Annotated in this window: 101 protein-coding genes and 5 pseudogenes (2 of these 106 running past the window's edge); 59 read left to right on the top strand and 47 right to left on the bottom strand. The window is 53.6% G+C overall.

All coding sequences use genetic code 11. The features are described 5' to 3' along the window. The 6 genes in view from ACM5QY_RS17410 to ACM5QY_RS17385 are tightly spaced (at most 30 nt apart) and all read right to left on the bottom strand, a layout consistent with a single transcriptional unit that may run on beyond the window. Window positions 1-779 carry the 5' portion of an ABC transporter ATP-binding protein gene (locus tag ACM5QY_RS17410; protein ID WP_416121967.1) on the bottom strand. Its footprint begins 49 nt before the window's first position, so 779 of the gene's 828 nt are visible here — the first part of the coding sequence; it begins with the start codon at window positions 777-779; its stop codon lies beyond the left edge, outside the window. Continuing rightward, window positions 776-1,756: an ABC transporter substrate-binding protein gene (locus tag ACM5QY_RS17405; protein ID WP_416121966.1), complete on the bottom strand. Its 981-nt coding sequence runs from the start codon at window positions 1,754-1,756 to the stop codon at window positions 776-778. The genes ACM5QY_RS17410 and ACM5QY_RS17405 overlap by 4 nt, the downstream gene beginning before the upstream one ends. A gap of 13 nt (window positions 1,757-1,769) precedes the next feature. Continuing rightward, complete coding sequence (locus ACM5QY_RS17400; protein ID WP_416121965.1) at window positions 1,770-2,651, bottom strand: creatininase family protein; 882 nt, start codon at window positions 2,649-2,651, stop codon at window positions 1,770-1,772. A gap of 30 nt (window positions 2,652-2,681) precedes the next feature. Next, window positions 2,682-3,143, bottom strand: coding sequence for a RidA family protein (locus ACM5QY_RS17395; RefSeq protein WP_416121964.1), 462 nt, complete (start codon window positions 3,141-3,143; stop codon window positions 2,682-2,684). Further along, window positions 3,133-4,413 carry an amidohydrolase family protein gene (locus tag ACM5QY_RS17390; protein WP_416121963.1) on the bottom strand — a complete coding sequence of 427 codons (1,281 nt, stop codon included), beginning with the start codon at window positions 4,411-4,413 and terminating at the stop codon, window positions 3,133-3,135. The genes ACM5QY_RS17395 and ACM5QY_RS17390 overlap by 11 nt, the downstream gene beginning before the upstream one ends. 20 nt (window positions 4,414-4,433) lie before the next feature. Then, on the bottom strand, window positions 4,434-5,408 hold the full coding sequence (locus ACM5QY_RS17385; RefSeq protein ID WP_416121962.1) for a PDR/VanB family oxidoreductase: 975 nt from the start codon (window positions 5,406-5,408) through the stop codon (window positions 4,434-4,436). Window positions 5,409-5,624: 216 nt separating this feature from the next. Here ACM5QY_RS17385 and ACM5QY_RS17380 point away from each other — a divergent pair, with 216 nt between their 5' ends. The 4 genes and pseudogenes from ACM5QY_RS17380 to ACM5QY_RS17365 all read left to right on the top strand — a co-directional run bounded on the left by ACM5QY_RS17380 (window position 5,625) and on the right by ACM5QY_RS17365 (window position 10,269). Continuing rightward, window positions 5,625-6,548, top strand: a complete 924-nt coding sequence (locus tag ACM5QY_RS17380; protein ID WP_416121961.1) for a LysR family transcriptional regulator — start codon at window positions 5,625-5,627, stop codon at window positions 6,546-6,548. Between the two features lie 262 nt (window positions 6,549-6,810). Continuing rightward, on the top strand, window positions 6,811-7,800 hold the full coding sequence (locus ACM5QY_RS17375) for an ABC transporter substrate-binding protein (RefSeq protein WP_416121960.1): 990 nt from the start codon (window positions 6,811-6,813) through the stop codon (window positions 7,798-7,800). Window positions 7,801-7,811: 11 nt separating this feature from the next. Beyond that, window positions 7,812-9,238, top strand: a pseudogene (locus ACM5QY_RS17370) (amidohydrolase family protein). A gap of 26 nt (window positions 9,239-9,264) precedes the next feature. Continuing rightward, window positions 9,265-10,269 carry an isopenicillin N synthase family dioxygenase gene (locus tag ACM5QY_RS17365; RefSeq protein WP_416121959.1) on the top strand — a complete coding sequence of 335 codons (1,005 nt, stop codon included), beginning with the start codon at window positions 9,265-9,267 and terminating at the stop codon, window positions 10,267-10,269. A 189-nt stretch (window positions 10,270-10,458) separates the two neighbouring features. Here ACM5QY_RS17365 and xylB read toward each other — a convergent pair whose 3' ends face one another. Both xylB and xylA read right to left on the bottom strand, forming a co-directional pair. Continuing rightward, a complete protein-coding gene (gene xylB / locus ACM5QY_RS17360) occupies window positions 10,459-11,910 on the bottom strand; it encodes a xylulokinase (RefSeq protein ID WP_416121958.1) in 1,452 nt (483 codons plus the stop codon). A 140-nt stretch (window positions 11,911-12,050) separates the two neighbouring features. Further along, window positions 12,051-13,370, bottom strand: a complete 1,320-nt coding sequence (gene xylA / locus ACM5QY_RS17355) for a xylose isomerase (protein ID WP_416121957.1) — start codon at window positions 13,368-13,370, stop codon at window positions 12,051-12,053. 383 nt (window positions 13,371-13,753) lie between these two features. Here xylA and xylF point away from each other — a divergent pair. The 4 genes and pseudogenes from xylF to xylR all read left to right on the top strand — a co-directional run bounded on the left by xylF (window position 13,754) and on the right by xylR (window position 18,922). Next, window positions 13,754-14,744, top strand: a pseudogene (gene xylF, locus ACM5QY_RS17350) (D-xylose ABC transporter substrate-binding protein). A gap of 67 nt (window positions 14,745-14,811) precedes the next feature. Beyond that, the gene (locus tag ACM5QY_RS17345) at window positions 14,812-16,353 is read left to right on the top strand and encodes a xylose ABC transporter ATP-binding protein (RefSeq protein ID WP_416121956.1); all 1,542 of its coding nucleotides are present in this window, start codon (window positions 14,812-14,814) and stop codon (window positions 16,351-16,353) included. Next, window positions 16,346-17,545 carry a xylose ABC transporter permease XylH gene (gene xylH, locus ACM5QY_RS17340; RefSeq protein ID WP_416121955.1) on the top strand — a complete coding sequence of 400 codons (1,200 nt, stop codon included), beginning with the start codon at window positions 16,346-16,348 and terminating at the stop codon, window positions 17,543-17,545. The genes ACM5QY_RS17345 and xylH overlap by 8 nt, the downstream gene beginning before the upstream one ends. A 189-nt stretch (window positions 17,546-17,734) precedes the next feature. Further along, window positions 17,735-18,922 carry a D-xylose utilization transcriptional activator XylR gene (xylR, locus tag ACM5QY_RS17335; RefSeq protein WP_416121954.1) on the top strand — a complete coding sequence of 396 codons (1,188 nt, stop codon included), beginning with the start codon at window positions 17,735-17,737 and terminating at the stop codon, window positions 18,920-18,922. Window positions 18,923-18,990: 68 nt separating this feature from the next. Here the strand turns inward: xylR and ACM5QY_RS17330 are convergent, their stop codons facing one another. From ACM5QY_RS17330 to ACM5QY_RS17300, 7 genes are all read right to left on the bottom strand, one after another. Continuing rightward, window positions 18,991-20,415: a CBM96 family carbohydrate-binding protein gene (locus ACM5QY_RS17330; protein ID WP_416121953.1), complete on the bottom strand. Its 1,425-nt coding sequence runs from the start codon at window positions 20,413-20,415 to the stop codon at window positions 18,991-18,993. 364 nt (window positions 20,416-20,779) lie between these two features. Further along, window positions 20,780-23,104: an alpha-xylosidase gene (gene yicI, locus ACM5QY_RS17325; protein ID WP_416121952.1), complete on the bottom strand. Its 2,325-nt coding sequence runs from the start codon at window positions 23,102-23,104 to the stop codon at window positions 20,780-20,782. Between the two features lie 36 nt (window positions 23,105-23,140). Continuing rightward, window positions 23,141-24,508, bottom strand: coding sequence for a glycoside-pentoside-hexuronide family transporter (locus tag ACM5QY_RS17320; protein ID WP_416121951.1), 1,368 nt, complete (start codon window positions 24,506-24,508; stop codon window positions 23,141-23,143). A gap of 182 nt (window positions 24,509-24,690) precedes the next feature. Beyond that, window positions 24,691-25,764, bottom strand: a complete 1,074-nt coding sequence (locus ACM5QY_RS17315; RefSeq protein WP_416121950.1) for a sugar ABC transporter substrate-binding protein — start codon at window positions 25,762-25,764, stop codon at window positions 24,691-24,693. A 299-nt stretch (window positions 25,765-26,063) separates the two neighbouring features. Continuing rightward, window positions 26,064-26,684, bottom strand: coding sequence for a glutathione S-transferase family protein (locus ACM5QY_RS17310; RefSeq protein ID WP_104922259.1), 621 nt, complete (start codon window positions 26,682-26,684; stop codon window positions 26,064-26,066). Window positions 26,685-26,831: 147 nt separating this feature from the next. Next, window positions 26,832-28,115: an MFS transporter gene (locus ACM5QY_RS17305; protein WP_416121949.1), complete on the bottom strand. Its 1,284-nt coding sequence runs from the start codon at window positions 28,113-28,115 to the stop codon at window positions 26,832-26,834. After that, entirely contained in the window at window positions 28,112-29,533 is a 1,422-nt protein-coding gene (locus ACM5QY_RS17300) for a M20 family metallopeptidase (RefSeq protein ID WP_416121948.1), read from the bottom strand. The genes ACM5QY_RS17305 and ACM5QY_RS17300 overlap by 4 nt, the downstream gene beginning before the upstream one ends. Window positions 29,534-29,689: 156 nt before the next feature. Between ACM5QY_RS17300 and ACM5QY_RS17295 the strand changes: the two genes are divergently transcribed. Then, window positions 29,690-30,628: a LysR family transcriptional regulator gene (locus ACM5QY_RS17295; protein WP_416121947.1), complete on the top strand. Its 939-nt coding sequence runs from the start codon at window positions 29,690-29,692 to the stop codon at window positions 30,626-30,628. A gap of 4 nt (window positions 30,629-30,632) precedes the next feature. On the opposite strand, the gene ACM5QY_RS17290 is transcribed toward ACM5QY_RS17295, so the two are convergent. Beyond that, window positions 30,633-30,971 (bottom strand): GlpM family protein, encoded by a 339-nt coding sequence (locus ACM5QY_RS17290; protein ID WP_416121946.1) that lies wholly within the window; start codon window positions 30,969-30,971, stop codon window positions 30,633-30,635. A gap of 299 nt (window positions 30,972-31,270) precedes the next feature. On the opposite strand from ACM5QY_RS17290, the gene ACM5QY_RS17285 reads away from it, so the two are divergent. Further along, a complete protein-coding gene (locus ACM5QY_RS17285; RefSeq protein ID WP_416121945.1) occupies window positions 31,271-32,482 on the top strand; it encodes a serine hydrolase in 1,212 nt (403 codons plus the stop codon). A 91-nt stretch (window positions 32,483-32,573) separates the two neighbouring features. Here ACM5QY_RS17285 and ybjG read toward each other — a convergent pair whose 3' ends face one another. Beyond that, window positions 32,574-33,179, bottom strand: coding sequence for an undecaprenyl-diphosphate phosphatase (gene ybjG / locus ACM5QY_RS17280; RefSeq protein WP_416121944.1), 606 nt, complete (start codon window positions 33,177-33,179; stop codon window positions 32,574-32,576). Window positions 33,180-33,488: 309 nt separating this feature from the next. Further along, entirely contained in the window at window positions 33,489-34,223 is a 735-nt protein-coding gene (locus tag ACM5QY_RS17275; protein ID WP_416121943.1) for a class I SAM-dependent methyltransferase, read from the bottom strand. 86 nt (window positions 34,224-34,309) lie between these two features. Between ACM5QY_RS17275 and ACM5QY_RS17270 the strand changes: the two genes are divergently transcribed. From ACM5QY_RS17270 to ACM5QY_RS17255, 4 genes are all read left to right on the top strand, one after another. Beyond that, on the top strand, window positions 34,310-34,825 hold the full coding sequence (locus ACM5QY_RS17270) for a GNAT family N-acetyltransferase (protein WP_416121942.1): 516 nt from the start codon (window positions 34,310-34,312) through the stop codon (window positions 34,823-34,825). Continuing rightward, complete coding sequence (locus ACM5QY_RS17265) at window positions 34,818-35,105, top strand: hypothetical protein (RefSeq protein ID WP_152326950.1); 288 nt, start codon at window positions 34,818-34,820, stop codon at window positions 35,103-35,105. Before ACM5QY_RS17270 ends, ACM5QY_RS17265 begins: the two co-directional genes overlap by 8 nt. 454 nt (window positions 35,106-35,559) lie before the next feature. Then, window positions 35,560-36,669, top strand: coding sequence for a porin OmpC (gene ompC / locus ACM5QY_RS17260; RefSeq protein ID WP_416122915.1), 1,110 nt, complete (start codon window positions 35,560-35,562; stop codon window positions 36,667-36,669). Between the two features lie 176 nt (window positions 36,670-36,845). Beyond that, window positions 36,846-37,205 carry a bleomycin resistance protein gene (locus ACM5QY_RS17255; protein ID WP_416121941.1) on the top strand — a complete coding sequence of 120 codons (360 nt, stop codon included), beginning with the start codon at window positions 36,846-36,848 and terminating at the stop codon, window positions 37,203-37,205. Between the two features lie 212 nt (window positions 37,206-37,417). Here the strand turns inward: ACM5QY_RS17255 and ACM5QY_RS17250 are convergent, their stop codons facing one another. Then, a complete protein-coding gene (locus tag ACM5QY_RS17250) occupies window positions 37,418-39,100 on the bottom strand; it encodes an aspartate:alanine antiporter (RefSeq protein ID WP_416121940.1) in 1,683 nt (560 codons plus the stop codon). A 328-nt stretch (window positions 39,101-39,428) separates the two neighbouring features. Between ACM5QY_RS17250 and ybjM the strand changes: the two genes are divergently transcribed. After that, window positions 39,429-39,803: an inner membrane protein YbjM gene (gene ybjM / locus ACM5QY_RS17245; RefSeq protein ID WP_416121939.1), complete on the top strand. Its 375-nt coding sequence runs from the start codon at window positions 39,429-39,431 to the stop codon at window positions 39,801-39,803. Between the two features lie 63 nt (window positions 39,804-39,866). Here ybjM and ACM5QY_RS17240 read toward each other — a convergent pair whose 3' ends face one another. Then, window positions 39,867-40,133, bottom strand: a complete 267-nt coding sequence (locus ACM5QY_RS17240) for a GrxA family glutaredoxin (RefSeq protein WP_416121938.1) — start codon at window positions 40,131-40,133, stop codon at window positions 39,867-39,869. 285 nt (window positions 40,134-40,418) lie between these two features. Between ACM5QY_RS17240 and nfsA the strand changes: the two genes are divergently transcribed. From nfsA to ACM5QY_RS17185, 11 genes are all read left to right on the top strand, one after another. Further along, entirely contained in the window at window positions 40,419-41,141 is a 723-nt protein-coding gene (nfsA, locus tag ACM5QY_RS17235; protein ID WP_416121937.1) for an oxygen-insensitive NADPH nitroreductase, read from the top strand. A gap of 18 nt (window positions 41,142-41,159) precedes the next feature. After that, a complete protein-coding gene (gene rimK / locus ACM5QY_RS17230; RefSeq protein ID WP_416121936.1) occupies window positions 41,160-42,062 on the top strand; it encodes a 30S ribosomal protein S6--L-glutamate ligase in 903 nt (300 codons plus the stop codon). A gap of 147 nt (window positions 42,063-42,209) precedes the next feature. Further along, a complete protein-coding gene (locus ACM5QY_RS17225) occupies window positions 42,210-42,692 on the top strand; it encodes a type III secretion system chaperone family protein (protein ID WP_104922240.1) in 483 nt (160 codons plus the stop codon). Window positions 42,693-43,117: 425 nt separating this feature from the next. Continuing rightward, the gene (gene potF, locus ACM5QY_RS17220) at window positions 43,118-44,227 is read left to right on the top strand and encodes a spermidine/putrescine ABC transporter substrate-binding protein PotF (RefSeq protein WP_416121935.1); all 1,110 of its coding nucleotides are present in this window, start codon (window positions 43,118-43,120) and stop codon (window positions 44,225-44,227) included. A gap of 268 nt (window positions 44,228-44,495) precedes the next feature. Next, complete coding sequence (gene potG / locus ACM5QY_RS17215; protein WP_416121934.1) at window positions 44,496-45,629, top strand: putrescine ABC transporter ATP-binding subunit PotG; 1,134 nt, start codon at window positions 44,496-44,498, stop codon at window positions 45,627-45,629. Window positions 45,630-45,639: 10 nt separating this feature from the next. Next, a complete protein-coding gene (gene potH / locus ACM5QY_RS17210) occupies window positions 45,640-46,593 on the top strand; it encodes a putrescine ABC transporter permease PotH (RefSeq protein ID WP_416121933.1) in 954 nt (317 codons plus the stop codon). Beyond that, on the top strand, window positions 46,590-47,435 hold the full coding sequence (potI, locus tag ACM5QY_RS17205) for a putrescine ABC transporter permease PotI (RefSeq protein ID WP_416121932.1): 846 nt from the start codon (window positions 46,590-46,592) through the stop codon (window positions 47,433-47,435). The genes potH and potI overlap by 4 nt, the downstream gene beginning before the upstream one ends. 92 nt (window positions 47,436-47,527) lie before the next feature. Further along, entirely contained in the window at window positions 47,528-47,974 is a 447-nt protein-coding gene (locus ACM5QY_RS17200; protein ID WP_416121931.1) for a YbjO family protein, read from the top strand. An 85-nt stretch (window positions 47,975-48,059) separates the two neighbouring features. Next, window positions 48,060-49,193, top strand: coding sequence for a 23S rRNA (uracil(747)-C(5))-methyltransferase RlmC (rlmC, locus tag ACM5QY_RS17195; protein ID WP_416121930.1), 1,134 nt, complete (start codon window positions 48,060-48,062; stop codon window positions 49,191-49,193). Window positions 49,194-49,532: 339 nt separating this feature from the next. After that, window positions 49,533-50,828 carry an OprD family outer membrane porin gene (locus ACM5QY_RS17190; protein WP_416121929.1) on the top strand — a complete coding sequence of 432 codons (1,296 nt, stop codon included), beginning with the start codon at window positions 49,533-49,535 and terminating at the stop codon, window positions 50,826-50,828. Window positions 50,829-50,853: 25 nt separating this feature from the next. Then, window positions 50,854-51,654 (top strand): histidine phosphatase family protein, encoded by an 801-nt coding sequence (locus ACM5QY_RS17185; RefSeq protein WP_416121928.1) that lies wholly within the window; start codon window positions 50,854-50,856, stop codon window positions 51,652-51,654. Here the strand turns inward: ACM5QY_RS17185 and fliR are convergent. From fliR to fliF, 13 genes and pseudogenes are all read right to left on the bottom strand, one after another. Then, a complete protein-coding gene (gene fliR, locus ACM5QY_RS17180; protein WP_416121927.1) occupies window positions 51,651-52,436 on the bottom strand; it encodes a flagellar biosynthetic protein FliR in 786 nt (261 codons plus the stop codon). The genes ACM5QY_RS17185 and fliR overlap by 4 nt on opposite strands. Before the next feature lie 3 nt (window positions 52,437-52,439). Next, window positions 52,440-52,709, bottom strand: a complete 270-nt coding sequence (gene fliQ, locus ACM5QY_RS17175; protein ID WP_104922231.1) for a flagellar biosynthesis protein FliQ — start codon at window positions 52,707-52,709, stop codon at window positions 52,440-52,442. A gap of 160 nt (window positions 52,710-52,869) precedes the next feature. Then, entirely contained in the window at window positions 52,870-53,649 is a 780-nt protein-coding gene (gene fliP, locus ACM5QY_RS17170) for a flagellar type III secretion system pore protein FliP (RefSeq protein WP_416122914.1), read from the bottom strand. Between the two features lie 23 nt (window positions 53,650-53,672). Further along, window positions 53,673-54,110 carry a flagellar biosynthetic protein FliO gene (gene fliO / locus ACM5QY_RS17165; protein ID WP_416121926.1) on the bottom strand — a complete coding sequence of 146 codons (438 nt, stop codon included), beginning with the start codon at window positions 54,108-54,110 and terminating at the stop codon, window positions 53,673-53,675. Continuing rightward, entirely contained in the window at window positions 54,110-54,526 is a 417-nt protein-coding gene (gene fliN, locus ACM5QY_RS17160) for a flagellar motor switch protein FliN (protein WP_104922229.1), read from the bottom strand. Before fliN ends, fliO begins: the two co-directional genes overlap by 1 nt. Beyond that, complete coding sequence (fliM, locus tag ACM5QY_RS17155; protein WP_416121925.1) at window positions 54,519-55,535, bottom strand: flagellar motor switch protein FliM; 1,017 nt, start codon at window positions 55,533-55,535, stop codon at window positions 54,519-54,521. The genes fliN and fliM overlap by 8 nt, the downstream gene beginning before the upstream one ends. A 7-nt stretch (window positions 55,536-55,542) precedes the next feature. After that, window positions 55,543-56,043, bottom strand: a complete 501-nt coding sequence (fliL, locus tag ACM5QY_RS17150; RefSeq protein ID WP_416121924.1) for a flagellar basal body-associated protein FliL — start codon at window positions 56,041-56,043, stop codon at window positions 55,543-55,545. Between the two features lie 214 nt (window positions 56,044-56,257). Then, window positions 56,258-57,652 (bottom strand): flagellar hook-length control protein FliK, encoded by a 1,395-nt coding sequence (locus tag ACM5QY_RS17145; protein ID WP_416121923.1) that lies wholly within the window; start codon window positions 57,650-57,652, stop codon window positions 56,258-56,260. Beyond that, window positions 57,649-58,095 (bottom strand): flagellar export protein FliJ, encoded by a 447-nt coding sequence (gene fliJ / locus ACM5QY_RS17140; RefSeq protein ID WP_416121922.1) that lies wholly within the window; start codon window positions 58,093-58,095, stop codon window positions 57,649-57,651. The genes ACM5QY_RS17145 and fliJ overlap by 4 nt, the downstream gene beginning before the upstream one ends. 26 nt (window positions 58,096-58,121) lie before the next feature. After that, window positions 58,122-59,486, bottom strand: coding sequence for a flagellar protein export ATPase FliI (fliI, locus tag ACM5QY_RS17135; protein ID WP_416121921.1), 1,365 nt, complete (start codon window positions 59,484-59,486; stop codon window positions 58,122-58,124). Further along, entirely contained in the window at window positions 59,486-60,241 is a 756-nt protein-coding gene (fliH, locus tag ACM5QY_RS17130) for a flagellar assembly protein FliH (RefSeq protein ID WP_416122913.1), read from the bottom strand. Before fliH ends, fliI begins: the two co-directional genes overlap by 1 nt. Before the next feature lie 7 nt (window positions 60,242-60,248). Then, window positions 60,249-61,240: pseudogene (fliG, locus tag ACM5QY_RS17125) on the bottom strand (flagellar motor switch protein FliG). After that, window positions 61,237-62,954, bottom strand: a pseudogene (fliF, locus tag ACM5QY_RS17120) (flagellar basal-body MS-ring/collar protein FliF). The pseudogenes fliG and fliF overlap by 4 nt, the downstream one beginning before the upstream one ends. Before the next feature lie 281 nt (window positions 62,955-63,235). On the opposite strand from fliF, the gene fliE reads away from it, so the two are divergent. The 3 genes from fliE (at window position 63,236) to ACM5QY_RS17105 (ending at window position 65,430) form a co-directional block, all read left to right on the top strand. Further along, a complete protein-coding gene (gene fliE, locus ACM5QY_RS17115) occupies window positions 63,236-63,550 on the top strand; it encodes a flagellar hook-basal body complex protein FliE (protein ID WP_416121920.1) in 315 nt (104 codons plus the stop codon). A gap of 589 nt (window positions 63,551-64,139) precedes the next feature. Further along, window positions 64,140-65,045 (top strand): bestrophin family protein, encoded by a 906-nt coding sequence (locus ACM5QY_RS17110; RefSeq protein WP_416121919.1) that lies wholly within the window; start codon window positions 64,140-64,142, stop codon window positions 65,043-65,045. A gap of 145 nt (window positions 65,046-65,190) precedes the next feature. After that, window positions 65,191-65,430 (top strand): hypothetical protein, encoded by a 240-nt coding sequence (locus ACM5QY_RS17105; RefSeq protein WP_416121918.1) that lies wholly within the window; start codon window positions 65,191-65,193, stop codon window positions 65,428-65,430. A 76-nt stretch (window positions 65,431-65,506) separates the two neighbouring features. Here ACM5QY_RS17105 and ACM5QY_RS17100 read toward each other — a convergent pair whose 3' ends face one another. Continuing rightward, window positions 65,507-65,986, bottom strand: a complete 480-nt coding sequence (locus ACM5QY_RS17100) for a GNAT family N-acetyltransferase (protein WP_416121917.1) — start codon at window positions 65,984-65,986, stop codon at window positions 65,507-65,509. Window positions 65,987-66,317: 331 nt separating this feature from the next. Between ACM5QY_RS17100 and ACM5QY_RS17095 the strand changes: the two genes are divergently transcribed. Next, a complete protein-coding gene (locus tag ACM5QY_RS17095; RefSeq protein WP_165057865.1) occupies window positions 66,318-66,491 on the top strand; it encodes a hypothetical protein in 174 nt (57 codons plus the stop codon). A gap of 64 nt (window positions 66,492-66,555) precedes the next feature. Here the strand turns inward: ACM5QY_RS17095 and ACM5QY_RS17090 are convergent, their stop codons facing one another. After that, complete coding sequence (locus ACM5QY_RS17090; protein ID WP_416121916.1) at window positions 66,556-66,756, bottom strand: DUF7736 domain-containing protein; 201 nt, start codon at window positions 66,754-66,756, stop codon at window positions 66,556-66,558. 197 nt (window positions 66,757-66,953) lie between these two features. On the opposite strand from ACM5QY_RS17090, the gene ACM5QY_RS17085 reads away from it, so the two are divergent. Then, window positions 66,954-67,223 (top strand): hypothetical protein, encoded by a 270-nt coding sequence (locus tag ACM5QY_RS17085; protein WP_416121915.1) that lies wholly within the window; start codon window positions 66,954-66,956, stop codon window positions 67,221-67,223. A gap of 92 nt (window positions 67,224-67,315) precedes the next feature. Here ACM5QY_RS17085 and ACM5QY_RS17080 read toward each other — a convergent pair whose 3' ends face one another. Continuing rightward, on the bottom strand, window positions 67,316-67,591 hold the full coding sequence (locus ACM5QY_RS17080) for a hypothetical protein (protein WP_416121914.1): 276 nt from the start codon (window positions 67,589-67,591) through the stop codon (window positions 67,316-67,318). Window positions 67,592-68,060: 469 nt separating this feature from the next. Between ACM5QY_RS17080 and ACM5QY_RS17075 the strand changes: the two genes are divergently transcribed. Together ACM5QY_RS17075 and ACM5QY_RS17070 are read left to right on the top strand one after the other, a co-directional pair. After that, entirely contained in the window at window positions 68,061-68,315 is a 255-nt protein-coding gene (locus ACM5QY_RS17075) for a hypothetical protein (RefSeq protein WP_416121913.1), read from the top strand. A gap of 70 nt (window positions 68,316-68,385) precedes the next feature. Then, window positions 68,386-68,544: a YqaE/Pmp3 family membrane protein gene (locus ACM5QY_RS17070; protein WP_015690040.1), complete on the top strand. Its 159-nt coding sequence runs from the start codon at window positions 68,386-68,388 to the stop codon at window positions 68,542-68,544. Between the two features lie 74 nt (window positions 68,545-68,618). On the opposite strand, the gene ACM5QY_RS17065 is transcribed toward ACM5QY_RS17070, so the two are convergent. From ACM5QY_RS17065 to fliD, 5 genes are all read right to left on the bottom strand, one after another. After that, complete coding sequence (locus ACM5QY_RS17065; RefSeq protein ID WP_095922224.1) at window positions 68,619-68,795, bottom strand: GhoT/OrtT family toxin; 177 nt, start codon at window positions 68,793-68,795, stop codon at window positions 68,619-68,621. A 111-nt stretch (window positions 68,796-68,906) separates the two neighbouring features. Beyond that, window positions 68,907-69,581, bottom strand: a complete 675-nt coding sequence (locus ACM5QY_RS17060) for a helix-turn-helix transcriptional regulator (RefSeq protein WP_416121912.1) — start codon at window positions 69,579-69,581, stop codon at window positions 68,907-68,909. A gap of 391 nt (window positions 69,582-69,972) precedes the next feature. Further along, window positions 69,973-70,335 carry a flagella biosynthesis regulatory protein FliT gene (gene fliT / locus ACM5QY_RS17055; RefSeq protein WP_416121911.1) on the bottom strand — a complete coding sequence of 121 codons (363 nt, stop codon included), beginning with the start codon at window positions 70,333-70,335 and terminating at the stop codon, window positions 69,973-69,975. Beyond that, on the bottom strand, window positions 70,310-70,747 hold the full coding sequence (fliS, locus tag ACM5QY_RS17050) for a flagellar export chaperone FliS (RefSeq protein WP_104922209.1): 438 nt from the start codon (window positions 70,745-70,747) through the stop codon (window positions 70,310-70,312). Before fliS ends, fliT begins: the two co-directional genes overlap by 26 nt. A gap of 14 nt (window positions 70,748-70,761) precedes the next feature. Continuing rightward, the gene (gene fliD / locus ACM5QY_RS17045) at window positions 70,762-72,189 is read right to left on the bottom strand and encodes a flagellar filament capping protein FliD (RefSeq protein WP_416121910.1); all 1,428 of its coding nucleotides are present in this window, start codon (window positions 72,187-72,189) and stop codon (window positions 70,762-70,764) included. A gap of 254 nt (window positions 72,190-72,443) precedes the next feature. On the opposite strand from fliD, the gene ACM5QY_RS17040 reads away from it, so the two are divergent. The 7 genes from ACM5QY_RS17040 (at window position 72,444) to tcyN (ending at window position 78,927) form a co-directional block, all read left to right on the top strand. Next, complete coding sequence (locus ACM5QY_RS17040; RefSeq protein WP_416121909.1) at window positions 72,444-73,727, top strand: FliC/FljB family flagellin; 1,284 nt, start codon at window positions 72,444-72,446, stop codon at window positions 73,725-73,727. Window positions 73,728-74,020: 293 nt separating this feature from the next. Then, window positions 74,021-74,743 carry an RNA polymerase sigma factor FliA gene (locus ACM5QY_RS17035; protein WP_104922206.1) on the top strand — a complete coding sequence of 241 codons (723 nt, stop codon included), beginning with the start codon at window positions 74,021-74,023 and terminating at the stop codon, window positions 74,741-74,743. Between the two features lie 54 nt (window positions 74,744-74,797). Next, entirely contained in the window at window positions 74,798-75,304 is a 507-nt protein-coding gene (gene fliZ / locus ACM5QY_RS17030; protein ID WP_095922218.1) for a flagella biosynthesis regulatory protein FliZ, read from the top strand. Between the two features lie 188 nt (window positions 75,305-75,492). Further along, complete coding sequence (locus ACM5QY_RS17025; protein ID WP_416121908.1) at window positions 75,493-76,503, top strand: D-cysteine desulfhydrase; 1,011 nt, start codon at window positions 75,493-75,495, stop codon at window positions 76,501-76,503. 135 nt (window positions 76,504-76,638) lie between these two features. Beyond that, window positions 76,639-77,439: a cystine ABC transporter substrate-binding protein gene (gene tcyJ, locus ACM5QY_RS17020; RefSeq protein ID WP_416121907.1), complete on the top strand. Its 801-nt coding sequence runs from the start codon at window positions 76,639-76,641 to the stop codon at window positions 77,437-77,439. A 70-nt stretch (window positions 77,440-77,509) separates the two neighbouring features. Then, a complete protein-coding gene (tcyL, locus tag ACM5QY_RS17015; RefSeq protein ID WP_101076710.1) occupies window positions 77,510-78,178 on the top strand; it encodes a cystine ABC transporter permease in 669 nt (222 codons plus the stop codon). Further along, window positions 78,175-78,927, top strand: coding sequence for an L-cystine ABC transporter ATP-binding protein TcyN (gene tcyN / locus ACM5QY_RS17010; protein ID WP_104922202.1), 753 nt, complete (start codon window positions 78,175-78,177; stop codon window positions 78,925-78,927). Before tcyL ends, tcyN begins: the two co-directional genes overlap by 4 nt. Window positions 78,928-79,779: 852 nt before the next feature. Here the strand turns inward: tcyN and putA are convergent. Beyond that, a complete protein-coding gene (gene putA / locus ACM5QY_RS17005; protein WP_416121906.1) occupies window positions 79,780-83,754 on the bottom strand; it encodes a trifunctional transcriptional regulator/proline dehydrogenase/L-glutamate gamma-semialdehyde dehydrogenase in 3,975 nt (1,324 codons plus the stop codon). Between the two features lie 693 nt (window positions 83,755-84,447). Between putA and efeU the strand changes: the two genes are divergently transcribed. The 7 genes and pseudogenes from efeU (at window position 84,448) to phoH (ending at window position 92,096) form a co-directional block, all read left to right on the top strand. Further along, the gene (efeU, locus tag ACM5QY_RS17000; RefSeq protein WP_416121905.1) at window positions 84,448-85,299 is read left to right on the top strand and encodes an iron uptake transporter permease EfeU; all 852 of its coding nucleotides are present in this window, start codon (window positions 84,448-84,450) and stop codon (window positions 85,297-85,299) included. 60 nt (window positions 85,300-85,359) lie between these two features. Continuing rightward, a complete protein-coding gene (efeO, locus tag ACM5QY_RS16995; protein ID WP_416121904.1) occupies window positions 85,360-86,499 on the top strand; it encodes an iron uptake system protein EfeO in 1,140 nt (379 codons plus the stop codon). A 152-nt stretch (window positions 86,500-86,651) separates the two neighbouring features. Beyond that, the gene (gene efeB, locus ACM5QY_RS16990) at window positions 86,652-87,959 is read left to right on the top strand and encodes an iron uptake transporter deferrochelatase/peroxidase subunit (protein WP_416121903.1); all 1,308 of its coding nucleotides are present in this window, start codon (window positions 86,652-86,654) and stop codon (window positions 87,957-87,959) included. A 173-nt stretch (window positions 87,960-88,132) separates the two neighbouring features. Then, window positions 88,133-89,296: an N-acetylmuramoyl-L-alanine amidase gene (locus tag ACM5QY_RS16985; RefSeq protein ID WP_416121902.1), complete on the top strand. Its 1,164-nt coding sequence runs from the start codon at window positions 88,133-88,135 to the stop codon at window positions 89,294-89,296. A 73-nt stretch (window positions 89,297-89,369) separates the two neighbouring features. Continuing rightward, window positions 89,370-90,624: pseudogene (locus tag ACM5QY_RS16980) on the top strand (chloride channel protein). A 191-nt stretch (window positions 90,625-90,815) separates the two neighbouring features. After that, a complete protein-coding gene (locus ACM5QY_RS16975; protein WP_416121901.1) occupies window positions 90,816-91,244 on the top strand; it encodes a hypothetical protein in 429 nt (142 codons plus the stop codon). A 63-nt stretch (window positions 91,245-91,307) separates the two neighbouring features. Then, window positions 91,308-92,096 carry a phosphate starvation-inducible protein PhoH gene (gene phoH / locus ACM5QY_RS16970; RefSeq protein WP_416121900.1) on the top strand — a complete coding sequence of 263 codons (789 nt, stop codon included), beginning with the start codon at window positions 91,308-91,310 and terminating at the stop codon, window positions 92,094-92,096. 91 nt (window positions 92,097-92,187) lie between these two features. Here the strand turns inward: phoH and chaA are convergent, their stop codons facing one another. Continuing rightward, a complete protein-coding gene (gene chaA / locus ACM5QY_RS16965; RefSeq protein WP_416121899.1) occupies window positions 92,188-93,288 on the bottom strand; it encodes a sodium-potassium/proton antiporter ChaA in 1,101 nt (366 codons plus the stop codon). A 773-nt stretch (window positions 93,289-94,061) separates the two neighbouring features. Between chaA and ACM5QY_RS16960 the strand changes: the two genes are divergently transcribed. The 8 genes from ACM5QY_RS16960 to ACM5QY_RS16925 all read left to right on the top strand — a co-directional run bounded on the left by ACM5QY_RS16960 (window position 94,062) and on the right by ACM5QY_RS16925 (window position 104,236). Further along, window positions 94,062-94,751, top strand: coding sequence for a gamma-glutamylcyclotransferase (locus tag ACM5QY_RS16960; RefSeq protein ID WP_416121898.1), 690 nt, complete (start codon window positions 94,062-94,064; stop codon window positions 94,749-94,751). 266 nt (window positions 94,752-95,017) lie between these two features. Further along, complete coding sequence (locus tag ACM5QY_RS16955) at window positions 95,018-97,285, top strand: TonB-dependent receptor (RefSeq protein ID WP_416121897.1); 2,268 nt, start codon at window positions 95,018-95,020, stop codon at window positions 97,283-97,285. A gap of 221 nt (window positions 97,286-97,506) precedes the next feature. Beyond that, window positions 97,507-99,075 carry an ABC transporter substrate-binding protein gene (locus ACM5QY_RS16950; RefSeq protein WP_416121896.1) on the top strand — a complete coding sequence of 523 codons (1,569 nt, stop codon included), beginning with the start codon at window positions 97,507-97,509 and terminating at the stop codon, window positions 99,073-99,075. Continuing rightward, complete coding sequence (locus tag ACM5QY_RS16945; RefSeq protein ID WP_416121895.1) at window positions 99,075-100,127, top strand: ABC transporter permease; 1,053 nt, start codon at window positions 99,075-99,077, stop codon at window positions 100,125-100,127. Before ACM5QY_RS16950 ends, ACM5QY_RS16945 begins: the two co-directional genes overlap by 1 nt. Window positions 100,128-100,148: 21 nt before the next feature. Continuing rightward, on the top strand, window positions 100,149-101,012 hold the full coding sequence (locus ACM5QY_RS16940) for an ABC transporter permease (protein ID WP_416122912.1): 864 nt from the start codon (window positions 100,149-100,151) through the stop codon (window positions 101,010-101,012). Then, on the top strand, window positions 101,002-101,907 hold the full coding sequence (locus ACM5QY_RS16935) for an ABC transporter ATP-binding protein (protein WP_416121894.1): 906 nt from the start codon (window positions 101,002-101,004) through the stop codon (window positions 101,905-101,907). Before ACM5QY_RS16940 ends, ACM5QY_RS16935 begins: the two co-directional genes overlap by 11 nt. Beyond that, the gene (locus ACM5QY_RS16930; RefSeq protein ID WP_416121893.1) at window positions 101,900-102,577 is read left to right on the top strand and encodes an ABC transporter ATP-binding protein; all 678 of its coding nucleotides are present in this window, start codon (window positions 101,900-101,902) and stop codon (window positions 102,575-102,577) included. The genes ACM5QY_RS16935 and ACM5QY_RS16930 overlap by 8 nt, the downstream gene beginning before the upstream one ends. Before the next feature lie 420 nt (window positions 102,578-102,997). After that, entirely contained in the window at window positions 102,998-104,236 is a 1,239-nt protein-coding gene (locus ACM5QY_RS16925) for an IS110 family RNA-guided transposase (protein WP_416121892.1), read from the top strand. 90 nt (window positions 104,237-104,326) lie between these two features. Here the strand turns inward: ACM5QY_RS16925 and ACM5QY_RS16920 are convergent. From ACM5QY_RS16920 to ACM5QY_RS16910, 3 genes are all read right to left on the bottom strand, one after another. Then, window positions 104,327-105,438 (bottom strand): IS3 family transposase gene (locus ACM5QY_RS16920; RefSeq protein ID WP_416120170.1). Its coding sequence is split into 2 segments (ribosomal slippage): window positions 104,327-105,177 and window positions 105,177-105,438, totalling 1,113 coding nucleotides; the frame shifts between segments, so codons are not numbered across the junction. A 79-nt stretch (window positions 105,439-105,517) separates the two neighbouring features. Continuing rightward, window positions 105,518-105,949 (bottom strand): bifunctional diaminohydroxyphosphoribosylaminopyrimidine deaminase/5-amino-6-(5-phosphoribosylamino)uracil reductase RibD, encoded by a 432-nt coding sequence (locus tag ACM5QY_RS16915; RefSeq protein ID WP_416121891.1) that lies wholly within the window; start codon window positions 105,947-105,949, stop codon window positions 105,518-105,520. Window positions 105,950-106,522: 573 nt separating this feature from the next. Continuing rightward, window positions 106,523-107,242, bottom strand: a complete 720-nt coding sequence (locus ACM5QY_RS16910; protein ID WP_416121890.1) for an alpha/beta fold hydrolase — start codon at window positions 107,240-107,242, stop codon at window positions 106,523-106,525. A 470-nt stretch (window positions 107,243-107,712) separates the two neighbouring features. Between ACM5QY_RS16910 and ACM5QY_RS16905 the strand changes: the two genes are divergently transcribed. The 3 genes from ACM5QY_RS16905 to ACM5QY_RS16895 all read left to right on the top strand — a co-directional run bounded on the left by ACM5QY_RS16905 (window position 107,713) and on the right by ACM5QY_RS16895 (window position 111,850). Continuing rightward, entirely contained in the window at window positions 107,713-109,290 is a 1,578-nt protein-coding gene (locus ACM5QY_RS16905; protein WP_416121889.1) for an ABC transporter substrate-binding protein, read from the top strand. 134 nt (window positions 109,291-109,424) lie between these two features. Beyond that, entirely contained in the window at window positions 109,425-110,072 is a 648-nt protein-coding gene (locus tag ACM5QY_RS16900; protein ID WP_416121888.1) for a DUF998 domain-containing protein, read from the top strand. Window positions 110,073-110,146: 74 nt separating this feature from the next. After that, a complete protein-coding gene (locus tag ACM5QY_RS16895; RefSeq protein WP_416121887.1) occupies window positions 110,147-111,850 on the top strand; it encodes a chloride channel protein in 1,704 nt (567 codons plus the stop codon). 12 nt (window positions 111,851-111,862) lie between these two features. Here the strand turns inward: ACM5QY_RS16895 and ACM5QY_RS16890 are convergent, their stop codons facing one another. Continuing rightward, entirely contained in the window at window positions 111,863-112,882 is a 1,020-nt protein-coding gene (locus ACM5QY_RS16890) for a transporter (RefSeq protein ID WP_416121886.1), read from the bottom strand. Window positions 112,883-113,267: 385 nt separating this feature from the next. Between ACM5QY_RS16890 and ACM5QY_RS16885 the strand changes: the two genes are divergently transcribed. After that, a protein-coding gene (locus ACM5QY_RS16885) for a nitrate reductase subunit alpha (protein ID WP_416121885.1) crosses the window boundary here: on the top strand, window positions 113,268-115,343 show its 5' portion. It continues 1,701 nt past the right edge of the window; 2,076 of the gene's 3,777 nt are visible here — the first part of the coding sequence; the start codon lies at window positions 113,268-113,270; the stop codon falls past the right edge of the window.

The raw sequence follows: 115,343 nt of genomic DNA, 5'->3' as shown, positions 1-115,343 counted from the left end.
TTCGCATAGCGTGAAAACGCCGGACTGACGCGGAAATCGTCGTTGCGCGGGAAGGGTTCGGTGATGGCGATATCTTCCACCACCCGCCCCGGACGCGCGGCCATCATGATCACCCGCTGTGAAAGAAATACCGCTTCGTGGATCGAGTGGGTGACGAATACCACCGTCAGCCCCTGTTCCCGCCACAGGCGCAGCAGGTCGCTGTCGAGTTTATTGCGGGTGATTTCGTCGAGTGCGCCGAAAGGTTCATCCATCAGCAACAGCTTCGGGCGCGTCACCAGCCCGCGGGCAATCGAAACGCGCATCTGCATACCGCCCGACAGTTCGCGTGGCAGAACGCGGGCAAATTTGCCCAGCCCGACCAGTTCCAGCGCTTCACTGACGCGGGTATTGGCTTCAGCACGCGGAACGCCCGCGAGATCCAGCGGCAAGCGCACGTTATTTTGCACAGTGCTCCACGGCATCAGCGTGGCCTCCTGAAACACGAACGACAGCGGCACCTGCGCTTTTTCACGGCTGTCGCGCCGCCACAGTACCAGTTTGCCGTCGCTCGGTTCCGTCAGCCCGGCGACCATTTTTAACAGCGTACTTTTGCCACATCCCGACGGGCCGAGCAGGGTGACGAACTCGCCCTGATTGATGGTCAGATTGACTGGCAGAAGGGCGCGGGTGCCGTTGCTGTAAATTTTCTCCGCCGACAACACTTCGATAGCCGGAACCGGCGGAGGATTGGCTGAGCGGACATCGCTCATCACGGTCAGTTTCGGGGCTGAATTCATGGCATGACCTTCGCGTCTTTGATCATATCGAGGGTATACGTCTGCTCAAACGGCACTTTCGCCGCGTCGATCAGTTTGTTTTTCACCAGCATGTCCCAGGTCTTTTTCAGACGCGGTTCAGTGATGATGCCGATACCGCCTGTTTGCGCGTCGCCGCCGGTCACCAGCGCATATTTCTTCATCTGCGCGATGCCGAAGGCAATCTGGTCTGCGCCCATCCGCGGGTTGGCTTTGGTGATCAGCGCGTTGCCCGCGGCCGGATCCTGCAAATATTCTTTCCAGCCCTGCATGGACGCTTTCACGAACGCCGCCACCGCCGCCGGGTGTTTTTGGACGGTGTCGGCCATGCAGATAATCGAGTTGCCGTACGGCGGGTAACCCCAGTCGCTGAGCATGTAAACGTAGAATGGCTTGCCGCCTTTTTCGACGGAGAAAGGCTCGGAAGTCACATAACCCTGCTGCACCAGATTATTGTCCGCGAGGAACGGCTGCACGCTGAAGGTGTACGGACGGATTTTGGCGCTCGCCAGCCCCAGTTCACTCTTCGCCCACGGCCAGAAAGAGGTGTAAGCCTCGGTCGCCAGCAGGAAGGTTTTGTCTTTCAGCTCCTGTCCTTTTTCCACTTTGTCATGGCTGATAAATACCGTCGGCGAATGCTGGAACACCGTCGCCACGGTCACGGCATGCACGCCGGCCTGCCAGGTTTCCAGCGCCTGACCGTTGTCGCCGAGCGTACAGTCTGCCTGACCGGCGGCCATCAGTTGCATCACGTTAACCTGCGGGCCGCCCATTTTGATGCTGACATCCAGACCGGCGGTTTTGTACAACCCTTTGGCCTGTGCTTCGTAAAATCCGCCATGCTCCGCCTGCGCGTACCAGTTGGTCAGGAAGGTAAATTTCTCTTCCGCCATGCTGGTGGTGGAAACCCCGGCCAGCAGGGCAAGCAGGGTGTAAGTCGCTGAACGCCGTATTTTCATCGTAAGAATTCCTTTATTTAGAGACAAAAGAAGACGAGGGAGGAGTGAAGCTGGTTTGCACAAACCCGTTCCAGTGGTGTTTACCCCAGGTCGGTTCGCTGCGGACTTTCCATTCCATGCGGTGGATTTCGGTGATGGCTTGCGCCCAGCTTGCCGCCAGCGAATCGAGGATCGCGTGACCCTGTTCGGCGGTCGCGCCGGTCGGATCGCCGATGACGCCACTCGGCCCAAAATCATAGGATGCCCAGGCAGCGGCAGGGCGGCCTGATGACAGTGTCGGGCAGGGGAATTCCGGCGGGTAATTGGCGACGGCGTGTTCGATGCGGACGCATTCCGGTGCCAGAGCCAGCATCACCGCCGTTTCGCTGTGACCGGCGTGCATCGCCATTTTTTGCTCCAGCGGACTCAGGAACTGGTTTTCGACATTAGGCACACGGAACACGTCATGCGGGATCATGATCATGTCGCCGTGACGCAGGCGCATTTCCCGCGATGCCATTTGCAGCACCTGCGGTTGTCCGCCGTGACCGTTGATCATCAGCAGCTTGCGGAACCCGGCGCGGTAAAGGGATTCGGCAATTTCCAAAACAGTTTGCTGCAGCGTGTCGCCGGTTAAGGTCAGCGTGCCGGGGAAATTCAGATGCTCGTCTGATTTACCGTAAGTGATGGGGGGAATAGCGTAGGCCGGAATGTCTTTTGAAAGCCGTGCCAGCGCGTGACCTGCCACACCGGAGGAGATCACGCTGTCCACCGAACACGGCAGATGCGGGCCGTGCTGCTCAATCGCACCGGTCGGCAATACGATCACGGTGTTGGCCTTGTCGGGCAGGGCAGCGATGGCTGGCCAGCTCAGAAAAGGGAGAAAACGTTCTGCGGGAATATAGCCGTTAATCATGCTGTGCCTCGTGGTCGGACATTATGGGGTTTAGCGGGATTGCGGTAACCAGGCGGTCGCTTCCACTTCAATCAGCACCTCGGCGCTGGGTAACATTTCACTGACCTGAACCACGGTAGAAACCGGCGGTTGCCCGGCATAAAAAAGCTTTCTGACCCGGCTGTAATACGGGAAGTGATCGAGATTGCGAAAGTACTGCACCAGCTTGACCACATCGCTCATCTGCCCGCCGGCTTCTTCGATGGTGTGGCGGATACTTTCGAGCACATACCAGCTTTGGGCGAGGATCGGCCCCTGTTTGGCGTCGGTGGAGAATTCGCCGGTTTCGCCCAGCAGGAGACGGGCTTCGGCGGGGATATCCTGAAAACCGCGCACGATTGTCGCGCTCTGCGGATTGACGGGAATAATGCCGGAGAGAAAAACGAAATCACCGGCGCGACGCCAGGCGGCATATTTGGCGAGCGGTTTACCCGCTCCGGCTTCAAGACTCATGGGATAACTCCTGATTCCAGGTGCGTTGGTGGGTCAGCCTGCCACGGTGGAAAACCAGACGGGCTGCGCTGTTTAAAGGCCAGGTCAGGCTGTCGCTGCCCGGAAAGAGAACCAGACTGGCCTCGCTGCCGGGGGCGAGCGGCAGGCCGCACTGCACCTCACCGGTCAGCGCGGCGACATCGCAAATCAGTCGCGATTGCTGATCAAATACGTTATCCAGCTGAAGCGCGAACAGGGCGCAGGCCAGCGTATCCAGCGGGTCATAACTCCCCGCCGGACAAAAAGCGTCCTGCACGTTATCGCAGCCGAGCAGCACCGGAATGCCCGCCGTCTGCGCTTCTTTCAGCAGGGTGATCCCCCGCTGGCGCGGCGTGCGGTGGGTAACCGCGTCCTGCAACAGCAGGTTGGTCATCGGCAGCGCAATCAGCGTGACGCGCTGTGCGGCCAGCACACTCAGCACCGCCTGTGCCTGTTGTTCACTGCCGGAGGCCAGCGCGCAGCCGTGGCTGCAACAGATATGGCCGCTGAATTTATTTTCTGAAAGGTAATTCGCCAGCCAGCTCAGGCCGTGTGCCACCGGTGAAAGCTCCTCGTCGATATGCAAATCCAGATTCAGTTGCCAGCGCGAGGCGCTGCGCATCAGGTGGGTCATCGCTGCCGGATCCCAGTTGGACGAGTGGATAAATCCGCCCAGCAGGCAGTGATTTCCGCTAAGCGCCACTGCACGGGCGATGCGGTCAGCCGCGTCGGCATCCGCGAAAAAACTCAGCGGGGCCAGTGCGACCCGTTCCAGCGTGACGCCCGGCTGCGTGATATTGGCCAGCGCCGTCCAGGCCAGCGGCGGAGTGTCATCGAACCAGTCAATATGGGTGCGCAAGCGGGTCACGCCATTGGCTGCGGACCAGGCCATTCCCTTTCTGGCCCGCTGATGAAGATCCGCCGGGGTCCAGTGCTGCCGATCCTGATGCATTGTTTCGATAGCGGCCAGCAGACCCGGTTTTGACGGACGACTGCGGCCGATGGTGAAGGTTTTATCGAGATGCGTATGAGGCTCGGTCAGCCCCGGCAGCGCCAGTGCGCCCTGAGCGTCCCACAAATCATCTTGTTCTGGCTGACAAGGCGTGACGGATGCAATTTTGCCTGCGTCAAAGCGCAGATCTGCCGTCACGGGTTCCCCTGTGTGCACCGGCCACCCGGCAGGAAGCAGCCAGGCGGGGAGGCGAACGTTGGCAATGCCGTTAAGCGGTGAGGCGGGGGTTGGAAAGTTCATCTTGAGGCTCCGCGTTGGCATTACAGGTCGAGGACCAGAACCGGACTTTTGGCGCGCGAACAGCACAGCGTGATCTGGGTGTTCTGCGCTTTCTCTTCTTCTGTCAGCACACAGTCCCGGTGATCGGGAATACCGTCGATGACGTCAGTAATACACGAGCCGCAAATACCCTGTTCGCACGACAACATAATATCGACTTTGGCACTTAATAAGACTTCTGCAATGCTCTGATTTGGGCCGACTAAATAACGTTGCCCGGTGGAGTTCAGCTGAATATGAAATGACTGGCCGTCGGTGTCATGATTTATATTTGCATTGCTGAACCGCTCAAAAGACAATTGATTTTTCTGCCAGTGGTGCGTCTGCATAATGTCTTCAAGGCGCTGAATAAATCCCTCCGGACCACAGGCCATCACCCGCGTATTGTCATCCGGCTGACGCAAACTCAGCGGCGTATTATGTCGCAGGGAATCGTTTGTGCCGCTGTCGTGCCAAAAGACGTGTTTTGCCAGCGCAGGTGCATTCAGACGTGGGGCAAAGGCCGCTTTATCTTGGTCTGCAATGTAGTAATGCAGTTCAAATTCAATGTCTTGCTGCGCCATTTGTTCCGCCATCGTCAGCAGAGGCGTGATGCCGATCCCCCCGGCAAACAGCAGATAGCGCCCGGCTGCGGGCAGTGGGAAATGGTTACGTGGCGTCGAGATGCTCAGCGTGTCGCCAGCGCTGAAATGATGATGAATAAAGTGCGATCCGCCTGTGGAGTTTTCCGCCAGTTTTACGCAGATTTCATAATATTCCCCACCATGATTTTCGGTGCAAAGAGAATATTGACGGGGGCCCAGTTCAGGAATGAAAACGTCAATGTGCGCGCCGGGTAAATAAGCAGGTAATAATCCACCTTGCTGCGCAATAAGTTGCAGGGAAATATTTCCTTTACCATTTACACCGACCGTCTGGATCGTGACAGGAATTAATCCGGCATCTTTCATCGTCATTTACCGTGTTCATTTTGATGAGTCATTCATAAAAGGGACATTCGACTTATTCACCGCATAACGGGTTGTCAACCGGCGCTGAAACAACGCAGGGCGGACTTTAAAAGCGATGAAACGATTGTTCCCGTTGCAATGAAAGCTACGTTATTGTTATAAAACTGTTGCGTCCAGCGCTTTGATTCGCACATCCCGTTGCATAAAAGAGAGCACTCCACTATGTTCGCATTCTCCCGTTTTTTGCTGTACTTCACTGAGGTTGCCCGTCAGGGATCGTTTCGCAAGGCGTCCGAAACCCTGCATGTTGCCGCTTCGTCGATTGACCGGCAGATCCTGCGGGTCGAAAAAGAACTGGCGATGCCGCTGTTTGAACGGCACCCCACCGGGCTGCGGCTGACCGCAGCGGGCGAGCTGTTATTACATTCGGCCAACAACTGGAAAAAGGATTTCTCCCGCGTCTGCGAGCAGCTCGACGACCTGCGCGGTTTGCGGCGCGGGCACGTGCGGATTGCCACCATCGATGCCATTAACCGGCAGTTTTTCTCGGCGATGCTCAGGAAGGTGCATGCCGACTATCCGAATATCTCCTTCACGCTGACCACCATGAACAATGTGGATATTCAGCAGGCGCTGATGTCCGGCGATGCCGACTTCGGGCTGATGCTGAATCCGCAAAGTTCGCGTGAGTTGCAGGTGCGCGCTTTTGCAGAAATCGAGCTGGGGATTGTGGTGCCAAAAGGGCATCCGCTCAGTGCCAGAAGCAGCGTGCGTTTTAATCAGTGCATGGAATATCCGTTTATCCTGCCTGCTGCGCCGCTGATGCTGGCCGAACCTGTCCGGGCGCTGATGAATATCAACGGCGACATGATTAACGAAGTCGCGGTATCCAATAACATCCACATGATCCGATCGCTGATTAAAGAGAAAATGGGTATTGGTATTCTGTGCTGGCTCGACATCATGGATGAGGTGGAAAGCGATGAGCTGCACTTCATTCCGCTGACCGATCCGCAGTTAAAAACATTCACGCTTTCGTTGTGCGTCGCCCCTGCAAGACAGCTTTCGCTGGCGGCCTCGATGATGCTCAAACAACTGGAGATGTTGTTCAGTCAGATCCAGACGCCGGGGCGTGACCGGCACTGATTTGCACGATTATGGTGCGCAGCGCTCTGTCATGAATCAAAGGTTGCAGAGCGCGGGACGATAAATTCCCTGACAAAGCGCAGGGAAAGCCCATCCGCTAAGTTGGCATCTTTCTTGTATAGCTAAGAGTGAGTAGAAGCGGTCAGTGCAGGCAACGGCACGGGACATTGCTCAGCCACCATTTCGCGGTTCATTTTGAGCCGGTCAGGGGGCTGAGCCGCATTCGCTCATCCTCCCTCCGGCGATGATTAGGAGAGGAGCAATGAAGTTAATTTCCCGCATTCCCCTGTCTTGCTGCGTGCTGAGCGCGCTGATTCCGGGTGCATTTTCACTGGCGGCACAGGCTGATGAGAAAATTGCACTGCTGACATCCTGGTACGCGCAGGCGGAACAGGGCGGATATTATCAGGCGCTGGCGACAGGCATTTACAAACGTTACGGGCTGGATGTCAGCCTTCAGTCCGGCGGCCCGCAGGTCAACGGCATGCAGTTGCTGCTGGCAAAGCGCGCCGACGTGATTATCGGTTATGATCTCCAGTTGCTCGAATCAGTGCAGCGTGGTTTTCAGGCCAAAGCCATCGCCGCCCCTTTCCAGTTCGATCCGCAGGGTCTGCTGACGCATGATTCCGTCACTTCCCTCGACGGTCTGAAAGACAAAACCCTTTTAGTCTCCAGCTCCGGGCAATCGACCTGGTGGCCGTGGCTTAAGGCTCGCTATCAGCTCAGCGATTCCCAGGTTCGTCCTTACACCTTCAACATCCAGCCCTTTGTGGCAGACGAAAACGTGGCGCAGCAAGCCTATGTCAGTTCTGAAGTTTTTCAGGCGCAAAAGGCCGGGGTGAAATCGAATTTCTTCCTCTTTTCAGAGCACGGCTATCCCCCTTATGGCGGAATTCTGATCACCCGTCCGGACCTTATCAGCAGCCGGAAAGAGGCGATGGCTAAGTTTGTACAGGCGTCGATGGAAGGCTGGGTGAGTTATCTGCAAAATCCGGCGCCGGGCAATGCGCTGATCAAAAAGGATAATCCGAAGATGACGGACGACCTGCTGGCCTGGGGCGTTGAGCAAATCAAAGCGCATCATCTGATTGACGGCGGCGATGCGGCGACGAAGGGGGGGGGCACCATGACGCAAGCCCGCTGGCAGAAAACCCGTGATTTCATGGTGAACGCCAAACTGCTGAATGCGGATACCGACTGGAAGCAGGCGTATACCACAGAATTTGTTGACCACATGCAGGTTAAACCCTGAGGAGCGTTGCGATGTCATCTGACTCTTTTCTGATTAAACATGCGCACGCGATCCTGACCGGCTTATCGGGAGACGCGGCACGCCACGCCGGGCCGGATATTCGTGTGCGCGGGGGCATCATTGAGGCGATCGGTTCCCTGACGGCTATGCCCGACGAGCGGCTGATCGATGCCCGCGATTGCGTGGTCTATCCCGCCTGGGTTAATACGCACCATCATCTGTTTCAGTCATTGTTAAAAGGTGAACCTCAGGGCTGAACAAAAGCCTGACTGCGTGGTTAAGTGCCACGCCTTATCGCTTTCGCGCCACGTTCGATGAATCGACCTTTCGCCTCGCGGTGCGTATCGGTTTGACCGAACTGCTGCGTTCCGGCTGCGCGACGGTGGCGGATCACAACTACCTCTACTGGCCGGATATGCCGTTCGATACCTCGGAAATCCTTTTCAGCGAAGCTGAAACGCTGGGAATGCGTATTGTGCTGTGCCGGGGCGGTGCAACGCAGGGTCGGACGATTGAGAAAGATTTGCCGCAGGCACTGCGCCCGGAAAACTTCGATGATTATATGGCGGATATGGAACGGCTGGTTGGCCGTTATCACGATCCGAAACCGACGTCTCTGCGCCGCGTGGTAATGGCACCGACTACCTTGCTGCATTCTGCGCCCGGTGCGCAGTTGCGCGAAATGGCCAAACTGGCGCGCAGTCTGGGGATCCGGCTGCACAGCCATCTGTCGGAAACCGTGGATTATCTCGATGTGGCGCGCGCCAAATTTGACATGACGCCGGTGCAGTTTTGCGCGGAACACGACTGGCTGGGAGAAGACGTATGGTTTGCGCATCTGGTGAAACTGCTGCCGCAGGAGATCACGATGCTGGGCCAAACCCGCACCGGCATTGCGCATTGTCCGCAAAGCAACGGGCGTCTGGGCAGCGGCATCGCTGATTTACTGGCGCTGGAAAAGGCGGGCGTTCCGGTTTCGTTGGGCGTAGACGGTGCGGCATCGAACGAAGCCGCTGACATGCAGAGTGAGGCACATGCCGCGTGGCTTTTGCAGCGCGCCCGAAAAGGCATGCTGGCGAAACCGCGCTATGACGGCGGCACTTTTGAAGGTGGCGGCGATGCAGTATCTATCGAAGACGTGGTGCGCTGGGGCAGCGCAGGCGGCGCGCAGATCCTCGGCCTGCAACAAAGCGGCACCGTGCAGGTGGGTATGCTGGCTGATATCGCCATTTACCGGCTGGATGACCCGCGCTACTTCGGCCTGCATGATATGGCAATCGGCCCGGTGGCCTGCGGGGGGCGCGCGTCGCTGAAGGCGCTGATGGTCAACGGTCGGGTTATCGTCGAAAACGATGTCATCCCCGGCCTCGATCTGGACAGCCTGCGCCAGGAGGCGATGTCCGCCGTCCGAACCCTGCAACAGCGCGCTGCGCGCTAACCCCATTGATTAAGAAGGATAAAAAAATGACGCAATCAACTCAAACTCAATCAATCCAAACAGAAGGCTATGCATTGCAGGAACTGGAAAAAGAAGCGGGAATGGGCGCAATGGGTGAAGAGACGTTCGCCCGTGAAGTTCGCTGCATAGACTTGTCAGATTTCGAAAACCGTAAAAGTGAGATCGCCGACGAGCTCTGGAGTGCTGCCGTAGAAATTGGTTTCTTCCAGGTCAGCCATCACGGCATTGCGCTGAGCGATATCCGTCAGGCCTTCAGCATGACAGAAGATTTCTTCTCGCTGCCCGACGAGGTTAAAGCGCAATATCCGCTGGCTCGTAACGCCGGCTGGGAGAATAAGTCTCAGGTGCGCCCGTCAACCAGAACGCCGGACCAGAAAGAGTCTTACCAAATTACCCGTCCGCTGATGCAGCCGCTCTGGCCGAGTGAACAGGAACTGCCGGCGTTTAAACAGACCATGCTGGGCTTTGAATCCCGGTGCTGGCAACTGGGCATGAAATTGCTTTCCTGTTTTGCGCTAAAGCTGGGCTTTCCTGAGGACTTTTTTGAACAGGCTCATAATCCGGACCAGCAAACCTACCAGAGTACGCTGCGCATGCTGCACTACTATGCCACTGAACAGTCGGAGCAGGGGATGTGGCGCGCCGGTGCGCATACGGATTTCGACTGTCTGACGCTGCTTTTCCAGCGTCCCGGTCAGGGCGGATTGCAGGTTTGCCCGGGTAAGGATCGCGAAAGCCAGCAGTGGACCAGCATCGAACCGCGTGAAGAGGTGATCACCTGCAATATCGGGGACATGCTGATGCGCTGGAGCGACGATCAACTGCCGTCAAATTTCCATCGGGTCAGAAGCCCGCTGCCCGGCGAATATCAGGGTGCGCGATACAGCCTGGCCTTTTTCTGTCAGGCTAACAAGGACGTCGAAATTCTGGGGCCACAGGCAAAATATCCGGCCATCAGCGCCGAAGACTACCTGCAACAGCGCATTCAGGCGAACTTTGCGAAAGGGTAAAGAGAACTGAAAAGCAAAAAGCCCGCTTAAGTTGCGCGTGTTGGAAAAGCGTGAAGGAGCCCGGAGGAGGAAAAGCACTTTCCTCCTCCGGGCGGTTTCGACACGGCGAGTTAAGCAATCACCGCACGTAAGAAACTGAAACTTGCACTGTACTGCCTTTAAAACCGATTCCCGATGGTTAATCCGCCATTACATCAACCCTTCAAGCCTCACATACAACTCCCTAAAGACTTCGCGTCGAGCGAGATAAGCCGTGTGCTTCGCCCTGTCCGGTTCATGCACCTGCTCCAACGCCAGCGGCGGTAAAAACTCTGCCAGCGGTCTCCCCGCATTCACGGCGATCTGAGCCAGTCTGGCGGCTCCAAGTGCCGGGCCGACATCTCCACCGGTGCGGTATTCCAGCGTTTCACCACTGATATCTGCCAGCATCTGTCTCCAGTACGGGCTGCGCGCTCCGCCACCAATCAGGGTGATGCTGTGCGGTTTCAGGCCGGTGGCGTGAAGCACATCCATGCCGTCGGCCAGTGCAAAACCGACGCCTTCAAGGACAGCGCGGGCGATATCTGCCGGGCCGTGCTGGTGTGTCAGGCCAAACAAGGTGCCTTTGGCATTCGGGTTATTGTGCGGTGTGCGTTCGCCGGAAAGATACGGCAGGAACCAGACCGGGGAATTGGCGGGAGGTGATTTTTCGGCCAGGCTGATGAGTTCCCCCACAGAAGCGGTGCCGGTGAGCTTTGCCGCCCAGTCCAGACAGGACGCGGCGCTGAGCATTACCGACATCAGATGCCAGGTGTCGGGCAGCGCATGGCAGAAACTGTGGACTGCCCGCTGTGGATTACTGAGGAAACCGTCGCTGACGGCGAAATAAACGCCGGACGTGCCCAGCGATAACATCGCTTGCCCGGTTTTATACAGCCCGACGCCCACCGCGCCCGCCGCATTGTCGCCACCGCCCGCAATAACCGGTACGGAATCCATTTTCCAGCGTGAGGCGAGTTCAGGTAACAGATGACCGGTGATCTGATTACCTTCATATAGGGCTGGCATGTGCTCACGTGTGAGGCCGGTGGCAGCCAGAAGCGTGTCGCTCCAGTCGCGTTTTGCGACATCCAGCCACATTGTGCCTGCTGCGTCGGACATATCGCTGGCGAAAACGCCGGTCATCAGCCAGCGCAGATAATCTTTCGGTAATAAGACCTTATCGATCTTGGCAAATAGCTCAGGTTCATTCTCGCGCAGCCAAAGTAACTTCGGCGCGGTGAAACCCGGCATCATAAGGTTGCCGGTAATCTGGCGTGAATCGGGAACGGTTTTTTCCAGTGTTTCGCACTGGCTGAAACTACGTCCATCATTCCATAAAATCGCCGGGCGCAAGACTTGCTGACGGGTATCAAGCACTGTGGCACCGTGCATCTGACCGGTCAGACCGAGAGCTTTGACGTCTTTCAGCACGTGTTTTTTTTCAAGCGCAGTCACCGCTTTATCGGTTGCTGCCCACCAGTCGGCAGGATTTTGTTCAGACCATAGCGGGTGCGGACGGGAAAGGGTTAACGCCTCACTGTGGCTGGCAACAACCTGACCTTCTTCGCTGAGTAAAATGGCTTTCACGCCGGAGGTGCCCAGATCTATACCAAGATACATAAAATTTCCTTTTTCCTGCCCCGTGCAGCGTGGTTATTACACCGCTGGCGCGCGGGTGAAGGTTTATGGGTTAACCCGTGTCCTGAACGAACAACGCCCTGCGAACCACAGGCAGCAGGGCGTTGATCCATTCTGATAAATTAACCAAACAGATAACGGTTAACCAGATTTTCCAGACGTTCCTGCTGGCCACTCTGATGCTCAGGCGCTAACGCATGTTGCTGCGCGTAGCTGCTCAGGGATTCCAGCGACATTTTTCCTTGCAGGATTTGCTGGCCGAACTCGGTATTCCAGCCCGCATAACGCTGCGCGACGTGTTTATCCAGCTCACGGGTTTCAATCATGCGGGCGGCGACTTTGAGCGCCAGCGCCATGGTATCCATTCCGCCGATATGACCGTAGAAAAGGTCATATTTGTCGGTACTCTGACGGCGTACTTTGGAATCGAAGTTCAGGCCGCCGGTAGTGAAACCGCCCGCTTTGATGATTTCATACATCACCAGCGCATTTTCTTCGACGCTGTTCGGGAACTGGTCGGTATCCCAGCCACATTGCGGGTCGCCACGGTTGGCATCCACGGAACCGAAGATCCCGAGCGCTATCGCATTGGCAATTTCGTGGTGGAAAGAGTGGCCTGCCAACGTGGCGTGGTTGGCTTCGATATTCACTTTGATCTCTTTTTCCAGACCAAATTGTTTCAGGAAACCGTACACGGAAGCGACGTCATAATCGTACTGATGTTTGGTCGGTTCCTGCGGTTTAGGTTCGATCAGCAATGTGCCCTGGAAGCCAATTTTGTGTTTGTGTTCAACGACCATTTGCATGAAGCGGCCAAGCTGTTCACGTTCCTGGCGCAGGTCTGTGTTAAGCAGGGTTTCGTAACCTTCACGGCCACCCCACAACACATAGTTTTCACCGCCCAGCTGTTTGGTGGCATTCATGGCGTGAACCACCTGTGTGGCTGCCCAGCTGTAAACTTCAGGATTCGGATTGGTTGCCGCACCCGCGCCGTAGCGAGGGTTGGTGAAGCAGTTAGCTGTGCCCCACAACAGTTTAACGCCGCTGGCTTCCTGCTTTTGCGCCAGAACGTCGGTCATGATGGCGAAGTTATTGATATATTCTTTGACTGACGCGCCTTCTGGCGAGACGTCGACATCGTGGAAGCAGTAATACGGGACGTTCAGTTTTTTGAAGAATTCGAAAGCCACGTCGGCTTTGTGTTTTGCCAGTTCCAGCGCGTCGCCGGGGTGCTGCCACGGACGGTCAAAAGCGCCCACACCGAACATGTCGTTACCATTCCAGCAGAATGTGTGCCAGTAACACGCCGCAAAGCGCAGATGCTCAGCCATGGTTTTGCCGAGGATCACTTCTTCAGGGTTGTAATGACGGAATGCCAGCGGGTTAGTGCTGTTAGCACCTTCGTAGCGAACGGCGTCGAGCTTGTCGAAATATGCGTGCATTGAATAACTCCTTGAAAACGGGCCCAGCGGGACTGGGAGGCTGAGGGGCTATCTTCGGAGTTGCGGGTAATTCTCACAATTACGTTATTTCACACTCAATTTAATAGAATTATTAAGTGTGCGGTAGATCTCATAAATAAGCCGTTTTGTTTAGCGTTTTTATTCATTCTCCGTAATGCCTCGAGAATAATTGCACTTATCTTGCGGCTATTACAATCAAACCATGATCTCCATCATAATTCCGAGATTAAACAAAAAATCATAACGCAGTGATTAAAATCTGCAATTGCCGATTAATAACCCAGCGTCAACAATCCCTGTGTCATTTCTGTACGAGTTTCTCTGTATCTGCCTCTACTTATTCTTATAAAAGGTCTGACATGATGAAAATGAATAAAATAATTCTTTCTGCCTGTGCCGCTTTAGTATTGTTCAGCCAGTCAGGGTTCGCGAAAGAAATTAAAATTGGTATGGCAATTGATGACTTACGATTAGAGCGCTGGCAAAAAGACCGCGATATTTTTGTGGCTAAAGCCAAAGCGTTAGGTGCGGATGTTTTTGTTCAGTCCGCCAATGGTAACGAAGAAACACAGATGGCGCAGATTGAGAATATGATTAACCGGGGCGTCGATGTGCTGGTTATCATCCCGTATAACGGCGAAGTGCTGAGCTGTGATTGCCGAAGCCAAACGCGAAGGCATCAAAGTGCTGGCGTACGACCGGATGATCAACAATGCTGACATCGATTTTTATATCTCGTTTGATAACGAAAAAGTGGGCGAGCTTCAGGCGCAAAGCCTGGTAGATCGCGTGCCGCAGGGCAATTACTTCCTGATGGGCGGCTCGCCTGTGGATAATAACGCCAAGCTGTTCCGCGCCGGGCAAATGAAAGTGCTGAATCCGTTAATCAAAGACGGAAAGATTAAAGTGGTCGGCGATCAGTGGGCCGACGGCTGGCTGCCGGAGAATGCGCTAAAGATCATGGAAAACGCGCTGACGGCCAATAACAACAAGATTGATGCGGTCGTGGCGTCCAACGATGCGACGGCGGGCGGTGCGGTGCAGGCCTTGTCTGCACAGGGTTTAGCGGGCAAAGTGGCGATTTCCGGGCAGGATGCGGATCTTGCAGCCATCAAACGAATTGAAGCCGGCACGCAGACTATGACGGTGTATAAACCCATCACCAAACTGGCCAACGACGCGGCGGAAATTGCCGTCCAGTTAGGCAAAGGGGAAACACCAAAATCCAATGCCACGTTAAATAACGGCAAGAAAGAGGTTCCTTCCTATTTATTAACACCGATTCAGGTCGATAAAAATAATATCGAAAGCACTGTGGTGGCTGACGGATTCCATAAAAAATCCGACCTTTAATTTTTCAATATTTTCTATGAAAACAACACGTCTTCGCGGAGTGTTGTTTTTATCAGGATAAAATACTATGCCAGAAAAATATGAAAAATCAGCCCTGCTGGATATGCGCAATATCACCAAGAAATTTGGCGCGGTAAAAGCTGTCGATAATATTAGCCTGACGTTATCTGCCGGGGAAGTGTTATCGCTGTGCGGGGAAAATGGTTCGGGTAAATCCACATTAATGAAAGTGTTATGCGGTATTTATCCCACCGGTACGTACGAAGGGGAAATTTATTTCTCGGGTGAACGTCTGACCGCAAAAGGGATACGCGATACCGAACAAAAAGGGATTGCGATTATTCATCAGGAACTGGCACTGGTGAAGCAACTCAGCGTGCTGGAAAACATGTTCCTGGGTAACGAGTGGGGTCGTTATGGGATGCTCGATACCGACAATATGTATTTGCGCTGCCAGCGAATGCTGGCGCAGGTGAAGCTGGATATCGACCCGCATACGCCGGTGGGTGAGCTCGGTCTGGGTCAGCGGCAACTGGTGGAAATCGCCAAGGCGCTGAACAAGCAGGTGCGTTTGCTGGTGCTGGATGAACCGACGGCGTCGCTCACCGAAAGTGAAACCGCAGTTTTGCTCAATATTATTCGTGACCTGCGCCATCACGATATCGCCTGCATTTATATCTCGCACAAGCTCAATGAAGTGAAAGCTATTTCGGATAAGCTCTGCGTAATCCGTGACGGCAGGCATATCGCGACCTGCGATGCGGCCAGTACCTCCGAAAAAGACATTATCTCCATGATGGTCGGTCGCGAACTTACCGAGCTGTTTCCTCCCCGTGAACGCCAGATTGGCGAGGAAATTCTGCGCGTTGAACATCTCACGGCCTGGCATCCGGTGAACCGGCATATCAGACGGGTCGATAACGCCGGATTTACCCTGCATAAAGGCGAAGTATTGGGCGTGGCCGGGCTGGTGGGTGCCGGAAGAACAGAAACGATGGAATGTTTGTTCGGTGTCTATCCGGGGCGCTGGAGTGGTGATATCTGGCTCGGCGGCCAGAAAGTGCAAATCAACGGTTGCCGTGACGCCATGCGCCGGGGTCTGGCGATGGTGCCGGAGGACCGCAAGCGCGACGGTATCGTGCCGGTGATGGCGGTGGGCAGCAACATTACGCTGGCGGCGTTAGACCAGTTCAGCGGCGGTGGCGTTCTGCGTGAAGCGCAGGAACAGCACACCATCAGCGAATCGGTCAGACAGCTCAAAATCAAAACGTCTTCTCCGGAGCTGGCGATTGGTCGCCTCAGCGGCGGTAATCAGCAAAAAGCCATTCTGGCCCGCTGCCTGTTGCTCAAACCTAAAATCTTAATTCTCGACGAGCCGACGCGTGGCATTGATGTCGGGGCGAAACATGAAATCTACAAACTGATCGGCCAACTGGCGGCGCAGGGGATGGCGATTATTGTCATTTCCTCCGAGTTACCCGAAGTGCTGGGGCTCAGCGATCGCGTGGTGGTTATGCATCTCGGGCAGGTAAAAGCCTGTCTGGATAATAATAATCTAAGTCAGGAACATGTGATGGAAGCTGCCCTGAGGAGTGAAGCTCATGTCTAAATTTCCCCAAGCAGGAAACCCGTCTGCTGCGGCGGGTGAGGGTGAAACCGGCAGTGTATTGCCGATCCCGAAGCTAAAGAATATTAACCTTCAGGTTTTTGTCATGCTGGCGGCCATTGCGGTGATTATTGTCTTTTTCAGCCTGACGACAGACGGTGCGTATATCAGCGCGCGTAACATTTCGAACCTGCTGCGCCAGACCGCCATCACCGGTATTCTGGCCGTCGGCATGGTCTTTGTGATTATCTCCGCTGAAATCGATCTCTCCGTCGGTTCGATGATGGGATTGCTCGGGGGCGCTGCCGCTATTTTTGACGTCTGGTTAGGCTGGCCGCTGCCGCTGACCATTGTGGTCACGCTGGCGCTGGGGCTGTTACTTGGCGCATGGAACGGCTGGTGGGTTGCTTACCGCAAAGTACCTTCTTTCATCGTGACACTTGCCGGGATGCTGGCGTTTCGCGGCATTCTGATAGGGATAACCAGCGGGACAACCGTCGCGCCGACAACGCCTGCCATGTCCCTGATTGGCCAAAGCTATCTGCCGGATTCCTTCGGGTTTGGCATAGGTGCGGTGTCGCTGGCGCTGTTTATCGGCTGGCAGTGGCGCAGACGTAACCAGCGTGCGGCGCTCGGCCTGCCGGTCACGGCGGCGAAAAACCACGTCACCCGTCAGGCGCTGACGGCGATTATTGCGCTGGGCGCGATTTATCTGCTCAACGACTATCGCGGTGTCCCGACGCCCGTGCTCATTCTGGTGGCACTGATGCTGGGCGGAATGTTCATGGCATCGCGGACGTCGTTTGGTCGCCGTATATATGCCATCGGCGGTAATATCGAAGCTGCCAGATTATCGGGCGTGAATGTTGAACGCAGTAAGCTGGCGGTGTTTGCCATCAATGGTCTGATGGTGGCGATTGCCGGATTAATCCTTAGCTCACGTTTAGGTGCCGGGTCACCTTCTGCGGGCAACATTGCAGAACTTGATGCCATTGCGGCCTGTGTGATTGGCGGCACGAGCCTGGCAGGCGGTGTCGGCAGCGTGGCGGGCGCCGTCATGGGTGCGTTTATCATGGCCTCGCTCGACAACGGCATGAGTATGCTCGATGTCCCGACGTTCTGGCAGTACATCGTCAAAGGCGCGATTTTACTGCTGGCGGTGTGGATGGATTCCGCCACTAAGCGTCGGGCATAAAAACGCCGGGAAACCGTGCGTTTACCGACACTCATCTGCAAAATTCTGAGGAACTTCACATATTGTGACGACGAACGCCACGGAGCACCGGCGTTGTGCTATTGACCTGCAGACCCACGAAATCCGCCCTGCACATGAGGAACAAATGAACAGGGCTTTAGCCTTTTTGATTATCGGTGAGAAACAGGCATGTTTGAAAAACGTTATCGGATCACGCTGTTATTTAACGCGAACAAAGTTTACGACCGTCAGGTGGTAGAAGGGGTTGGCGAATATTTACAGGCCTCACAGAGCGACTGGGATATCTTCATTGAAGAGGATTTTCGCTGCCGTATCGACAACATTAAAGACTGGCTCGGGGACGGCGTCATTGCGGACTTTGATGACCGTGAAATAGAAACCTTGCTTGAAGATCTCAATGTGCCGATTGTCGGTGTCGGCGGATCTTATCATCGGGAAGAAGATTATCCGCCGGTTCACTACATTGCGACCGATAACTACGCGCTGGTTGAAGCGGCGTTTATGCATCTGAAAGAAAAGGGCATCAACCGTTTTGCTTTCTACGGTTTGCCGGATGCGGGCGGAAAACGTTGGGCTCAGGAGCGCGAATTCGCTTTCCGGAAACTGGTGTCCGCTGAGCAGTATCAGGGCGTGGTGTATCAGGGAATGGAAACCGCACCAGAGAACTGGCAGCATGCGCAAAACCGGCTGGCGGACTGGATCCAAACGCTGCCGCAGCAAACCGGCATTATCGCCGTCACCGATGCCCGCGCCCGTCATTTATTGCAGGTTTGCGAGCACCTGAATATTCCCGTTCCTGAAAAACTCAGCGTCATTGGTATCGATAACGAGGAATTAACCCGCTATCTCTCCCGCGTGGCACTGTCATCTGTGGTGCAGGGCACGCGGCAGATGGGGTATCGCGCCGCAAAACTGTTGCACCAGTTGCTGGATCAGCGCGATCTGCCTTTGCAGCGCATTCTGGTTCCGCCGGTCAAAGTCGTCGAGCGGCGTTCAACGGACTTTCGTTCACTGCGCGATCCGGCCGTGATTCAGGCGATGCACTACATCCGCTATCACGCCTGCAAAGGCATCAAAGTTGAACAGGTTCTGGATGCGATTGGCATGTCCCGGTCTAACCTGGAGAAACGTTTTAAGGATGAAACCGGGCAAACGATTCACGGCGTGATTCATGAAGAAAAGCTCGACCGCGCCCGCAATCTGCTGGCGGCCACGTCAATTTCTATTAACGAGATTTCACAAATGTGCGGCTATCCGTCGCTGCAATATTTCTATTCGGTCTTCCGGAAAGGCTATGAAATGACGCCCAAAGAGTACCGCAGTATTCATGGCGAAAGCGTCTATCAGGAGAGTTAAGCGTAAAACGCCAGCAGCGAAAGCGCTAACGAAAAGTACCCTGCCCGGTGTCGGGCAGGGTAAACCGGTTAAGGTTCGACGACTTTCTGATAACCAATCAGCATCAGTGTCGGCGTTTTCCCGCTTTCTCTCGAATTTACAGTAATGGTGCGGCCATTACGTTCACCGCCAATATAATAAGCGACTTCGGTTTTACCGGCGGCCAGCGCTGCACGAACGGCTTTATCCACATCTACGTAACGGAATTGCTGGACGTTATCCATATAAATGCTGCCGTCAGCAGTGTATTTAAAGGCGGGTTTATTATTCCAGGTCACCGTATTTTCATCCCATGAACCCGCATCTGTTGGGTAGAAGAAAATAGAAACGGCGGCTTTATCTGTGGTATTGCCGTCGAAAACGCGAATTTTATATTTGAAACTCACGCCCGGATAATCATCAATATTGGTCGGTAAAGCAGGGATCTTAAATTTCATTAAAGCCAGGATCTGCTTATTCTGGTCACGACCCGGTGAGTTCCAGTTATCCTGCACCAGCAACGTTGGCACGGTGCCAAAGTTTGTATCGCTGTCTGTCTGGTTGCTGACATAAGTATCGGCTTCGACATCTGAATAGCTGTAAGGAATATTAGTGCCGCAATCCATTTTGTAGTTCATGCAGCGGTCTGCCATGAATTTCGTTGCGTCATCAGTCCACGCATTCATGAAATCGCCATGTGCGGTATAGATACTGCCCCACAATGGCGTCAGGTTGCCGTCGATGATTTTAGGGTCGAGGGATAATTTAATCTTGCTTACGTCGAGTGATTTGATTTGGGGTAATACGTAGGCGATGTTCATGTTGACTTTGGCCAGCTTGACCGGATGGTCCGCCGGGCACTGGCCGCTATTATTACTGTAGACCGCGTTATTCGTGCCTTTGGCTTTGAGGTTTTTACCATCCCAGCAGTCCGGGAACATCACGCCAATATTGAATTGCACGGCGTCGCCCGCCGCGCGCAGGCCACAAATCTGGTTGGCGGTATTGGTGTAGCCGTTACCGTTGGCGCAGAGGAAACTGACGTGCGGATTCGGGCCGGTGCCTCGGTGATCGCCCCCCAGCAACTGAAGCCCGTGTGGATAGGGGGTGATCGGATATTCCAGCACGTTGTTGGCCTGATAATAGTTTTTGATGTAAGTCGGGTTCACGATGGTGCCATCGGGCAGTTGCATCGTCGGCACCCAGTAAGCGGTGCTGTCGGCGGCATTATCGCAGGTGGTGCCTGAATGGAGCAGCAGACTGTCTGCCGTTGAGAAAGCGTCGGAAGAACGGTTGCCGACAAAATCATGGGACATCGCCATGCCGGGCATATTGGGCATCAAAATAGCGTCATCGGGTTTCATGTGGCTGAAATTACAATCCACGTTAATTTGCGCATCGGCCGCCAGCGCCGTAGCGGGCATCAGCGCAATGGCGCCGGTTAACAGGGCTAACGAACACAGGGTATATTTCATACGGAATATCCTTCAGATATTTAATAGGGAATGTCGTATTTTTGTGTGAGGTAATCGCTAATCACCACTCAATATTAAGTTGCTGTCCCGTTAATGAAATATTTCAGCGTCCTGTGGGGGATGGCAGAACAGTAAAATAAATTCAGGTGCGGAGAGGCCATTTAATATTTTTCATAAGCACTGATTATTATTTAATAAACGCTGTGACAGATACTAAAATTCGTATCAATAAATAGTTGTGAGTTATTTTATCGCAGTGGGCCGCAGGATGACTAAAGGGGGGGCAGGGAAAAAATAGGGAAAAAAAAGCCCCGGCGCTCATTGAACGCCGGGACTATGCAAAAATGATTTTTATAACGGTTTTTTATAAAGTAATGACGAACTGATGGCTGCCGTGTTCCGGCGTCACGCGTATCCCTTGCGCTGTCGCCGAGGTGGTCGACAGACTGCATTTCGATACGCTGTGAATATTGCGCAGGCACAGCGTCCAGCCAGTTGCTTTACCTTCCGTGGTCAGCGTCAGCGTATTACCGCTGCGATGGACGTTCAGCGTAAATACCACATTACCCTGCAGGTCGGTAATCTGGCTTTCGGCAATCGCACCATCGTCCAGTTCGAACAGGTGGAATTCCGGACGCTCGCTGTAATCGTAATCCGGTTTTTCACTGTTGCTGCCTGTCGCCAGTAACGTGTTCGGGCGGACATAGAGTGGCAGACTGTCGAAGCCATGCTGCTGACGGTGCCAGCGTGAACCTTCGGTCACCTCGTTGCTGAGCAGGTGCGTCCAGCGACCCTGTGGCAGATAGAAATCCACATCGCCTTGTTCACTGAAGACCGGTGCGACCAGCAGGTTATCGCCCAGCATGTACTGCCGGTCGAGATAATCGCAGGCCGGATCTTCCGGGAATTCGAGCATCATGGCGCGCATCACTGGCGTTCCGCTTTTGGCGGCTTGCGCAGACGCCGGATACAGATACGGCATCAGGCGGCATTTCAGCTGTGTGAACTGGCGCACCACGTCACAGGCTTCATCGTCATATACCCACGGTACACGGTAGGATTTGCTACCGTGCAGGCGGCTGTGGCTCGACAGCAGGCCGAAAGCGCACCAGCGTTTGTAGATATGCGCCGGTGCGGTGTTTTCGAAACCGCCGATGTCGTGGCTCCAGAATCCAAAGCCAGACAGCCCGATGGACAGACCGCCGCGCAGGCTTTCCGCCATTGATTCGTAAGTGGCGTAACAGTCGCCGCCCCAGTGCACCGGGAACTGTTGCGCGCCCACGGAGGCTGAACGGGCAAACAGTACGGCTTCGGACGCGCCGAGTTTCTCCTGCAACGTTTCGTACACCAGTTTGTTGTACACAAACGCGTAATGGTTGTGCATTTTCTGCGGGTCGCAGCCGTCGTGCCAGACCACGTCGGTCGGAATGCGTTCGCCGAAGTCCGTCTTGAAGCAATCCACGCCCATATCCACCAGCCGTTTCAGGTGTCCGGCGTACCATTCGCAGGCCTGCGGATTGGTGAAGTCAACAATGCCCATTCCGGCCTGCCATTTATCCCACTGCCATACACGGCCGTCAGGACGTTTCAGCAGATAGCCTTTTTCTTTGCCTTCGTGGAACAGCGGAGATTTCTGGCCAATGTAAGGGTTAATCCACACGCAGATTTTCAGCCCGCGTGCTTTCAGGCGTTGCAACATGCCCTGCGGATCCGGGAAGGTTTGCGGATCCCATTCAAAATCGCACCACTGGAACGCTTTCATCCAGAAGCAGTCGAAATGGAAAACGTGCAGCGGCAGATTGCGTTCGGCCATGCCGTCGATAAAGCTGTTGACCGTTGCTTCGTCGTAATTGGTGGTGAAAGACGTGGTCAGCCACAGGCCAAAAGACCAGGCAGGCGGCAGCGCAGGGCGGCCGGTCAGGCGCGTATAGCGGTCGAGCACTTTTTTCGGCGTCGGGCCATCAATGACGAAATACTCAAGGTATTCGCCTTCCACGCTGAACTGCACTTTAGAGACTTTCTCTGAACCGACTTCAAACGACACGCATTCCGGGTGATTAACCAGCACGCCGTAGCCGCGGTTCGTCAGATAGAACGGAATGTTTTTGTAGGATTGTTCGGTGCTGGTGCCGCCATCGCGATTCCAGGTATCAACAGTTTGTCCGTTTTTCACCAGCGCGGTGAAACGTTCTCCCAGCCCGTAAACCGTTTCGCCGACGCCCAGATCCAGCCGCTCCATCATGTAGGTTTTCAGCGTATTGCTGTCCTGCACGTAACCGTTGGATTTCGCCACGCTGCCGGTAATACGGTGGCCATCACGCAGGAAATCGAGCGTCCAGTTATCGCCTTTGGTCACACGGACGCTCAGTGAACCGCTGTGCAATGCCGCGAATTCAGCGTTGTCCTCAAAGCGCAGTTCCGGCGTGTCCGATTGTATTAACGGATAATGCGGGCCTTTGTCCGTTACGCCGTCAAAGTGGGTAATGCGCACGCCAATCACGCCGGTTTGCGGTGAGAAAAAGCGCAGCGTAAACAGCGGGGAATCGAGCTGACTGGCGCGTTCCGAGGCATCTTTCGGCGCCGCGTAAATCACCATTTCGTTTCCGGCGCGTTGTACTTCGAATACCTGCAAAGGGTGCGTGAGCACTAAACCTTCCTGGATCAACCAGTTGCCGTCACTGATTTTCATAATTTCGTCCTCTTTTAAACTTCATCTCAATCAAACTCATTTCATAAATTCTTGCTGATTGCGGCGGATGCCTTGTGCAACTTCATCAATGATGCGGCGCAGCAGCGGGGTACGCAGAATGTAATAACGTTTACAGATGATGGCGCTCAGCAGATAGCACGCGGCGGGAACCAGCGTGAACAGCGAAACAATGCTGGTCAGCGTGGCGGCGTTCTGGGTGGCTGCGCCGGACTGATACCCTGAACCGGCCAGCATCCAGCCGATCATTGCGCCCGCCAGCGCCAGACCGAGTTTGAGAACAAATAATGTGCCTGCGAAGCTGATACCGGTCAGGCGTTTGCCGTCGTTCCATTCGCCGTAATCGACGGTGTCCGACATCATGACCCACTGAATAGGTGTCACCAGCTGATGCAGCACGCCGATAACAAAGATGAAGATAAACATGGTGACGCTGCCGTGAACCGGCAGGAAGAACATCGCAACGCTGAGCACGGCCAGAATAGCGTTGGTCCACCAGAACACACTGACTTTACATTTCCAGTCGGTGAGCGGTTTGGCGAGTGCACTGCCAAACAGGTTGCCGACGGAATACACGCCGAGGAACCAGGCGAACAGCACCGGATTGCCCAGAATGTAAGTAACGTAATACATCATGGCACCGCCGCGCACGGCCACCGCCATGATGTTGAGGATGGTCAGCAGGCCCACAATGCGCCACTGGTCGTTATGCCAGATGTCGCGCAAATCCTCGCGCATGGTGCCGGTCGGTTTACCCGGATCGACGCGTTCTTTGGTGGTGGCAAAGCAGATTGCCAGCATAACTGCCGCGACAATCGCCAGAACGGCAATCCCGCCCTGATAGCCCACCGCCTGATTTTCACCGCCAATCAGTTTAACCAGCGGCATCATCAGCACGGTACTCAGCATGCCGCCTGCCGTCGCCAGAACGAAGCGGTAAGATTGCAGCGAAATACGTTGTGTCGGGTTGGAGGTGATCACGCCGCCGAGTGCGCAATACGGAATGTTGACCACGGTATACATCAGCGTTAGCAATGTGTAAGTGATGGCGGCGTAGATCATTTTGCCGGTCATGCTCAGTTCAGGCGTGGTGTAAGTAAAGACGCACACTATGCCGAAAGGGATCGCGCCGAACAGCACGTAAGGGCGGAATTTTCCCCAGCGCGTGCGCGTGCGGTCAGCCAGCAATCCCATGCAGGGGTCAGAGACAGCGTCGAGTGCGCGGGCCAGCAGGAACATGGTGCCGACGTAACCGGCGGGGATGCCGAAAATGTCGGTGTAGAAAAACATCATGTACAGCATGACGTTATCGAAAATAATATGACTGGCGGCATCGCCTAATCCATATCCAATCTTTTCCTTGACCGAAAGGATTTCTGTACTCATTGCTTCAATGTCCATATGAAAAGGGAGAGTACAGGTTTTAACGGTTGTAAGGGCTTGCGGCTATTGAGATTTTTACTTCTGAAATTATGTTTCTTTATTTCTGTGATCGCAGGGGGCAAACGGGGGAATGTTGAGCAGAAAAGTGGATAAATAACCTCCCGTCTCCGGGAGGTCTGAAACGATTACTTTTTGTATTTTGCTTCCAGCGTGGCAAACCATGGCGCGGTAAAATCTTCTGATTTACCCCAGCCCGGAATGATTTTGCTCAGGCCACTGACATTCAGGCCTTCCGGCTGGCTGAGCAGCAGGGATTGCGGAATAGTCTGCGCCGGGAATTCATAGCTTTGTGGTGTTTTTTCACCGGCAATTTTCAGCGCCACAATGCGCAGGTTTACCGCGCCGATCAGCTGCGTATCCACCGCCGCGGTGAACAGCCACGGGCTGCCTTTCTCGCGCATCAGTTGCAGATCCTGATTCGAAGCATCGATGCTGTAGAGTTTAATTTCGGTACGGTTATTCTCTTTCAGCGCCTTGTAAGCCCCCTGACTGAAGGCATCCCATGAGCCCCAGATCGCATCAATCTGTCCTTTCGGATACTTCGCCAGAATCGCCCCGACTTTGTTGGCCGTATCACCCTGAACGTCTGAAGACACCGCGCCGATAGACTCAAGCTGATGAATGCCCGGGTTTTCTTTCAGGATGGCTTCGTAGGTTTTCTGGCGGCGTTCCATTGGCGGGAAACCGGCCACCCACAGTTTGATGATGTTGGCTTTACCGTTGAAATCTTTCACCAACTGACCGACGGAGGCTTTCGCCAGAGACGCGTCGTCCTGACGGGTAACGGTGACGCCCGGAATGGTGTCAGGCACTTCGGTATCAAAGGCAGAAACCGCGATGCCAGCGGCGGCAATACGTTTTGCCAGCGCTTCAGAGTAAGGGCCGCGCCCCTGTGACAGGATAATCCCGTCGTATTTCTGGCTGATGGCCTGATTCACGAAGTCCTGAAACTTGGCGTCGTCGCCATTACTCAGGAACGTGTCGACTTTAAAGCCCAGTGCATGGCCCTGTTTGATGGCACCGGCCAGAAACTGCGTGGTGTTATCGTCGGAACCGAGGTTACGGATAACGGCAATACGCACCGGGCCGCTGTGTTGTGCAATCGCAGCCGGAACAGGTGCCAGTTGGGCATCAGCGGCAAACGCTGGCAGGGCAGAGAACAGGCTCAGAGCCAGCAGGGATGCGGATATTTTTTTCATTATTTAACAACTCCGTCGTCGGGTGCGATGTGTGTTTCACAGGTGTTTTTGGCATAAAAATTCGGAACAAAAAAGAACGGACCAAATTGAGGATGTTTGGAAGTCCGTCTGTCTGGACGTCCATTGTGAGGAGGGAGTTTACCGGTATGTTAACAAGGAAGGAATGCCTTGTTGTTAGTATATTTCAGGCAGGCGTTATTCCTGTTAGTTATAGACTGAAGGTGTCGCCGGGGCAGTGACAGCCGGAAAATGAAAAAAGGCGTGTCGTTGCGGGCACGCCTTTTGTGTTTAAAACGTTGCTAGGTCAGCGGGATCATCACGCGTTTCTGGAAATCCGGGCGCTGCGTGATTTGTTTATACCAGCGCTCCACATTCGGATGAGCCTGACGTTCAATATTCAATCCGTACCAGGCGTAGGCATAGATCGCCAGCGGGATATCCCCGAGCCCGAAATGATTGCCTGACAACCATTCCTGCTTCGCCAGCACCTTGTCGACAATCGTCCAGTGTTTTTCAAATGCCGCCATGCCGGTAGCCACCAGATTCATATCACGCTCCGGTTCGGGAACACGAACCAGCGTCAGAAACACCTGACGGAAAGGAATGGTCAGACTGTTTGCGGTCCAGTCCAGCCATTTATCCGCGCTGGCGCGTGCCCGCAGATCCGAAGGCCAGAACGCCTCATTCCCTGCGCGTTCGGCGAGGTAACGCAAAATGGCATTCGATTCCCACAAGACAAAATCATCGTCCTGTATGCAGGGCACCAGCCCGTTCGGATTCAGTGACAGATAAAGCGGCTCATGGTTTTTGCCAAAAGCGCCCCCGGCGTTAATTTGCTGAAAAGGCAGTTTCAGTTCATCCAGCAACCACAGCACTTTTTTCACGTTAGTTGAGTTATCGCGGCCCCACAGGGTGATCATTCAGAACTCCTCGCCGTAAAAGGGTAAATAAACAGAACGTTAGCCAGCACAATGGCAATGACTATAGGGCAGGTGAAGGGGTTTTGCGAAAGGTTAAGCGTAACACTCAGCGACAGATCTTCTGCCGCTGAGTGAGATGACGAAAAATCAGCGCTGAGTTTTCTGCGCTTTAAACAGTGCCCAGACGCTGAGCAGGGCGACCATCATCAGGTAATAACCCGGTGCCAGGCTGCTGCCGGTGGCGGAAATCAGCAGGGTACAGATGAACGGCGCAAAGCCGCCGAACACCGTGACCGCCACGTTGTAACTGATTGCCATACCGCTGGCGCGGGTGGTGATCGGGAACAGATCCGCCATCATCGACGGCACGGTTGAGAAATACACCGATTTCAGCAACGCCAGCCAGCTTATCAGCAGCAGTAATGACAGCGCCGAGGTGTATTGCAGCATCAGCCAGAACGCCGGATAAATGGTCAGCAACAGCAGGATGAGCGATCCCCACATCAGCGGCAGACGCCCGATTTTCTCCGCCCACAGCCCCATAATCGGCGTGACAACGGTCAGGATAATCCCCGCTGATAACGTCGCGCTAAAGCCCGCAGATGCCGGCAGATGCAGCGTTTTGGTGGCGTAAGTCGGCACGTAGTTCAGCATATAGTTGATGGCGGTGGAAACCACCATCAGGCCGATGGCCGTGAAGAACAGGCCTTTCTGCGAACGCACAATTTCTTTCAGCGGCGACGCGGTTTTCTCGGCGTTACTGAAGCTTTCCGATTCTTTGATATGGCGGCGGATATACAGACCGACCGGGCCAATCAGCAGACCGAAAATAAACGGAATGCGCCATCCCCAGTCCTGCAACTGCGTTTCACTCAGAAGGGCAGACAAACCCAGGCCGAATGCCGACGCCAGCAAGGTGCTCGCGCCTTGCGTGGCGAACTGCCAGCTGGCGATAAACGCTTTGCGTTCAGGAAAATGCTCAACCAGAAACGCCGTGGAACTGCCGAACTCACCGCCCGCCGAAAAGCCCTGAATCAGTCGTGCTACCAGGATCAGCAGCGGTGCCGCCATGCCGAGTGTGGCGTAGGACGGCGTAATCACAATGAGTAAACCGCCAATCATCATCAGGCTGATGGACATCAGCAGCGACGCTTTGCGCCCGTGTTTGTCGGCATAGGCACCGAGAACGATTGCGCCGAGCGGACGGATCAGGAATGAAACGCCGAAGCTGCCGAACGCCAGCAACAGCGAGACGGTCGGGTCGGAGGTCGGGAAATACGCATGGGCAATGTAGCTGGCGAAAAAGCCGTAAATCGCGATATCAAACCATTCCAGCGCGTTGCCGATGCAGGTTGCGAAAAGGGTTTTCATCAGGTTCGGTTTTTCTGCCGTGTTGCTGACAGATGAGGAACGGGCGTTTAACGGGCTCATTGCGCACCTCCGGTATGAGCGTGGTGGCGGGCAAGCACAGCCGTGCCGTTCTCGCCGAGATCCCACAGCAGATGGGTCATGATCGCCAGCCCTTCGCGGGCGACAGAAATCAGCATGTGTTCATTTACGCCGTGCTGGCCGCAGGCCGGATAGGAGTGCGGCACCCATAACGTTGGCAAACCGAGAATATCGGCGAAGACCTCGTTAGGCAGAGAACCACCGAGATTCGGCAGCAATGCAGGTTTCTTACCGGTCGTTTCTTGCATGATATTCAGCGCCCAGTCCACCAGAGGGTCGGTCGGGTCGAAGCGGGTGGCCGGGGAGCCACGCATAAATTCCACCTCAACCTGCGGGAAACCCTGAGCATCGAGGTGCGCACGGACGTGCTCTGCCAGATGTTGCCAGTCGGTACCGACGACAAAACGCAGCTGACACACCGCCGTCGCCGAGCCGGGAATGGCGTTCATCGGACGTTGCGGATTGCCGGACAGGAACGACAGCACTTCCAGCGTATTCCACGCATAAAGACGTTCGGTGGGCGTGAGGCCCTCTTCGCCCCACAACGGGTCAATCGTCGGATCGTTTTTGCCGCCGCCGACGTCCACATCGCTGAGAATTTCACGTATAGCGTCACTGACCGCAGGCGGTTTCAGCGCAGAAACCTGCAACTGGCCGTGCTGATTCACCAGACAGGCCAGCGCGTTTGCCAGTTGCGTCCCCGGATTGGTCAGCAGACCGCCCCAGTTTCCGGAGTGATAGGCGTTGTCGCGGGCATTGATGGTCAGCCGGAAATTCACCGCACCGCGTGAGCCGAGGAACAGCGTCGGGCGCACGGCGCTCAGGCGCGGGCCGTCGGAGGCGAGGAAAATATCGGCACTGAGCTGTTTCTGATATTCCCGGCAAAGTTCGGCGAGCCCCGGAGAGCTGATTTCTTCACCCATTTCGAACAGCAGTTTGCAGTTAAAACCGAGGCTTCCACCGCGGGCTTTGTAGATTTGCTCCAGCGCGGCAATATTCACGCTGTGCTGGCCTTTGTTGTCCGCGCTGCCGCGTCCGTACCAGCGGTCACCGTCTTCTTTGAGTGCCCACGGTGATAAGTCGCTGCGCCAGTTTTCATCGTCGCCGAACACCACGTCGCCGTGGCCGTAACTCAGAATGGTGGGTAACGCCTCGTCTTCAATGCGGGTTGCGATCAAAAAAGGACGGTTGGCGGCGAACGTATTCTCGACGCTTAGCAGGCTGAAACCCATTGCTGCCAGTGCCGGTTTAATCTCTTCATCGAGATATCGCGCCAGTTCGGCGTCCCGCTGATGACTCTGGCTTTCGGTGGCAATCGCCACCCTGCGCGCCAGCGTGCGCTGATATTCACCCTGATCGAACCAGGCTAACGCCTGTTCAACGATATTTTCCGCTGTCATGAGGAACCTGCTTTTGTTGTGTTTGTGATTTTATTGTTGGTTTTTTTAGCAGTTTCACTCTAAGCGCTGTGTCAGCGTTGCCACAATAATAATAATTGCAAGTTAGCGTTGCTTTTATTGTAATGCTCATCTGCACAGTGATGAGGCAATACGGTCATGCAAAGTACGGAGATTCGCTATTTTCTGGCGGTGGTCAATACCGGCTCACTGAGCGCGGCAAGCAAGCAATTATTTGTGGCGGTGTCGGCCATCAGCCGCCAGATCCAGCGTCTGGAAGAACGCATCGGCGCGCCGCTGTTTGAACGCCACGCGAGGGGGATGGTGCTTAACGATGCGGGGCAGATTCTGGAAAACCATGTGCGTAAAAGCATGATGGAAATGGAACACGCTGTGGCGGAAATTCAGGGACTCAACGCCGTGAGGAGAACGGTGATCCGCATGGCCTGTACCGACGGCCTGGCGTTCGATTTGCTGCCGCAACTGTTCTCGCAGTTTCGGCTGATTAATCCGGGCGTGTTGTTTTATCTGAACGTCGGCACGGCGGTGGACGTGTCGGAAATGATCCACAAGGGCGAAGTGGAACTGGCGTTGCAATTCAGTCTCGCGGCGGAGCGCGGCGTGGATATCATGGCGTCTTTCCCCGCGCCGGTGCGCATGGTGATGCGGCCGGATCACCCGCTGGCCGGTCAGAACATTTTGCTGACAGATTTGCATCCTTATCCGCTGGCGATGAACGAGCAGGGGAGCACCATCCGGCAGTTGTTTGATTTGTCGTGCCGGATGAGCGGGATTTTTCTCGAGCCAGCGGTGAGTTGTAACCGTTTTTCGACGCTTTACGATTTTATGGTGCAAACGCCTGGGGCGATTGTGGCGTGCAGCCATTTTTCCATTATGTATAAAGCGCGGCGCGACAACCTGCGGGTCAAACCGGTGAATATTGAGCAACTGAGCCAGCGGACGTTGCAACTGCAATCACCGGCCGGTAAACGGCGTTCCGCAGCACTCAGTCAGTTTATCGATTTTATCCGCGACGAACTGGTGCGGGAAAACGACGCCTTTATCCGTGATTTCGGTTTGAATACTGCCCTGATATGAAAACTCAGGCGTGAAAACGTGTCCAGAGGACGATCAGCAGCCACGCCGCCAGCGACCAGCAAACGACGGCACAGATCAGGGCGGAAGGCAGTTTCATCGAACCGATGAAAAAATAGAGTGAAATCAGATACACCATATACGGGATCACTGCCCATAAACCGAAGATGATCGTGCTTCGCAGCGCTTCGATGGTGCGTTCTGTGCCCACAATATAGTGAGCAATTAAAGCAAATGTAGGAAACAGCGGAACCAGCCCGGCAATATAATAATTTCGCGTTTTGGAAAGTACCCCGATCAGAATCACTACCAGCGCACCAATTAACGCCTTAATTACCAGTCCCATTTTTTCCCCTGCGGCTCGTTCATCGCCGTTGCGATTAAACCGTTTATTGTTATAGATATTTTGTATGTATTCGAACCACAAACTGAAGCACATGAATGAATTGGTCAAGTGTTGACTGCTGTTTTTATCGCCAGTCGGATTTGCGCAAGCAGTGGAAAACTCTACTATTCTTAAGATCTTTACACTATTTAGGTTTATTCCGGCTCCAGAACGCAGTAGGTTTTATCCCAGACAGAGTTGTACAATCTGTTTGAAAGATAAGATAAATTTCAGTTACCCGGACAAAAGCGCTGATACCTATGACAATTTCTTCCCAATTCAAACGGACTTTCATTTACGCGCTGGGCGGTGGAGTAATGCTGCTGGCGCTTCCTGCCGCTCAGGCGGACAACGGCCCCGTCGCACCGCAGGTTAATGCCAAATCCTGGGTGCTTATGGATTTCAACAGCGGGAAGATCCTGACTGAATCGAATCCCGATGCGCGCCTTGACCCGGCCAGCCTGAGTAAAATCATGGTCAGCTATGTGGTCGGACAGGCAATTAAATCCGGCAAAATTAAATCCGACGATCTGGTTTCTGTCGGCAACGATGCCTGGGCAACCGGCAATCCGGTACTGCGCGGCTCTTCCCTGATGTTCCTCAAACCCGGTGATCGCGTGCCGGTTTCAGAACTGAATAAAGGGATTGTGATCCAGTCGGGTAACGACGCCAGTATTGCGCTGGCCGATTATGTGGCGGGCAGTCAGGATTCCTTCGTGAATCTGATGAACCGTTACGGCGAACAGCTAAAACTGCAAAATACGCATTTCAAAACCGTTCACGGGCTGGATGCGGACGGGCAGTACACGTCCGCAACGGACATGGCGCTGCTGTCGCAGGCGCTGATCCGCGATACGCCGGATGAATACGCGCTGCATAAAGAGAAAGAATTCACCTTCAACCACATCAAACAGATTAACCGTAACCGCTTGCTGTGGAGTACGAATCTGAATGTGGATGGCATCAAAACGGGCTTCACTTCCGGCGCGGGTTATAACCTGGTGTCTTCCGCCAGTGACTCCACCGGTATGCGCCTGATTGCTGTGGTGATGGGCGCGCCGAGCGACCGCATTCGTTTCAGCGAAAGTGAAAGCCTGCTGACCTGGGGCTTCCGTTTCTTTGAAACGCTGACACCCATTAAAGCCGGTGATGCTTTCACCAGCCAGCGTGTCTGGTTTGGTGATGAGAAAATGGTTCCGCTGGGTGTTGCTGAAAACGCATCGATTACCATGCCGAAAGGCCAGCTGAAAAACCTCAAAGCCAGCTTCACACTGACCACTAAGCAGCTTGAAGCCCCGCTGGCGAAAAATCAGGTGGTGGGAACCGTGGACTTCAGTCTTGACGGTAAAGTCATCGAACAGCGCCCTCTGGTGGCGTTGCAGGAAGTAAAAGAAGCGGGCTTTTTCGGGCGTATCTGGGATTTCGTGATGATGAAAATCAGCGGCCTGTTTGGCAGCATTTTCGGCAAGTAATTGCGGTATAACGTTTGAAATTTGACATAAAAAAAGCGAGGCATGCATGCGCATGAGTCTCGCTTTTTTATGCCCGTAACTGACACGAAAATCAGTTCTGCACCCAGCCTTTCTTAATCGGGAAGGCGAATCCGAAACGGTACACTTTGCACATCATCGCGTTAATCTGCTCACCGAACAGATTCCACAGCAGTTGCGCGAACAGGCAACCCAACATCCCGACCAGTAATCCGCCCAGCATATCCATCGGCCAGTGAATGCCCAGATAAATACGTGACCACGCGATGGCGATGGCCGTCACCATCAGCAGCGCGCCCGACCAGATACGGTGCCAGAACAGGAATGATAACGCGAAAGTGAAAATCGCCGTGCCATGGTCGCTCGGGAAAGACTCGTCCGCTGCGTGATGCAGGAAGTTATAGCCGAAACCTTCGACGAAAGGGCGTGCGTGCGGAAAAAGCATCGAGAGGGTTTTGGCCGTCGTCATTGCAAAAAGCAGCGCAATAGTGGTTTTGCTGACCAGCTCGCGTTGCTGACTGATTTGTTCACGCTGACCCCAAAGCCAGAGCCCGACAATCAGAAGCGGGACGATGATAATCAGGTCATTGGCCAGAAAAGTCGCCAGACTGATCAGCGCGTGCGGCGAATCGGGCGTCGCGTTGATCCACAAAAACACCAGATGATTCAGTTGCTCCATAAAACTACCCTCGTATTTATAGGCCAAATAGATAAGCCAATCAGACAGGCCAAAATAGCCATCAAAAAATTAAAATCCGCTAACCCACTGACAGCAGGTAAAAAACCGGAAGCCACGTTAGTTTGTGCTGCCAGCGAGGTAAAGGGGGTATCGTCTGAATATCCGCACCCGTTGAACGGCGGTATAGTTTCGCGATGAAATAGAGTGTAAACAGAAGAACTTAAGGAAGCCTTAAGCAGGCGGGAGGACGAGCCTCCCGGCAAAATTGCCTGACTGAAAAAATGAAAGAAATGATGTCTGAGAAGATGATTAGCGAGGTTTTTGGACGGACATCATAAACAGCATTGGCCGTTCGGCTTCTTCGGCCAGCGCAGGTTGCGCAGCGATTTGTTCCGCCGATGGGCCCCACTCATTGAGTTCCCGGATAACAAAACCCGCATCAATAAGCAGACGAATATACGTTCCCAACGTGCGGTGCCGCTTGACCACGCCTTCGGCAAACCAGTTTGTGATACGGTTGCCTTCATGCTGATAGCCCTCGACCGGCCAGGTTTTTTGCCCGCTTTCATTGATCAGCCACGCCGGGCAGGCAGGTGCGGTATAGATCGGGTGTTCTGCGGAAAACACCAAACTGCCGCCAGGTTTCAGCGCGTGAAACACAGTACGCAGCAGTGCGGGCAGGGCTTCAATGTAGTGAAGCGTAAGTGAGCTGTAGGCCAGATCGAACGCGGCTTGCGGCAGCGTCAGGCTTTCCAGATCCTGATGCGTATAATGGATGGCGCTGTCGGTGGTCATCGAACGTGCTTTTTCCAGCATTTTCTCTGAAACATCGAGCCCCAAAACCTCCGCAGCTCCGGCGTCGCGTGCAGCACGGCAAAACCAGCCGTAGCCACAACCCAGATCAATGATGCGGGCACTGAGAATGTCAGGCAGCATCGCTTTGAGCGCAGGCCATTCTGGCGCACCGTCCAGCCCGAACTGCGAGCGGCCAAGTTGCGCATAGCCTTCAAAAAAGGCCGGATCGTCGTAAATATTTTGCGTCATATGCATGACTCCTATAAAAATAATCCTAATTGCCAATCCCATTTGGCCTGAACAGTGTAGTAAAAATCAGACAGGAGAGCAGCAAAATGGATATCCGGCAGGCGACACGGGCCGATCAACGCGAACTGCAACAGCTGGGCCGCGAGACCTATCGCCACTATTTTGGTGACTTGTGGCAAAATACTGACGAGCTGGAACAGTTTCTGGCCGACGATTTCAGTAATGAAGAAATGGAAAGTACGCTAGAGAGCCCGGATCACTGCTGGCTGGTGTTACAGGAACAGGGCGAAGCGGTCGGGTTTGCCAAAGTGCATTTCAATCAGCCTCTTGAGGGCGCGGAAGGACGCGGGGCGAAGTTGTGCAAGCTGTATTTCAAACCGCAAAACCGGGCGCGCGGGCTGGGCGCGATGTTATTTGATGCCGTGGAAACCGCCGCCCGTGAACACGAACAACCGTGCTTGTGGCTGACGGTTTTGCAAAGTAACCTTCCGGCAATCGGATTTTATCAGCGTCAGCGCATGCATCAGGTCGCTGAGACGGCCTATGTGACAGCGACGCAAACCACGCCATTGTGGATCATGAAAAAGGATATCAATGATTAAATTACGTCTTGGCGGTCTGTTTATCACGCTCGAAGCCGGGGAAGATATTCCCTATGCGCCGGAGTTTTGTGAACATTACACCTACCTTATTCATCCGGCGGAAGACGGTTTTGAAATATTGCGCTATGACGCATATTCCGGCTGGCATAAACGGCCTGATCAGATATTTGAAGACGGCCATCAGGCGTTTGTATTTGCGTATCAGGCGTATGAAAAAGAGTGGAATCAGACTGACGGACGTTTAGGCGGTAAGGATCAGCGCCTCGAACGAATTATGTAAATTTCCGCACGGAATTAATGTTTAAAAAGCCACCGCTCTGGTGGTTTTTTATTAACCTGAAAGTGAATTTTTTCGGTTAAATATACAAAACCTTACACAGAATATCTTTAATCTGACGGTGGATTTTGTCTGCTGACGCCGCCGGAAGAGAATATTATCACTTCTATTTTGAATAGTTTCTGCAATTTACTATAATTTCAATCCTGTATTATTGTCATATAATTAACTGTTTTAAAGCAAAATTCTGACAATCGCTGCGTGGCGTTTATATAAACGTTTTCCAAACGAAACTTATTTCAAATATTTACAGGTTGCAACCAAAGTTCTCATCGTTTAATTTTACGCACGTCAATTCCGGGCCATAAGAAGGGAAGTTATAACTTCACGGTAACCGGATAATAACACTTGCCGGATGGCATTTTAGACGGCTTATAAATAATCAAGGATATTGATGATGAAATTACGCGTACTTTCTCTGGTCATTCCCGCTCTGATGATGGCTGGCACCGCCGGCGCTGCTGAAATCTATAACAAAGACGGCAATAAACTCGATCTGTTCGGTAAAGTCGACGGTCTGCATTATTTCTCCAACGATGACAGCACTGATGGCGACCAGTCCTATATGCGTCTGGGCTTCCGTGGTGAAACACAGATTAATAACGAACTGACCGGTTACGGCGAGTGGGAATATCAGGCTGCCCTGAATTCTGCAGAAAGCGCTGATAACAATAACTTCACCCGCGTAGGTTTTGCAGGTCTGAAATTTGGCCAGTGGGGTTCACTGGACTACGGCCGCAACTACGGCGTGATGTATGACGTCGCAGCCTGGACTGACGTTCTGCCTGAATTCGGCGGCGATACGTACGGCGCGGACAACTTCATGTTCCAGCGTGCCAACGGCGTGCTGACTTACCGTAACAAAGACTTCTTCTGCGCGGTTGAAGGCCTGGATGTCGCGGTTCAGTATCAGGGCAAAAACGGCAGCGCAACTGAATCCAACAACGGTCGCGATGTATTAGCGCAGAACGGCGACGGTTACGGCATGTCCCTGTCTTATGACCTGGGCGAAGGCTTCAGCGCGGCAGCAGCCATGATGGCATCTGACCGTACCAACGAGCAGAACGGCCGCAACAACCCGGCAATCATTGGTAACGGCGACAAAGCTACCGCGTACAGCGGCGGGCTGAAATACGACGCGAATAACATCTACCTGGCAGCGATGTACACCCAAAGCTACAACGCAAACCGCTTCGGTAAAGCAGGCAGCACCGCTTACGGTTATGCCGATAAAGCGCAAAACTTCGAAGCCGTGGCACAGTACCAGTTCGACTTCGGTCTGCGTCCGTCTGTTGCCTACGTGCAGTCTCACGCACGTAATGTTCCGGGTTACAGCAACCAGAATCTGACCAAATACGTTGATATCGGCGCGTCTTACTTCTTCAACAAAAACATGCTGACCTACGTGGATTACAAGATTAACCTGATGGATGACACCCGCCTGACCCGCGATGCTGGCATCAATACCGACGACGTTGTGGCCGTTGGCCTGGTTTATCAGTTCTGATAAACCGACGCTGCCCTGAAAGTTGAGGGCATCTGCGTCTCTCGTGTCTGAATCTCCCGCTGCAAGGCGGGAGATTATCTTTTTCACCCAATCTTATTTCCCGCACTTTCCCCTGTCTTTTCGTTCAGGCATTATTCCGGCACGTGAAGTTCGTATCCGACGACTGAGAGCCGCCCATGACTGATCACGCCACACCTAATCTTCCCTCCCGGGATTTCGCAGAGACTCAACGCTTTTACGGCAGTTTCGGCTTTTCCACCGGCTATATCGACGACAGCTGGCTCATCATGAGCCGGGGCGGTATCACGCTGGAGTTTTTCCTGCACGTGGATCTCGATCCGCTCACCAGCTGGTTCAGCTGTTGTCTGCGCGTTGATGATGTGGACGCCATTTTTGATGGATTTATTGCCGCCGGAATAGGGCAAGACAGAACAACGCGCCCGTGCGTTCATCTGCCAGAAATACAGCCGTGGGGATTAAAAATGGGCGCGCTGATTGATATCGACGGAACGTTGTTACGGGTGATTGAGAATTAGAGGTAAGAATTCTTTATATTCCAGAAAAGAAAAAACCCGACAATCTTGAACCTAAAAAGGCGGGATTGACGGGCTCTCCAAATTTGGGGACTTCAAAGAAAAGCAGTGGCACTAATTAAGACTTCGCTCAACTTTAAAAGTTCGCTCAATGTGGCAAAAATATAAAAAAATTATTGATTTTTATTTGCCACATTAGTGATCAACAACTTACGTCATGTACCCGGCCAGATGATGACGATCAGTGTCCCCGCGAGTGTCAGTAATACGTTAGCAATTGCGTAGGTTCCTGCATAACCCAGTGCCGGAATGTTGCTGCGGGCAGTATCGCTGATGATTTCCATAGCAGGTGCACAGGTACGTGCGCCCATGATGGCACCGAACAATAATGCCCGGTTCATGCGCAAAACGTAGGCACCGAAGATGAAGCAAATCACCACCGGAACCAGGCTGACGATCAGGCCGGACAGCAACATTTGTCCGCCGACGGCGCCAAGCCCGTTGTTGATCCCCGCACCCGCGCTGAGGCCAACGCCTGCCATAAAGACCATCAACCCGAACTCCTTCACCATATTCAGCGCACCCTGCGGGATGTAGCCGAAAGTAGGGTGGTTGGCGCGCAGGAAGCCGAGCATGATACCGGCGAACAGCAGGCCCGCGGCATTACCGATTCCGAAGCTGAAACTTTTGAACTGGAAGGTGATCAGCCCGATCATCAGGCCGACAATGAAGAAGGCGCAGAAGGCGAGTAAATCGGTGAGCTGGCTGTGAACGGAGATAAAGCCGATGCGCTCTGCCACGCTTTTCACGCGGCGTGCGTCACCGCTGACCTGCAACACATCGCCTTTGTTGAGCACGATGCTGTCGTCGATAGGCATTTCAATCTGGCTGCGGATCACGCGGTTAAGGAAGCAACCCTGATCGGTCAGATTAAGCTGGCTCAGACGTTTGCCGACGGCGTGATTGTTTTTCACCACCACTTCTTCCGTCACGATGCGCATATCGAGCAGGTCGCGGTCGAAAACTTCTTTCCCGTTACGGAAACTCGGATCGAGGCGTGAGTGCGCATCCGGATAACCGACCAGCGAGATTTCATCGCCGACCTGCAATACGGCATCGCCGTCCGGCGTCGCCAGAATTCCATTGCGGCGGATACGTTCGATATAACACCCCGTCTGGCGATAAATGCCCAGTTCACGCAGGTTTTTGCCATCCGCCCAGGCGACCAGTTCCTGCCCGACGCGGTAGGCGCGGATCACCGGAAGATAGACTTTTCGCTTGCTGTCCGTGTCCAGACCGCGTTCGCGGGCAATTTGCTGCGCGCTGGTCGGCAGATCCTGATGTTGCAGTTTTGGCAAATAACGCGCGCCAAAGATCAGGCTGACCAGCCCGATAAGATAGGTCAGCGCGTAGCCGAGGCTAAGGTTGTCCAGCGCGGGGCTGAGCGTATTACTGCCCGCGAGGGTATTGCGCAGCGTATCGCCCGCGCCCACCAGAACCGGCGTGGATGTCATGGAACCGGCGAGCATACCGGCGGTGAGACCGATGTCCCAACCAAAGACCTTGCCCAGCCCGAGCGCAAGAAGCATTGCGCTGCCGACCATCACCAGCGCCAGCATCAGATAGTTTTTGCCATCGCGGAAGAAAATTGAAAAAAAGTTGGGTCCGGCTTCGACGCCCACACAAAAAATAAACAGCATAAAACCGAGGTTGAGCGCTTCTGTATTAATGCTGAAATGTTGCTGGCCTAAAAGCAGCGAAACCACTAATACGCCAATAGAATTTCCGAGCTGAACGGAACCCAGGCGAATTTTCCCCAGGCACAAACCCAGAGCCAAAACCACAAATAATAACAGGATGTAATTCCCGTTTAACAAACTAGCGACGTTTATGTTCACAAGGATAACTTATTGTTTACCAACAAATTCTTGATATGGGAGAATGTAAAGGATAAATTCAGATCCAGAAAATTCCTACTTTTAAAAACACCCTTTGTTTCTCAAACACTGAAACAGGAAAGCAGGTTTCGGGCGTCATTTTAGTCACAGAACGTCTGTTCAGCCAGAGAAAAGCCCGTATAAATCAACTGAACGCTTTTTTTGTGTTTCGCAGGATTGCGGAACGCGTCAGGGAAGTGAGCCGGCAAGGCTCTGTCAGGTAAAAATGACCGCATTACTTGCAGTGCATATGGCCTGTAAATCTCGCCAACTTTAAGGAGGAAGTCAGATGGCATTTTTGCGAAAGTTAATAGCTCCGCTATTTTGTTGCATTATGTTTGTCATAATTTTTATTTCGTTAAAAAATAGCTGGATAGTTGTTAGAGATATAACGCCCGGCCCGGAATACGGGCTGTTGTTATTTTTATTGCCGGGTCTGCTGACCGGGCTGTTTTATCGCGATTCACCCATATTTTCATCTCTGGTTGGCGCGCTGATTTCTGTACCAGTCTGTACTGCGCTGCGCATGGTTTTTTATCCCCGCGTGCGTCCGCTGGTGCAGGAATTGGCTTATGCGACCAGTGCGATTTTCTGGTGTGTGTTGGGCGCAATGCTGATACAGCTGCTATTTACTGCCTATAAACAATTTAAACAGCACCGGTGAACCTGTTCCGATGCCATAAAAAAAGGCGCTCAGTGAGCGCCTTTTTGCTGCGTTCAGAACCCCTTAGTTGCTGAACAGAGCCAGATGTTCTTTGGCATAGGCTTCAAAATCAGTGAAGCCGCCAACATGTTTCTGATCGAGGAAAATCTGAGGAACAGTTTCAACCGGTTTACCCACGGTTTTTTCCAGGTCAGCTTTAGAGATGCCTTCCGCGTGGATATCGATGTAGCGGAAATTGAAATCATCACGTTCTTCAGTCAGTTTTTCAGCCAACTCTTTTGCTCGAACACAATAAGGACAGCCAGGACGCCCGAAAATTACTGCAAACATGGAGACTCCTTTGTTAATGCCAGCGAGATAAATGAAAAGGGAGTGACGATTTTTGTTATGCACATCACCTTTTTGATGTCGTTACTATGCCTGTTGCAAACCATAAAAAAAAGCAGGAATTACCTGTCGGTCTGATACCTTCTGCCTATCCAAATGAAGAATCAGGCCTTTTTGAGCCCTGCACATTGTTACAGCATTTAATGTCACAAGCCTTGCAAACAGGGCGCACAGCATGAATGATTGCAGCCTCAGTTTCCGCCTTTTCATCCGATCAGGAATTTTTAAATGACGCCGACTATCGATCTTCTGCGCTCACACCGTTCTATCCGTTCTTTTACCGGCCAGCCGGTATCCGACGAACAGCGTGAGGCGATCATTGCTGCCGCGCAATCAGCCTCGACTTCCAGCTTTTTACAGTGTTCATCGATTATCCGCGTCACCGATCCGGTGTTGCGAGAAAAATTAGTGCAGTACACCGGCGGCCAGCAATATGTGGCCAGTGCCGCAGAATTTTGGGTGTTTTGTGCCGATTTCAACCGCAACTTGCAGATTAATCCGCAAGCAGAACTGGGGCTGGCGGAACAATTGCTGCTCGGCTGTGTGGATACTGCGCTGATGGCGCAAAATGCCATGACCGCCGCGGAATCGCTCGGGCTGGGCGGCGTGTTTATCGGCGGGATCCGTAATCAGGTTGAAGACGTTATCTCGCTGCTGAAATTACCGAAATTCGTGATGCCGTTGTTCGGTTTTTGTATCGGCACTCCCGCGCAGGATCATCAGGTCAAGCCGCGTATGCCGCAATCCATGCTGGTCCACGAAAACAGTTATCAGCCGCTGGATAAAGCACTGCTGGCGGAGTACGACGAAGAACTCAGCGCCTATTATCTGCAACGCGACAGCAATGCCCGCCGCGATACCTGGAGTGCACTGATTATCCGTACCCTGAAAAAGGAACAGCGTCCGTTTATGCTGGACGCATTACATAAACAAGGCTGGGCAACACGCTAATCGGCGATGGAGTGTCGGATGAAGATTGCAATTCTTTCCCGTGACGGGTCTTTGTATTCGTGTAAACGGCTGCGGGAAGCAGCAGAAGCCCGCGGGCATGAGATCGACATTATCGATCCCCTGTCCTGTTACATGAATATCAATCCGGCCGCACCGAGCGTGCATTATCGCGGGCGTCAGCTGGATAAATATGATGCCGTGATCCCGCGCATCGGTTCCGCCATTACGTTTTATGGCACTGCCGTGCTGCGTCAGTTTGAAATGCTGGGGAGTTTTCCTCTCAATGAATCTGTGGCGATTACCCGTGCGCGCGATAAGTTGCGTTCGATGCAGATTCTGGCGCGCGAAGGCATCGATTTGCCGATCACGGGTTTTGCCAATGCGCCGGACGACACGTCAGATTTGATTGCACTGGTCGGCGGCGCGCCGCTGGTGGTAAAACTGGTTGAAGGCACGCAGGGCATCGGCGTGGTGCTGGCTGAAACCCGTCAGGCGGCGGAAAGCGTGATTGACGCGTTTCGCGGGCTGAATGCGCATATTCTGGTTCAGGAATATATCCGCGAAGCCGAAGGCCGGGATATCCGTTGCCTGGTGGTCGGGAAACGTGTGGTGGCGGCCATTGAACGTCAGGCCAAACCGGGCGATTTTCGTTCCAATCTTCATCGCGGCGGAACCGCGACCAATGTCAAAATTACGTCGGAAGAGAAAGAGATTGCCGTGAAAGCGGCGCTGACGCTGGGGCTGGACGTTGCCGGGGTGGATATTTTGCGCGCGCACCGTGGCCCGCTGGTGATGGAAGTCAACGCATCGCCGGGGCTGGAAGGCATCGAAACCACGACTCGCCTGGATATTGCGGGCATGATGATTGATTACATCGCGCAGCGGGCGAAGCCGGGATTCCGGCTGAAATCTGGCGGTTAAATCTTAATTACCGGCGCTAATGTGCATCAAACGGCCTTTGATCGTAGCGCTGACCGGCAATATTCCGTAAGCTATGACCCCCTTCGTAACGCTGCGGGTGTTGCGAGAGCTGGTTATTCTCGTCGTTTTGAACTTATGAGGCATTCTATGGATTCGCTCATCGTCCCTGATTTGGCGCTGCTGCGGCGCTGGCTGGATCAGCTGGGCATTTCTTTTTTCGAGTGTGATTCCTGTCAGGCTCTTCATTTGCCGCATATGCAGAATTTTGATGGCATTTTTGATGCCAAACTCGATATCGTGGATAACGTGATTTTGTTCTCCGCGCTGGCCGAAGTAAAACCAACGGCTCTGATCCCGCTGGTGGCTGATTTGAGCTCGATTAACGCCAGCTCGCTGACCATCAAGGCCTTTGTCGATATTCAGGATGACAACCTGCCGAAGCTGATTGTCTGCCAGTCGCTGACTATCGCCGTGGGTGTCACCGAAGAGCAATTTGCCTTCTTCCTGCAACAGGCCGAAGAGCAGATGTCGATGATTATTCTTGAAGCCCACGCCAATGACCTGCTGTTCCTTGGCGATGATGAAGAAGGCTCACCGGCCATTTCCGTGAACCTGCCTTTGTTGCATTAAACGCCATTCGTTATTGCTTTCCCTCTGAAGATCCTTTCCTGCGAGCCGTGTTTATTGCGGCTCCGCTGCCTTTATTCGCTTTCGCCATAAGTTATGCTGCGTTTGTGCCTGTGTTGCCAGATATTTCACTTTGTTAAAAGCCAAAATGCCAGACGGTATAGACTAAATTTGCATAAATAATCGATAAACGCCGGTTTTGTCTCAGGAGGCTGGTACACGGGGGTTGCAGGCGCTATGCTTCTGACTCTGCACCCAGCGTGATTACGTCGTAAAACCAAACGGTTAATTCGCAGGCAGCGTATGCGTCAGCGTTGAATGCCTATGCAACTTTCATGGGTCACCGTTGGCATTAGTGTGAAAGGTTTTGTATCAGTCTGAGTGATACAAATTCAATTTATATTCCCCTGTCTTGGAGGTAGTAACGGATGTTCACCCTGCGTAAAAAGTGGTTATCGGGTGTTGTCGCCGGTCTGGTTATGGCCGCGTCCGTCACAGCGTCTGCGGAAGAGAAAACGCTGCATATCTATAACTGGTCCGATTATATCGCGCCAAATACCGTGCCAGATTTCCAGAAGGAAACCGGCATTAAAGTGGTTTACGACGTGTTTGATTCCAACGAAGTGCTGGAAGGCAAACTGATGGCAGGGAGCACCGGTTTCGATCTGGTTGTGCCTTCGGCCAGTTTCCTTGAGCGCCAGTTGTCCGCAGGCGTTTTCCAGCCGCTGGATAAAAGCAAACTGCCAAACTACAAAAACCTCGATCCTGATTTGCTCAAAATGGTGGCGCAGCATGATCCGGGCAATAAATACGCGATCCCGTATCTCTGGGCGACCACCGGCATTGGCTATAACGTCGATAAAGTCAAAGCGGTGCTGGGTAAAGATGCGCCGGTAGACAGCTGGGATCTGGTGCTCAAACCTGAAAACCTGGAGAAACTGAAAAGCTGCGGCGTTTCATTCCTCGACGCGCCAGCTGAAATTTACGCCACCGTGCTGAATTATCTGCATCTGGATCCGAACAGCACCAAAGCGTCGGATTACACCGGTGCGGCGAACGATTTGCTGCTGAAACTGCGTCCGAATATTCGTTATTTTCACTCTTCCCAGTACATCAATGATCTGGCCAACGGCGACATCTGTGTGGCTATCGGTTGGGCGGGTGATGTGATGCAGGCGTCTAACCGCGCGAAAGAAGCGAAAAACGGCGTGAACGTGGCGTACAGCATTCCGAAAGAGGGCGCGCTGGCGTTCTTTGACGTGTTCGCCATTCCGGCCGATGCGAAAAATCTCGACGAAGCGTACCAGTTCCTGAACTACCTGATGGAACCGAAAGTGATCGCGCAAATCAGTAACACCGTTTACTACGCGAGCGGCAACAAAGCGGCCACGCCTCTGGTGAATGAAAATGTGCGCAATAACCCGGGCATCTATCCACCGGCGGATGTGCAGGCCAAACTCTTCAGCCTGAAAGTTCAGGATCCGAAGATTGACCGTGTGATCACCCGTTCGTGGACCAAAGTAAAAACGGGTAAGTAAATACTCTTCATCCTTCAGGCCGCCTCTGCGTTGGCTGCGTGAACGCGCCCCGGTCACTGACTTGTGTCAGCTCCCGGGGACTTGCTCACTTGCCGCCTTGATGCAACCAGAAGGATTTTGAGTATTACGTTAGCGGCTCCGCACAATCACTGCGGGGCCGCTGGCATTTTGTTCCAGGCTGCTTTTGGGCATAGAAATCAGGCACTTTTCCCCCTGACTGTTATGCTTATTTGAAACTGCTTCATTTTGATACCGGAGATTTCTCTGAGTGAACGACGTCATTCCCCGCCCTCAGCCTAAGTCCCAGAAAGGTTTTACGCCTTTGCTGGAGATACGCAATTTAACCAAGTCTTTTGACGGCCAGGCCGCCGTGGATGATGTCAGCCTGACCATCTATAAAGGGGAGATTTTCGCACTGCTCGGCGCGTCCGGCTGTGGGAAATCGACACTGTTGCGCATGCTGGCCGGTTTTGAGCAGCCCACGCAGGGGCAGATTGTGCTGGACGGGGTTGACCTCTCGCAGGTGCCGCCGTATCAGCGTCCGATCAACATGATGTTCCAGTCCTACGCGCTGTTCCCGCACATGACGGTCGAACAGAACATTGCGTTCGGGCTCAAGCAGGACAAATTGCCGTCAGCAGAAATCAAAAGCCGCGTGGCAGAAATGCTGACGCTGGTTCACATGCAGGAATTCGCCAAACGCAAGCCGCATCAGCTTTCCGGCGGTCAGCGCCAGCGCGTGGCATTGGCCCGCAGTCTGGCAAAACGGCCAAAATTATTGCTGCTCGACGAGCCGATGGGCGCACTGGATAAAAAGCTGCGTGACCGTATGCAACTCGAAGTGGTCGATATTCTGGAGCGCGTCGGCGCGACCTGCGTGATGGTGACGCACGATCAGGAAGAAGCCATGACCATGGCGGGACGTATCGCCATTATGAACCGTGGCAAGTTTGTGCAAATCGGCGAACCGGAAGAGATCTATGAGCATCCGACCAGCCGCTTCAGCGCAGAATTTATCGGTTCGGTAAACGTGTTTGAAGGCGTGCTGAAAGAACGTCTGGATGATGCGTTAGTGCTGACATCGCCGGGGCTTCGGCATCCGCTGAAAGTGGATCCTGATGTCTCGGTCGTGGACGGCGTGCCGGTGTTTGTCGCGCTGCGTCCGGAAAAAATCATGCTCTGTGAAGAAGTACCGGAAGACGGCTGCAATTTTGCGGTGGGCGAAGTGGTCAACATCGCGTATCTGGGCGACCTGTCGATTTATCACGTTAAACTGCACAGTGGCCAGATGATCACGGCGCAATTGCAAAACGGCCACCGTTTCCGCAAGGGCATGCCAACCTGGGGCGACGAAGTGCGTCTGTGCTGGGAAGCCGACAGCTGCGTCGTGCTGACGGTTTAAGGGGGCGATAATGTCTGTGATTTCTGAAGTGACAACCGCTAAACCTCCGGGCGGATTTAAAACCCTGCTAGGACGCCTGCAACAGCGTCATGGCCGTAAGCTGGTGATCTTACTTCCGCTGGTGTGGTTCCTGCTGCTCTTTTTATTGCCGTTTTTAATCGTCTTTAAAATCAGTTTTGCCGAAATGGCGCGTGCCATTCCGCCGTATACCGATCTGGTCACCTGGACAGACGGTATGCTCAATATTGCGCTCAATATCGGTAACTACATCGGGTTAACACAAGATCCGCTGTACATCGATGCGTATCTGCAATCGCTGGAAGTGGCTGCGATTTCCACGATTCTGTGTCTGCTCATCGGTTATCCGCTGGCGTGGGCCGTGGCGCACAGCAGCAAATCCATGCGTAACATTCTGCTGTTGCTGGTGATTTTACCATCGTGGACGTCATTCCTGATCCGCGTCTACGCCTGGATTGGCATACTCAAAGACAACGGCGTGCTCAACAACGTGCTGCTCTGGCTGCATGTGATCGACCAGCCGCTGGTGATTTTGCACACCAATCTGGCGGTCTATATCGGGATTGTGTACTCGTATCTGCCGTTTATGATCCTGCCGATTTACACCGCGCTGACCCGCATGGATTATTCGCTGGTGGAAGCGGCGTCCGATCTCGGTGCGCGGCCAATGAAAACCTTCTTTAAAGTGATTATGCCGCTGACCAAAGGCGGGATTATCGCCGGTTCGATGCTGGTCTTTATCCCGGCGGTCGGCGAATACGTGATCCCTGAACTGCTTGGCGGCCCGGACAGCAACATGATCGGGCGCGTTTTGTGGCAGGAATTCTTCAATAACCGCGACTGGCCGGTGGCGTCTGCGGTGGCGGTGGTCATGCTGTTACTGCTGATCATGCCGATCCTGTGGTTCCAGAAATACCAAAATAAAGAGCTGGGAGAAAAAGAATGAACCAGTTGCCGGTTGTCCGTTCGCCGTGGCGAATTCTTATTCTCGTGCTCGGCTTTACGTTTTTGTATGCGCCGATGCTGATGCTGGTTATTTATTCGTTTAACAGTTCCAAGCTTGTTACGGTCTGGGCGGGCTGGTCTACCCGCTGGTATACTCAGCTTTTCCACGATTCTGCGATGATTAGCGCGGTCGGAATGAGCCTGACGATTGCCACCGCAGCCGCGACTATGGCCGTTATTGTCGGCACGCTGGCGGCGGTGGTGATGGTGCGGTTCCAGCGTTTTCGTGGCTCGACCGGTTTTGCGTTTATGCTGACAGCACCGTTGGTTATGCCGGACGTCATCACCGGTCTGGCGCTGCTGTTGCTGTTTGTGGCGATGGGGCACGCTTTTGGCTGGCCGGCTGAGCGCGGCATGTTCACCATCTGGCTGGCGCATGTGACATTTTGCAGTGCGTATGTTGCGGTGGTGGTCTCGGCGCGACTGCGCGAACTGGATCGTTCCATCGAAGAAGCAGCGATGGATTTAGGCGCGGCGCCGCTGAAAGTCTTCTTCATCATTACGCTGCCGATGATCCTGCCAGCCCTGATTTCCGGCTGGCTGCTGGCGTTCACGCTGTCGCTTGACGATCTGGTTATCGCCAGTTTTGTTGCCGGGCCGGGCGCAACGACCTTGCCAATGCTGGTCTTCGCCAGCGTGCGTATGGGCGTTAACCCGGAAATCAACGCACTGGCGACGCTCATCCTGCTGGTGGTGGGTATTATTGGAATGATGGCCTGGTGGTTTATGTCGCGAGCTGAGAAGCAAAGAATCAGGGACATCCAGCGCGCAGCGCGAAATTAATCTCCGTTGTCCTTCGGGTTGCCGCAATGCAGCCCGAATGATTTAGGGGGTCAGGCGTTGAATACAACAAGAAAAGGACACGACACGGACGTATGAAACTGGCATTTATCCCTGTTCCCGTCATGATTGCCGCCTCGGCGATTGTTGCCACGCGCTGTCTTGAGTTTATATTGCTGTTTGACGCCATGGGTTTTTCAGGGCTGATGAGCTTTATCGAAGTCAGTGCAGAGTCGTGGCTGAACTGTTTTATCCTGCTGGCCAGCCTGCTGATTGTGCTGATTGAATGCCGGGCAGCGTACGCCATGATGCGTGCGCGGATCTGGGGACGCAGGGCGTTTATTGGCTGTCAGGTGATCGTCGTGGGTTATATGTTGCTGGCGTCTTTCGAATGGTTCGGGCCGCGCATTTTTCGCTTTGATGTCGATACGCAGGGCGAATTTCTCACCGCGCTGCTGATGCAAAAAATCCCCGATATTGTGGTTCTGCTGCTACTTTTCGTGCCCGCCAGCAGCCGCCGCTTCTTTGCCAATCGTAAATAGCACCTGTCGCAGGTGAGCCTTTCAGGCCGCGTGGTGATACACTGCGCGCCAGATTTTCCCCGTATTCGATGACCGGAACTTTTTCATGCACTGCGCACTTTATACCGCCGGAACCTGCCGCTCATGTCAGTGGCTCGACACGCCTTATTCGCAACAATTAGCTGACAAACAGCGGGATTTACACTCTCTGCTGGAAGGTTTGCCGGTCGGTGAATGGCGCGAACCGGTGACCGGGCCGGAAAGTGCGTTTCGCAATAAAGCGAAAATGGTGGTCAGCGGCAGCGTTGAGCGTCCGTTGCTCGGGATGTTACACCGCGACGGCACGCCGGTAGATTTATGCGAATGTCCGCTGTATCCCGCCCGTTTTCCGGCGGTGTTTACCGTACTCAAAACCTTTATCGCCCGCGCCGGTCTGACGCCGTATAACGTGTCGCGTAAACGTGGCGAACTGAAATTTCTGTTGCTGACCGAAAGCCAGAAAGACGGCGGCATGATGCTGCGTTTTGTTCTGCGCTCGGAAATGAAACTTGCCCAGCTGCGCGCCGCATTGCCGTGGCTGCAACAGCAGTTGCCGCAGCTGACCGTGATTTCGGCCAATATCCAGCCGGTGCATATGGCGATCCTGGAAGGCGACACTGAAATCCCGCTGACGGACGTGCAACGACTCGAAGAAGAATTTAACCACGTGCCGCTGTTTATCCGCCCGCAAAGCTTCTTCCAGACCAATCCGCAGGTCGCTGCACGGCTTTATTCCACCGCGCGCGACTGGGTGCGTGAGCGCGGCAATATCGCCAGTATGTGGGATTTGTTCTGCGGCGTCGGTGGTTTTGGCCTGCATTGCGCCACGCCAGAGATGAAACTGACCGGCATTGAAATCAGCGCGGAAGCCATCGCCTGTGCGAAAGAATCCGCCAGCCGTCTGGGGCTGAAAAACGTCGAATTCCAGGCACTGGATTCCACCGGTTTTGCGACCGGAAAAGGTGAAGTTCCGGACCTGATTCTGGTGAATCCGCCACGGCGCGGGATTGGCAAAACGCTGTGCGATTACCTGAGCCAGATGTCGCCGGATACCATTTTGTATTCCAGTTGTAATGCGCAGACGATGGCGAAAGATCTGAGTCTGTTGCCTGGCTACGCGATTGCGCGCGTCCAGCTTTTCGACATGTTCCCGCATACTGCGCATTACGAAGTGATGGCGTTGCTGACGCGGGAAATATAACAGTATTAATAAGCTGAGATTATTACGTTTCTGTATTATCGATATTCCCCAAAGGAAGCGGTAAAGATTTCAGCTATTAACGGATATCAAAATTCGGAAAATCTTTATATCGCGCCGGGTAAAGTTGATTCGCTTCACAAATAATTCTTTTAATCTTTAAAATTACCTCGTTGCACTGTTTTTTATTTTTAAATCCGTTATGTTTGCTCCCGGATTGTTACTGCATCGGCAGGCAAAACCTGAACTGAAGTTTCCCGCATCCGGGAGATATCGGCTCAGGTTTTTTTTTGCCTTTTATAAATGCACCCTGAAACATTTTGGCTTAATGGAAGATTCGCTATGGAAAAGCACGCTCTGGCACTGGTTACCGGCATTCTTTGTTCCCCCGCACTGGCTTTTGCCGGTGTCGATGATCTCGCGGAAACCGATTTTATAAAAAACAGCTCCCTCGATTTTGGGTTGCATAATATATGGAAATACCTGGATGAAGGTGAGACGGATAAACGCAATGTCCACTCGGCATGGGGGCAGGGGGTAGCGCTGGATTATAAATCCGGGTATTTATCCGATTTTATTGGTGTTGATGCTTCTTATTATGGCGTGATCAAACTGGCGGCTGCTGATAATTTCGCCTCCAGAGGGATATTGTATGATGACGGTGGGAAGGCTAAAGGTTTTAATAAACTCGGCCAGTTTTTTGGTAAAGCGAAATTCTCGCAGTCTGGCGTTGAAGGCAATCTGTACGGTGGCTGGAAACTGATTAAGCTTGGCGTACTGACCACCTCAATGCGCGCCGCGCCGAACACCTACAACGGCTGGAGCGGCGACCTGACTTATGATGCGTACCGCCTGCGGCTCGCGTATCTAACCCAATCGCTGAACCGTGATTCGCCGGATAAGGTGAATTTCATGACCAGCGACGGGCACGCGATTGACGCCATTTACACCGGCGATGTTCAGTTCAAAGCCGACAATATTACCGCGCTTTATTTCTACGGTGAAAGTGAAGACTATTTGCGCAGAAATGGTCTGGAGCTGAACCTGAAGCAAAATAAAACACTGTCCTACGGCGTGCAGATCTATATGACGCAGGCGCTGGATAAATGGGACAGCATGGCGAATAACAAAAAGGATTTCGATAATCGTGCCAATCATTATGCGGCAGACGTGACGTGGAAATACAACGGCTGGACGACAAAAGGCGGGCTGGCTTATACCGACGCGAATAAAGAGGGCGGGATCGGTATGTATCCCCGTCATATGAGTAAAAACTCGCGCGGTACGTTTAATTCCATGACCACTGCGGGGCTGGATTATATGCGCGACGAGGAAAAAGTATTGTCGCTGGATGTCGGTTACCACATCACGCCGGAAGTGGTAGTAGGCATCAATACGCATTACGGCTTCTTTGATTATCAGGGGCAACCGGTGAAAGAGGGAGAATTCAACGTGTATACCCTGTGGAAACCGGCGTCGAAAAAGCTCAAGGATTTATCAATTTTCGCCATGATCGGGCCGGGCAGAACCTATGAACACAAAGGCACTGCGCCGATTGTCGATCATCACGGAAATATCAAAAGCGCCGACAGTTTTGCGGCGGAATTTCGCCTGGATTACAAATTCAACATATTTTAATCAACTCGCTTAAAAGGACATTACGATGAAAAATACACTCTGGAAAACGCTGGTCTCATTTTTAGTCTTCGGCTTTATCAATGCGCAGGCGGCGCCGGTGCCTGCCTCTCCCGCACAGGCGACGGCTGAGAAAGATACCGTCACGTTTTACGTCACGCGCCACGGCAAAACCTTATTTAACACGGCGCACCGCGCCCAGGGCTGGTCCGACACGCCGCTGACTGCCGCCGGTGTTTCTGTGGCAGAAGATCTCGGGCGCGGCTTGAAAGGCATCCCCTTCGTTGCGGCGTATTCCAGTGATTCCGGTCGCGCCCGTCAGACTGCAAAGATCGCACTGACACTCGCCGGGCAGTCATTACCGGTGACGGAAGATGAGCGTCTGCGCGAAACATTTTTTGGTATCTATGAAGGCGAACATGAATCTGTGATGTGGGAACCGGTTGCGAAAAAACTCGGTTTCGCAGACTTCACTTCCGTGACGCAGGCGCTGTCAAAAGGGCAGATTACCCTCGAAAAAATGATGAATACGCTGGCGGCTGTTGACCCTTCGCACACCACCGAAAACGCCACACAGGTAAAAACCCGTATGCAGGCCGCGCTGCATGACATCGCACAGAAAACCCGTGCCGAAGGCGGCGGGAACGTCCTGATTGTTTCACACGGTATGGCAATCATGGCGATGCTGGAAGGTATGACGCCCGAAGAAAACCTGCGCGCACCTTTGCAAAACGCCAGCGTTACGGTGATCACGTACAAAGACGGCAAATTCACCGTCGGCAAGGTCGGGGATATGCAGTTTGTGGAGAAAGGGACGTTACAACACTAATCCGCTGCAAACTGATTCATGATCAGCACCAGCTTATCGAGAATTTCACTGAACAGGTGCTCGCTGAAAGGGGCGAGCATCGGCATCATCAGGCCGATGGCCAGAATGCCGATACTGAGTGTCAGCGGGAAGCCGATAACGAAGACGGAAAGCTGCGGCGTGACGCGGTTTAACAGGCCGAGTGCCATGTTGAGCGTCAGCAGCAGCGTCACAATCGGCAAGGCCAGCATCAGACCGCCGCTGAACACAATGCTGCCTGCTTTCGCTACGGCCATAAACCCCTCGGCATTCACCGGATTCGGGCTGATGGGAAGGGTGTGGAAGCTGTCGGCGAGCAGGGAAATCAGCCACAGATGGGCGTTAAAACTGAGGAAAAGCAGCACCGCCAGCAGGTTCAGAAATTGTGCCAGCAGCGGAGTGTTCAGGCGGTTGCTGGGGTCGTAAAACGTCGCAAAGGAAATACCCATTTGCAGCCCCATAATTTCACCGGCCATGCGGATGGCGGCAAACGCCAGCTGCATTGTGATGCCCAGCGCGGTACCAATCATGATTTGCTGCATTGCCAGCCACAGCGCCGGGGTGGAAAATATCGGCGTGTCGACAGGCGGCAGCGAAGGCGCAATCAGAAAAGTGATCATCATTCCCAGACCGAGTTTGACGCGGCTCGGGACGGATTTCTCACTGGTGATAGGCGCGGTGCTGATCAGTGCCAGGATCCGCAGCAGCGGCCAGAAGTACATGCTGAGCCATCCGGCAAGTTGCGTACTGTCGAAGGAAACCATGGGTTAACCGATGATGTAAGGCAGGTTGGAAAACAGCGTGCGCATATAATCAAGCAGCAGATTCAGCATCCACGGGCCAGCAATGACGATGGTCGCGACAACGGCCAGAATTTTAGGAATGAAGGACAACGTTTGTTCGTTGATCTGCGTGGCCGCCTGCAACAGGCTGACGATAAGCCCGGTGACCAGCGCCGCGAGCAATAATGGCGCGGCGACGGCCAGCGCCACTTTCATCGCTTCATTACCCAATGCCATTACCGATTCAGGAGTCATTGCACAGTTCTCATAAAAGAAGACGGTTTAGCTCCCTCCCCTGCGAAGGGGAGGGTTGGGGTGGGGTATTAATGGCATCTCTGACGTTGCCTGCTAAACCCCCTCCCGGCCTCTCCCTTCGCAGGGGGAGGAGCAAGACGCCTGTCAAGTCAGGCGTTTATTAACTATAGAAACTCTGTGCCAGTGAACCGAGCAGCAGTTGCCAGCCATCGACCAGCACAAACAGCATGAGCTTGAAGGGGAGTGAGATGGTGGCCGGTGGCACCATCATCATACCCAGCGCCATCAGCACGCTGGCGACCACCAGGTCGATAATCATGAACGGAATAAACACGGTGAAGCCAATCTGGAAGGCCGTTTTCAGTTCGCTGGTGACGTAAGCAGGCAGCAGAATACGCATGGGTACGGCTTCCGGGCCCGCCAGCGGCGGGATGTTTGCCAGGCGGGCATACAGCGCGAGGTCGCTTTCACGGGTCTGGCGCAGCATGAACTGGCGCAGCGGCTGAGCGCCTTTGTCCATCGCATCCTGCATGGTAATTTTGTTTTCGCTAAACGGCTGGTAGGCGTCGCTGTAGATTTTGTCGAAGACCGGCGCCATCACGAAAAAGGTCAGGAACAGCCCGAGCCCCAGAAGCACCTGGTTTGGCGGCGCGGACGGCGTACCCAGCGCATTTCGCAGCAGGCCGAGTACGATAATTATGCGGGTAAAACTGGTACACATCAGCAACATGGCGGGCAGCAGCGTCAGCGTGGTGATGAACACCAGCGTCTGAATCGGCAGCGACCAGTTTTGTGCGCCGTTGGACATCTGCTGGCTGATAATACCGGGTAACTGTGCGAATGCGGCCGGGCTTATCAGCAGCAGCAGCGGCAGCGGCAGGCACAGGCGGGTGAGAAGGCGAACAGGGCGCTGACGGACAGCGATTACGGCGGATTTCATCATTTTGTTCACGGCGGACTGGGTCATGCCTGCTTTCCCGGACGTTTCAACATTTTCTGCATCAGCTGACGGAAATCCGCAGGCTGACTGTCATGAGTGCCAGATTCCGGTGTTTGCACTGCCGGCGGCGCGCTCAGTGTGTGCAGCGGGGTGATATTTTGCGCGGTCACGCCCAGCACCAGCCAGGTGTTATCCACTTCCACGATCACCACTTTTTCGCTGCGTCCCACCTGAACACTGGCAGTCACTTTCAGCAGCTTGTTATTTTTTGACTGCGGCGCGAAACCGGCGCGTTTGGCGACCCAGCCGATACACAGGATCAGCAGCAAAATACCGCCGAGCACCGTACTGACCTGTGTCAGCACAGAACTGGCGGGCATTGCCGGCGCTAAAGCCTGTGTCGCAGCATGAGTTTGCGCACCCTGAATATACGGAGAATCCGTGGCCGCAGTCTGGCTCATCAGCGGCTCAGCCGGCGCATACGTTCGGACGGCGTGATGATATCGGTGATGCGCACGCCGTATTTGTCGGCGACGACCACGACTTCACCCTGAGCAATCAGGTAGCCGTTGATGAGAATATCCAGCGGCTCACCGGCAAGGCCATCGAGTGCAACAACGGAACCCTGCGACAGGCGCAGCAGTTCTTTGATGGTCATTTTGGTACGGCCTAATTCAACGGTCAGTTTCACCGGAATATCAAGGATCATGTCGATATCCTGCAAACTGCCCGCTCCGTCCTGGGCACCCAGCGCGGCGAAAACACCCTCGGTTGACGCTTTGGCGCTGCCCGCAGATTGTTGTTCGTTAAACGCATCAGCCCATAAATCGTCAACGTTATCCGATCCGGCGTCAGACGGTTTATTGGTGTCACTCATGGGGCTGTTCCTCATCTAGAGAATTTAAAATCGGGTTGATCAAATGTTCAACGCGCAGGGCGTATTGTTCGTTTAGGGTGCCGTACTGGCTGGTCAGCACCGGAACGCCGTCGACGTGTGCGATCAGACGATCAGGTTTTTCAATCGGCAGGACATCGCCCGGTTGCAGTTTCAGGATCTGAGAAAGACGCAGCGGGATTTCAACGAAATTCGCCACCAGCTCCAGTTCAGATTGCTGAACCTGATGCACCAGGTTTTCACGCCACTGACTTTCTTCATGACGGGAGTTCTCGACCGGCGGATTGGTCAGCAACTCACGTAACGGTTCAATCATGCTGAACGGAATACAGATATTGAAATCACCGCTCAGCGCACCGATTTCCACATGGAACGGCGTGGTGACCACGATGTCGTTCGGGGAAGAGGTGATGTTGGTGAACTTAATCTGCAATTCAGCACGGACATATTCCACGCTCAGCTTGTAAACGCCGCTCCACGCATCTTCGTAGGCATCGAGCGCCAGCGTGAGCATACGTTTGATCACGCGCTGTTCGGTGTGGGTGAATTCGCGCCCTTCCACTTTGGTCGGGAAACGGCCGTCACCGCCAAACAGGTTATCCACCGCAATAAAGACCAGGCTTGGCGCGAACACAAACAGTGCCGTGCCGCGCAATGGCTTGAGGTGGATCAGGTTCAGGTTAGTCGGCACCGGCAGGTTGCGGGCGAAGTCATGATAGGGCTGGATTTTGATCGGCCCGACCGTGATGTCCGGGCTGCGACGCAACAGGTTAAACAGCCCCATACGGAAGTGACGGGCAAAACGCTCGTTAATGATTTCCAGCGCCTGCAACCGCTCACGCACAACGCGACGTTGCGTTGTGGGGTCAAAAGGTTTTACACCGTCGTCCGACGCTTTGGCCTTTGCAGCGCTTGCCGCATCGGCTGCGCTGTCACTGTCGCCATTAAGCAGTGCGTCGATCTCGGCCTGTGAAAGAATGCTGTCGCCCATAATTTGTTTATCGCAGTATGAAAGCAGTGAAAAGCACGTCGTTGATCACCTGAGGAGGCTGACCTTTGACCAGTGGTGCATCCAGAACCTGTTTGATCTCCTGCACCAGTTGTTGCTTACCGGCTTCGTTGGCGAGATCGCCGGTCTTCTGGCGGGACAACAGCAACAACAGGCGGCTGCGAACTTCAGGCAGGTATTCCGTGAGGGTAGCCCGGTTCTGTTCATCCGGCAGACGCAGGGTCAGGCCGATGTACAGCACGCGGTCAGGGTCGTTATCCGGCGTTTGCAGGTTAACGGTGAAAGTATCCAGTGCCAGGAAGATCGGCGCCGCAGGGGGCTCACTTTTCTTCACTTCAGCCGCGCTACCGTTCGCCGGCTGCTGTTTGTGCATCATCCACCAGGCGTAACCGGCCGCACCACAGGCTCCAATGGTAATCAGTAACAGCAGAATCATCATTAACGGCCGCTTTTTTTTCTTACGCGACGCCGTGAGAGCAGAGTCAGACATGGATGAGGCGATTTCCTGTAAGTATGAGCAGGCTGGCGTGAGGAGCACCAGACTGCTGAGTCAATTCTGAGAATGATTATCCCGCTTATCCTGTTGTTCAATAGTCAGAATAGGCGGGGTAAATAAGGTTAGCTCTGCCGTTTGAATTAAGGGAGAACTGACCGTCAGCAATTATCTGAAACAATTTTGCGAGGTTTTACGCAACTCAAAAAAGTTAGGCAAAGATATCCACGCTGTTATTTCCGCTAATCCGTTGAGCAATAGAGGCCGGAACCGGCAGGGCGTCACTGGCGGAATTGCTGCCGGAATTGAATGCCGCCCAGCTGGATGCGTCACCCTGTTGCGTCCCGGACTGCGAGCTTTGCTGCTGAGCTTGTTGCCATTGCGAACTGTCACTGCCCACGCTGCTTTGCCCGAGGCTGATGCCGTTGTCGGCCAGCGCGGTTTTCAGCTCGGGCATGGCCGCTTCAATGGCGGAACGCACGCCACTGTGACCGGAAACAAAGTGCAATTGCGCCTGATTGTTCTCAATTTTCATGCTGATCTGGATCGAACCCAAATCATCAGGATGCAGACGCAGTTCTGCCGTCTGTTGCCCCTGACGGTTGAACATCATGACCTGCTGGCCGAGCTGCTGTTGCCATTCCGGCGTCCCCAGTTGGGCATTCAGTAGCGGTGTGGAAGGCGCGGTGACGACGCTGGTGGTGGTCGGCGTGGTGGACACCGGGGCCGAAGACACGGCGACCGCCGCCGTGTTCAGCTGACTGAGTGCCTGCGAATTGCTGTCGAGCGTCCGGCTGTCGCTTTGTTGCACGGCGGCCGTGTTGTTTGCCGCAGCGCTCATTGACGCCAGTGCGCTGCTGAAATCAGCGGCATTGGTGGACGCCGTGCTTTTACTGCTGGCGGCGTGCTGTGAGGTTGCGGTGGACGCCGCATTACCCGATGCAGACGCCGCCGCTTTCGAGTCGGTATCGGTCACGGCGGCAGTTTTACCGTCGCCGGTCAGCAGGGATGACGCCGTCGCGTTCAGACCCGAAAGCAGGGCGCTGGCATTTTGCGCAGGCGTGCTGTCATTGGTGGCGGTCTGCGTGGCGGCTGCCGTCACGGTCTGAATCTGCTGCGCAGGCTGTTGCTGTACCCCCAGTTGCGCGAACAGCGCCTGAATGCTGGCATCCGCAGAATCCGCGTCTTTGTCTTTATCGCTCAGCGCACTGTCTTTGGCCGATGCCGCACTGGTTCCCTTCAGGCTGCCGGCAGGCAAAATCTGGATTGCGGCGATCATTTTGCTCAGATCACTGTCATCGAGCATCAGGGTGCCGTCATTCTCGCCGGTGGTCACCGCCTGCGTCAGCGTGTTCTTATCAATCGTTTCACCCTTGGCGCTGATTTGCTGCCCGAGCGTCGCCAGCGTGCTGGTGAGTTTCGGATCGAGTTTCGACCCCAGTTGCGCTTCGAGCTGGCTGGCAAAATCCGCTGGGGACGACGCGGTCGTCTCGCCGATCGCAGTGACGTCAGACGCCGCAGAACTCGCGGCAGAGGAACTGCCGGACGCCGCGCTCGTGGTCGTCTTTGCCGTGGTGACGGCAGCAGGCAAAATATTCAGATTCATTGATTTTTCTTCCTGTATGCGCTGCGCTGGGCGAACTCATCGTTCTGTTTTTGATCAATCTTGTTTTCCAGTGAACGTTGCTGCTCGCTGGCACGCGATTGCAGAGTCTGATAAGCATTCAGCCGCTGTTGCTTTTCCTGCCACTGGTGAACGGCGGTATTCAGCCGCTGATCCCACTGTTGTAATTGTTTACGGTGCTGGTCAATGGCGACTTCCAGCGTGCCGATAAATTGCTGGTAGTTTTGCCAGGTGTTCGCCGCAATGCCGCCGGTCATGGTCGTATTCAGCTTTTCGCGATATTCACGCTGATAATTGAGCAGCATCGTGAGTTGTTGTTCAGCCTGATTATGCGACTGCCTGATCTGGCCTAAATTGTTGGTCGCCTGATCCAGCGCTTTTTGCGCCAGAGAACAAAGGGTGATCAATGGTGATGCGTTTTCCATCTGATTTACCTTTATCGGTTAGAGAGTTAGCCAGGGAACAACATATTGAGTTCCAGACAGGCGTCTTCGTAAGTGCTGCGTTCCAGGATGTCCTGCTGGAGGAAATTCTCCATTTGCGGATACAGCCTGATGGCGCGATCCAGCATCGGATCGCTGCCTGCGGCGTAGGCGCCGACGCTGACCAAATCACGGTTGCGCTGGTAGCTGGACAACAGTTGTTTGAAATTACGTACGCGCCCGTACTGGGCATCGTCGATCAGCGATGTCATTGCACGGCTGATCGACGCTTCAATATCGATGGCCGGATAATGGCCGGATTCGGCTAAACGACGTGACAGCACCACGTGGCCGTCGAGGATGGCGCGCGCGGAGTCGGCGATAGGATCCTGCTGGTCATCGCCCTCGGTCAGCACGGTATAAAATGCCGTAATCGAGCCGCCGCCGGAGATGCCGTTCCCGGCGCGTTCAACCAGCGCAGGTAATTTGGCAAACACGGAAGGCGGATAGCCTTTGGTGGCGGGCGGTTCGCCGATGGCCAGCGCGATTTCACGCTGCGCCATGGCATAACGCGTCAGGGAATCCATGATCAGCAAAACGTGCTGACCGCGATCGCGGAAATCTTCGGCGATACGCGTGGCATACGCGGCACCCTGCATACGCAGAAGTGGCGAAACGTCGGCGGGCGCGGCGATAACCACCGAACGCGCGCGGCCTTCGTCACCTAAAATGTTCTCGATAAAATCTTTAACTTCACGGCCACGTTCACCGATCAGCCCGACCACAATCACGTCGGCTTTGGTGTAGCGCGCCATCATGCCGAGCAGCACGGATTTACCGACACCGGAACCGGCGAAAAGGCCCATACGCTGGCCGCGTCCGACGGTGAGCAATGCGTTAATGGCGCGCACGCCGACGTCAAGCACGTCGGTAATCGGGGTACGTTGCAACGGGTTAAACGGCGGGGTGATCAGGGCGGCGCGGTAGCCGGTATCGGGAGGCGGTAAACCGTCGAGCGGTTTGGCGCTGCCGTCGAGCACGCGACCGAGCAACTGCAGGCCGAGCGGAAGTTGTTTACCGGCGGTCTGGCCGTCGGCGGCGATCCGGGCATACACCCGCGCACCCGGCAAAATCCCTTCGACTTCTTCCAGCGGCATCAGAAACAGGCTCTGGCCGTTAAAACCGACCACTTCGCTTTCCACTTCCTGGACAACCGGGCCGTCGTGTCGTTCAATCAGACAGGTTGCGCCCAGCGGTAACTGCAATCCGGTGGCTTCGAGAACCAGACCCGTCGCACGCGTCAGACGCCCGTAACGGCGAACGGACGGCGTGCGGGCCATGCGTTTTTCCGCATCATCCAGCGTTTTCAGCAGGCGGCTCAGGCGGGCGGTCATCAGAGATCTCCCGGCGCCGCAAGGCGGCACAGCTCATGCCAGCGCGTGGCCAGCGACGCATCCATATCGCCATCTTCTGCGCTGACTTTACAGCCACCGGCGTGGATCTGGCTGTCGGCCAGCAGACGCCAGCCGTTCATGCTCAGGGTAGAACCCAGTTGCTGTTCGACACGTTCGAAATCTGCCGGGTTGACGCGCAGTTGCGGTTTGCCCTTGAACATCGGTTCCTGCTGAATCAGTTGCTGGATCTGGTTGAGCAGGGCGGAACCGTCACAAATCGGTGCCTGACCGATAATTTGCTTGGCCGCCGTCAGTGCCATCTGCATCAGACGCGAGGCAATCACGCTGTCCAGTGCGTCCAGCGTTTGCTGGAAATCAGACACCATCTGCTGCCAGTGCTCGGTCAGCACGGCCTGCTGATGCTGGCCTTCCTGCAAACCTTGCTGATGCCCGGCTTCCTGACCTTGCTGAAAACCGGCGGCGTAACCCTGTTTCTGCCCGGCTTCCAGACCTTGCTGGAAACCCTGCTGTTCAGCGCGGCGTTGCAGATTCAGCAATTCATTCTGGTCCACCTGAAGCTTTGGCAAGCCGTCGTCATGTTCTTCTTCGCCTTCGGCCAGCAAAGGCTCGTCAGGCTTAGTGAACACCGGTACGGCCAGATCGCCCGGTCTCCAGGGCTGCCATGGCAGGGCGTTGATGCGCTCGGCATTACGCTCTTCTGCGGTTTTCTTTTCCGGCGCAGGCTTGTTGGACATCGGGTTATCAGACATAGGAATCCTCGCCGCCGCCAACCATCATTTCGCCGGATTCTGCTAAGCGGCGAACCGTTTGCAGAATGGCTTTCTGTTCGTTTTCGACCAGAGACATACGTAACGGCCCGCGGTTTGCCAGGTCGTCGCGCAGGATATCCGCCGCACGTTGGGACATGTTGCGCAGGAACTTGTCGCGCAGTGGCTGTTCGGCACCTTTCAATGCCACCAGCAACGATTCGCCTTCGACTTCCTGCAACAGGCGCTGGATACTGCGGTCGTCCACGTCCACCAGGTTTTCGAACAGGAACATCTCGTCGATAATTTTCTGTGCCAGTTCTCCGTCGTAGCCACGAACCGCTTCGATAACGGCTTCTTCCTGCTGCGTTTTCATCAGGTTGATGATTTCTGCCGCAGTACGAACACCGCCCATCTTCGCGCGCTTGAGATTCTGGCCGTCGAGCAGGTTGTTCAGCACTTCGGTCAGTTCCGCCAGCGCCGCCGGCTGGACACCGCCGAAGGTGGCGATACGCAGCATCACGTCGTTGCGCAGACGCTCGTCGAACAGCGCCAGAATATCGGCAGCCTGACCGCGTTTGAGATGTACCAGAATGGTGGCGATAATCTGCGGATGTTCGTCGCGGATAAGATCGGCCGCCAGTTGCGGTTCCATGAAGTTGAGCGTTTCCATGCCGCTGGTGCTTTCGCGCGATTCCAGAATGTCTTCCAGCAAACTGGAGGCACGTTCTTCGCCCAGCGCTTTGGTCAGAACCGCACGCAGATATTCGCTGGTATTGACGCTCAGCGCGGCGTACTGCTCTGACTCGTCCTCGAACTCGTTCAGCACTTCCGCCAGTTGCTTGTTTGAAATCTGATGGATATTCGCCATCGCGCCACTGATTTGCTGAACCTCGCGGGGGAGAGGTGCTTGAACACCTCCACCGCGCGGTCTTCACCCAACGTGATCATCAAAATGGCGCTTTTTTCAGTTCCGGTCATAGTCATGATTGTTCGGTACTCATCCATTGGCGGATAACCAGGGCGACGATACGAGGATCCTTATCGGCCAGCTCCTGAACACGTTGGGTCTGTACTTCGACGCTGACACGCTGTTGAGAACGCTTACGTTTCTCCAGCTCGTCGTTGCTGAGTTTGACCGGCTTGCTGCCTTCAGGCTGAGGCATGGCTGCTGCGAGTGCCGCTGCGGCTGCTGCATCTTTCTCTGCCTGCTGTTTGCGCAACATCGGACGAACCATCTTGCGCCACAGTATCCAGGCAACAATCAGCACCAGTAACCAGCGACCTGCGTTGAGTAACTGATCGAAGAACGCCTGTTGTTTCCAGAACGGCAGCTCACCGGACTCGTCAGCCGCTTCGTTGAACGGTGTATTCACCACGTTCAGCGTATCGCCACGTTCCTGTGAGAAGCCCATGGCTTCACGAACCAGATCATCAATTTTCTTCAGCTGTTCGTCGGTCAGTGGCTTCGCTTTACCATCTGTCCCGACCTGATAGTTGACGACCACCGCCGCAGACAGGCGTTGTACTGCGCCCGCGCTGTGCTGGGTGTGGGTAATCGAGCGGTCAACTTCATAGTTGGTGGTTTCATCACGACGGCTGTTCGACGGAACGCTTGAACGGTTCGCCGTGTTGTTCTGAGTCGCGTTCTGCGCGTTATTGCCGGCCTGATTCTGCGCCCCGGTGGCGTTATTCGCCGCTGGCGGGTTAGTGACAGGCGCGGTGGCGGCCGGTGCAGGCTGGTTGCTCAATGCACCCGGCACGCCGCCGACGGCCGTGCCGCCAATCTGATCACTGGTGCTCAACTGGCGTGAACGGACAGCCGCTTTTTCCGGCGTGCCGTTTGGCTGGTAATTCTCGTCAGTCTGTTCGCGGCTGGCGTAATCGATTTGCGCGGTGATTTGCGCGTGAACGTTACCGTTGCCGACAACCGGTTGCAGGATAGATTCGATACGACGTTGCAGGCGGCCTTCGACTTCGTTGGCATATTTCAGCTGAGAAGCATTCAGGTCACGGCCGTTGTTGTCCGACTGCGTCAGCAGATGCCCGCTTTGATCGACCACGGTGACGTTAGCCGGCGGTAAACCCGACACGCTGCTCGACACCATATAAACGATGGCGTTGATCTGGCCGTCATCCAGCGCGCGACCCGGTTGTAAATTCAGGGTCACGGAGGCGGAAGGGTTTTTCTGTTCGCGCACGAATAAGGAAGGTTTTGGAATGGCTAAATGGACGCGGGCGCTGCCGACCGGGCCCAGCGTTTCGATTGTGCGGGAGAGTTCACCTTCCAGTGCGCGCTGATAGTTAATTTGCTCGCTGAACTGGCTGATGCCGAATTTTTCCTGATCCATCAGCTCAAAGCCAACTGCGCCGCCTTTGGGTAAACCGGCGGACGCCAGTTTCAGACGCGTTTCATAGACTTTATCTGCCGGGATTAACAGGGCTGCGCCGTTCTCAGAAAACTGATAAGGGATGTTCATCTGCGTCAGTTGGGTGACGATGGCACCGCCGTCCTGATCGCCGAGATTGCTAAAGAGCACCTTATAGGTGGGCTGTTTTGCCCACAGCATCATGACAACAACAATAGCCAGAGCCGCAGCTGCAGCAATGGCGATAGGAATTTTTGGGTTGGCGCGCAGGCGATTAAGCAACGCAGTTAAACCGCTTCCAGGGTTTCTGCGCCGGCTATTGCGGAACTCATACAAGATCCCTATTTAGCTGTTGAATGGTGGTGTTCATGTTGTCTCTTAACAAAACAGACTCCCAAGTGCGCAATCGTGAAGCGTGACATTTTTCAGTCCTCCCTACAGGCAGGCCTATTTTCTACGTGAGCCATTATTTGCCGCCAAAGGCAAAGTTAATGGCCCGATAAGCCATGGTTTTTAGGTTCAATTACCGCGTTTAGGAAAAAACTGATGTGATAGGGTGTCATTCCATGAAAGAAGCGTTTTGTTCATCGACACAGCATTAAGCGGAGAAAGCATGTCAATTCAAGGCATTGAGAGCGTTTTACAACAGATGCAGGCCAATGCCATCAAGGCAGGCGCAACCCCTCAGACAGATACGACGTCAGAAGCCGGTTTTGCCAGCGAACTGAAAGCGGCATTAGGGAAAATCAGCGAAACGCAAAACAACGCAAAACTGGAATCTGAGAAGCTGGAGATGGGCGTTCCCGGCGTCAGCCTGAACGACGTGATGGTCGATTTGCAGAAATCTTCGATTTCACTGCAACTGGGTGTTCAGGTGAGAAATAAACTGGTGGCGGCGTACCAGGATGTAATGAACATGTCGGTCTGATTATCTAACCTGTTGAATCAGTGAGAGATGAGTTGTTACCTGTGGCTCGAAAGAGCATGGCGGGGGCAACTGCATTTTTTTTGGGGGACTGAAAACGAAAAGGGAGGGGCTGCGACGGTTTACGCAAAAAAAAATCAGTAATCATCTTCCGAATCTTTGACTGCCGACCTGAAGATAAACCAGGCGGCTAACCCGATAATCGCCAATGCGATGAGTACAACAAGAATAATTTTCACTGGTATGCCCGCTCTCAATGTTCCGCGCGCGTCCCGCGGATAGGCCTGTAATTCCAATGGGTATAACCGATCGTTCCAGATATTTTGATCGTCAGTACCGATCCATTCTGAGAGCATTCATCCAATAACAGACGATGTACCCCTCTCAGTTTAGTTTGTTATCGGACATTACCACGCCAAACATTATGGTTCCGTTACCGTTTGTACAAAGCGGTCACCCCGTCTGTAAACGAAAACTGCAATTCTCAAAATAAATGCTACCGATGTCACAAAATTGTCCTTTGCATGTGCGGGTTTCTTTGCAAGAATCGCAAAAAAATTGATTCACCTGCCGAAATCACGTCCATAAAAAAATGATAATTCGTCCTCCGCGTCACTGGTTCTTACGTTTGTTCGCCTGGCATGGTTCTGTCCTGCCCAGCATTATGTTCCGCCTCAGTCTGAATTTATTGATGTCGCTTGCCGCCATTCTCAGCCTTCCCTGGTATGAGACGCTCGGCGTTAAGCTCACGCTGGCACCGTTCAGTTTGCTGGGGGTGTCAATCGCAATCTTCCTCGGCTTTCGTAACAGCGTGGCATATTCACGGTATACCGAAGCCCGGCAGTTGTGGGGCGGGTTACTGATCGCCTGCCGCACGTTACAAAGCCAGGTGATGGCGATGTGTCCGGGCGAAGCGCAGCGGGTGACAACGCTGTTGCTGGCGTTCTGTTACAGCCTCAAACATCAGTTGCGTCACAGCGATCCGCGTCCTGATATTGAGCGTTTGTTGGGAGACGATGCGGAAGATATTCTGTCGCGTCGCGCGCCAACCAATATGGTGCAACTGCGGATGTCGCAATGGCTGGCAGAACGGCGCCGCAGCGGGGAGTTGTCGGATATCGTCTATACCCACATGGACACCACGCTGTTGCAGCTTTCACAGGTAGTCGGCGGGTGCGAGCGTATTGTCAGTATGCCGATCCCGTTTGCTTACGGGCTTTTGCTGCACCGGACGGTCTACCTGTTCTGTAGTTTATTGCCATTCGCGCTGGTGGTGGATTTGCATTACATGACGCTGCTGGTGTCAGGCTTTATTTCGTACAGTTTTCTGTCACTGGATACGCTGGCGGAAGAGCTGGAAATGCCTTTTGGTTACGCGAATAACCATCTGCCGATGGACGCGATGTGTACCAATATCGAAATTAACCTGCGAGAAATGAACAACCAGACGCACCTGCCGGATACGCCGGTGCCGGACAATCATTACCGTCTTTCCTGAGTTTTGAACGGGCGCACGGAATGGATATTTTGTGTGCTAAAACGTGGCACTTTTCTGAAGGTTCACGATACTGTCATAATGATGAAACAAAAGTGAAATAGGATAATGAGGCAAATACAACTCCCTCCATTCTCACGAGGTATTTATGTCAGTCGTTCAGGCCAAATCATTAAACGAAGCCGAAGAGCTGCTTAATTCCGGTATGGTGAAAAAAGTCGAACTGGCTTTTAACATCAACAGTGATGAGTTTTTCAAACTTGCGCTGGAATGTGGTGACCGTGGTGCCAAGATCACCAAAGGCAAAAAATTCTTCGTTATTACCCTGAAAAAGTGGGTCATTCCGTCTAATGAAATTTCTGCATCGAAAAGCAATGTTCTGATGTAATCCGCTTTTCGCGTCTCCATAACACTGTCACCGGGCAGTGTTATGGAGATATTTTCTTCAATTTCCGTGCGCTTTTTCAGGCTACCGATTTCATCATATAAACGCTGAGCGGATCCGGTGCCTGACGGTAATCGCCAAACGCTTCTGTGCGGGCATACCCCAATTTCTCATACAGTGTGATGGCTTTTTCCTGAAACACGCCGGTTTCCAGAAATAAATCCCGATACCCCAATGCTTTCAGTTTGCTTTCCATTGCGTCTATCAGCAGTGAGGCGATGCCTTGCCCGCGATACAGCGGATTCACATAAACCCGTTTCATCTCTGCAATGGGTTTCTCATTGCCTTCAGGGCACGAAATATACAGACACGCGCAGCCTGCCCAGTCATCGTCTACCCGCGCCATAAAACAGAATATCTCACCGTCATTGACCGCAGTGACGTTAATTCCCTGAAAGGATTCCGGCGGGTAGAGCGGGAACTGATAAGCATCAAGCTCTGCAATCAGTCGTGTCAGATGCGGGTGATTCGCATGGGTTTCAAAAATCTGGGCACTCACGGCGTGGGCTCTCAATGCAACAAAATGGATTCATATTCTTAACCGAAATTACATCGAAAACAAGCAGCTGGATCGGTACCGCTGATTCTGTGTACAGCAATCGCCGTGAAAGAGTGTAAAAGTTGATGATGCCTTGCGCATGTCTGTCAGAGTTGTCTGAATTGATCAAATAGTGTTCTTTTTATCGCGTATCTGTACTTGTTTTATGCAACATTTATCGGGAGTGATTAATGTAGGTAATGAAATCACTCAGTGTGATTAATAGTTGATGTATGATTACTTCCGTAGGTAAAGCAGTACATTATAAGAACATGATTGAAAGGATAAAATTATGGCTGTCTATCCTGTTGGCGTTTTTGTCACGCTTACTTTTACACCAGGTTTGTTTGAAGTTATCGCTGTTCTGGATGAGGTTACGCCGGTGCAGTATCAGGTCATCAATGTGGAAACGGGGAATGTGATCCGGGTAAATGAGAATTTCATTCGCGGAATCGTTAAACCGTAGTCATGCATATTCAGTCAGGCAACAGGCCGGCCAGAGCATCCTCTTCTGGCCGGCCTTTTTGTTATCAGTCTGGCATTAAATTGTTAAAATCATCTTCGTAAAGTGTCCGGCATTCTTCGATAAATTCCGGGTATCCCAATTCAGAAGTCTGGACTTCACGGCCCAGTCGTTTTTGCAAATCTTCGTGAAACCCCTCAAATTCGCCATGCAGGATCCCGGTAAATCCGGTCAGGATGATGCATTGCTCTGGCGTTAATTTTTTCACGGCGGGTCCTTATCAGGTGTTTAGAACAAATTTTACGCGGCTACATGAAACAAAAGATGTTTCTTTAAAGGTGTTTCTTTAAAGCTGTTTCTTTAAAAAATTGCGTAAAGAGAGAAGTGCCTCACGCCGGTATCCGGCAGGACGCGGCAACATATTCTATCCTCTAATTAATCCCACTGGAAAACAAGGAGTCACCTATGGATCAGGATCTGTTTGAACAGGCACCACTTCCGTTACTCACCCGGTTTCAGGTGGGTGATCGGGTAAAATTACTCACCTTCCCGGTGGGCGTTCATCCGGCCAGTTATCAGCTCGATGTGGCGATCACGCAAATTCAGGATGGGGAATTTGAAGGGGAGATTGTGCGCATCGCGCCGCTCGGACGGTTAGGGCACCACGAGGCACATTTCACGATTGGAGGACATGTCGCCTTCTTCGCCCGCAATATTCAGGGCATGGCAGCCTGATTGAAGCGGGAATACGTGCCCCAAAAAGCCAAAACCCCGCTGAAAGGCGGGGTTCATTAACGGACTTACTTTCGAACTGATAACTTCTGTATTTACATCATCGGCTTAACGTGTTTTGTGAGCGCCTGGGTGGTCAGTTCATCGGCCTGAATTTTCGAACAATTTCCGCAATAACCGGCCAGATACCAGTTTCCGTCAGCCCCTTTTTCAGGCTTCACTTTGTAGCGCTCGTTCTGTTTACCATAAAATTCACGTTCTGCGTTCTGTGATGCATCTTCCCAAAAACACAACGAAAACTGATGGCATTTATCAATATGCCGTTGTCCGTTGCGGCTTCCGCCTATTAATAAATAGTGATACTCAGACATGCATCCTCCTTTTCCCAATGGGGGTAAAAATCCTCACAACAGGTACATAACGCTTTTCACCTGGAAAACTCACCCGAAAGACTGCACAAGAAGATAACAAAAGGGCGCACAAAAGGCGGCCCGGCAGAAAACTGTCTTATTGCTTAAAATTATAGAGTACAGACACTGCGGGGTACTTAAATGCTGAAAAATTGTGACGTCTGTCACTCTTTATTTTTTTACCACTGTGATGCGCTTCTTACAATAAATCCATTTGTTGTGGTTTAGAATTTTTTGGTTTTGCTTTCCGGGGGGTACGGCGGGTGCAGGGCGCGGCGAAACATCATCGGGAGATTCTGTCCATGCGCAGGTTAGACGCAGAAATAGCGGGTTTTTTTACATCAGATGTCGGCTTTGACGGCGCTGTTGCCATGCTAGTCTGGTTTTAATGACTTTCCCACCGGCTTTATCACTACAGCAGGAACACGCAATGGCAGAAAAACAGGTACTCGATTTAGTGATGTCGGTGAATAAACATGCCGAAGAAACTGCCATGCAACATCTGATGCTGCGCAATTTTATCATCGTGATGTGCCGCAATATGACCGATGAACAAAAAACACAAGTGAGGTGGCAGATGCGGCAGATTCATCAGATAACCGATGCTGAATATCGTGCTGGCGATGTGTCGATGCTGGATAAAGTGCGCCGTGACGTGGAAATTATGCTGGATCTGATCAATTAAGCTTCATCTGATAGTCGGGCCTGTTTCCCTTAACTATTATTAACACAATGATAACCAAAGGGAGATAAACATGGGATTCTGGAGAGTTTTGATCACTATCCTGGTACCGCCGTTGGGCGTACTGATAGGTAATGGATTTGGCGGCGCTTTTTTGCTGAATATTATCCTGACACTGTGCGGTTATCTGCCCGGACTGATCCACGGATTTTGGGTGCAAACCCGCAAGTAGCAGTGACATGTGTTTTACAGACCCCGGCCTGACAGCCGGGTTTTTTATTGGGGTAATCGCACAACAGCGTGGCTTCAGAACAGAGAGAAGAGCAGAACGACGGGAAGGCTCATCGGCCAGGTAAACCCGATAATGCCGGACGTTAGTAAGCGTATTTTAATCGTGTCGCGGCTCACGAGAAGCGTGACAAGTGCCGCAATACCCAATCCACCCCAATAAATCGTTTTAATCACTTCCCACCAAACGTGCACTGCCAGCCCCTGATCACCAGTCAAATAACGGCGTGTATGATATTCCGTTAACATCTGGTAATCAATTATTGTGTGATGTTACTCATGATTTAGCATTGTAGTGCTTTGGGGTTAATTGTTATAAGTCATCGTTTGTGCTGAAAGCGGGCGCATATGGCCCCGGATCGCGGTGGGGGCAAATCCGAAACGTTTACGAAAACGTTCGGCAAAACGGGAGCCGCTTTCGTAACCGACCTGATGGGCAATATTGGAAATAGCCAGATCGGTACATTGCAGCAACCGCAACGCCTGCGTCATCCGAACGTCAATCATCAGATTGCGCAGAACACAATCTTCAGCCGCCAGCCGGCGGCGCAGCATCACTTCATTCATCATCAGGTGTTCCGCCACTTCTGCCGCCGTGAATGATTTATGCAAATTATCGACGAGTAATTCCCGGACGCGCTTCGTCACGCTTTCACTGTGCTGCAGGGAATAGCGGACACCCAGCTGCGACAACCAGAGTAATTGTTCCAACATGCGGTGACGGGTAATCGGTGCGGGCAGGCCGTGATGCCAGAGAATGGCGCTGTGGGTATCGGTAAAACTCTGTTTGAAGGCCGACGGGATATGCGGAATAACTTGCAGGGTATCAACGGCAATCAGGGGCGGCGAAAAACCGGTGGCGTGAAGACCCGCTTCCCCGAGTAGCTGGTGATCCCACGCCATGATGGCGCAACTGAACGGGCCATTTTCCGGCAGGTGATGGGTCACACTCAGCGTTTGCCCGTTGTTGAGCACCAGCATTTCCCCCGCCTGGAGCGTGAAGTGCTGTTCCTGGTTAGTAACAGAAAGACTTCCATTCTGGACAAGAATCAATTGCGGCTTATTAATATAGACATCGTGAATAAAAAGCTCACTATGTTGAATAAGTAACGAAATAGTGCCTATCCCTGGAGTCACTTTTATTTTACGAACCATATCGATGATGCCCGAAATGACGACCGCAACCTGTTGTTTGCTGCCTGATATAAAACTTCCCGCTTATGCCATTACAAACAGGCTGCCGGTTTAGGCGAGTGTTACGGAAGGAGACAGAGAGAGCCAGCCCTGGTAGCCGTATGCTCTCTGCCCCTGAAACCTTTTTTTTGCACAAGAAATATTGGAAATAAATAAAAAAAAAAAAGCTCTTTAATAATTATTGGTGATCGCCAAAAGCGATCGAACGGAGGTCAATTTTTCCGTACGTCGTGTTCACTTGTTGTTGTCGGGACGACTGACCAATCAGCTGGGTGAGCGTATTCATCCGAGCCTGTAATAATATCTTAATCGTATTTTCATTATCCAAAATGATCCGTAAATACCGGCGAATATCATTCTGAACCATTATCGACGTCTGTTCTGACATCGGTAATTTGGTGGTCGCTTCCACCGCTTTCACATAACTGAACTCAAGTTCGACCAGCTCATCCCATTTTTCATCTTGTGCCAGCCGCAACATCTGCTCGCTTAAAGACAGGATCAGTTGATATTCATTAACCAGATACTGATGTTGATCCATTATATTGGTCCTGCGACGGGTGGGGGGTTGGGCCGATTTGCCGCCAGGCATCGGCGATATTTTCAAGCAAGGCCAACACCTCGGTGATGGCCTCTTGATCGTTATGTAAATTTGCATGCAATAAACGGCGAACCATATAGGAATAAAGCGCTTCCAGGTTATCCACTAATTCCGGATCACCTTTTTCACGACTTAATCCCGCTTTCAGTCCGCTGTCGATAATATTGATCGCCATTGACAGCGATTTGCCTTTTTCGGCAATGCTGCCCTGTTGAATAAAAATGCGCGCACGGATCAGGGCGCTACGCGCCCCGTCAAATAACATCGTGACCAGCTGGTAAGGCGACGCACTCATTACTGCGCTTTCTACGCCAACCTGCGCGTAGGCCTGCGTTCCTTTAGCGTTATACATAATCTGTTTCCTTACTAACTTGAACTTGATGTGGACATCGCTTCGAACTGCGTCGTCAGATACGTCGCCGTGCTGTTGAGCTTCTGAATAGCCACATCAAGTGCAGTAAACTGCGTTTTATAGCGGGCGATAGTGGTGTTAATGCTGTCATTGACCGAGTTGTATTGCGTAGTCAGGCTTTTCAGCGTGGTGTTCACCGCCGCTTCAGCGTTAGCAATTGTCCCGTTGGTGGTATTGAGAAAACCGGTGTTCAGATTGGTGATGTTGGTCATCACGCCGGTCGTTTTACCATCACCGACCATCATGGTCTGAACTGCTGCGGTGTTGCTGGTCAACGCCGTGTTGAGTTTAGTGCTGTCAATTTCCAGTTTGCCGGTCGTCGGGTCGGTCGTGATACCGATGCTGGACAATGAACTGATTGAGCCGGAACCGGAAGCAGAACCCAGGGCTGTTTTCAGGCGCGTCTGGATTGTGCGCAGCGCGCTGTCACCGAGCAACGCCCCGTTGGTGCTATCTGAGGTATCCGTATTGGTCGCGGTGGCCGTAAATTTGGTCAGACTGGTGAAGGTATCCTGCAAAGCGTTATAGGAATCAACAAAGGTCTGAATAGCCGTCGATGCGGTACTGGTGTTTTTCGCTACCGTCAGCGAAGCCGCAGTAGTTGTCGTGCCGGTCAGGCTTAAGGTAATCCCGTCCTGTGCATCGCTGATGGTATTGCTTTGACGTTCAAGGTCGATGCCATTGAAAGTCAACTTGGCGTTAGCGGCTACGGCGTTTTGCGTCATCGCGCCGGTGCTGGTGGAAGAGTCATAACCGATGATGTTGTTCAGGGTGTCATCGCCCGTAACGGCCACGGTCATTTCTGAATTGGTCCCGGTATTGTTGGCGCTCAGTACCAGCTTATAGCTGCTGTCGGTGACTTTCACGACACTGGCGGTAACGCCCCCACCGGCTTTATTGATGGCATCACGAACGCCGGTCAGTGACGTTTGTGAATCGGTCAACTTGATGCTCAGCGGAGTGCTGCCGTCGCCCTGACTGATGGTGAGGGTACGGGAGTTACCGCTGGTTGTTGCGCCTAATGCGGTCGTGCTGCTGGTCTGCGTGGTGGAGATTAACGACTGGGCAGAAGCCAGCTGAGTGACGGAAAGAGAGTATTTACCGGCGGCGGCACCCGTGGTGGTGGTCGCGCTGAAGGCGGCGGTGTTATTGGATGTGGCGGTGGTAGCGCCATAGGTATTGGTTGATGACAACGCAGTTGCCGCGTCGGCAAATGTTTGCAAGGCGCTTTGCATCGTGCCGTAGGCGGTAAGCTTGGCACTATAGCTGCTCTGCGCGTTGCTGATAGGCATCAGGCGTGCTTTTTCTGCGGTGGTCAGGTTAGTCAGCAGAGTGGTGAGGTCTAAACCTGAACCTATACCTAATGAAGAGACAGTGGCCATATGTATCCTTTACATGTTGTGTAAGAGTCTTTAAGCCCTATCGGCACGACGGAGAAAAAGTTTAATGGATCGCAAGAAAAAGTAATGGCAGGAATAGGCGCTATAAGGAAGGGTAATTCTCAAAGTAAGAAATCAGGGGTTTTTGAGAAATAATTCTAAAGGTTGCTGGAGTATCGCCGATACAAGTTTGGACGGTGATGAACGCCGTGGGCAATAAGCCCGAACCCCTTAACCAGATTTGAAGGAATGCACTCATGGGCCAAGTAATCAATACCAACACGCTGTCTCTGATGACTCAGAACAACATGAACAAATCCCAGTCAGCACTGAGCACCGCTATCGAGCGTCTGTCTTCAGGTCTGCGTATTAACAGCGCTAAAGATGATGCTGCGGGCCAGGCAATTGCCAACCGTTTCACTTCTAACATCAACGGTCTGACTCAGGCTTCACGTAATGCCAACGACGGTATCTCCGTTGCGCAGACCACTGAAGGCTCACTGAGCGAAATAAACAACAACTTACAACGTATTCGTGAGCTGTCTGTTCAGGCTGCTAACGGCACCAACTCCTCTTCTGACCTGTCTTCAATCCAGGATGAAATTACATCCCGTCTGAATGAAATCGACCGCGTATCTGGTCAGACTCAGTTCAACGGCGTGAACGTTCTGGCTTCTAACCAGACCATGAAAATTCAGGTTGGCGCTAACGATGGCCAGACTATCTCCATCGACCTGCAGAAAATCGACTCTACCACCCTGGGTCTGAACGGTTTCTCTGTTGCAAGCAACGCGCTGAAAACCAGCGATGCCATCACTCAGGTTGGCGCAAGCGGCTCCCTGAAAAACGTTGACCTGTCTTCAGCTGCCACTTCTCTGGGCCTGGACGCAAGCAAACTGTCTCTGAAAAACGTTCAGACTGCTGCTGGCGCTGCTACTGCTACTTACGTTGTTTCTGATGGTACTAACAACTACGCCGCGTCTGTAGACGATACTACCGGTAAAGTTGTTCTGAACACCACCGACGTTTCTTACACTGACACCACCAACGGTGTTACTGCCGGTACTCAGGCGGGTCAGCTGGTTAAAGTAGGCGCAGATGCCACTGGCGCAGCGGTCGGTTACGTTACTGTTCAGGGTAAAGACTACAAAACTGCAGCAGGCGCAATCGTAGACGGCGGTGCAACCCCTACCGCTGCTGTTGCCAGCGCAATCGGCGACATTTCTGATACTGCTAACGTCAACGCTTACACCGGTGTTGCAACTTCAGATCCACTGAAAGCAATCGACGCTGCAATCGCTAAAGTTGATACATTCCGTTCTTCACTGGGTGCGGTTCAGAACCGTTTCGATTCTGCAATCACTAACCTGGACAACACCACGACTAACCTGTCTTCTGCACAGAGCCGTATTCAGGATGCTGACTACGCAACTGAAGTTTCTGCAATGTCCAAAGCGCAGATCCTGCAACAGGCGGGTACTTCAGTATTGTCTAAAGCTAACCAGGTTCCTCAGTCCGTACTGACCCTGCTGCAAGGCTAATTTTCGGGATAACCCGAAAAGCTCAGTTAAACCCCGCTTCGGCGGGGTTTTTTTTTAACTAAAATTTACCTTTTTCCACAATTAATGAAACGCATTCGCTGGTATAATTTAGGATAATCTTTAGGTTGTGATTGTTTTTTGGCCGATTTTAGTTCTGGTAAGTTCCCGATGGTCGGAACAGAATGTGCGAGACATAATCAAAATAACCGCGCTTTTCAGTCCTTATTCAGCCGATTGAATAGCGGTTACCGCTGGCACAATGATACTGACCCTCAATTTGCCAGGTTACGACAGTGAGCGATCTGTATACCGCCGACGGCGTGATAGACAAAAATTCTTTGTGGCAGCGCTATGTTCCTCTTGTGCGCCATGAAGCCCTGCGTTTGCAGGTGCGGCTTCCCGCCAGCGTAGAGCTTGATGATCTACTGCAAGCGGGAGGGATCGGCCTGTTAAATGCAGTTGAGCGTTTTGATGCGATGCAGGGTACGGCATTTACCACTTATGCCGTCCAGCGTATCCGGGGCGCGATGCTTGATGAGTTACGAAGCCGCGACTGGGTACCGCGCAGCGTCAGACGTAATGCGCGTGAAGTGTCTCAGGCGATGCATAACGCAGAACAAAAATTAGGGCGACCACCGAGTGAAGGAGAGGTGGCGCAGGCACTGGATATTCCTATTGAGGAATACCGGCAGATATTAATGGATACGAACAGTAGCCAGTTGTTTTCTTATGACGAATGGCGTGAAGAGCACGGCGATTCTGCCGAGGCATTGATGGAAGGGCACGAAGAGGCCAACCCGTTACATCATCTGTTGGAGGGCAGTCTGCGCCACCGGGTGATGGAAGCTATCGATGCGTTACCAGAACGGGAAAAGATGGTACTTACGCTTTACTACCAGGAAGAGTTGAATTTAAAAGAGATCGGGGCGGTGCTGGATGTCGGGGAATCCCGTGTAAGCCAGCTCCACAGTCAGGCGATTAAGCGTTTGCGAAGCCGCCTGGCCAACGACCACTGATCCGCTTTTTCCTGGCCGGTTATACATTTTATGTCCCTTATCAGGAATAAATTTATGCCAGCGGGAATCAAAACAAGGCCTTTAAGCCGTTATCTTAAAGATTTTAAACACAGTCAGACTCATTGCTCACAGTGTGCAAAAGAACTCGACAGGATGGCACTGGTGTTTCGCGGGCAAATCATTAATAAAGAGGCCATCGCCAAGATGGACCAGCCTATTGATGATGACGTGTGGCACAACCTGTCGCAGGAACTGACCGCGCTGTGTCGTTTTTGCAGTGAGATAAGCTGTAACAGCCATTCGTCATATTTTGACATCATGGCGTTTAAGCAATATCTGTTCGAGCAGACAGAGATGAACCACAGCACGGTGCGCGAGTACGTTGTTCGCCTCCGCCGTCTGGACGAAATCTTGTCAGCAAACAACTATCCTCTCGATAAACTTTCGGGGGACAGTATCCACCAGCGGATCATCAGTGATTTGCCGGTGGCGGGCCACGACAACTACCGTATTGCCCTGCGCAAATACGACCAGTATCTGGCCTGGCAGAAATCCGCGTAAGCGGCGCTCTGACAGACTGACACACCAAACGCAAACAGGCTCCTTCGGGGGCCTGTTTTTTTGTCTTGAATCCGGCGACATAAAGTATTAATTCTTTATATACTGACAAAATAACCATTCTCTGTAATTACACCGACTTCGACTATCACGACTTCGCCGGTCTTGTGGCTGTGCGTCAGGGGAACATTGTGCCTGCTAAAATTGCTTTGCTTAAAACCCGGCTGGAAGCCTTTGACCGTATTGATTTACTGGGCAACTGCACGCCTTTAGAAAAACTCCACCGTCTCTCTGAGTTCACGGGCCGTGACATTTATATCAAGCGTGATGACATTACGCCGCTGGCGATGGGCGGCAACAAGCTCAGAAAACTGGAATATCTGGCCGCGGCTGCGCTGGCGCAGGGTGCCGATACGCTGGTCACCGCCGGGGCGATTCAGTCAAACCACGTCCGCCAGACGGCGGCAGTGGCCGCTAAACTGGGCCTTAAATGCGTCGCGTTGCTGGAAAACCCGATTGGCACCACAGAAGCCAATTATCTGACCAACGGCAACCGCCTGTTGCTGGATCTATTCAACGCTGAAGTGGTGATGTGCGACGCACTGCATGACCCGACGGCGCAACTCGCAGAATTAGCTGAACGTCTGGAAGGGCAAGGTTTTCGCCCGTACGTTGTACCGGTTGGCGGTTCAAACGCGCTGGGTGCCCTGGGATACGTTCAGTGCGCGCTGGAAATCGCTGAGCAGTCTTCCGCGAATTTCGTCGATTTCAGCGCCATCGTGGTGGCATCAGGCAGTGCGGGTACGCACGCCGGTCTGGCGGTCGCGCTGCATCATTTAATGCCGGATACGCAACTGATTGGCGTGACAGTGTCACGCAAGGCCGATGCGCAGCGTCCAAAAGTGGAAGCCATTGCCCGCGACGTCTCCGCCAGCCTGCTATTAGATGAAAAAACGCCGCAGATTATTTTGTGGGATGACTATTTTGCGCCGCGCTACGGCGAGCCGAATGAAGCCGGAATGGCGGCGGTGAAACTGCTGGCAGAACAGGAAGCGATGCTGCTGGATCCGGTATATACCGGCAAGGCGATGGCCGGGTTGCTTGACGGTATTGAGCGCAGATTGTTCCCGGACGAAGGCCCGATCCTGTTCATTCATACCGGTGGTGCACCGGCACTGTTTGCGTATCATCCGCAAGTGTGATCCCATACAGTACGCTTATGCGTTTTTGAGCTAAGATTATGAAATTATATTCCTGATAACTCCCGCGCCGGATGTTACTGTGCGCAAATTCGCAGGATATATAACTTTCTGACATTGATAATAACTGAGGTGTATATGGGTTTTTCCACATTGCGTCGTCGCTTACTTCTGGGTGCTGTGGCTGTGAGCCTGACCGCCGGTATGGTCAGCAACAGCTTTGCTGATGAAGGGTTACTGAAAAAAGTCAAAGACCGCGGCACGCTGATCGTCGGTCTGGAAGGGACTTACCCTCCGTTCAGTTTCCAGGGTGAAGACGGTAAACTGACCGGTTTCGAAGTGGAATTCGCCGACGCGCTGGCGCAGCACATGGGCGTGAAAGCGAAACTGCAACCGACCAAATGGGACGGCATGCTGGCTTCTCTGGAATCCAAACGTATTGATGTGGTTATCAATCAGGTGACCATTTCCCCGGAACGTGAGAAAAAATATGACTTCTCTACGCCGTATACCGTTTCCGGTATTCAGGCGCTGGTGAAGAAGGGTGTTGAAGGGTCGATTACTAAACCTGAAGATCTGAAAGGCAAAAAAGTCGGCGTGGGTCTGGGTACCAACTACGAACAGTGGTTGCGTGCCAATGTGCCTGGCGTGGATGTCCGTACTTATGATGATGACCCGACGAAATATCAGGATCTGCGCGTAGGCCGTATCAACGCGATTCTGGTTGACCGTCTGGCAGCATTGGATCTGGTGAAGAAAACCAAAGATACCTTAGCGGTTGCCGGTGCGCCGTTCTCCCGTCAGGAATCCGGCGTTGCAATTCGCAAGGATAACCCTGAACTGCTGGCCGCCATCAACACTGCGATTGCCGAAATGCAGAAAGACGGTTCACTCGCGAAGATTTCCGAGAAGTGGTTCGGGGCTGACGTCACCAAATAATGCTCGTTATGCCGGGGGCTGAAGTCGCTCCCGGTGTTTTCAGAGCAAACATCCAAAAGGTCTTTATCGGATGCAAGAAAGTATTCAACTGGTGCTGGATTCAGCACCATTTTTATTGAAAGGTACCCTGTTCACCCTCCAGCTGAGTCTGGGCGGTATGGTGTTCGGGTTAATATTGGGCTTTATGCTGGCGCTGATGCGCCTTTCGCATTTCTGGCCGCTGTCGTGGCTGTCACGTTTTTACGTGTCCGTGTTTCGCGGTACGCCGCTGATTGCGCAGCTGTTTATGATTTACTACGGTTTGCCACAGTTTGGTATCGAGCTGGATCCTATTCCGGCGGCTATGATTGGCCTCTCACTCAATACCGCGGCTTATACTTCTGAAACCCTGCGTGCGGCGATTTCGTCGATCGAAAAAGGGCAGTGGGAAGCGGCGGCAAGTATCGGCATGAACCCCTGGCAGACGATGCGCCGCGTGATTTTACCGCAGGCGGCACGCACGGCGTTGCCACCGCTGGGCAACAGCTTTATCGGATTAGTCAAAGACACCTCGCTGGCGGCGACGATTCAGGTGCCGGAACTGTTCCGTCAGGCACAGCTGGTCACCTCGCGCACGCTGGAAGTATTCACCATGTATCTGGCCGCATCGATTATTTACTGGGTGCTGGCGACCGTTTTATCCTTCCTGCAAAACCGTCTGGAAGACCGTGTTAACCGCCAGGATCAGGAGCCTTCATGAGTACTATTGACGTTAAGCAACTGACGAAGAAATTCCACGGACAAACGGTATTGCACGGTATCGATTTACAGGTGAATGCCGGTGAAGTGGTGGCGATTATCGGGCCGAGCGGTTCCGGTAAAACGACGCTTCTTCGCAGCATTAATCTGCTGGAAGAGCCGGACGGCGGCACGATTAAAGTCGGCAATATCGAAATTGACGGCAACAAGCCGATCAGCAAACAAAAAAACAAAGTCCGCGAACTGCGACAGCAGGTGGGTTTTGTCTTCCAGAACTTCAACCTGTTCCCGCACCGGTCCGTGCTGGAAAACATCATTGAAGGCCCGGTCATCGTGAAAGGCGAGCCGAAGGCAAAAGCCATTGCCACGGCGCGTCAGTTACTGGAAAAAGTCGGATTAAGCGGCAAGGAAAACGCCTACCCGCGTCGTCTTTCCGGTGGCCAGCAGCAGCGAGTGGCGATTGCCCGCGCGCTGGCGATGAGCCCGGAAGTAATCCTGTTCGATGAACCGACCTCGGCCCTCGACCCGGAACTGGTAGGCGAAGTGCTCAACACCATCCGCGCGCTGGCGCTCGAGCACCGCACTATGGTTATCGTGACCCACGAGATGAGTTTTGCGCGCGATGTCGCGGACAGAGCGATCTTTATGGATCAGGGGAAAATTGTGGAGCAGGGACCGGCCAAGGAGCTGTTTTCGAACCCGCAGCAGGCGAGGACAAAACAGTTTCTGGAGAAGTTTCTGGCGCACTAGATCAACTCCGTGGGCGTTGGCCCATAACGGTTTGGGGTTTTCACTTGCAGTGAGGCGCTTTCGAAAGACCGTGAAAATTTCGGTTTTTCAATTGCAGTGAGGGGCTGGGACTATGACCGAGAATATTTCGGTTTCTCAATTGCAGTGATCGCTCAGCGGCTTGCGCCGAAACCGACCAAAGAGGGCTATGACGAGCCCTCTTTGGAATCTCCGCGTCTTTTTTCAACACGCGCTACCGCTCGCAAAGTATGTTCCAGCAACTCCGGCTATTGCCGCAAAATCCCGCCGCTGCGCGGTACTCTCATTTCAGGTTCGAACCTGCTCGAAAAATGACTCTCGCTGTTTCTCACCGTTCATTCGACTTCGTTTTGAAATCGGCCACTGGCTATGTAATTCGCAAGATTCATGCTGGTTGATTTTGATTTGCTCCTTCCCATTGGCAAGGGGAAGGACGGGATGGGTTGTTGGTTTTAGCGACTCTGTTGCCTGCAAAACCCCCTCCCAGCCTCCCCCTTCGCAGGGGGAGGAGCAAACCAGCCGCTCGTAAACGTCTGCATATTTAGAAAGCCTCCAGCCGCTTTCAGAAAGCTTGCTGAATGAGTGTTTCGAGACCGAAAGGCTCGAAGACCGAAATTAAGGTACCGCGAAGCGGCAAGTTTTCGCGGCAATAGCCGGAGCCGCTGAAACATAGTCAGCGAGCGGTAGCGCGCAGTTAAAGAGCCCGGGATTCTCAAGGGGCGCGGCGACAGGCGCTCCTTGAGGCCGGTTTGGGTGGCAACCCAAGGTTTTGACCTGAGCTAAGCAATCACTGCAAGTCAAAAGCCGCCCCATTGCAGCGGCTTCTGCAATCTATCACCCGATTGTCATCAGACTCGCATTCCCGCCCGCCGCTGCCGTATTCACACTCAGTGAGCGCTCATGCAGCAAACGTTCCAGCAGAATATTGTCTTCGCCGCGCGCAAACCCCTGCACCGAGACAATCGCGCCCGGACGTTTGGCGATCAACTGACAAAGTTCGCGCAACTGATCGGCGTCGCCGTGGTAAATCACCGCGTCAAATACCGGTGCATCGTTCTGCCAGTCTTTGGCGAAATCGACACGATCCTGCACGGCTTTCGGCAACTGGCTGAACAATTCACGCTGTAACGGCGCTTCCGGCCAGAGAATACGGCAACCGGTCGCGGTGACGGCGGCGAGCTGGGTCAGCGCATCGTCCTGATTATCGGCCAGCGCCAGAACACGCTCACGCGGCAACAATGCGTAAGTGTTACGCTCACCGGTTGGCCCCGGCAGGGTGCGTAATGTGCCGCCCTGACTGGTTTGCGTGAAACGCTCGCAAACGGCAATCAGCTCTTCGCGGTGTTTCTGCTCCGTCGCCCAGTGTTGCAATGCGCGGTGCGGTGCCAGTAACGCTTCGCGTACCGAGGTGTCCAGCGGCAGTTCGCGATCCTGACGCAATAACGTTTGCTGCACGGCGTCCTGCGGTCGGCTGCTCAGCAGACGGTACAGGTACAGCGGGCCACCGGCTTTCGGGCCGGTTCCGGATAATCCTTCACCGCCAAACGGCTGTACGCCCACGACAGCGCCGACCATGTTGCGGTTTACGTACAGGTTGCCGACGTGCGCCTGCTGCGTCACGCGGTGAATGGTTTCGTCGATGCGGGTATGAATACCCAGCGTCAGGCCGTAACCGGCGGCATTAATCTGACCGATCAGTTTATCCAGATCCTGACGGGCATAACGCACCACGTGCAGTACCGGGCCGAAGATTTCTTTCTTCATCTCATCGAAACTTTCCAGCTCGATCAGCGTCGGCTTAACAAATGTTCCGCGCGTCCATTCCTGCTGGTCGGCGGCAAATTCCTGCGTGGCCTGATAAACCGTTCGGCCTTTGGCGCGCATGGCGTCGATGTGTTTCTCGATACCGGCTTTGGCTTCGGCGTCGATCACCGGCCCGATATCGGTACACAACCGCTCAGGGTTGCCCATGCGGCATTCGGCCATTGCACCGCGCAGCATTTGCAGCGTGTGGTCGGCGACGTCGTCCTGAATACACAGCACGCGCAGGGCAGAACAGCGCTGACCGGCGCTGTCGAAAGCTGATGCCACGACATCCGTCACCACCTGTTCGGTGAGCGCGGACGAATCAACAATCATCGCGTTCAGGCCACCGGTTTCGGCGATAAGCGGCGTCGGACGCCCCTGCGGATCCAGACGACCGGCGATGTTGCGTTGCAGAATACCTGCCACGTCGGTGGAGCCGGTAAACAGCACGCCGCGAACACGTTCGTCGTTCACCAGCTGCGAGCCCACGGTTTCACCCTGGCCCGGCAACAGTTGCAGCACGCCCGCCGGAACACCGGCTTCATGCAAAATACCCACGGCCAGCGCGGCAATCAGTGGCGTCTGTTCAGCCGGTTTTGCCAGCACGCTGTTGCCTGCGGCGAGCGCAGCGGCGATCTGGCCGGTGAAAATCGCCAGCGGGAAGTTCCACGGGCTGATACAGACGACCGGCCCGAGCGGACGGTGCGTGTCGTTGGCAAAATCTTCACGGATCTGCCCAGCGTAGTAGTGCAGGAAATCCACCGCTTCACGCACTTCGGCGATGGCGTTATTAAAGGTCTTTCCGGCTTCACGCACCAGCACGCCGAGCAGACTTTGCAACTGCGCTTCCATCAGTTCTGCGGCGCGTTGCAAGATTGCGGCGCGCTCTTCGGGAGGCGTCGCAAACCAGATAGCACCGGCAGCAGCAGACGCATCCAGCGCGCGGCTGATTTCGGCTTCGGTTGCTTCACGCACGTAACCGACGACATCGCCGTTTTCAGCCGGGTTGATGACCGGCAGAAATTCGCCTTCATCGGTTTGTGCATCAATCATCGGCTGGGCTTTCACCGGATGGCTGGCGCTTTGCAGCAGGGCGCTGGAAAGGGAGGCCAGACGGTGTTCACTGGACATATCCAGTCCGGCAGAGTTCACGCGTTTGTTGCCGTACAAATTGCGCGGCAGGGCGATGCGCGGATGCGGTAATCCGACCTGACCTTCGCTGGCCGCCAGCGCTTCGACGGCGTGAACCGGATCGGCCACCAGCTCATAAATCGGCAAAGTGGCGTCAGCGATACGGTTAACGAAGGAGGTGTTCGCGCCGTTCTCCAGCAGACGACGCACCAGATACGCCAGCAGCGTTTCGTGTGTGCCAACCGGGGCATAAATGCGGCAAGGGCGGTTCAGTTTGCCCTCGCTGATTTTGCCAACAACCTGCTCGTACAGCGGTTCGCCCATGCCGTGCAGGCACTGGAATTCGTACTGACCGGGATAGTAGTTGTTACCGGCCAGCTGATAAATCGCCGCCACGGTGTGCGCGTTGTGTGTCGCGAACTGCGGATAAATCAGGTTGGGCACCGCCAGCAGTTTGCGGGCGCAGGCCAGATAGGAAACGTCGGTGTAAACCTTGCGGGTATAAACCGGATAATCTTCCAGACCGTCCATCTGGGCGCGTTTAATCTCGCTGTCCCAGTACGCGCCTTTCACCAGACGGATCATCAGGCGGCGGCGGCTGCGCTGCGCCAGATTAGTCAGATAATCGATGACCATCGGGCAGCGTTTCTGGTATGCCTGAATCACGAAGCCGATGCCGTTCCAGCCCGCCAGTTCCGGCTCAAAGCAAAGTTTTTCCAGCAAATCGAGGGAGATTTCCAGACGGTCAGCTTCTTCGGCGTCAATGTTGATGCCGATGTCATAGCTGCGCGCCAGCAACGTCAGCGACAGCAGGCGCGGATAAAGTTCGTCCATCACGCGTTCGTACTGCGCACGGCTGTAGCGCGGATGCAGGGCGGAAAGTTTGATGGAAATCCCCGGCCCTTCATAAATGCCACGACCGTTTGAGGCTTTACCAATCGCGTTAATCGCCTGCTGATAAGACTGCAAATACGCCTGCGCGTCTTTTTCGGTCAGTGCTGCTTCACCCAGCATGTCGTAGGAGTAACGGAAACCTTTTTCTTCATGTTTGCGTGCGTTAGCCAGCGCTTCCGCGATGGTTTCGCCGGTCACGAACTGTTCGCCCATCAGGCGCATCGCCATATCCACGCCTTTGCGGATCAGCGGTTCGCCGCTTTTGCCGATAATCCGGTTCAGGGATTTCGACAGGCTGGCTTCATTGTGTGTCGCCACCAGTTTGCCGGTAAACAGTAAACCCCAGGTTGCGGCGTTGACGAACAGCGACGGGCTGCGTCCCAGATGGGAATGCCAGTTACCGTTGCTGATTTTGTCGCGGATTAGCGCATCGCGCGTGGGTTTATCGGGAATACGCAATAACGCTTCGGCCAGGCACATCAGCGCCACGCCTTCCTGCGAGGACAGGGAGAATTCCTGCAACAGGCTTTGCACCATACCGGCGCGGCCGTTTGCACTTTTCTGGTTCCGCAATTTGGTGGCGATGTCGGCGGCCAGTTTCAGCGCGGCGTTGTTAAGCGGGGCGGGCAGACGGGCCTGTTCAAGCAGCATGGAAACCGCTTCCGGCTCCGGGCGGCGATAGGCGGCGGTGATGGCCGAACGGCTGACCGACTGCGGCAAAATCTGCTCGGCGAAATCAAGGAACGGCTGATGCGTTTCCTGCACCGGCTGACTGGCAGGATCTTCCGCGTCGCCTGTCACCGCGCTGTTCATCGCCGGGATTTCCGGCAGAGAATCGCCATTTTCCAGACGTTCCAGATAGGAAAAAATCGCCTGTTTGATCAGCCAGTGCGGCGTGCGGTCAATCTGCTGTGCCGCAATTTTAAGCCTGTCGCGTGTGCCCTCGTCCAGCTTCACGCCCATCGTCGTCATACCCATGCGCAACCACTCCATATGAAAAGGTTCAGGTGAATTCATTATCTTTATGCCAAGCAATATCTTCTATGTTGCAACCTTGTGCAACCCTGTTAATGCACGAAGTATGCCTGATGTGATTTATTTGGCATTTTTAACAGGGAATCAACGCGGGAAAAGTCGGGTTTCAACGCTAACTGCCCGAATAACCTCAATGTTAAAGGTGCAACTGGCGGAAAGGTAACGTGCAACCCGCGCTCAACATAGGTGTGATGTGCAGTAAATTTTTCGTATCTGAAATGTTAAAAAAATTGAAATGCGGCGATCACTCAACCCGTATCCCGACCGACAGTTAATTTGAATAAAAACCAGATTAAGTACGCTGAAAAAGAATAAATAGGGAGAGTCATGCTGCATCCTTCACGGGTTACAGCCATTATCTCGCCCCGGCATTGGCGGGCAATGAGACGCAAAACGGTGAGCGCGTGTTCATTGAGCTGGCGAAAATTTTGTTAACCCGTGGATTGCCGGGATCGCCCTGATCCCGGTTTTCTGTATTTTTGTGCGTATTTCCCCGACAGGTTTCAAAAAAGAGCCTGTCACCTCTTGTATTTCTTTTCCCAAGAATGATAATCAATATCGTTTCTTTTTACCTTTCTTTACAGAGTCCTTACGTATCTGTCAGTTTTCAGAATTCAGGGTTCGGGAGTTTCCGCTATGTTCGTTCCGTTTCTTATTATGTTTCGCGAAGGGCTGGAAGCCGCGCTGATTGTCAGCCTGATCGCCAGTTACCTCAAACGGACGCAGCGCGGGCAGTGGCTCGGTGTGGTCTGGATTGGCGTATTTATTGCGGCGGCACTGTGTCTGGCGCTGGGGCTGTTTATCAACGCCACCACCGGCGAGTTTCCGCAAAAGGAGCAGGAGCTGTTTGAAGGCATTGTGGCCGTCGTGGCGGTGTGCATTCTGACCTACATGGTGTTCTGGATGCGCAAGGTGTCGCGTTCCATCAAAGTGCATCTGGAAGGCGCGATTGATAACGCGCTCAGTTCCGGGCGCGGGCAGGGCTGGGCGCTGGTGGCGATGGTGTTTTTCGCCGTGGCGCGTGAAGGGCTGGAATCGGTCTTTTTCCTGCTGGCGGCGTTCCAGCAGGATGTCGGCATTGAAGCCCCCATTGGCGCACTGCTTGGTCTGGGCGCGGCCATCGTGCTCGGTTTCCTGATTTACTACGGCGGCGTGAAGCTGCATCTGGCGAAATTCTTCAAGTGGACGAGTTTGTTTATTCTGTTCGTTGCGGCGGGTCTGGCAGCCGGGGCGATCCGTGCTTTCCACGAAGCCGGATTGTGGAACGGAATGCAGGATATCGCGTTCGATATGAGCGGCATTTTGTCCACGCATTCCCTGATCGGTACCTTGCTCGAAGGGATGTTCGGTTATCAGGAAGCGCCGACTGTCAGTGAAGTCGCGGTGTATTTCCTCTACCTGATCCCCGCACTGTTCCTGTTCTTTATGCCTCAGGGAAAATCAGCGGTCACGGCTCCGGCTTCTGCCGGACAAAAAACACAACGCTGATTTTTAACAATATTATTGTTCATACATCCTCTATTCACACAGTTTGTCACGGAGTGGTACATGTCATATTCATCCCCGCTGTTTCGCCGTAAAGCTTTACAGGTCGCGCTGCTGTCACTGCCCGCTTTTGCGCTGAGCGCTAACGTGCTGGCGGCTGATGTCCGTCAGGTCAAAATTGCTGTAAATGACAAACAATGTGAACCGATGGCGCTGACCGTGCCCGCCGGTAAAACCCAGTTTGTTATCCACAACAACAGCCAGAAAAACCTGGAATGGGAAATTCTGAAAGGCGTGATGGTGGTGGAAGAACGTGAAAACGTGGCGCCAGGCTTCACGCAGAAAATGACCGCCAATCTGGAGCCGGGCGAATACGACATGACCTGCGGCTTGCTGAGCAATCCGAAAGGCAAACTGACCGTGACGGCGGAAGGGGTGGCGACGTCCGCGAAACCTGACGCGATGGCGCTGGTTGGCCCGATTGCGGAATACAAAGTGTATGTGACGCAACAGGTTGCCGAACTGGTTTCCCATACCAAAGCGTTCACGGATGCGATTAAGAAGGGCGATCTGGCGAAAGCGCAGGCGCTGTACGCGTCTACCCGCGTTTACTACGAACGTATCGAACCGATTGCCGAGCTGTTCTCTGACCTCGATGGCAGCATCGATGCCCGTGAAGATGACTTCGAGAAGAAAGCTGAAGACCCTAACTTCACCGGTTTCCACCGTCTGGAGAAAATCCTGTTCGCAGACAAAACCACCAAAGGCACCGAACCGTTTGCTGACAAGTTGTATGCCGACACCGTCGATCTGCAAAAACGTATTTCCGAGCTGACTTTCCCGCCAGGCAAAGTGGTGGGCGGCGCGGCAGGCCTTATCGAAGAAGTGGCGTCGAGCAAAATCAGCGGTGAAGAAGACCGTTACAGCCGTACCGACCTGTGGGATTTCCGTGCAAACCTTGATGGCGCGCAGAAAATCGTGAACCTGCTGCGTCCGCTGCTGGAAAAAGCCGACAAACCGCTGCTGAATAAAATCGACGCAAACTTTAAAACCGTTGATACCCTGCTGGATAAATACAAAACCAAAGACGGTTACGAGAACTACGAAAAACTCTCCGACGCCGACCGTAATGCGATGAAAGGGCCGATCACCACGCTGGCAGAAGATCTGGCCAAGCTGCGTGGCGTTTTAGGTCTGGATTAATCTTTGCTCCCTCCCCTGCGAAGGGGAGGGCTGGGGTGGGGTATTAATGGATACACTGTAGTCGCCTGCAATACCCCTCCCAACCTCCCCTTAGCAGGGGGAGGAGCAAGACCCCACCTTTTCGCAGGAGTGTTTACCTTTAAGGCATAGCAATGAGCAATAAAAACGATAATAAGTCCGTGCAACAGGACGCGACTTCTTCTTCACGCCGCCGTTTACTGAAAGGCGTGGGATTGTTAGGCGGGGCATTTGCCCTTGGCGGCGCGGCCGTAGCGCAGGCAGAAAAAGAACCGGGTGCCAAAAAAGAATACACACCAGGCACGGTTTCTCCCGATGAACGCTGGGGCAAGCAGCCTTATTACGGCGAGCATCAGGCGGGGATTTTAACGCCACAGCAGGCATCGATGATGCTGGTGGCGTTTGATGTTCTCGCGACCACCAAAGCCGATCTCGAGCGTCTTTTCCGTCTGCTCGATACCCGCTTTACGTTTCTCACCACCGGCGGCACCGCGCCTTCGGTAGATCCGAAATTCCCGCCAATGGACTCGGGCGTGATGGGGGCGGAAATCTACCCGGATAACCTGACCCTGACGCTTTCGGTGGGCGATTCGCTGTTTGATGAACGCTTTGGATTAGCCGCTCACAAACCACTTAAATTGCAGCGCATGGCGCGTTTCCCGAATGATTCCCTGGATGCCAAACTCTGTCACGGCGATTTGCTGTTGCAAATTTGCGCCAATAACAGCGACACCGTGGTTCATGCGCTGCGTGACATCATCAAGTACACGCCGGATTTACTCAGCGTGCGCTGGCGTCGCGACGGGTTTATTTCTTCCCACGCGGCGCGCAGTCAGGGCAAAGAAACGCCGGTTAACCTGCTGGGCTTCAAGGACGGCACGGCCAATCCGGATGCCAAAGATAAACCGCTGATGGACAAAGCCATTTGGGTGACTGCCGATCAGGGCGAACCGGCCTGGACGACCGGCGGCAGTTATCAGGCCGCGCGTCTGATCCCGTTCCACGTCGAGTTCTGGGACCGCACGCCGCTTCAGGAGCAGCAGACGATTTTCGGCCGCCACAAAGCGACCGGTGCGCCGCTGGGCATGGAAAAAGAGCACGATGTGCCGGATTACAGCAAAGACCCGGAAGGGAAGGTGATCCCGCTGGATGCGCACATTCGTCTGGCGAATCCGCGCACCAAAGAAACCGACGATAACCTGATACTGCGCCGTGGCTACAGCTATTCGCTGGGTGTCACCAATTCCGGGCAACTGGAAATGGGGCTGCTGTTTGTGTGTTATCAGCATGACCTGGAAAAAGGTTTTCTGGCGGTACAAAAACGCCTCAACGGCGAGCCGCTGGAAGAGTATATCCGTCCGGTCGGCGGCGGTTTCTTCTTCACACTGCCGGGCATCAAAGACGAAAATCACTATCTGGGGCAAACCCTGATCGAAGCCTGATCTGATGTCCTCCTCCGTTACGCACGGAGGAGGATCATTACCCTGTCACCTTTTTTACCGTTCGTTACCGAATTCACGCCCTGTTAATACACCTGCTCATCCCTGAAAACGTCAGTAATGTCATGATGATAAACCGTTAGCCGCGTTATCACGATGCCTGCCCTGAGACTGTTATGACCATCAACCATTCCCGCAGAAAACTGCTGATTTTCGGCATCGGCCTGTCGCTGACCGCACCGCGTCTGTTTGCCGCCAATAAGCCCGTCCGCGTTTCAATGACGTCAGATGCGCGTCAGATTACCGTATCCTTGCCCGCCGCCGATAAGCGCAGTCGCGTATTTATGCTCAGTGCGCCGGAACGGGTGGTGATCGACATGCCGGTGGCGTCATTTCCGCCTGAACTGGAACATGCGCTGACGGTGATTCGCCAGAAATTCCCGTGGATAGCCGAAGGGCGCATCGCCCATTTCAGCCCGGATGTGGCGCGCATTGTCTTCACGGTGAAAGGCAAACCGGTGATTACGCGCACGACCGAAAACGGCGTGCTGAAGGTGTCGGTTACCCAAGACAGCAGTGCTGCGCAAACGGCGGTGCAGGCTTTGCCCGTGGTCGCAACCAAAGCGCCACGGGCGGAAAAGCCGCTGCTGGTGATGATTGATCCCGGCCACGGCGGGAAAGACCCCGGCGCGATTGGCAATGAAGGCACGTATGAGAAACATGTGGTGCTGCACATTGCTAAACGGCTGCAAACGTTGCTGGATCAGCAGCACGGCATTCATGCGGTACTGACCCGGCAGGATGACGTGTTTATTCCGCTTTATCACCGCGTCAGCCTGGCGCATGAGCACGAAGCTGACCTGTTCATTTCCATACACGCGGACGGATTTACCAACGATCAGGTGTCCGGCGCATCGGTTTTTGCGCTGTCAGAGCACGGCGCAGGTAACGCGATGTCGCGCTATCTTTCGCAGAGCGAAAACAGCGTGGATGTGCTGTATGACAATGATTTTAAAACCGACGATGAGTACCTGAAGGAAACACTTTTCGATCTCGATCAGCATGAAACCATTCACCGCAGCATGGATTTTGGCCGTCATCTGGCGTCGAATATTATCAAAGTGCACCACATGCACAGCCCGCATCCCGAGCAGGCCGGTTTTGCCGTGCTGAAATCCCCGCGCATTCCGTCGGTGCTGGTGGAAACGTCATTTATCACCAACAAGCAGGAAGAAAAATTGCTCGGCGAACCGGTCTTTCAGGAGAAAATGGCCAGGGCGCTGGCGGACGGCATTAACAGTTATTTCCTCAACGAAAAGAAAAATAATTTGCTGAGCTGACGTGCGGTTTAACTGATGTTTTGTAAGCTGTTTAGAGAATCCCAATATCTGAACAAACTGCGGAGTAGCAGCGTTGAATAATCCCGAAATTTCCAGCCCGTTATGGCGGCTGACGGCAGCGACATTGTGTACCGGCGTGTTAGCCGGTCTTGGCGGCATGATACTGGCGCTGATCCTGCACTACATCCAGCATCTGGCCTTCGGCTACAGCCCGGATTTTATCATCAGCAGCGAAAGCTTTTTGCAGGGCGTCAGCGAGGCCACACGGAGCCGGCGGCTGATTGTGCTGATTATCTGCGGCGCGATTGCCGGTACAGGCTGGTGGGCGCTGTACCGCTGGGGAAAACCGCTGGTGAGCATCGCCGCCGCGGTGAAATCGGATAACCCGCGTATGCCGTTTGTCAGCACGACGATCCACGCCTTGCTGCAAATCATTACGGTGGCGCTCGGTTCACCGCTCGGGCGTGAGGTCGCGCCGCGTGAAATCGGTGCGGTCAGCGCAAACTGGCTGTCGCTGCGTTTTAACCTGACGGTGCGCGAAACGCAGATCATGATTGCCTGCGGCGCAGGCGCGGGGCTGGCGGCGGTGTATAACGTCCCGCTCGGCGGCGCGGTGTTTGTGCTGGAAGTGTTACTCGGCGCATTCCGCTGGCCGCTGTTGCTGCCTGCGATCGCGACATCTTCCATTGCCGCGCTGGTGGCGTGGGCAGGGCTGGGGAACGAATCGCAATATCATCTGATGCAGCTTAACACCACGCCCGCGTTGCTGGTCTGGTCAGCGCTCATGGGGCCGGTGTTTGGCGTCGCGGCTTACGGATTTACGCGTATGACCAACCGGGCGAAAGCGCAGGCTCCGCGAAATGCGCGTCTGATTATTTATAATCTGCTCAATTTTGCGTTTATCGGCATTCTGGCGGGCTGGCTGCCGCAATTACTGGGCAACGGTAAAGGCCCGGCGCAGCTGAGTTTTGATAATCAGATTACCGTGGCGCTGGCCGCCACCGTGCTGATGGGCAAACTGGTCATTACCTGGAGCACATTACGCGCCGGGCGGATTACTGACACCGGGATTATCCAACGGGGCATTGCTGGCCTGTATTCTGGGCGCGCTGTGGAATATTTACTGGCCGGGGACGTCGCTGGGCGCATTTGCCATTATTGGCGCGGCGGCATTTCTGGCGTCATCAATGAAAATGCCCCTGACCGCGATTGTGCTGATCATGGAGTTCACGCGGGTGGATCACGACTTTTTAATTCCGATCCTTTTTGCCGTCAGCGGGTCTGTCGCCTGTTTTACTTTATGCAACAAAATCACGGATAAAAAATAAACAGAGGGAGGATCTGAAAAAGATCCTCATGATCCTATTGACGGCAGTCACAAATTTTTTTACATTTTGGTAACGCAAATGTTTCAGCTGTCATTATACTGAAATTAACTGGCGGTAGTTTTTAAGCTGTACGGTATAAGTTTTCACGAGGTGTCCGGCAAATGCCGTTAATAACACTGCGGGGAGCGCGAATGGTAAAGTCCATGTTTGGGCTGTTGATTGAAAATAACATGCTTCACCCACTGACTCGTTGTTGTCGCGTAAAAGCAAACGAGGGCAAGGCCTCCGACTCTCCACTATTAACCCAAATTTTTTCAGCTTATTCTTACCGATTTTTACTGAAGTTATCATCCACGCTACAACAACCCTGTTCTTTAACTGACTCTTTCATCCCTTTTAAAAAAACTGCGAAACGCAATGGCTTTTATTCTGGCAATTTCACTGTGCGGGTCAGCGGTTTGTCATTATCGACAGGTTTATTTTCAACTGATATGACAATGCCTCCTTGTGAACAGAAAGCAGCCAAAAGATTGTCTCTTAATCGCTTTGGTCTATTTTCCTCTTCACGATATTCAATGGCTGTACTTGGTCTAAAAGGAGACCAAAACCTCATTTGTTAGTGAAACATAACCGTGCGGGCATTATGCCTTAGCGTTAAGTGAATCAAACTGTAAGGTGCCACTATGGGAAGACAGAAAGCAGTGATCAAAGCTCGCCGTGAAGCAAAACGCGTCATTCGTAGCGATTCACGCAGTCACCGCCAGCGCGAGGAAGAATCTGTGACGTCATTAGTACAGATGGGCGGTTTGGAATCGATCGGCATGGCTCGCGACACCCGCGACACTTCCGCTATCGAAGCCCGTACCGAAGCTCAGGGTCATTACTTATCAGCCATAGAGAATAAGCAGTTAATTTTTGCTACCGGTGAAGCTGGCTGCGGCAAAACATTTATCAGCGCTGCGAAAGCGGCAGAGGCATTAATTCACAAAGAAATCGACAGGATTATTGTTACCCGTCCGGTATTGCAAGCCGATGAAGATCTCGGTTTCCTGCCCGGCGATATTTCAGAGAAATTTGCACCTTATTTCCGTCCGGTCTACGACATTTTATTACGTCGTCTGGGGTCTTCATTCCTGCAATATTGTTTGCGACCGGAAATAGGGAAGGTAGAAATTGCGCCATTCGCTTATATGCGCGGGCGTACTTTCGAAAATGCGGTGGTTATTCTGGACGAAGCCCAGAATGTCACGGCCAGTCAGATGAAAATGTTCCTGACGCGTCTCGGTGAAAACGTGACGGTTATAGTTAACGGTGATATTACCCAGTGTGATTTACCACGTGGAGTTGTATCGGGGCTCAGCGATGCACTGTCGCGCTTCCAGGAAGACGAGATGGTCGGCATCATTAAGTTTGGTAAACAGGACTGCGTCCGCTCTGAATTGTGTCAGAGAACGCTGAATGCCTATTCGTAAATAACGTCAATATCGCTAAATGATAAAGGCCGCTCCTGTGAGCGGCCTTTCTTATTATGCTCCTCCGCCTGCGAAGGGGAGGGAGCAGATGTTAAAGCATAATAATCATCATGTACGCACAGAATAGCGCCAGATGCGCCGTGCCGTTAAGCACATTGGTACGCCCCGTCGAGAAGGAAATCTGGCACAAAATCAGCACCGCCAGCATGACCACGATGTTTGCCGGATCCAGCCCGAAAATTAAGTCCTGACCGGTCAGGGTGGCGATCACTGTCACCGCCGGAACGGTCAGGGAAATGGTCGCCAGCACTGAACCGAAGAACAGATTCATTGCGCGCTGTACCTGATTTTTCAGTACCGCTTTTAACGCGCCCAACCCTTCAGGGGACAAAATCAGCAGCGCAACCAGGAAACCGGTGAACTGCGCAGGCGCGTTCAGTTCGGTCAGCAGGCTTTCCAGCGGATTAGCGTTGAATTTGGTGACGGCAATCACCAGTACCAGATGGACCAGCAGCCACAACGTGTGCGTCAGATTACTTTTCGAAGAAGGCTTACCGTGGCCGTCTTCTTCGCCTTCATCTTCGTGTTCATAGATAAACAGGCTCTGGTGCGTTTTGGTCTGAATCAGCAGGAATACGCCATACATGGCGGCTGAAATCACCGCGACAAACAATGCCTGTGGCGTACTGAAGTTGCCACCCGGTAAGGCCGCAGGCAGAACCAGTACGATCACCGCCAGCGGGAAAATCGCCATCAGATACTGTTTGATACCGCCAAGATTGACGTATTGTGTCGCAAATTTACGGCCACCCAGTAACAGGGCGACGCCCACCAGACCGGCGGTGACGATCATAATGATTGAGAATAATGTGTCACGCATCAGCGCGGGCGCGGCGTCACCGGTTGCCATCAGGGCCGAAATCAAACTGACTTCGAGGATGACCACTGAAAGGCTGAGGATCAGAGAACCGTAAGGTTCGCCCAGGCGGTGTGCCAGTACGTCGGCGTGACGCACGACGCTGAATGCGCTGGCAAGAATACCGACCAGCGCGATTAAATTGATGCCAATAACGGAGGCGAAATTACTGCTGTTGCCCCAGAAGATGAGAACAATCAGGGCGGCAATAGGGAAAATCAGGGAGTATTCCTGATGACGGGTTTTGGTTTTAGGATGTTCCTGTGAAGACACCATGATGATTATTTTCCTTATAAACACTCACGAAGTAACAACCGCCTGTCTGTCAGTTGTCAGTAAAATGCATAGCAGCATTAAGATGTAACTTGTTAAGTATAGGAGATAAATTAATCTCTTAACAGAAAATAATTGATGTTAGTCACAAAAGTTTCACTTAATGGGTATTTATCGATAGATAATTTGTATTAACTGTGCTTTATGCTTTACTTAACTTTGATTGTTAAAAAATTAAATGCATTAATAACAGTGAGTTATTTTGTCTTATGTATTTAATGGCAGAAATTAGTCAGTTTATGTAAACGATCGTCATACCCACAACATTACGACGTGAATTTAGGTGTTTTTACTGCCGGAGAGGGCATAAATACAGTTTGTGCCGGCAATGTCTCCAGAGAGTAGCAGTCAGGCGGATTATTGCCCGCAAGATGCGCGCACAATCAATCTGATGAATCACGAACGTGTACGACATGAGACGCATAAAAACGGCCGATCACGATAAATACCCCTCTAAAAGTCAACATTCTTACAATGTTCACAAAATAATCACTTTATTTTCGTTTTGTGATCCCCCGCAACCTTGATTGCAACGACAGAAACGAATAAGGTTTCAATAAGAAGGGATATACGAAACTTCCTAAGAATCTGGCCGGCGGCCTCAGGTTATCACTGGGATCGTCCGATAATACGAATAACTCGCACCCACGACAGCGGAGAACACAGCGTTAACAGCATGGCATGTTCAAAAGTAAGTGGTACAGAAGGGGGAATGAATGTTAACTCGAGATTTCCTGCGTAATGCAGATTGTAAGACAGCATTCGGCAGTATCGACGAATCGATGCTACTGACCCCTGAACAGCGCGCCGCCTCCCTGGGTTGTACTCTGGCGCGTCGCCCTGACAACAGCCCTGTGTGGATTTTCGGCTACGGTTCCCTGATGTGGAACCCGGTTTTTGACTCCGAAGAGGCGCACCCTGCCACTTTGCATGGCTATCACCGTGCATTCTGTTTACGTCTGACATCCGGGCGCGGCACTCATGCCCAGCCGGGGCGTATGCTGGCGCTGCGTGACGGTGGCAGGACCACCGGTCTGGCATTCCGTTTGCCGGAAGAAAAACTGCATGAAGAACTTGAGCTGCTGTGGAAACGCGAAATGGTGACCGGCTGTTACCGCCCGACGTGGTGTGAGCTTGATCTCGACGACGGCCGCAAAGTCACCGCGCTGGTGTTTATCATGGATCCGTCGCATCCGCAGTATGAAGCCGACACCGATTATCAGGTTATCGCGCCGCTGATTGCGCAGGCCAGTGGCCCGCTGGGCACCAACGCGCAATATCTTTTTGCGCTGGAAAAAGAGCTGAATACTTACGGTATGCGCGACGACTGCATGAGCGAACTGGTTAAACAGGTGAGAATGTTGCTGTCTGTTTCACCCGGCTTTGATGTTCCCGGCCTGAGCTGATTTTCCTGAAAATACGTTTTTCCGCTGCGCGGGCTTCCTGCGCGGCGTTTCCTGCTTCCGCCGTCCTTTTTATCTTCCTGAATTCAATCGATTAGCCTTAGTTTCCTGCCGTTATGGTTTACCTTCGATATTAAAAACCCCATTAACATCCTGTTTACTATGATTTTTTAACGAAAAGTCGGTTGCAATTGCAAAACGCCTGCGCATAATTCGGATGGTTTTAATAATTATTCTCATTATCGTTTGAACTTTTCAGGGAATCATCAATGCGCGCTCAACGTGAAATTTTTCACTCGCCTGTTTTCACCCGTAAATTGCTGCCAGTGGTGATCTCTGCCGCACTGGCGGCGATTACGCTGCCCGCCCACGCGGCCACTACTCCATCAACAACTGCATCTTCCACAGCGCCTGCCACCGGCACCGACAATACCGCGGCGTCTAAAACCGGCGATACCATTACGGTAACTGCCGCACCTTCCGAATTCAAATCAGGCGGTGAGACACCGGTTCCGGCATATCTTGACGGGGACGTCGCTAACGGCGGGCGTCTGGGCGTTCTGGGTCAGCAGGACGCCATGAATGTGCCTTTCAATGTCATCAGTTTCACCAACAAACTGATTCAGGATCAGCAAAGCCGCACGCTGGGTGATGTACTCAATAACGACGCCAGCGTACAGACCGGTTACGGCTACGGAAACTACGCGGAAACCTTTAACATCCGCGGGTTTGCGTTAGACGGTGAAGACATTTCCTACGGCGGCCTGTACGGCGTGTTACCGCGCCAGCTGGTGCCGATGGAACTTGCCGAGCGCGTCGAATTACTCAAAGGCTCCAGCGCCTTTCTTAACGGCGTACCGCCGGGCGGAACGGGCGTGGGCGGTAACGTGAACATCGAACCGAAACGCGCCACGGACACGCCAATCAACCGTGTGACCGTCGATTACACCTCATCTTCTCAGGTGGGCGGTGCGGTGGATGTCGGCCGCCGCTTTGGTGATAACAACCAGTGGGGCGTGCGCATCAACGCCGTGAACCGTGAAGGTGAAACGGCTATTGATGATGAACATCGCCGCCTGACGATGGGGTCTGTCGGCCTCGATTATCGCGGCGATCGTTTCCGCTCTTCCTTTGATTTCGGCGTGACTAAACAGACCATACACGGCGGCCGTCCGGTGGTGTATCTGGGTAATGCGACCCAAGTGCCGGATGCGCCTTCTGCGACCAAAAACTACGGGCAGGATTTCGCTTCCAGTAATCTGGAAAATGAATTCGGTATGCTGAAAGCGGAATACGACGTGACTGAAGACTGGACCGTTTACGGCGCTGCCGGCATGAACCATGACCGTGAATACGGCAACTACAGTTCACCGACGCTGATAGATGACAACGGCAATGCCACCATGGGGCGTCTCTCCGTCCCTTACGTGTCTGACAGCGTTGCCACGCAGGCAGGCGTTCGCGGCAAATTTGACACCGGTTTCATCAGCCATAGCGTCAATCTGGGGATGTCGAGCGTGTACCGCAAATACAAAACCGCGTACACCATGTCTGCGTCGTCCATCAAAACCAATATTTATGATCCGGTCGATGCCAGCTCTCCGGCCACCCTGTATACGGGCGGCAGTATGGGCGACCCCGCGCTGCGTAACCGTGTCCAGAATGTTGGCGTGTCGGTTTCCGATACTTTATCTATGCTCGACGACCGCCTGCAACTGATTGCCGGTCTGCGCCGCCAGAACGTTATCGTGAAGGATTACAGCTACACCGGCACCGAAACCGACTCTTTCGAGCAGATGAAAGTCACGCCAGCCTTTGGCCTTGTCGTGAAACCGTGGGAACACGTTTCCTTCTACGCGAATCACATCGAAGCATTGCAGGCTGGTGAAGTGTCAGGCACCACGTACAACGGCAAAGTCGTCACCAACGGCGGTCAGGCTTCCGGCATAGAAACCTCCAAACAGGATGAAGTCGGCGTGAAAACCGACTTTGGCCGTATCGCGGGCACATTGTCTCTTTATCAGATCAAGAAACCGGTCGGGATGTACAGCGCGACGGGCGATACCTACGAATACGGCACGTACGGCGAAGTCCGTAACCGTGGCGTTGAGCTGAATGTGTTTGGCGAACCGGTTCTGGGCGTGCGTCTGAACGGCAGCGTGACCTGGATGAACCCGGAAATGACCCAAACGCAGGACGGCGCTTACAATGGCAAAGACGCTGTGGGCATTCCGCGTTATCAGTGGGTACTGGGCGGCGAGTGGGATATTCCCGGCGGCAGCGGCGTGACGGCGCTCGGCAAAGTGATCCGCTCTGGTTCGCAATATGCTGATGAAGAAAATAGCCTGGAAGTTGACGGCTGGACGCGTCTGGATATCGGCCTGCGCTACGTGATGCCGGTCGGCCAAGACACGCTGACCTGGCGTGCCAATCTCGAAAACGTCACCAACGAGAAATACTGGGCTTCCGCAACAGGCGGTTATCTGACGCAGGGCGACCCGCGTGAATTCAAGCTCTCCGCGACCTACGACTTCTGATTTTAACGCACTCCCTTTCCCTTACACATAAAGGGAGTATTTTTACGCCTTTTGTCCAGTAACATTCCTCGCCAGCCCCCGTTCCGGCGCTTTAATAACCTAACAGATAACGTTATGCAAAATATGCATAACGATAGTATTTATCAGACTTTCTGGTAGCTTGAAGAAACTTTACACTGATGCAACGTTAGCAATTTCGCTACTTTGGAGAGTCTGTCTTGATGAAAGCTTTATTACCGTCCGTCCTGTTTACGGCTATTGCGGCCAGCTTCTCTGTTCAGGCTGCCACGCCGCCGGACACACTGGTTATTGCACAATCTATTGATGACACCTCCAGTTTTGACCCGGCGCAGGGTTTTGAGCTGACGACGATTCAGGCTTTCAACAGCATTTATCAGCGTCTGGTGCAGTCAGACCCGAATAATCCTATCGATTTAAAACCGACGCTGGCGACCTCCTGGGAAGCGGGCAAAGATAACCGCAGCCTGACGTTCACGCTGTCTCCGAAAGCGGTATTCGCCAGCGGTAATCCACTGACCGCGGATGACGTGATTTTCTCGCTGTCGCGCGTAGTAAAACTGAATCTCGAACCGTCGTTCATTCTGACGCAGCTGGGCTGGACCGACAAAAACGTCGATACCTTCCTGACCAAAATTGACGATCATCACGTCAAAGTCAGCTGGACCGCCGACGTCAGCCCGTCATTCGTGCTGAGCCTGTTATCTGCGCCGGTGTCTTCCATCGTTGACAGCAAACTGGTGAAAACCAATGCCGCCGCTGACGATCTGGGCCATCAGTGGCTGAGCAACCATTCCGCCGGTTCCGGCCCGTACCAGATCCGTAACTATATTCCGCATGAAGTGGTGATTCTTTCCGCGAACCCGACCTCACCGGAAGGCGCGCCGAAGCTGAAAACCATTCTGATTAAAAACGTGCCGGATCCGGCTGCACGCCGCCTGCTGATTGAACAGGGCGATGCCGATATTGCGCGCAACCTCGGTTCAGACCAGATGGCTGCGCTCGAAGGCAAGAAGGGCGTGAAGCCGCTGGCGATCCCTTATGCGTCCCTGTATTTCCTGCAATTCAACGCCAAAGCCTCTCCGGCGCTGGGCAATCCGGCCTTCTGGGAAGCGGCGCGTTACCTGTTCGACTACAACCATATTGCGCATGATCTGATGAAAAATCAGTTCCAGGTGCATCAGGCATTCCTGCCGGAAGGCTATCTGGGCGCGGTGAACGACACGCCATACACCTATGATCCGGCCAAAGCCAAAGCGATTCTGGCTAAAGCGGGTCTGACAAATGTGAGCTTCACGCTCTCCACGTCCAACCAGCCGCCGTATCTGGACATCGCGCAGGCCTTGCAGGCCAGCTTTGCGCAGGGCGGCGTGACCGTGAAACTGGATCCGGGTTTAAGCCAGCAGATCTCCACCAAAGTGAAATCACACGATTACGACGCCTACATGTCATCGTGGGGGCCGGATTACTTTGACCCGAATACCAACGCTTCTGCGTTCGCGTTCAACCCGGAAGATGGCAGCAAAACGCTGGCATGGCGTGCCAACTGGTCAATTCCTGCGCTGAACAAACTGACGCTGGTGGCCATTGCGGAACCGGATCAGGCCAAACGCGTGGCGGATTACCGTCAGCTGCAACTTGAAGTGCAGAAAAACTCACCGTTTGTCGTCGGTTTGCAGGCCAAAAGCCTGATTGCCGTGCGTGACAACATTAAAGGATATGTTCAGGGCATCAACCCGGACATGGTCTTCTACAGCAAGGTCACTAAGTAATGACAGACAGTTCAACGCCCGCCGGATTCGTCCGGCAGGGTTGGCGCTGGTCAGGCCGTTTGCTGACCGGCGTGATTTCGCTGGCACTGACGTTGCTCGGTTTGCTGGCGTTCACCTTTACGCTTTCTCATCTTGCCCCGATTGACCCGACGTTGCAGGTGGCTGGCGATCACGCCAGTGAAGCCACCTACGCGCAGGTGCGTCGCGATCTGGGGCTGGATCAGTCCGTTCCCGTGCAGTTCGCTAAATATCTTGGTCACCTCGCGCACGGCGATATGGGGATTTCACGCATCACCGCGCAGCCGGTGGCCAGTGATCTGATGCGTACGTTCCCGGCGACGGTAGAACTGGCAACCTGTTCCATTTTGCTGGGCGGCACGATGGGGATTTTGCTGGCGCTGCTGGCCGTGTGGAAACCCGGAAGCTGGCTGGATAACATCGCCCGGTTTGTCTCGCTGCTCGGCTATTCCGTGCCGATCTTCTGGTTAAGTTTGCTCGGTCTGCTGCTGTTTTATGCCGTGCTGCACTGGGCGGGCGGCCCCGGACGGCTCGACGACCTGTACATGTACACCATGACGCCGCGCACCGGTTTTGTGCTGATTGATACCTGGCTGTCCGGCGACCGTGACATGTTCTACAACGCGATCAGCCATTTATGGTTACCGGTGACGGTGCTGGCGATGCTGTCGATGGCGGGAATTACGCGTCTTTTGCGTGCGTCCATGCTGGGCGAAATGAACAAAGAATACGTGATTCTGGCGCGCTCAAAAGGTGCGGGCAGGGTGCGCGTATTGCTGTGCCACGTCTTCCCGAACGTGCTGGGCACGCTGATTACCGTGCTCACCTTGTCTTACGCCAGCCTGCTGGAAGGGGCGGTACTGACGGAAACGGTGTTTGCCTGGCCGGGCGTCGGACGTTACCTGACCACTGCGCTGTTTGCGGCGGATACCCCGGCCATTCTTGGCGCAACATTGCTGATCGGCACCTGTTTCGTGCTGCTCAATGCGCTGGCTGATGCCCTTACTTATTTGCTCGATCCGCGAACCCGGTAGTTTTAGCTTATGACACAACACATGATCCCTGAACAACCGACGCAGGTTGACGCTGAGCCGAACGTCTGGAAGCCCGCGCGTCGTATCACCGCGCTCTCCATCGGCCTGGTGCTGGTCGCCATTCTGGTGCTGACCGCGCTGCTCGCGCCGCTGCTTGCGCCGTTTGACCCCAATATTCAGCACATCGAATTACGTCTGCTGCCGCCGTCCGTCGGGCACTGGCTGGGCACCGACGGTTTTGGCCGCGACCTGCTTTCCCGCGTGATTTACGGTGCGCGCCCGACGCTGCTGCTGGTGTCACTGATCCTGATCCTGACCATTCCGGTGGGGCTTCTCATCGGCATCAGCGCCGGTTATATCGGTGGCTGGTACGAGCGCATTCTGATGCGTCTGACCGACATCGTGATGTCATTGCCGAGTCTGGTGATGGCGCTGGCGCTGGTCGCTATTATGGGGCCGGGGCTGATGAACGGCGCGCTGGCGCTGGCTTTTACCAGCTGGCCGCCGTTTGCGCGTCAGGCGCGGGCGGAAACGCTGGCGCTGCGCCGCAGTGATTATCTGGCGGCGGCAAGAATGCAGGGCATCGGCGGTTTGCGCCTGATGTTCGGCCATATTCTGCCGCTGTGTCTGCCAAGCGCGGTCGTGCGTGCGGCGCTCAGCCTCGGCGGCATCATTCTGGCGTCTGCCGGTCTGGGTTTCCTCGGTATGGGCATTCAGCCACCGACCGCCGAATGGGGCTCGATGGTTGCCGAAGGCAGTAAAGTGATTTTCGACCAGTGGTGGGTAGCGGCTGCGCCGGGTGGCGCCATTCTGTTTGCCAGCCTGGCTTTCAACCTGCTGGGCGACGGCCTGCGTGACAAAATGGATCCACGACATGGCAACTGATGCACAAACGCTTCATCAGCAACACAACCATCAAAAAACGCAGCATACCGACCGGCTGACGGCGAAAGATCTCACCATTTATCTGCCGGGTGAACGTCCGCTGGAACTGGTGAAATCGCTTTCCCTGAGCGTCGGGCAGGAACGTGTGGCGCTGGTGGGGGAATCGGGTTCCGGTAAATCCCTGACCGCGCGTGCCCTGATGGGATTACTGCCGCACCCGTGCCAGCTGCGCGCCTCACAGCTGACGCTGGGCGAACACGATCTGACCCGGCTGAAAGAACGCGAGTGGAGCAAGTTACGCGGTAACCGCGTTTCGATGGTGATGCAGGATCCGAAACACGCGCTGAATCCGACGCAGAAAATCGGCAAGCAGGTGGAAGAACCGCTGCGCCTGCATACGCGCCTTGGCCGCAAAGAGCGGCAGGAAAAAGTCGCGGATATGCTCAACGCCGTCGGCCTGCCGAATCCGGCCTTCCTGCAACAGCAATATCCGCATCAGCTTTCCGGCGGGATGGGGCAGCGCGTAATGCTGGCGATTGCGCTGATCAACGATCCGCAGTGGCTGATTGCCGATGAACCGACGTCCGCGCTGGATTTCGACATGCGCGAACAGGTTCTCGGGCTGATTGAACGCTTAGTGGAACAGCGCAACATGGGCCTGATTCTGATCAGCCACGACCTGCAACAGGTTGCGCACCACTGCGAGCGCGTGCTGGTGATGTACAAGGGGGAGTTGCTGGATGAACTGCCGGCAGACCAGCTGGCGCAGGCCACGCATCCGTACACACACACGCTGTGGTCATGCCGTCCGAGTAAATTTACGCACGGAGAACGCCTGCCGGTGCTGGATCGCGCACTGCTGGCGTCACTGAAAAAGGAACCTCGCCATGAGTGAAATCGTTGCGGAGCTGAACAAGCTGAGCGTTTCGCACCGTCAGGGCCACGACGTCCGTACCGTGGTGCATAACGTCAGCCTGACGATCAATAAAGGCGAATGTTTCGGTCTGGTCGGGCCGTCCGGTTGCGGCAAATCCTCCTTGCTGTGGGTACTCGCCGGGCTGAACGGCAACTGGGACGGCAGCCTGACGCTGCTGGATCACAAAGTGAAACCGGGCAAACCGTTCACCGGTAGCCTGCGCCGTGACGTGCAGATGGTGTTTCAGGATCCGTATGCGTCTCTGCATCCGAAACACAAGCTGCTGCGTACGCTGGCGGAGCCGCTGAAAATCCTCAAAGAGCAGGATATCGAGCCAAAAATTGCCGAAGGTTTTCGTCAGGTCGGGCTGGATCCGGCACTGATGAACCGCTATCCGCACCAGCTTTCCGGCGGCCAGCGTCAGCGCGTGGCGATTGTGCGTGCGCTTTTGCTGAAACCCAAACTGCTGCTGCTCGATGAACCGACCTCCGCGCTGGATATGTCGGTGCAGGCGGAAATCCTCAATCTTCTGAATGACCTGAAAACGACCAGTGATCTGACGATGATTCTGGTGAGCCACGATGCGGATGTGATTGATCATATGTGTGATCGCGCGGTGCATATGGCGAAGGGGTACGTGTTGAGCTGATGGCTTGAGCCGCCTTGCTTGTTTAAATTCAAGGTCAAATTCAAAACCATGGGCGTCGACATAAGGCCATTTTTCAGAACAACACTGAGCCGCCTTGCTCCTCCCCCTGCGAAGGGGGAGCAACTGTCTTGTGCGTGGCTATGAGACCGAGATTATTGGTGAGTTCAAACTTTGACAGTCAGCTATGAGCGAACTATAGTCATTCGCACCCTGAGAATTACACTATTAAGTGATTCAGGGTATGCGCTTGCTGGTTACGAATATTGAGCGAGAATCACGTGATGATCGCCGCTTTTCTTTCGAGCCAGTAGGTGCTCCACGTTCGCTAACGAATACTCAGGGCATGCAGATAAACTGCTGGCTATATTTCTTTCGAAGAGCGTGGAATGCATACCAATCCCCGATAAAAAGGAGTTGGTGATGACTGTGACTAATCAATTTGCTGCGCACGTTGGTCTGGACTGGGCGGATAAAAAACACGATGTCTGTGTTCAGTTTAAAAACGGTGAACGCGTATTCGATGTGATTGAACATACAGCAGAAGCGCTTGATGCCTGGCTTACTGAGTTACACCAGAAGGTAAAAGGCAGAATCGCCATAGCTCTCGAGCTGAAGAAGGGCCCCGTGGTATATGCTCTTCAAAAATATCCCTTTATCACCGTTTTCCCCGTCCACGCTTTGTCCCTGGCTCGTTACCGTCAAGCCTTCTCGCCCAGCGGCGCTAAAGATGACCCGCAGGATGCAGAGCTGGCATTAGAGTTAATGCTGCGTTATCCCCAAAAGATAAAAGCTATTGAACCCGACAATGCGGATATTCGCTTACTTCAGCAACTGGTTGAGCAACGTCGTCAGTTGGTTGAAGACAAACGCCGCTTTGTGAATCGCCTCATCAACACGCTTAAACAGTATTATCCTCAGCCACTGGAGTGGTTCTCACATCGGGGTAGCTTACTTTTGTGTGAGTTGATTATCCGGTGGCCCAGTCTGCAACAACTGAAACGAGCCAGGCGCGACACGACCCGAAATTTTCTGAATGCCAGAGGTGGCCGCGCAATGGCCCTTACCGAGCAACGTGTTGCGAGTATTGATAATGCGATCCCATTGACGACAGACCCGAGTGTTATAGAGGCTAATGCTTTGATGGCAACAGCACTGGCGACACAAATTAAAGTCGTGAGTGAAATCATCAAAACCTATGACGAACGAATCGAAACGCTGTTTGACACATTGCCAGATGCGGGGCTGTTCAAATCACTTCCGGGCATGGGGCCGTGTATGGGCCCACGGATGCTTGCTGCACTTGGTGATAACCGTGACCGGTTTAACAGCGCTGAAGAAATTCAAAACTATGCAGGTATTTCACCGGTGACCGAACGAAGTGGCCAGAAATCATGGGTTCACTGGCGATGGCAATGTGCCAAGTTCGTCAGGCAGACCTTTGTCGAATGGGCTGCGAAGACGATTAACTCATCATACTGGGCCAGACTTTATTATCAGGGACTGCGAGAAAAAGGAAAATCTCACCAGTCTGCAATCCGGGCTCTTGCCTTCAAATGGATAAGGATCATTTACCGCTGCTGGAAGACCAGAACCCAGTACGACGAAGCAAAATATTTGCTGGCTCTCGAAGCGCGACACTCGCCCTTACTGAAGCCATAAAAAGCTTGTCGAATGTCTCAGGGCGTGAAGCGGACCTTTAGCTGATACAGTTCTGTTATGTCCATACGGCCTATTGTAAGTAACCCAGCTTTAGTTCCACACACTTTTTGAGATTTCCGGTTTCTCAGCCATCAGCCGGTATTCTTCCGGTGTCAGGTTATTCAGGGATTCATGGGGCCGCTCACTGTTATATTCATTCAGCCAGCGCTCCGTTATTTCCCGTGCTTCATTCAGTGTTCTGAACAGATAAAAATCCAGTATTTCGGTCCGGTATGTTCGGTTAAACCGTTCTATAAACGCATTCTGTGTTGGCTTACCCGGCTTGATAAATTCCAGCATCACGCCATGCTCTTCGGCCCATTGCGCCAGAGCCAGTGATATCAGTTCCGGTCCGTTATCCATCCGCATCTTCAGCGGATATCCACGGTTTGCCACGACCCTGTCCAGCACTCTCACGACCCTCTGCGCCGGGATATTCAGGTCAATTTCGATCGCCAGTGCTTCGCGGTTAAAATCATCCACCACGTTGAAGGTCCGGAAGCGCCTGCCGCACACCAGAGCATCGTGCATAAAATCGATGGACCAGCTCTGGTTCATCGCCTCTGGCGTCGCCAGCGGAGCCGGATTACGCAGCGGCAGGCGCTTTTTTCCCTTACGGCGAAAATTCAGTTTCAGCAGGCAGTAAATACGGTGAACCCTTTTATGGTTCCATGTATTGCCCTGCCTGCGCAGCACCTGAAAAAGCTTTTTAAATCCGTATCGCGGATAGCGTTCAGCCGCCACGGTCAGCGCCATAATCACCGGCTCATCACGTCGCGTATCCGGCTGATAACGAAATACCGTCCTGCTCAGCGACAATGTCCTGCATGCCTGGCGTAAGCTCATGGCAAACTGCGCGGTCAGATAGCTGACCAGCTCACGCTTTATCGCTGGTTTTAAAGCTTTTTTTCAATAACGTCTTTCAGGGCGCGGCACTCGAGACTCAGGTCCGCAAACATCTGTTTCAGCCGGCGGTTTTCATCCTCAAGATCCTTCATCTTTTTGATATCAGAGGCTTCCATGCCGCCGAACTTCGCTTTCCAGTTGTAGTACGAGGCCTCAGAGATCCCGGCCTCGCGGCAGACATCCTTAACGGTGCGTCCGGCTTCGACGGACTTCAGAACGGCGATGATCTGGTGTTCGGTGAATCGTGCTTTGCGCATGGCGATCTCCTCCGGGGACATAATCAGTATGCCGGAAGATCTCTAAAAGTGAATGGTCCGGTTTACCGGGATACTTACACTATGACTTCGCCAGATAAAGGGATAGAAAATTCTCTACCTCTTGTTTACCAATGCCTAGCGTAAAGCTGACCCCTGCATTTTTTAAAATTCTGAGTCCTTCTCCACGGTTTCTAGGATGCGGGTCTTCCATGGCTACATAGACATGGCGTGGTTTCAGTTTAGCAAGTGTCAAGGCACAGGAGGGGGTTCTTCCTTGATAGGAGCAGGGTTCAAGTGTGACAAAGATTTCACATTCACCAATTGGGACCGTTAGTTTTGAAATGGCGTCTATCTCTGCGTGATGATGGCCTGGAAGTTGAGTGAAGCCTTCGGAAACCACCGCACTTTTATGGACAATCACGCACCCTACAGGTGGATTTGGTCTGCAGCAAGGTAATGCTTGACGTGATTTTTCAAGCGCTAACAACATGAATTCTAAATTTTCGCTCATCCGCTTTTATGCCCAAATATGTAAATCATAGACTTAAGATTTTCAAACCATCTGGCATGAATGTCCATTATTTAGATTAATTACTCATCAGCTATGACAACCACTCGTAAATTAACTCATACGGACCGTTTGATACTTCGGCTTCTGGCACAAAGCGGCCCGTCATGCCTGCTTAAAAAACAGGCATATTGCTTCCCTCAAATCTCCCCACAGTTCAGCTCATGCAAGCTCAACTATTTGCGAAAGATTTTAATTCTGTTCACGACACTACAATAGACCACGACAACGTTGCTCTAAAGACCCTCTCTGTACGCCAGTTTTTGCCGTGAGATCATAGTTACCTTCTCTGTAAATGTGGCCTGCAACGGGTACGAATGGTTCATCATTTTCGTATGTAATGATTTTAGGTTGAACTCATAGCCAAAAGCGGACATGAATAATGTCATGCGAAAAAGGTCTAGGGGTGTGAATCGATTAGCGGTGAACGCCGGGCTACCAAAGGATCTGCTTCAGCCTAAAGCGACAGGTCAATGTTCACAAGGTCCTACTATGCCCGACGTTGCATCTACGCATCTACAGTGTGCGGAGGAATTCAATCATCCTCGCGCTGACTTGTTCGGCGGCCTCCTGTTGTAACCAGTGCCCAGCATGCGGAATTACATGAGAACCACGAAGGTTTGAAGCGAGCCGCGACATACCTGCGATTATGTCCTTCATCCCCGGCATTGCCAAACCTGTGTCGCGCTCCCCGACCATATAGAGGGCTGGCACATTTACCTGCACACCATCGAAAGCTCCTTGAAACTCCCAATTCCTGTCCAGATTGCGGTAGTAATTCAATCCGCCCTGAAAGCCCGAGTGTTTGAAGGCTTGTACGAACACGTCCAAGTCTTCATTGGACAGCCAATTTGGCAGTTGAGCAGGCTCAGGTAACGAGGCAAGGTAACCATGCTGTTTAGAGACCATGCCGAAGGGATTGGGCGAACTCTCGTTGCGTTTGCCGACATTCCCAGAAGCACCAAAGTAGATTTTTCTTAAGGTTGTTGCGATATCATTCTCAAGCTCGGCTTTCGCTAGATTTGGCTGAGCAAAATAATGTGTGTAGAACCACGCTAGTTCGTTCTGTGGAAACAGGCGGCTCGGCATCATTGGTGCCCGTCCCATCAGAGGCACTCCAAGGGCAACGACCTCATCATTACTGGTACTAAATGACGAGAACTCTCCTGTGCCTGCGATATCTAGCGACGACTTAGCAATATCGATACCTATACAGTGTTGATCTGGCTGACTCATGGTGCCCCTCCTTACGATACGAATTTGATTTCATACAACTGTTCGGGCTAGTGATGAGTGGCTTAGTCCATGCGCTAAACGCTTGCAGGCGGGCTTAGCGCCCTTGGGTTCGCACGTGCTGCATGAACCTCGCCAAATCTGACAATACCTGGTTTAAGCCAACTTCAAGATATAAGGTCGGGAGGGGGTTTAGCAGACGAAAATACTGCCCGTGCAAACTTCAGCTCACGAATTCGCCATTAATACCCCACCCCAACCCTCCCCTTCGCAGGGGAGGGAGCCGATCGAGTTTTGCCTCCAGTTCAGGCGTTTTAATGCCATCTCCGTAGTCCTGTTTTTTCTCATCAAGTCTGTTTAAGTTTTCTTAATCTATTTTATTAAAATACAAAGCTTTATTTCATGGTTCTGGCCTTGTCGTTGCCCCTCTACACTCGAAAAAACTGTCTTTTCACCTGTGGAGATCGACCTCAATGAAAGTACGTGTTCCTTCCCTGTTATTCCTGCTGATGATGGCCGTGACCCGCGTGGATGCAGCGACGCCAAAAGATACGCTGGTCGTCGCGGGTTCGCTTGAAGGCATTATCAGCCTGGATCCGGCGGAAAGTTTTGAAACCGTCAGTTCCGGCAATCTGGTTAACCTGTATCAGCAACTGGTGCAGTCCGACCGGCAGCATCCGGATAAGCTCGACCCGGACGCCGCTGCCAGCTGGCAACCGGGGCCGGATGCGCACAGTCTGATCTTCACCCTCAAACCGGGTCAGAAGTTTTCCAGCGGTAATCCGGTGACTGCGGAGGATGTGATTTATTCGTTTGCCCGCGTGGTGAAACTCAATAAAAGCCCGTCGTTTATTCTCGGCGAACTGGGCTGGACGCCGGAAAACGTTGACGGCAATCTGAAAAAAATCGCGGACGATAAAGTGCAGCTTAGCTGGCCTGCCGATATCGGCAGCGGGCTGGTGCTGAGCATTCTCTCCGCGCCGGTCGCCGGCATTGTGGACAGCAAATTGCTGAAAGAACACGTCGATCAGAACGATTTCGGTAACAGCTGGCTGCGTTCACGTTCAGCGGGCAGCGGCGCGTTTGAAGTGCGCAGCTATGTGCCGCATGAAGCGTTGATTTTCAAACGTAACCCGAACGCCAAACCGCTGGCGAAACTCGAGAATGTGCTGTTTAAAAACGTGGGCGACCCGTCCACGCGCCGTCTGCTGGTCGTGAATGGCGATGCGGACGTGGCTTACGATTTGGGGGCGGATCAGTTCAGTTCGCTGCAAAAAGAGAAGGGCGTTCACGTTGCGCAATTCCCGGCAGCCAAAGTGTTCTATCTGGCCTTTAACGTTGGCGATACCACGCAACCGGCGCTGGCAAACCCTGCGCTGTGGGAAGCGGCGCGCTGGTTGGTCGATTATCAGGGGATTTCTACCGACCTGCTGAAAGGCCAGTACGGTATTCATCAGACCTTCCTGCCGGACGGTTTAGCCGGCGCGATTGACGATCAGCCATTTAAATACGATGTCGCCAAAGCCAAAGCGATTCTGAGCAAAGGCGGGATTGCGCCGGGCACCAAAATCGATTTAATCGTGATCAACCAGCCACCGTATTCTGATATTGCGCAGGCATTACAGGCCAGTTTCGCCAAAGCAGATATTAATTTAGTGGTGCATCCGCTGGTGGAAAGTGACGTGCTGACCCGTATGCGGGCGCATAAATTCCAGTCGATCTTCACTTACTGGGGTGCGGATTACCTTGACCCGAACACCAACGCCAGCACCTTTGCCTATAACGTGCCAAACGGCCCGAAAACGCTGGCGCAACGCATTCAGTGGGTGATCCCGGAAATCAGCAAACAAACGCGTGCGGCGGCGGCGGAATCGGATCCGACCAAACGCAAAGCGCTGTACGCCGATTTACAACGTGAACTGCAAAAAAACTCGCCGTTTGTAGTGGCGCTGCAAAGTAAATTGCTGGTGGCCATCCGCGATAACGTGAAAGGCGCAAGCCAGAACGTGGCGGGCAGCCAGTTGTATCTGGATACGGTGACGAAGGAATAATATCGCCAGGGGATAACACCGGTTGTTATCCCCGTTCAGCAGGATTATGAGCGCGCCATTAAGCGTTAAAAATGCGAAGCCTGAAGCTCTTTTGTCCTAGTATTATGTCATTCCCCGAAAGTCTTAAGGCTTCAATGCAAATCAACCTGATATGGCAAAAAACCGGCGCGGTGTGTTTCGCCCTCGGCGGGATCCTGTATTTACTGGCTGAAAAAATCAGTTCAACGGGCTGGCGCGATCCTTTCTATTCTTATCTGCATAATTACATCAGCGATTTGGGCATTGCCTCGTGCGGGATGACGCCTGACGGCAGAAATATTTGTTCACCACTGCATAACGTGATGAACGCCGGTTTTGCGGTGGAAGGGATTCTGTTCTTTATGGCCTGCTGGCTGCTACGCCCGATATTTAACGGTGCGAGTCGCCACGTATTTCTCTTTTCCGGCCTGCTGCACGGTATTGGCGGCGTGCTGATTGCCCTGTTCCACAGCGGCGGCAGCACGGGCGGGGTGACTCTCCATCAGGCGGGCGCGGTGCTGGCAATTGCGGGCGGAAATGTGTGTTTGCTGTCAGCCGGCTGGATGAAATTTCACAGCACAGGATGGCGGAAGTTTTCACTTTTCAGCCTGATTTTGGGCTGTCTCGGGCTGGTCAGTATGCTGACGATATCGTTCGATATGTTACCCACCGGTCTGATTGAGCGGATGTCGGTTTATCCCATCACGCTATGGCAGATATTCACCGGACTCTGGATCCTGTCGTTCAGAACGCAACGTGCGTAAAACCCGAAAATTTCGCGGTTTTGTTGTAAATTGATACTCTTACCGCCCGCCCACGTTCAGACCACTGAGACCTTATGAGCCTGAAAGCCCTCAATCTTGAATCCCTGCAAAAGAGCGACCTGATTAATTTGCTGATTGCCATTCCCGCCGGGATTGTTGCTGCACTGGTCACCATTGCGTTTCGTGGGGCGATTTCCGGCATAAATGGTCTGATGTTTGCCGACGGCAGCGATATCACCAAAGCGTTCAGCGAATACCCGAGGCTCATCTGGCCGGTCATTACCACTGCGGGCGGCGTGATCGCCGGATTCATTTTGTTGTGGGCGCTGCGCCATGAAAGCAAGCACGGTAAAATGCCGGATTATCTCGATGTGATTGACCAGCGTTTACCGGGGATCCCGGTGGTCAGTACGCTGTTGCGCGGGTTTTCGTCGCTGGCGAGTATTGCCAGCGGAGGCTCTATCGGGCGTGAAGGCGCGATGGTTCAGCTTTCCGCACTGAGCGGCAGTTTGCTCGGCCGCTTCTCGCGTTTTAAGGGCGTTCATCAGTCCGACATTATCGCCATGGCCGCTGCGGGCGGGCTGGCGGCGGTGTATCACGCGCCTTTTGCCGGGGCTTTGTTTGTTGCCGAAATCGCGTTTGGCGTGACGGCCGTTCAGCGGCTGATCCCGCTGTTTATTTCAGCGTCGGTGGCGGTGCTGACGGTGCGTTCACTGACCGATTACGCGCCGCTTTATCTGTATTCTTCCGTATCGTTCAGCCCGTCGTTTGGCGCGATTTTCACCGTGCTGTTTATCGGCGTGGCGACGGGTATTCTCGGGCCGTTATTCATTTCATCAATCGATAAAGTCCGCGAATGGATGAAACCCATTTCCCATCCGGCGTTGCGCCTCGGGCTGGGTGGTCTGGGCGTCGGGCTGGTGGCGATGATCTCCCCGCTGGTGCTGGGCAACGGCTTTGAAGTGATTGATTTAATCCTCAATAACGGCGATTTACAGACGCCACTGCTGATGCTGCTGGTGCTGAAAATCGTGGCGACGGCGATCACCATTGGTTCCGGCGCAGTCGGCGGTTTGTTTACGCCCTCGTTGCTGATTGGCGCGGCGGGCGGGGCGCTGGTGTGTACTTTCCTGCAATGGCTGGGGTTTGATCCCGGCCCGGTCGGGCTGTATGCCGCCATCGGCATGAGTGCGCTGCTGGCGGCAACCAGCCATGCGCCGCTGATGTCGATCATGATGGCGTTTGAAATGACGCTCAACAGCTCGCTGTTGTTCCCGCTGATGCTGGCGACGGCGATTTCTTACGTAGTCGCGTCACGGCTGAAAGTGGGCGGAACCTATCCGGTACTGACGCGCCACAATGCCCGCTTCGTCGCGAGAAATGCGTTTGAATACAGCACGGTGGCCTCGCTGATTACGCCGTGCTCAAAAATGTACGTCGACGCCACGCTTTCGGAAGTGGTGAGCGAAGGGCTGAAACAGCGCACGCGGTATGTGTACGTGGTGGACAGGGAAGAGCGTTTTCTCGGCGTGGTGCCTACCAATGTGGTGGCCAGCGGGATTATTGACGGCAGCCTGAAAGCTGACAGCGCGATTGACCCGTTTATCGAGCAGGAATTCACCACGCTCTTTCAGCACGCCAGCTACGAACAGGCCTGGGCGATGTTCAGCAATTCACCGCTGGAACGCCTGCCGGTGCTGGAAAACGCCGAATCACGCCGCTTACTGGGCGTGATCACCAAAGCCGCATTGCTCAGTAAAGCCAAAGACTTCCTTTAAATGCGGCAAAAGCTAACCGTCGTCGCGGCGCTTAAACGCATACCAGCCCGCCAGCAGGGTGAACAACCCGACGATGACCACCAGCAGGATAAAACCGTGGTGATTGCTGGCGAGCGGGATTCCCCCCACGTTCATGCCGAAAAAGCCCGCCACAATATTGATGGGCAGTGCCAGAACGGTGATGACGGTCAGCACGTAGAGCGTCCGGTTGCTTTGTTCCATCTGGCGCGAGGTGATTTCTTCCTGAAGCAGCCGGATACGTTCGGTCAGCGCAATCAGGTCATTGAGGACAACCGAAAATTCCTCGGCAAACTGACGTAAATCCTGCACCACGCCGGGCGCAATCCAGGCGGGCGGGCGGTTGAGCAGACGGAAAAGCGCCGTCGGTTCCGGCGCCAGTAAACGCTGAAAGCGTAAAAGCATCCGCCGTAAACGCCCAAGATTGGCGCGGTTCTTTTTCACGTGATGACTGAGCAGGCGCTCTTCGATGGTGTCCACGTACTGATTGGCGCGGCGCACGATTTGTTCCAGCAAATCTTCCTGTTCTTCCAGCAGATGTACCAGCAGTGCGGTCGGCGAACCGATGTTCAGCGTTTCCAGCCGCTTAAACAAACGCTCAATGAGCCTGACCGGTTTGTGCCGCGCCGTCACCACCAGTTGCTGATGGCAACTGAGCCACAGCGTGGATGTTTCATCGCTGGTTTCATTGGGGTGAAAAATGACGTCGTTGAGCACGGCGAGCAGGGTGTCATCGAGCCGCTCAATGCGCGTACTGCGTGACCCTTCGCGGATTTCTTCAAAGAAGACTTCGCCGACGGAAAAGTGTTTTTTCAGCCATTTTTCTGACATGGCGTGATTGAGATTGACGTGGATCCAGACAAATCCTTTGTCGTGACAGATTTCCTGATAGGCCTCCTGCACCTGTTTGGAAGAAACGCGTTCAGGTTGCCTGTCGGGGCGAAAAACGAAGCCGTAAATCATACCGGTCACTTCATCGTTGAAATTAAGTACGGCGGGTTTTTCTGTCTGCATGAAGAGATTCTGGTGGCTAAAAACAGGTGCCCCCATTACGCCAGCAATCCGGATAAATACAATAACCGGAATGCTAATTTCACAATTCTGTCATATTCCCCGCGCCTTACCCCCAATTTTCCAGCCTGGCCTTAAATCTGACTCATTCCCCATAGTTATTACTTTTATTTATTAATAATCAATGAATTATACAAAAACCGAAGAGTACCACTTTGGGGGTATTTTACGCTGTATAAATATTTACATGACGGCTGGGCGTTGATCGCAATCAAGTAGCGCACTCCCGCGCGTGAATACCCTGAGCCTAAATTGAGCAATGAAGTTGTATTCCCCGCCATTCACATAATGACAAAGCGCCTCAGGCCTTTGCACAGGAGAGTCCCGGATGAGCAAGTTTCTTGACCGGTTTCGCTATTTCAAACAGCGAGCTGAACCTTTCGCTGACGGCCACGGCCAGACGCTGAATACCAATCGTGACTGGGAAGACGGCTACCGCAGCCGCTGGCAGCACGACAAAGTGGTCCGTTCCACGCACGGTGTGAACTGCACCGGTTCATGTAGCTGGAAGATTTACGTCAAAAACGGGCTGGTCACCTGGGAAACCCAGCAGACCGATTATCCGCGAACCCGTCCTGACTTGCCGAATCACGAACCGCGCGGTTGTCCGCGTGGCGCAAGTTATTCCTGGTATCTCTACAGCGCCAACCGCCTGAAATACCCGCTGATGCGCAAAAAGCTGATCCAGCTGTGGCGCGAAGCCAAGCTGACCTACAGCGATCCGGTGGATGCCTGGGGTTCGATTATTAATCAGCCTGAAAAAGCCAAAGAATACAAAGCAGCGCGCGGACGCGGCGGTTTTGTCCGTTCGAGCTGGCAGGAAGTGAATGAGCTGATTGCGGCGTCCAACGTTTATACCGCCAAAACCTTTGGCCCTGACCGTATTATCGGTTTCTCGCCCATTCCGGCGATGTCGATGGTCTCTTACGCCTCCGGCGCGCGTTATCTGTCGCTGATTGGCGGCGTGTGTCTGAGCTTCTACGACTGGTATTGCGATTTGCCTCCGGCTTCGCCGCAGACCTGGGGCGAACAGACCGACGTGCCGGAATCGGCTGACTGGTACAACTCTTCTTATATTATTGCCTGGGGTTCCAACGTTCCGCAGACCCGTACGCCGGACGCCCACTTCTTCACCGAAGTGCGTTACAAAGGCACCAAAACGGTGGCAATAACGCCGGACTACGCTGAAATCGCCAAGATTTGCGATCAGTGGCTGGCGCCAAAACAAGGCACCGACAGCGCGCTGGCGCTGGCCATGGGCCATGTGATCCTCAAATCCTTCCATATCGACAATCCAAGCCAGTACTTCACTGATTACGTGCGCCGTTACACCGACATGCCTATGCTGGTGATGCTCGAACCGCGCGAAGACGGTTCTTATGCCGCTGGCCGAATGCTGCGTGCGTCCGATCTGGTGGACAACCTCGGGCAGGAAAATAACCCGCAGTGGAAAACCATCGCCTTTGATGAAAACACCGGCGAACTGGTTTCTCCGCTGGGTTCTATCGGTTACCGCTGGGGCGAAAAAGGCCGGTGGAATCTGGAGTCACGCGAAGGCAAGGAACATAAAGACGTCAGCCTGCAACTGAGCCTGCTGGATAATCACGACGACGTGGTCAACGTCGGTTATCCGTACTTCGGCGGGGCGGTCAGCGAACATTTCAACAGCGTGGCGCTGGATGAAATTCTGATGCACAAACTGCCGGTGAAACGCCTGCAACTGGCCGACGGCACCACCGGTCTGGTGGCGAGCGTTTACGATCTGACGCTGGCAAACTACGGCATCGAACGCGGCCTGAATGACGAAAACTGTGCGCAGAGCTTTGACGAAATCAAAGCCTACACGCCCGCCTGGGCCGAGAAAATCACCGGCGTGTCGCAGCAAAACATCGCGCGTATCGCGCACGAATTTGCCGATAACGCCAACAAAACCCACGGTCGTTCGATGATCATCGTGGGTGCCGGGATGAACCACTGGTATCACCTCGACATGAACTATCGCGGCCTGATCAACATGCTGATCTTCTGCGGCTGCGTCGGTCAGAGCGGCGGCGGCTGGGCTCACTATGTCGGCCAGGAAAAACTGCGTCCGCAAACCGGCTGGCAACCGCTGGCATTTGGCCTCGACTGGCAGCGCCCGCCACGCCAGATGAACAGCACCTCGTTCTTCTATAACCATTCCAGCCAGTGGCGCTATGAAACCGTCGCGCCGCAGGAACTGTTATCCCCGCTGGCGGATAAATCTAAATTCACCGGCAGCATGATTGATTTCAACGTGCGCGCCGAGCGGATGGGCTGGTTGCCATCTGCGCCGCAGCTCAACGTGAACCCGCTGCACATCGCGGCACAGGCGAAAGCCGCCGGGCAAACGCCGGCTGATTTCACCGTCGCTGCCCTGAAAGAC

Origin of the sequence: Rahnella sp. PCH160, assembly GCF_047784855.1 — a bacterium.
In the GTDB taxonomy this organism is placed as follows: Bacteria; Pseudomonadota; Gammaproteobacteria; order Enterobacterales; family Enterobacteriaceae; genus Rahnella.
Note: the sequence above shows the minus strand (reverse complement) of the source record. Positions and strands in the feature narration are given on the sequence as shown.

Coding starts and splice junctions, on each gene's coding strand:
- ACM5QY_RS17405 (WP_416121966.1), bottom strand. CDS start 1,756: ATGAAAATACGGCGTTCAGCGACTTACACCCTGCTTGCCCTGCTGGCC.
- ACM5QY_RS17400 (WP_416121965.1), bottom strand. CDS start 2,651: ATGATTAACGGCTATATTCCCGCAGAACGTTTTCTCCCTTTTCTGAGC.
- ACM5QY_RS17395 (WP_416121964.1), bottom strand. CDS start 3,143: ATGAGTCTTGAAGCCGGAGCGGGTAAACCGCTCGCCAAATATGCCGCC.
- ACM5QY_RS17390 (WP_416121963.1), bottom strand. CDS start 4,413: ATGAACTTTCCAACCCCCGCCTCACCGCTTAACGGCATTGCCAACGTT.
- ACM5QY_RS17385 (WP_416121962.1), bottom strand. CDS start 5,408: ATGACGATGAAAGATGCCGGATTAATTCCTGTCACGATCCAGACGGTC.
- ACM5QY_RS17380 (WP_416121961.1), top strand. CDS start 5,625: ATGTTCGCATTCTCCCGTTTTTTGCTGTACTTCACTGAGGTTGCCCGT.
- ACM5QY_RS17375 (WP_416121960.1), top strand. CDS start 6,811: ATGAAGTTAATTTCCCGCATTCCCCTGTCTTGCTGCGTGCTGAGCGCG.
- ACM5QY_RS17365 (WP_416121959.1), top strand. CDS start 9,265: ATGACGCAATCAACTCAAACTCAATCAATCCAAACAGAAGGCTATGCA.
- xylB (WP_416121958.1), bottom strand. CDS start 11,910: ATGTATCTTGGTATAGATCTGGGCACCTCCGGCGTGAAAGCCATTTTA.
- xylA (WP_416121957.1), bottom strand. CDS start 13,370: ATGCACGCATATTTCGACAAGCTCGACGCCGTTCGCTACGAAGGTGCT.
- ACM5QY_RS17345 (WP_416121956.1), top strand. CDS start 14,812: ATGCCAGAAAAATATGAAAAATCAGCCCTGCTGGATATGCGCAATATC.
- xylH (WP_416121955.1), top strand. CDS start 16,346: ATGTCTAAATTTCCCCAAGCAGGAAACCCGTCTGCTGCGGCGGGTGAG.
- xylR (WP_416121954.1), top strand. CDS start 17,735: ATGTTTGAAAAACGTTATCGGATCACGCTGTTATTTAACGCGAACAAA.
- ACM5QY_RS17330 (WP_416121953.1), bottom strand. CDS start 20,415: ATGAAATATACCCTGTGTTCGTTAGCCCTGTTAACCGGCGCCATTGCG.
- yicI (WP_416121952.1), bottom strand. CDS start 23,104: ATGAAAATCAGTGACGGCAACTGGTTGATCCAGGAAGGTTTAGTGCTC.
- ACM5QY_RS17320 (WP_416121951.1), bottom strand. CDS start 24,508: ATGAGTACAGAAATCCTTTCGGTCAAGGAAAAGATTGGATATGGATTA.
- ACM5QY_RS17315 (WP_416121950.1), bottom strand. CDS start 25,764: ATGAAAAAAATATCCGCATCCCTGCTGGCTCTGAGCCTGTTCTCTGCC.
- ACM5QY_RS17310 (WP_104922259.1), bottom strand. CDS start 26,684: ATGATCACCCTGTGGGGCCGCGATAACTCAACTAACGTGAAAAAAGTG.
- ACM5QY_RS17305 (WP_416121949.1), bottom strand. CDS start 28,115: ATGAGCCCGTTAAACGCCCGTTCCTCATCTGTCAGCAACACGGCAGAA.
- ACM5QY_RS17300 (WP_416121948.1), bottom strand. CDS start 29,533: ATGACAGCGGAAAATATCGTTGAACAGGCGTTAGCCTGGTTCGATCAG.
- ACM5QY_RS17295 (WP_416121947.1), top strand. CDS start 29,690: ATGCAAAGTACGGAGATTCGCTATTTTCTGGCGGTGGTCAATACCGGC.
- ACM5QY_RS17290 (WP_416121946.1), bottom strand. CDS start 30,971: ATGGGACTGGTAATTAAGGCGTTAATTGGTGCGCTGGTAGTGATTCTG.
- ACM5QY_RS17285 (WP_416121945.1), top strand. CDS start 31,271: ATGACAATTTCTTCCCAATTCAAACGGACTTTCATTTACGCGCTGGGC.
- ybjG (WP_416121944.1), bottom strand. CDS start 33,179: ATGGAGCAACTGAATCATCTGGTGTTTTTGTGGATCAACGCGACGCCC.
- ACM5QY_RS17275 (WP_416121943.1), bottom strand. CDS start 34,223: ATGACGCAAAATATTTACGACGATCCGGCCTTTTTTGAAGGCTATGCG.
- ACM5QY_RS17270 (WP_416121942.1), top strand. CDS start 34,310: ATGGATATCCGGCAGGCGACACGGGCCGATCAACGCGAACTGCAACAG.
- ACM5QY_RS17265 (WP_152326950.1), top strand. CDS start 34,818: ATGATTAAATTACGTCTTGGCGGTCTGTTTATCACGCTCGAAGCCGGG.
- ompC (WP_416122915.1), top strand. CDS start 35,560: ATGAAATTACGCGTACTTTCTCTGGTCATTCCCGCTCTGATGATGGCT.
- ACM5QY_RS17255 (WP_416121941.1), top strand. CDS start 36,846: ATGACTGATCACGCCACACCTAATCTTCCCTCCCGGGATTTCGCAGAG.
- ybjM (WP_416121939.1), top strand. CDS start 39,429: ATGGCATTTTTGCGAAAGTTAATAGCTCCGCTATTTTGTTGCATTATG.
- ACM5QY_RS17240 (WP_416121938.1), bottom strand. CDS start 40,133: ATGTTTGCAGTAATTTTCGGGCGTCCTGGCTGTCCTTATTGTGTTCGA.
- nfsA (WP_416121937.1), top strand. CDS start 40,419: ATGACGCCGACTATCGATCTTCTGCGCTCACACCGTTCTATCCGTTCT.
- rimK (WP_416121936.1), top strand. CDS start 41,160: ATGAAGATTGCAATTCTTTCCCGTGACGGGTCTTTGTATTCGTGTAAA.
- ACM5QY_RS17225 (WP_104922240.1), top strand. CDS start 42,210: ATGGATTCGCTCATCGTCCCTGATTTGGCGCTGCTGCGGCGCTGGCTG.
- potF (WP_416121935.1), top strand. CDS start 43,118: ATGTTCACCCTGCGTAAAAAGTGGTTATCGGGTGTTGTCGCCGGTCTG.
- potH (WP_416121933.1), top strand. CDS start 45,640: ATGTCTGTGATTTCTGAAGTGACAACCGCTAAACCTCCGGGCGGATTT.
- potI (WP_416121932.1), top strand. CDS start 46,590: ATGAACCAGTTGCCGGTTGTCCGTTCGCCGTGGCGAATTCTTATTCTC.
- ACM5QY_RS17200 (WP_416121931.1), top strand. CDS start 47,528: ATGAAACTGGCATTTATCCCTGTTCCCGTCATGATTGCCGCCTCGGCG.
- rlmC (WP_416121930.1), top strand. CDS start 48,060: ATGCACTGCGCACTTTATACCGCCGGAACCTGCCGCTCATGTCAGTGG.
- ACM5QY_RS17190 (WP_416121929.1), top strand. CDS start 49,533: ATGGAAAAGCACGCTCTGGCACTGGTTACCGGCATTCTTTGTTCCCCC.
- ACM5QY_RS17185 (WP_416121928.1), top strand. CDS start 50,854: ATGAAAAATACACTCTGGAAAACGCTGGTCTCATTTTTAGTCTTCGGC.
- fliR (WP_416121927.1), bottom strand. CDS start 52,436: ATGGTTTCCTTCGACAGTACGCAACTTGCCGGATGGCTCAGCATGTAC.
- fliQ (WP_104922231.1), bottom strand. CDS start 52,709: ATGACTCCTGAATCGGTAATGGCATTGGGTAATGAAGCGATGAAAGTG.
- fliP (WP_416122914.1), bottom strand. CDS start 53,649: ATGAAATCCGCCGTAATCGCTGTCCGTCAGCGCCCTGTTCGCCTTCTC.
- fliO (WP_416121926.1), bottom strand. CDS start 54,110: ATGAGCCAGACTGCGGCCACGGATTCTCCGTATATTCAGGGTGCGCAA.
- fliN (WP_104922229.1), bottom strand. CDS start 54,526: ATGAGTGACACCAATAAACCGTCTGACGCCGGATCGGATAACGTTGAC.
- fliM (WP_416121925.1), bottom strand. CDS start 55,535: ATGGGCGACAGCATTCTTTCACAGGCCGAGATCGACGCACTGCTTAAT.
- fliL (WP_416121924.1), bottom strand. CDS start 56,043: ATGTCTGACTCTGCTCTCACGGCGTCGCGTAAGAAAAAAAAGCGGCCG.
- ACM5QY_RS17145 (WP_416121923.1), bottom strand. CDS start 57,652: ATGAATCTGAATATTTTGCCTGCTGCCGTCACCACGGCAAAGACGACC.
- fliJ (WP_416121922.1), bottom strand. CDS start 58,095: ATGGAAAACGCATCACCATTGATCACCCTTTGTTCTCTGGCGCAAAAA.
- fliI (WP_416121921.1), bottom strand. CDS start 59,486: ATGACCGCCCGCCTGAGCCGCCTGCTGAAAACGCTGGATGATGCGGAA.
- fliH (WP_416122913.1), bottom strand. CDS start 60,241: ATGTCCAACAAGCCTGCGCCGGAAAAGAAAACCGCAGAAGAGCGTAAT.
- fliE (WP_416121920.1), top strand. CDS start 63,236: ATGTCAATTCAAGGCATTGAGAGCGTTTTACAACAGATGCAGGCCAAT.
- ACM5QY_RS17110 (WP_416121919.1), top strand. CDS start 64,140: ATGATAATTCGTCCTCCGCGTCACTGGTTCTTACGTTTGTTCGCCTGG.
- ACM5QY_RS17105 (WP_416121918.1), top strand. CDS start 65,191: ATGTCAGTCGTTCAGGCCAAATCATTAAACGAAGCCGAAGAGCTGCTT.
- ACM5QY_RS17095 (WP_165057865.1), top strand. CDS start 66,318: ATGGCTGTCTATCCTGTTGGCGTTTTTGTCACGCTTACTTTTACACCA.
- ACM5QY_RS17085 (WP_416121915.1), top strand. CDS start 66,954: ATGGATCAGGATCTGTTTGAACAGGCACCACTTCCGTTACTCACCCGG.
- ACM5QY_RS17080 (WP_416121914.1), bottom strand. CDS start 67,591: ATGTCTGAGTATCACTATTTATTAATAGGCGGAAGCCGCAACGGACAA.
- ACM5QY_RS17075 (WP_416121913.1), top strand. CDS start 68,061: ATGGCAGAAAAACAGGTACTCGATTTAGTGATGTCGGTGAATAAACAT.
- ACM5QY_RS17070 (WP_015690040.1), top strand. CDS start 68,386: ATGGGATTCTGGAGAGTTTTGATCACTATCCTGGTACCGCCGTTGGGC.
- ACM5QY_RS17060 (WP_416121912.1), bottom strand. CDS start 69,581: ATGCTGGTGCTCAACAACGGGCAAACGCTGAGTGTGACCCATCACCTG.
- fliT (WP_416121911.1), bottom strand. CDS start 70,335: ATGGATCAACATCAGTATCTGGTTAATGAATATCAACTGATCCTGTCT.
- fliS (WP_104922209.1), bottom strand. CDS start 70,747: ATGTATAACGCTAAAGGAACGCAGGCCTACGCGCAGGTTGGCGTAGAA.
- fliD (WP_416121910.1), bottom strand. CDS start 72,189: ATGGCCACTGTCTCTTCATTAGGTATAGGTTCAGGTTTAGACCTCACC.
- ACM5QY_RS17040 (WP_416121909.1), top strand. CDS start 72,444: ATGGGCCAAGTAATCAATACCAACACGCTGTCTCTGATGACTCAGAAC.
- fliZ (WP_095922218.1), top strand. CDS start 74,798: ATGCCAGCGGGAATCAAAACAAGGCCTTTAAGCCGTTATCTTAAAGAT.
- tcyJ (WP_416121907.1), top strand. CDS start 76,639: ATGGGTTTTTCCACATTGCGTCGTCGCTTACTTCTGGGTGCTGTGGCT.
- tcyL (WP_101076710.1), top strand. CDS start 77,510: ATGCAAGAAAGTATTCAACTGGTGCTGGATTCAGCACCATTTTTATTG.
- tcyN (WP_104922202.1), top strand. CDS start 78,175: ATGAGTACTATTGACGTTAAGCAACTGACGAAGAAATTCCACGGACAA.
- putA (WP_416121906.1), bottom strand. CDS start 83,754: ATGGGTATGACGACGATGGGCGTGAAGCTGGACGAGGGCACACGCGAC.
- efeU (WP_416121905.1), top strand. CDS start 84,448: ATGTTCGTTCCGTTTCTTATTATGTTTCGCGAAGGGCTGGAAGCCGCG.
- efeO (WP_416121904.1), top strand. CDS start 85,360: ATGTCATATTCATCCCCGCTGTTTCGCCGTAAAGCTTTACAGGTCGCG.
- efeB (WP_416121903.1), top strand. CDS start 86,652: ATGAGCAATAAAAACGATAATAAGTCCGTGCAACAGGACGCGACTTCT.
- ACM5QY_RS16985 (WP_416121902.1), top strand. CDS start 88,133: ATGACCATCAACCATTCCCGCAGAAAACTGCTGATTTTCGGCATCGGC.
- ACM5QY_RS16975 (WP_416121901.1), top strand. CDS start 90,816: ATGGTAAAGTCCATGTTTGGGCTGTTGATTGAAAATAACATGCTTCAC.
- phoH (WP_416121900.1), top strand. CDS start 91,308: ATGGGAAGACAGAAAGCAGTGATCAAAGCTCGCCGTGAAGCAAAACGC.
- chaA (WP_416121899.1), bottom strand. CDS start 93,288: ATGGTGTCTTCACAGGAACATCCTAAAACCAAAACCCGTCATCAGGAA.
- ACM5QY_RS16960 (WP_416121898.1), top strand. CDS start 94,062: ATGTTAACTCGAGATTTCCTGCGTAATGCAGATTGTAAGACAGCATTC.
- ACM5QY_RS16955 (WP_416121897.1), top strand. CDS start 95,018: ATGCGCGCTCAACGTGAAATTTTTCACTCGCCTGTTTTCACCCGTAAA.
- ACM5QY_RS16950 (WP_416121896.1), top strand. CDS start 97,507: ATGAAAGCTTTATTACCGTCCGTCCTGTTTACGGCTATTGCGGCCAGC.
- ACM5QY_RS16945 (WP_416121895.1), top strand. CDS start 99,075: ATGACAGACAGTTCAACGCCCGCCGGATTCGTCCGGCAGGGTTGGCGC.
- ACM5QY_RS16940 (WP_416122912.1), top strand. CDS start 100,149: ATGATCCCTGAACAACCGACGCAGGTTGACGCTGAGCCGAACGTCTGG.
- ACM5QY_RS16935 (WP_416121894.1), top strand. CDS start 101,002: ATGGCAACTGATGCACAAACGCTTCATCAGCAACACAACCATCAAAAA.
- ACM5QY_RS16930 (WP_416121893.1), top strand. CDS start 101,900: ATGAGTGAAATCGTTGCGGAGCTGAACAAGCTGAGCGTTTCGCACCGT.
- ACM5QY_RS16925 (WP_416121892.1), top strand. CDS start 102,998: ATGACTGTGACTAATCAATTTGCTGCGCACGTTGGTCTGGACTGGGCG.
- ACM5QY_RS16915 (WP_416121891.1), bottom strand. CDS start 105,949: ATGAGCGAAAATTTAGAATTCATGTTGTTAGCGCTTGAAAAATCACGT.
- ACM5QY_RS16910 (WP_416121890.1), bottom strand. CDS start 107,242: ATGAGTCAGCCAGATCAACACTGTATAGGTATCGATATTGCTAAGTCG.
- ACM5QY_RS16905 (WP_416121889.1), top strand. CDS start 107,713: ATGAAAGTACGTGTTCCTTCCCTGTTATTCCTGCTGATGATGGCCGTG.
- ACM5QY_RS16900 (WP_416121888.1), top strand. CDS start 109,425: ATGCAAATCAACCTGATATGGCAAAAAACCGGCGCGGTGTGTTTCGCC.
- ACM5QY_RS16895 (WP_416121887.1), top strand. CDS start 110,147: ATGAGCCTGAAAGCCCTCAATCTTGAATCCCTGCAAAAGAGCGACCTG.
- ACM5QY_RS16890 (WP_416121886.1), bottom strand. CDS start 112,882: ATGCAGACAGAAAAACCCGCCGTACTTAATTTCAACGATGAAGTGACC.